Source organism: Streptomyces sp. NPDC016640 (assembly GCF_043076215.1).
Lineage (GTDB): Bacteria > Actinomycetota > Actinomycetes > Streptomycetales > Streptomycetaceae > Streptomyces.
In genome coordinates, this window is the sequence record NZ_JBIBRG010000018.1 from 54,893 (window position 1) to 158,439 (window position 103,547).

Annotated in this window: 93 protein-coding genes, 4 pseudogenes and 1 riboswitch (1 of these 98 cut by a window edge); of the genes and pseudogenes, 46 read left to right on the plus strand and 51 right to left on the minus strand. The window is 72.8% G+C overall.

The window, feature by feature from the left end:
• From ACF07S_RS29655 to ACF07S_RS29665, 3 genes are all read right to left on the minus strand, one after another.
• A protein-coding gene (locus tag ACF07S_RS29655) for a hypothetical protein (protein ID WP_391966505.1) crosses the window boundary here: on the minus strand, nucleotides 1–1,125 show its 5' portion. The gene continues 357 nt to the left of window position 1, outside the view; 1,125 of the gene's 1,482 nt are visible here — the first part of the coding sequence; it begins with the start codon at nucleotides 1,123–1,125; the stop codon falls past the left edge of the window.
• A 168-nt stretch (nucleotides 1,126–1,293) separates the two neighbouring features.
• Nucleotides 1,294–2,421 (minus strand): alpha/beta hydrolase, encoded by a 1,128-nt coding sequence (locus ACF07S_RS29660; protein WP_391966506.1) that lies wholly within the window; start codon nucleotides 2,419–2,421, stop codon nucleotides 1,294–1,296.
• 61 nt (nucleotides 2,422–2,482) lie between these two features.
• Nucleotides 2,483–3,214 carry a class II aldolase/adducin family protein gene (locus ACF07S_RS29665; RefSeq protein WP_391975598.1) on the minus strand — a complete coding sequence of 244 codons (732 nt, stop codon included), beginning with the start codon at nucleotides 3,212–3,214 and terminating at the stop codon, nucleotides 2,483–2,485.
• A gap of 390 nt (nucleotides 3,215–3,604) precedes the next feature.
• Between ACF07S_RS29665 and ACF07S_RS29670 the strand changes: the two genes are divergently transcribed.
• The 15 genes from ACF07S_RS29670 to cobC all read left to right on the plus strand — a co-directional run bounded on the left by ACF07S_RS29670 (nucleotide 3,605) and on the right by cobC (nucleotide 22,999).
• Nucleotides 3,605–4,858 carry an anion permease gene (locus ACF07S_RS29670; protein ID WP_391966508.1) on the plus strand — a complete coding sequence of 418 codons (1,254 nt, stop codon included), beginning with the start codon at nucleotides 3,605–3,607 and terminating at the stop codon, nucleotides 4,856–4,858.
• A gap of 31 nt (nucleotides 4,859–4,889) precedes the next feature.
• The gene (locus ACF07S_RS29675; RefSeq protein WP_391966509.1) at nucleotides 4,890–5,111 is read left to right on the plus strand and encodes a hypothetical protein; all 222 of its coding nucleotides are present in this window, start codon (nucleotides 4,890–4,892) and stop codon (nucleotides 5,109–5,111) included.
• A gap of 159 nt (nucleotides 5,112–5,270) precedes the next feature.
• A riboswitch (cobalamin riboswitch) is annotated at nucleotides 5,271–5,412 on the plus strand.
• 118 nt (nucleotides 5,413–5,530) lie between these two features.
• Complete coding sequence (locus ACF07S_RS29680; RefSeq protein WP_391975599.1) at nucleotides 5,531–6,472, plus strand: cobalamin biosynthesis protein; 942 nt, start codon at nucleotides 5,531–5,533, stop codon at nucleotides 6,470–6,472.
• Nucleotides 6,469–7,980: a cobyric acid synthase gene (locus ACF07S_RS29685; RefSeq protein WP_391966511.1), complete on the plus strand. Its 1,512-nt coding sequence runs from the start codon at nucleotides 6,469–6,471 to the stop codon at nucleotides 7,978–7,980. Before ACF07S_RS29680 ends, ACF07S_RS29685 begins: the two co-directional genes overlap by 4 nt.
• Nucleotides 7,977–11,633: a cobaltochelatase subunit CobN gene (cobN, locus tag ACF07S_RS29690; protein ID WP_391975600.1), complete on the plus strand. Its 3,657-nt coding sequence runs from the start codon at nucleotides 7,977–7,979 to the stop codon at nucleotides 11,631–11,633. Before ACF07S_RS29685 ends, cobN begins: the two co-directional genes overlap by 4 nt.
• Nucleotides 11,630–13,669 (plus strand): putative cobaltochelatase, encoded by a 2,040-nt coding sequence (locus ACF07S_RS29695; RefSeq protein WP_391975601.1) that lies wholly within the window; start codon nucleotides 11,630–11,632, stop codon nucleotides 13,667–13,669. The genes cobN and ACF07S_RS29695 overlap by 4 nt, the downstream gene beginning before the upstream one ends.
• Nucleotides 13,669–14,277: a cob(I)yrinic acid a,c-diamide adenosyltransferase gene (gene cobO, locus ACF07S_RS29700; protein WP_391966514.1), complete on the plus strand. Its 609-nt coding sequence runs from the start codon at nucleotides 13,669–13,671 to the stop codon at nucleotides 14,275–14,277. The genes ACF07S_RS29695 and cobO overlap by 1 nt, the downstream gene beginning before the upstream one ends.
• A complete protein-coding gene (locus ACF07S_RS29705) occupies nucleotides 14,271–15,719 on the plus strand; it encodes a cobyrinate a,c-diamide synthase (protein ID WP_391975602.1) in 1,449 nt (482 codons plus the stop codon). Before cobO ends, ACF07S_RS29705 begins: the two co-directional genes overlap by 7 nt.
• Nucleotides 15,716–16,447 (plus strand): precorrin-2 C(20)-methyltransferase, encoded by a 732-nt coding sequence (gene cobI, locus ACF07S_RS29710; protein ID WP_391966516.1) that lies wholly within the window; start codon nucleotides 15,716–15,718, stop codon nucleotides 16,445–16,447. Before ACF07S_RS29705 ends, cobI begins: the two co-directional genes overlap by 4 nt.
• Nucleotides 16,448–16,711: 264 nt before the next feature.
• Nucleotides 16,712–17,530, plus strand: coding sequence for a precorrin-4 C(11)-methyltransferase (gene cobM / locus ACF07S_RS29715; protein ID WP_391966517.1), 819 nt, complete (start codon nucleotides 16,712–16,714; stop codon nucleotides 17,528–17,530).
• Complete coding sequence (cbiE, locus tag ACF07S_RS29720) at nucleotides 17,527–18,759, plus strand: precorrin-6y C5,15-methyltransferase (decarboxylating) subunit CbiE (RefSeq protein ID WP_391966518.1); 1,233 nt, start codon at nucleotides 17,527–17,529, stop codon at nucleotides 18,757–18,759. Before cobM ends, cbiE begins: the two co-directional genes overlap by 4 nt.
• Nucleotides 18,756–20,444, plus strand: coding sequence for a precorrin-3B C(17)-methyltransferase (cobJ, locus tag ACF07S_RS29725; protein WP_391975603.1), 1,689 nt, complete (start codon nucleotides 18,756–18,758; stop codon nucleotides 20,442–20,444). Before cbiE ends, cobJ begins: the two co-directional genes overlap by 4 nt.
• Complete coding sequence (locus tag ACF07S_RS29730) at nucleotides 20,441–21,028, plus strand: precorrin-8X methylmutase (RefSeq protein ID WP_391966520.1); 588 nt, start codon at nucleotides 20,441–20,443, stop codon at nucleotides 21,026–21,028. Before cobJ ends, ACF07S_RS29730 begins: the two co-directional genes overlap by 4 nt.
• Nucleotides 21,025–21,942 carry a sirohydrochlorin chelatase gene (locus ACF07S_RS29735; protein ID WP_391966521.1) on the plus strand — a complete coding sequence of 306 codons (918 nt, stop codon included), beginning with the start codon at nucleotides 21,025–21,027 and terminating at the stop codon, nucleotides 21,940–21,942. Before ACF07S_RS29730 ends, ACF07S_RS29735 begins: the two co-directional genes overlap by 4 nt.
• A complete protein-coding gene (cobC, locus tag ACF07S_RS29740; protein ID WP_391966522.1) occupies nucleotides 21,932–22,999 on the plus strand; it encodes an Rv2231c family pyridoxal phosphate-dependent protein CobC in 1,068 nt (355 codons plus the stop codon). Before ACF07S_RS29735 ends, cobC begins: the two co-directional genes overlap by 11 nt.
• A 200-nt stretch (nucleotides 23,000–23,199) precedes the next feature.
• Here the strand turns inward: cobC and ACF07S_RS29745 are convergent, their stop codons facing one another.
• From ACF07S_RS29745 to ACF07S_RS29760, 4 genes are read right to left on the minus strand one after another with little or no spacing between them, the layout of a single operon-like run.
• Entirely contained in the window at nucleotides 23,200–24,291 is a 1,092-nt protein-coding gene (locus tag ACF07S_RS29745; RefSeq protein ID WP_391975604.1) for an amidohydrolase family protein, read from the minus strand.
• A gap of 28 nt (nucleotides 24,292–24,319) precedes the next feature.
• Nucleotides 24,320–25,111, minus strand: coding sequence for an amino acid ABC transporter ATP-binding protein (locus ACF07S_RS29750; RefSeq protein WP_391966524.1), 792 nt, complete (start codon nucleotides 25,109–25,111; stop codon nucleotides 24,320–24,322).
• Nucleotides 25,108–25,941 (minus strand): amino acid ABC transporter permease, encoded by an 834-nt coding sequence (locus tag ACF07S_RS29755; protein WP_391966525.1) that lies wholly within the window; start codon nucleotides 25,939–25,941, stop codon nucleotides 25,108–25,110. Before ACF07S_RS29755 ends, ACF07S_RS29750 begins: the two co-directional genes overlap by 4 nt.
• 3 nt (nucleotides 25,942–25,944) lie before the next feature.
• Nucleotides 25,945–26,781 (minus strand): ABC transporter substrate-binding protein, encoded by an 837-nt coding sequence (locus ACF07S_RS29760; protein WP_391966526.1) that lies wholly within the window; start codon nucleotides 26,779–26,781, stop codon nucleotides 25,945–25,947.
• Nucleotides 26,782–26,968: 187 nt separating this feature from the next.
• Between ACF07S_RS29760 and ACF07S_RS29765 the strand changes: the two genes are divergently transcribed.
• From ACF07S_RS29765 to thpD, 5 genes are all read left to right on the plus strand, one after another.
• Nucleotides 26,969–28,069: a pyridoxal-phosphate-dependent aminotransferase family protein gene (locus ACF07S_RS29765; protein ID WP_391966527.1), complete on the plus strand. Its 1,101-nt coding sequence runs from the start codon at nucleotides 26,969–26,971 to the stop codon at nucleotides 28,067–28,069.
• Nucleotides 28,070–28,467: 398 nt separating this feature from the next.
• On the plus strand, nucleotides 28,468–28,974 hold the full coding sequence (gene ectA, locus ACF07S_RS29770; RefSeq protein ID WP_391966528.1) for a diaminobutyrate acetyltransferase: 507 nt from the start codon (nucleotides 28,468–28,470) through the stop codon (nucleotides 28,972–28,974).
• A 67-nt stretch (nucleotides 28,975–29,041) separates the two neighbouring features.
• Nucleotides 29,042–30,313 carry a diaminobutyrate--2-oxoglutarate transaminase gene (gene ectB, locus ACF07S_RS29775; protein ID WP_391975605.1) on the plus strand — a complete coding sequence of 424 codons (1,272 nt, stop codon included), beginning with the start codon at nucleotides 29,042–29,044 and terminating at the stop codon, nucleotides 30,311–30,313.
• A 36-nt stretch (nucleotides 30,314–30,349) separates the two neighbouring features.
• Nucleotides 30,350–30,748, plus strand: coding sequence for an ectoine synthase (locus tag ACF07S_RS29780; protein ID WP_391966530.1), 399 nt, complete (start codon nucleotides 30,350–30,352; stop codon nucleotides 30,746–30,748).
• A gap of 60 nt (nucleotides 30,749–30,808) precedes the next feature.
• The gene (gene thpD, locus ACF07S_RS29785; RefSeq protein WP_391975606.1) at nucleotides 30,809–31,651 is read left to right on the plus strand and encodes an ectoine hydroxylase; all 843 of its coding nucleotides are present in this window, start codon (nucleotides 30,809–30,811) and stop codon (nucleotides 31,649–31,651) included.
• An 85-nt stretch (nucleotides 31,652–31,736) separates the two neighbouring features.
• On the opposite strand, the gene ACF07S_RS29790 is transcribed toward thpD, so the two are convergent.
• From ACF07S_RS29790 to ACF07S_RS29800, 3 genes are all read right to left on the minus strand, one after another.
• Nucleotides 31,737–32,789, minus strand: a complete 1,053-nt coding sequence (locus tag ACF07S_RS29790; RefSeq protein WP_391966532.1) for an aminotransferase class V-fold PLP-dependent enzyme — start codon at nucleotides 32,787–32,789, stop codon at nucleotides 31,737–31,739.
• 96 nt (nucleotides 32,790–32,885) lie between these two features.
• The gene (locus ACF07S_RS29795; protein ID WP_391966533.1) at nucleotides 32,886–33,593 is read right to left on the minus strand and encodes a DsbA family oxidoreductase; all 708 of its coding nucleotides are present in this window, start codon (nucleotides 33,591–33,593) and stop codon (nucleotides 32,886–32,888) included.
• An 83-nt stretch (nucleotides 33,594–33,676) separates the two neighbouring features.
• Nucleotides 33,677–34,285, minus strand: a complete 609-nt coding sequence (locus ACF07S_RS29800; RefSeq protein WP_391975607.1) for a DUF1349 domain-containing protein — start codon at nucleotides 34,283–34,285, stop codon at nucleotides 33,677–33,679.
• 257 nt (nucleotides 34,286–34,542) lie between these two features.
• On the opposite strand from ACF07S_RS29800, the gene ACF07S_RS29805 reads away from it, so the two are divergent.
• Together ACF07S_RS29805 and ACF07S_RS29810 are read left to right on the plus strand one after the other, a co-directional pair.
• On the plus strand, nucleotides 34,543–36,264 hold the full coding sequence (locus ACF07S_RS29805) for a histidine kinase (protein WP_391975608.1): 1,722 nt from the start codon (nucleotides 34,543–34,545) through the stop codon (nucleotides 36,262–36,264).
• Nucleotides 36,265–36,357: 93 nt separating this feature from the next.
• The gene (locus ACF07S_RS29810) at nucleotides 36,358–37,020 is read left to right on the plus strand and encodes a response regulator (protein WP_391966536.1); all 663 of its coding nucleotides are present in this window, start codon (nucleotides 36,358–36,360) and stop codon (nucleotides 37,018–37,020) included.
• A 6-nt stretch (nucleotides 37,021–37,026) separates the two neighbouring features.
• Here ACF07S_RS29810 and ACF07S_RS29815 read toward each other — a convergent pair whose 3' ends face one another.
• Nucleotides 37,027–38,556, minus strand: a complete 1,530-nt coding sequence (locus ACF07S_RS29815; RefSeq protein WP_391975609.1) for an aldehyde dehydrogenase (NADP(+)) — start codon at nucleotides 38,554–38,556, stop codon at nucleotides 37,027–37,029.
• A gap of 141 nt (nucleotides 38,557–38,697) precedes the next feature.
• Here ACF07S_RS29815 and ACF07S_RS29820 point away from each other — a divergent pair, with 141 nt between their 5' ends.
• From ACF07S_RS29820 to ACF07S_RS29830, 3 genes are all read left to right on the plus strand, one after another.
• A complete protein-coding gene (locus ACF07S_RS29820; protein ID WP_386014914.1) occupies nucleotides 38,698–39,471 on the plus strand; it encodes an IclR family transcriptional regulator in 774 nt (257 codons plus the stop codon).
• A 4-nt stretch (nucleotides 39,472–39,475) separates the two neighbouring features.
• Nucleotides 39,476–39,949 carry a GNAT family N-acetyltransferase gene (locus ACF07S_RS29825; RefSeq protein ID WP_391966538.1) on the plus strand — a complete coding sequence of 158 codons (474 nt, stop codon included), beginning with the start codon at nucleotides 39,476–39,478 and terminating at the stop codon, nucleotides 39,947–39,949.
• Between the two features lie 685 nt (nucleotides 39,950–40,634).
• Nucleotides 40,635–41,234: a SigE family RNA polymerase sigma factor gene (locus ACF07S_RS29830; RefSeq protein WP_391966539.1), complete on the plus strand. Its 600-nt coding sequence runs from the start codon at nucleotides 40,635–40,637 to the stop codon at nucleotides 41,232–41,234.
• Between the two features lie 165 nt (nucleotides 41,235–41,399).
• On the opposite strand, the gene ACF07S_RS29835 is transcribed toward ACF07S_RS29830, so the two are convergent.
• The 10 genes from ACF07S_RS29835 to ACF07S_RS29880 form a co-directional block, all read right to left on the minus strand.
• Nucleotides 41,400–42,761: an ABC transporter substrate-binding protein gene (locus ACF07S_RS29835; protein WP_391975610.1), complete on the minus strand. Its 1,362-nt coding sequence runs from the start codon at nucleotides 42,759–42,761 to the stop codon at nucleotides 41,400–41,402.
• Between the two features lie 52 nt (nucleotides 42,762–42,813).
• Nucleotides 42,814–44,397, minus strand: a complete 1,584-nt coding sequence (locus ACF07S_RS29840; RefSeq protein ID WP_391975611.1) for a family 43 glycosylhydrolase — start codon at nucleotides 44,395–44,397, stop codon at nucleotides 42,814–42,816.
• Nucleotides 44,394–45,239: a PmoA family protein gene (locus ACF07S_RS29845; protein WP_391966542.1), complete on the minus strand. Its 846-nt coding sequence runs from the start codon at nucleotides 45,237–45,239 to the stop codon at nucleotides 44,394–44,396. The genes ACF07S_RS29840 and ACF07S_RS29845 overlap by 4 nt, the downstream gene beginning before the upstream one ends.
• The gene (locus ACF07S_RS29850; protein ID WP_391975612.1) at nucleotides 45,236–46,423 is read right to left on the minus strand and encodes a Gfo/Idh/MocA family protein; all 1,188 of its coding nucleotides are present in this window, start codon (nucleotides 46,421–46,423) and stop codon (nucleotides 45,236–45,238) included. The genes ACF07S_RS29845 and ACF07S_RS29850 overlap by 4 nt, the downstream gene beginning before the upstream one ends.
• Nucleotides 46,420–47,316, minus strand: coding sequence for a carbohydrate ABC transporter permease (locus ACF07S_RS29855; protein WP_391966544.1), 897 nt, complete (start codon nucleotides 47,314–47,316; stop codon nucleotides 46,420–46,422). Before ACF07S_RS29855 ends, ACF07S_RS29850 begins: the two co-directional genes overlap by 4 nt.
• Nucleotides 47,313–48,248: a carbohydrate ABC transporter permease gene (locus ACF07S_RS29860; RefSeq protein WP_391966545.1), complete on the minus strand. Its 936-nt coding sequence runs from the start codon at nucleotides 48,246–48,248 to the stop codon at nucleotides 47,313–47,315. Before ACF07S_RS29860 ends, ACF07S_RS29855 begins: the two co-directional genes overlap by 4 nt.
• A 99-nt stretch (nucleotides 48,249–48,347) precedes the next feature.
• Nucleotides 48,348–50,090: an L-arabinonate dehydratase gene (araD, locus tag ACF07S_RS29865; protein ID WP_391966546.1), complete on the minus strand. Its 1,743-nt coding sequence runs from the start codon at nucleotides 50,088–50,090 to the stop codon at nucleotides 48,348–48,350.
• Complete coding sequence (locus ACF07S_RS29870; RefSeq protein ID WP_391966547.1) at nucleotides 50,087–50,995, minus strand: dihydrodipicolinate synthase family protein; 909 nt, start codon at nucleotides 50,993–50,995, stop codon at nucleotides 50,087–50,089. The genes araD and ACF07S_RS29870 overlap by 4 nt, the downstream gene beginning before the upstream one ends.
• Nucleotides 50,992–51,705, minus strand: a complete 714-nt coding sequence (locus tag ACF07S_RS29875; RefSeq protein WP_391975613.1) for a GntR family transcriptional regulator — start codon at nucleotides 51,703–51,705, stop codon at nucleotides 50,992–50,994. The genes ACF07S_RS29870 and ACF07S_RS29875 overlap by 4 nt, the downstream gene beginning before the upstream one ends.
• A gap of 295 nt (nucleotides 51,706–52,000) precedes the next feature.
• Entirely contained in the window at nucleotides 52,001–52,591 is a 591-nt protein-coding gene (locus ACF07S_RS29880; protein ID WP_391966549.1) for a TIGR03086 family metal-binding protein, read from the minus strand.
• Nucleotides 52,592–52,780: 189 nt separating this feature from the next.
• On the opposite strand from ACF07S_RS29880, the pseudogene ACF07S_RS29885 reads away from it, so the two are divergent.
• Nucleotides 52,781–52,927, plus strand: a pseudogene (locus ACF07S_RS29885) (MFS transporter); the annotation flags it as partial.
• 53 nt (nucleotides 52,928–52,980) lie between these two features.
• On the opposite strand, the gene ACF07S_RS29890 reads toward ACF07S_RS29885, so the two are convergent.
• Both ACF07S_RS29890 and ACF07S_RS29895 read right to left on the minus strand, forming a co-directional pair.
• Complete coding sequence (locus ACF07S_RS29890; protein ID WP_391975614.1) at nucleotides 52,981–54,144, minus strand: hypothetical protein; 1,164 nt, start codon at nucleotides 54,142–54,144, stop codon at nucleotides 52,981–52,983.
• The gene (locus tag ACF07S_RS29895) at nucleotides 54,141–54,545 is read right to left on the minus strand and encodes a hypothetical protein (protein WP_391975615.1); all 405 of its coding nucleotides are present in this window, start codon (nucleotides 54,543–54,545) and stop codon (nucleotides 54,141–54,143) included. Before ACF07S_RS29895 ends, ACF07S_RS29890 begins: the two co-directional genes overlap by 4 nt.
• Nucleotides 54,546–54,786: 241 nt before the next feature.
• On the opposite strand from ACF07S_RS29895, the gene ACF07S_RS29900 reads away from it, so the two are divergent.
• The 7 genes from ACF07S_RS29900 to ACF07S_RS29930 all read left to right on the plus strand — a co-directional run bounded on the left by ACF07S_RS29900 (nucleotide 54,787) and on the right by ACF07S_RS29930 (nucleotide 62,346).
• On the plus strand, nucleotides 54,787–55,596 hold the full coding sequence (locus ACF07S_RS29900; protein ID WP_391966552.1) for an NAD-dependent epimerase/dehydratase family protein: 810 nt from the start codon (nucleotides 54,787–54,789) through the stop codon (nucleotides 55,594–55,596).
• Between the two features lie 287 nt (nucleotides 55,597–55,883).
• Nucleotides 55,884–56,654, plus strand: coding sequence for a DeoR/GlpR family DNA-binding transcription regulator (locus ACF07S_RS29905; protein ID WP_391966553.1), 771 nt, complete (start codon nucleotides 55,884–55,886; stop codon nucleotides 56,652–56,654).
• Between the two features lie 100 nt (nucleotides 56,655–56,754).
• Nucleotides 56,755–58,128: a sugar ABC transporter substrate-binding protein gene (locus ACF07S_RS29910; RefSeq protein ID WP_356337495.1), complete on the plus strand. Its 1,374-nt coding sequence runs from the start codon at nucleotides 56,755–56,757 to the stop codon at nucleotides 58,126–58,128.
• Nucleotides 58,125–59,066, plus strand: a complete 942-nt coding sequence (locus tag ACF07S_RS29915; protein WP_391966554.1) for a carbohydrate ABC transporter permease — start codon at nucleotides 58,125–58,127, stop codon at nucleotides 59,064–59,066. Before ACF07S_RS29910 ends, ACF07S_RS29915 begins: the two co-directional genes overlap by 4 nt.
• A complete protein-coding gene (locus ACF07S_RS29920) occupies nucleotides 59,063–59,914 on the plus strand; it encodes a carbohydrate ABC transporter permease (protein WP_391966555.1) in 852 nt (283 codons plus the stop codon). Before ACF07S_RS29915 ends, ACF07S_RS29920 begins: the two co-directional genes overlap by 4 nt.
• The gene (locus ACF07S_RS29925) at nucleotides 59,911–60,900 is read left to right on the plus strand and encodes a zinc-dependent alcohol dehydrogenase family protein (protein WP_391966556.1); all 990 of its coding nucleotides are present in this window, start codon (nucleotides 59,911–59,913) and stop codon (nucleotides 60,898–60,900) included. The genes ACF07S_RS29920 and ACF07S_RS29925 overlap by 4 nt, the downstream gene beginning before the upstream one ends.
• 231 nt (nucleotides 60,901–61,131) lie before the next feature.
• Nucleotides 61,132–62,346, plus strand: a complete 1,215-nt coding sequence (locus ACF07S_RS29930; protein WP_391975632.1) for a TerD family protein — start codon at nucleotides 61,132–61,134, stop codon at nucleotides 62,344–62,346.
• A 49-nt stretch (nucleotides 62,347–62,395) separates the two neighbouring features.
• Here the strand turns inward: ACF07S_RS29930 and ACF07S_RS29935 are convergent, their stop codons facing one another.
• The 3 genes from ACF07S_RS29935 to ACF07S_RS29945 all read right to left on the minus strand — a co-directional run bounded on the left by ACF07S_RS29935 (nucleotide 62,396) and on the right by ACF07S_RS29945 (nucleotide 66,405).
• On the minus strand, nucleotides 62,396–62,965 hold the full coding sequence (locus ACF07S_RS29935) for a TetR/AcrR family transcriptional regulator (RefSeq protein ID WP_391975616.1): 570 nt from the start codon (nucleotides 62,963–62,965) through the stop codon (nucleotides 62,396–62,398).
• Between the two features lie 331 nt (nucleotides 62,966–63,296).
• Nucleotides 63,297–64,802, minus strand: a complete 1,506-nt coding sequence (locus ACF07S_RS29940; protein ID WP_391975617.1) for an alkaline phosphatase PhoX — start codon at nucleotides 64,800–64,802, stop codon at nucleotides 63,297–63,299.
• Nucleotides 64,803–64,962: 160 nt separating this feature from the next.
• On the minus strand, nucleotides 64,963–66,405 hold the full coding sequence (locus ACF07S_RS29945) for a hypothetical protein (RefSeq protein WP_391966559.1): 1,443 nt from the start codon (nucleotides 66,403–66,405) through the stop codon (nucleotides 64,963–64,965).
• Nucleotides 66,406–66,618: 213 nt separating this feature from the next.
• Between ACF07S_RS29945 and ACF07S_RS29950 the strand changes: the two genes are divergently transcribed.
• Nucleotides 66,619–68,445, plus strand: coding sequence for an endonuclease/exonuclease/phosphatase family protein (locus ACF07S_RS29950; protein WP_391966560.1), 1,827 nt, complete (start codon nucleotides 66,619–66,621; stop codon nucleotides 68,443–68,445).
• Between the two features lie 85 nt (nucleotides 68,446–68,530).
• Here the strand turns inward: ACF07S_RS29950 and ACF07S_RS29955 are convergent, their stop codons facing one another.
• The 14 genes from ACF07S_RS29955 to ACF07S_RS30020 form a co-directional block, all read right to left on the minus strand.
• Complete coding sequence (locus tag ACF07S_RS29955; protein WP_391975618.1) at nucleotides 68,531–69,235, minus strand: antibiotic biosynthesis monooxygenase; 705 nt, start codon at nucleotides 69,233–69,235, stop codon at nucleotides 68,531–68,533.
• 138 nt (nucleotides 69,236–69,373) lie between these two features.
• Complete coding sequence (locus ACF07S_RS29960) at nucleotides 69,374–69,745, minus strand: DUF3618 domain-containing protein (protein ID WP_391975619.1); 372 nt, start codon at nucleotides 69,743–69,745, stop codon at nucleotides 69,374–69,376.
• Nucleotides 69,742–70,146, minus strand: coding sequence for a phage holin family protein (locus ACF07S_RS29965; protein ID WP_391966596.1), 405 nt, complete (start codon nucleotides 70,144–70,146; stop codon nucleotides 69,742–69,744). The genes ACF07S_RS29960 and ACF07S_RS29965 overlap by 4 nt, the downstream gene beginning before the upstream one ends.
• A gap of 478 nt (nucleotides 70,147–70,624) precedes the next feature.
• On the minus strand, nucleotides 70,625–70,864 hold the full coding sequence (locus ACF07S_RS29970) for a hypothetical protein (protein WP_391966563.1): 240 nt from the start codon (nucleotides 70,862–70,864) through the stop codon (nucleotides 70,625–70,627).
• A gap of 132 nt (nucleotides 70,865–70,996) precedes the next feature.
• Nucleotides 70,997–71,986, minus strand: coding sequence for a 2,3,4,5-tetrahydropyridine-2,6-dicarboxylate N-succinyltransferase (gene dapD, locus ACF07S_RS29975; protein WP_391966564.1), 990 nt, complete (start codon nucleotides 71,984–71,986; stop codon nucleotides 70,997–70,999).
• Between the two features lie 92 nt (nucleotides 71,987–72,078).
• Nucleotides 72,079–72,399 (minus strand): DMT family transporter, encoded by a 321-nt coding sequence (locus ACF07S_RS29980; protein ID WP_391966565.1) that lies wholly within the window; start codon nucleotides 72,397–72,399, stop codon nucleotides 72,079–72,081.
• An 88-nt stretch (nucleotides 72,400–72,487) separates the two neighbouring features.
• Complete coding sequence (locus ACF07S_RS29985; protein WP_391966566.1) at nucleotides 72,488–72,820, minus strand: metal-sulfur cluster assembly factor; 333 nt, start codon at nucleotides 72,818–72,820, stop codon at nucleotides 72,488–72,490.
• Nucleotides 72,817–73,281, minus strand: coding sequence for a Fe-S cluster assembly sulfur transfer protein SufU (sufU, locus tag ACF07S_RS29990; RefSeq protein WP_391975620.1), 465 nt, complete (start codon nucleotides 73,279–73,281; stop codon nucleotides 72,817–72,819). Before sufU ends, ACF07S_RS29985 begins: the two co-directional genes overlap by 4 nt.
• An 11-nt stretch (nucleotides 73,282–73,292) precedes the next feature.
• Nucleotides 73,293–74,549: a cysteine desulfurase gene (locus ACF07S_RS29995; RefSeq protein WP_391966568.1), complete on the minus strand. Its 1,257-nt coding sequence runs from the start codon at nucleotides 74,547–74,549 to the stop codon at nucleotides 73,293–73,295.
• Entirely contained in the window at nucleotides 74,546–75,337 is a 792-nt protein-coding gene (gene sufC / locus ACF07S_RS30000) for a Fe-S cluster assembly ATPase SufC (RefSeq protein WP_391966569.1), read from the minus strand. Before sufC ends, ACF07S_RS29995 begins: the two co-directional genes overlap by 4 nt.
• Before the next feature lie 7 nt (nucleotides 75,338–75,344).
• Complete coding sequence (locus ACF07S_RS30005; RefSeq protein ID WP_391975621.1) at nucleotides 75,345–75,662, minus strand: non-heme iron oxygenase ferredoxin subunit; 318 nt, start codon at nucleotides 75,660–75,662, stop codon at nucleotides 75,345–75,347.
• Complete coding sequence (gene sufD / locus ACF07S_RS30010; protein WP_391966571.1) at nucleotides 75,659–76,879, minus strand: Fe-S cluster assembly protein SufD; 1,221 nt, start codon at nucleotides 76,877–76,879, stop codon at nucleotides 75,659–75,661. Before sufD ends, ACF07S_RS30005 begins: the two co-directional genes overlap by 4 nt.
• Before the next feature lie 58 nt (nucleotides 76,880–76,937).
• Nucleotides 76,938–78,359 carry a Fe-S cluster assembly protein SufB gene (gene sufB, locus ACF07S_RS30015; protein ID WP_391966572.1) on the minus strand — a complete coding sequence of 474 codons (1,422 nt, stop codon included), beginning with the start codon at nucleotides 78,357–78,359 and terminating at the stop codon, nucleotides 76,938–76,940.
• The gene (locus tag ACF07S_RS30020) at nucleotides 78,356–79,069 is read right to left on the minus strand and encodes a helix-turn-helix transcriptional regulator (protein ID WP_391966573.1); all 714 of its coding nucleotides are present in this window, start codon (nucleotides 79,067–79,069) and stop codon (nucleotides 78,356–78,358) included. Before ACF07S_RS30020 ends, sufB begins: the two co-directional genes overlap by 4 nt.
• 160 nt (nucleotides 79,070–79,229) lie before the next feature.
• Here ACF07S_RS30020 and ACF07S_RS30025 point away from each other — a divergent pair, with 160 nt between their 5' ends.
• The 4 genes from ACF07S_RS30025 to ACF07S_RS30040 are packed head-to-tail and all read left to right on the plus strand — an operon-like array spanning nucleotide 79,230 to nucleotide 82,413.
• On the plus strand, nucleotides 79,230–79,634 hold the full coding sequence (locus tag ACF07S_RS30025; RefSeq protein ID WP_391975622.1) for an AAC(3) family N-acetyltransferase: 405 nt from the start codon (nucleotides 79,230–79,232) through the stop codon (nucleotides 79,632–79,634).
• 3 nt (nucleotides 79,635–79,637) lie between these two features.
• Nucleotides 79,638–80,561 carry an ABC transporter ATP-binding protein gene (locus tag ACF07S_RS30030; RefSeq protein WP_391975623.1) on the plus strand — a complete coding sequence of 308 codons (924 nt, stop codon included), beginning with the start codon at nucleotides 79,638–79,640 and terminating at the stop codon, nucleotides 80,559–80,561.
• Nucleotides 80,558–81,328, plus strand: coding sequence for an ABC transporter permease (locus ACF07S_RS30035; RefSeq protein ID WP_391975624.1), 771 nt, complete (start codon nucleotides 80,558–80,560; stop codon nucleotides 81,326–81,328). The genes ACF07S_RS30030 and ACF07S_RS30035 overlap by 4 nt, the downstream gene beginning before the upstream one ends.
• A 53-nt stretch (nucleotides 81,329–81,381) precedes the next feature.
• Nucleotides 81,382–82,413, plus strand: coding sequence for a heme A synthase (locus ACF07S_RS30040; protein ID WP_391975625.1), 1,032 nt, complete (start codon nucleotides 81,382–81,384; stop codon nucleotides 82,411–82,413).
• On the opposite strand, the pseudogene ACF07S_RS30045 reads toward ACF07S_RS30040, so the two are convergent.
• The 4 genes and pseudogenes from ACF07S_RS30045 to ACF07S_RS30060 form a co-directional block, all read right to left on the minus strand.
• Nucleotides 82,380–83,042: pseudogene (locus tag ACF07S_RS30045) on the minus strand (aminoglycoside adenylyltransferase domain-containing protein); the annotation flags it as partial. The gene ACF07S_RS30040 and the pseudogene ACF07S_RS30045 sit on opposite strands and share 34 nt — an antisense overlap.
• 83 nt (nucleotides 83,043–83,125) lie before the next feature.
• Nucleotides 83,126–83,338 (minus strand): annotated as a pseudogene (locus ACF07S_RS30050) (amidohydrolase); the annotation flags it as partial.
• 121 nt (nucleotides 83,339–83,459) lie between these two features.
• Complete coding sequence (locus tag ACF07S_RS30055; protein ID WP_391966578.1) at nucleotides 83,460–83,792, minus strand: hypothetical protein; 333 nt, start codon at nucleotides 83,790–83,792, stop codon at nucleotides 83,460–83,462.
• Between the two features lie 93 nt (nucleotides 83,793–83,885).
• Nucleotides 83,886–84,872: a heme o synthase gene (locus tag ACF07S_RS30060; RefSeq protein ID WP_391966579.1), complete on the minus strand. Its 987-nt coding sequence runs from the start codon at nucleotides 84,870–84,872 to the stop codon at nucleotides 83,886–83,888.
• A 342-nt stretch (nucleotides 84,873–85,214) separates the two neighbouring features.
• Here ACF07S_RS30060 and tkt point away from each other — a divergent pair, with 342 nt between their 5' ends.
• From tkt to pgl, 5 genes are read left to right on the plus strand one after another with little or no spacing between them, the layout of a single operon-like run.
• Nucleotides 85,215–87,317: a transketolase gene (tkt, locus tag ACF07S_RS30065; RefSeq protein ID WP_391966580.1), complete on the plus strand. Its 2,103-nt coding sequence runs from the start codon at nucleotides 85,215–85,217 to the stop codon at nucleotides 87,315–87,317.
• Nucleotides 87,318–87,351: 34 nt separating this feature from the next.
• The gene (gene tal / locus ACF07S_RS30070) at nucleotides 87,352–88,470 is read left to right on the plus strand and encodes a transaldolase (protein WP_391966581.1); all 1,119 of its coding nucleotides are present in this window, start codon (nucleotides 87,352–87,354) and stop codon (nucleotides 88,468–88,470) included.
• 4 nt (nucleotides 88,471–88,474) lie between these two features.
• Complete coding sequence (gene zwf, locus ACF07S_RS30075) at nucleotides 88,475–89,998, plus strand: glucose-6-phosphate dehydrogenase (protein WP_391966582.1); 1,524 nt, start codon at nucleotides 88,475–88,477, stop codon at nucleotides 89,996–89,998.
• Nucleotides 89,995–91,059 carry a glucose-6-phosphate dehydrogenase assembly protein OpcA gene (gene opcA, locus ACF07S_RS30080; protein ID WP_391975626.1) on the plus strand — a complete coding sequence of 355 codons (1,065 nt, stop codon included), beginning with the start codon at nucleotides 89,995–89,997 and terminating at the stop codon, nucleotides 91,057–91,059. Before zwf ends, opcA begins: the two co-directional genes overlap by 4 nt.
• On the plus strand, nucleotides 91,056–91,841 hold the full coding sequence (gene pgl / locus ACF07S_RS30085) for a 6-phosphogluconolactonase (RefSeq protein WP_391966584.1): 786 nt from the start codon (nucleotides 91,056–91,058) through the stop codon (nucleotides 91,839–91,841). The genes opcA and pgl overlap by 4 nt, the downstream gene beginning before the upstream one ends.
• Nucleotides 91,842–91,943: 102 nt before the next feature.
• Here the strand turns inward: pgl and ACF07S_RS30090 are convergent, their stop codons facing one another.
• From ACF07S_RS30090 to ACF07S_RS30110, 5 genes are all read right to left on the minus strand, one after another.
• Complete coding sequence (locus ACF07S_RS30090) at nucleotides 91,944–92,783, minus strand: carbohydrate ABC transporter permease (protein WP_391966585.1); 840 nt, start codon at nucleotides 92,781–92,783, stop codon at nucleotides 91,944–91,946.
• Complete coding sequence (locus ACF07S_RS30095) at nucleotides 92,780–94,144, minus strand: ABC transporter permease subunit (protein ID WP_391975627.1); 1,365 nt, start codon at nucleotides 94,142–94,144, stop codon at nucleotides 92,780–92,782. The genes ACF07S_RS30090 and ACF07S_RS30095 overlap by 4 nt, the downstream gene beginning before the upstream one ends.
• A 5-nt stretch (nucleotides 94,145–94,149) precedes the next feature.
• Nucleotides 94,150–95,478 carry an ABC transporter substrate-binding protein gene (locus tag ACF07S_RS30100; RefSeq protein WP_391966587.1) on the minus strand — a complete coding sequence of 443 codons (1,329 nt, stop codon included), beginning with the start codon at nucleotides 95,476–95,478 and terminating at the stop codon, nucleotides 94,150–94,152.
• Nucleotides 95,479–95,518: 40 nt separating this feature from the next.
• Nucleotides 95,519–97,141 carry a glycoside hydrolase family 13 protein gene (locus ACF07S_RS30105; protein ID WP_391975628.1) on the minus strand — a complete coding sequence of 541 codons (1,623 nt, stop codon included), beginning with the start codon at nucleotides 97,139–97,141 and terminating at the stop codon, nucleotides 95,519–95,521.
• A gap of 178 nt (nucleotides 97,142–97,319) precedes the next feature.
• Nucleotides 97,320–98,591: an ABC transporter substrate-binding protein gene (locus ACF07S_RS30110; RefSeq protein WP_391975629.1), complete on the minus strand. Its 1,272-nt coding sequence runs from the start codon at nucleotides 98,589–98,591 to the stop codon at nucleotides 97,320–97,322.
• Between the two features lie 126 nt (nucleotides 98,592–98,717).
• On the opposite strand from ACF07S_RS30110, the gene ACF07S_RS30115 reads away from it, so the two are divergent.
• Genes ACF07S_RS30115 through ACF07S_RS30125 form a run of 3 tightly spaced genes read left to right on the plus strand, consistent with a single transcriptional unit; the run spans nucleotide 98,718 to nucleotide 102,307 of the window.
• Nucleotides 98,718–99,233: a PadR family transcriptional regulator gene (locus tag ACF07S_RS30115; protein ID WP_391966590.1), complete on the plus strand. Its 516-nt coding sequence runs from the start codon at nucleotides 98,718–98,720 to the stop codon at nucleotides 99,231–99,233.
• Entirely contained in the window at nucleotides 99,230–99,982 is a 753-nt protein-coding gene (locus ACF07S_RS30120) for an ABC transporter ATP-binding protein (protein ID WP_391966591.1), read from the plus strand. Before ACF07S_RS30115 ends, ACF07S_RS30120 begins: the two co-directional genes overlap by 4 nt.
• A gap of 42 nt (nucleotides 99,983–100,024) precedes the next feature.
• Nucleotides 100,025–102,307 (plus strand): FtsX-like permease family protein, encoded by a 2,283-nt coding sequence (locus ACF07S_RS30125; RefSeq protein ID WP_391975630.1) that lies wholly within the window; start codon nucleotides 100,025–100,027, stop codon nucleotides 102,305–102,307.
• A gap of 19 nt (nucleotides 102,308–102,326) precedes the next feature.
• Here ACF07S_RS30125 and ACF07S_RS30130 read toward each other — a convergent pair whose 3' ends face one another.
• Nucleotides 102,327–103,268 (minus strand): proline-rich domain-containing protein, encoded by a 942-nt coding sequence (locus ACF07S_RS30130; RefSeq protein WP_391975631.1) that lies wholly within the window; start codon nucleotides 103,266–103,268, stop codon nucleotides 102,327–102,329.
• 90 nt (nucleotides 103,269–103,358) lie between these two features.
• Nucleotides 103,359–103,547 (minus strand): annotated as a pseudogene (locus ACF07S_RS30135) (glucose-6-phosphate isomerase); the annotation flags it as partial.

Consider the following 103,547-nt stretch of genomic DNA (forward strand, 5'->3'; position numbering starts at 1 on the left):
CTCGGCGGGGGCACCGACCACGCGCAGCGCCTCGAAGGCGAGGCCGCGCAGCAGGGCGTCCTCGCCGCGGGCGGCGGCGATCAGCTCGGTGACGGCGCTGCCGACCGGGCGGGCGGCCAGCCAGGCGCGGTATTCGGCGCGGGCGGCGTTGGGGCGCAGCTGGGCGCAGCCGCGCAGCATGTCCTCGGCGCCCTGCTCGATGTTCCCGGCGGGGCTCTGGGCGGCGACGCAGATCTGCTCCAGCTTGACCCACACCGCCCAGCTTCCGAGCGGGGTGAGCGTGGCCTGCCCCTCGCCGTAGGTGAGGGCGCCGACGGAGGCGAGGGCGCGCAGGGCCCAGTCGAGCAGCGGTTCGAGCGGGGCGTCGGCGGCGGCCGGCCCCGCGGGGGCGGGGCGCGGGCGCTCGACCGGGCCGTCGGACCGCGGGACGCCGGCCTCCGGCACCCCGGCGCCGGAGGCTTCGGCGTCCGCCGCTTCGGGCTGTGGCGCGTACTCGACCTCGCAGCGCTCCGTGCGGAGTTCGACGACGCGTTGCCGCAGGAGGTCGAGGAGCTGCGGCACCGGGACCGGGCCGGCGGACAGCTGGAGGAAGGAGAGCACCTGCGGCATGGCCGTCACCACCTCGGCGACGGCGGCGGGCTCGTACTCCGCGGGTTCCGGATGGGCCAGCGACCAGGCGTCGCACAGGGCGACCCAGCCGCGCAGCACGGCGCTGTCGTCACGGTTCCAGGCGCGCAGCCGCCAGCCGGGACGGGCGCTGTCGCCGTGCACCTCGATGAGGCCGGCCAGACGGGCGGTGTCCCAGTCGGCGCGGACCTGAGCGGGGGTCAGACCCAGATCGGCGGCCGCCCGTTCGGCGGTCGCGCCGGAGAGGGTGGCCTTGCCGTCGGTGGTGGCGCTGTCCCCGCCGGGGCCGAGGGCGGAGTCGGCCCAGCGGGCGACGCGGGCCGCGGCGGCCAGCCCGGAGCGCGCCATTCTGGCCAGCTCCGCCGGTGCGGGGGTGCCCTCCGGGGGGCGGGGCGCGGGACGGCGCGGCCGCCTCTGGTTGATCGCTGTGGGGGCGGCGGCCAGGGGTCGCGGGCGGACGAGTCGGAGCCTGGAGTCGCGCGGGATACGGGACGTCACGGGTGCAGTCTTCCTGTTGACGGTCCGAAAACCCAAACGGAATGCGGACGAGGGCCCGGGGGCGGTCCGCGCCCCGGGCCCGGATCCGGTCGGAGGGAGGGAATCAGGCCAGTGGTACGGCCGTAAACGGAATCCTCGGCCCCGGCTGGTGATCCGTGCGCGCCACCGTCACATCAGGGGGGTGAGGAAGCGCCGCAGGACCTCCTCGTAGGTGTGCGGGTCGGCGTTCCACATGGCCGCGTGCGGGGCGTCGGTGACGGTGTGCAGGGTGATGGTGTTCGGGTGGGCGGCGGCGAGGCGGCGGGAGTACCGCCAGGGGGCCACCGCGTCGCCGGGGCCGTGGAAGATCTGCGTGGGGACGGCGACGCGGTCCAGCTGGACGGCGCCGGGCGCGCGGTCGCCGTACAGGCCCGTGCGGCCCTGGGCGGCGCGGACCGCGAGCGGCAGCAGCAGGCCCGGGACGCGGCCGGCCGCGGCGAGGGCGCGCAGGGTGGCCTCCCAGTCGAGCACCGGGGAGTCCAGGACGAGCCCGGCGACGTGGGCGCGCACCGCGGAGCGGGCGGCGACGCGCAGCGCCATGGTCGCGCCGGTGGACCAGCCGTACAGGACCGCCTGCCGGGCGCCGGAGCGCACCGCGTGGTGGAGCGCCGCGTCGAGATCGCGCCACTCGGTCTCGCCGAGGTGGTTGAGGCCGTCCGGGGAACGCGGTGCGCCCGGGTCGCCCCGGTGGGCGGGGGCGAGCACCGGGAAGCGGTGGCGGTGCAGGAACTCCATGAGGTTCATGGTGTGTTCCCGGGTGGTGCCGAGGCCGTGCGCGACGATCACCCAGGTGTCCCGGGCGCCCGGGACGAACCAGGCGGGCAGGGGGCCGAGTTCGCCGGGGACGTCGAGGTCGGTGTGGTCCAGGCCGAGGGCGGCGGACGGGTCGCCGGCGTACAGGTCCGGGGTGAGCCAGGCGCGGTCGCCGGGCCCCGGGGTGCCGTAGGTGACGCGTTCCAGGCGGCGTACGACGGTGTCGGCGGGGTCCGGGGGCGCGGTCTGCACGGGACCGACGACCGCGTGGAAGCCGTCGCCGGCGAGTCCGTAGTGGCCGGGCCGCAGCGCGGCGAAATCCCGGGTGAGGCTGATCCGGCCGGCCGCGGTGGCGTGGACGGTGAGCCTGGGTTCGGTGGGCAGGGGCTCGCCCGGGGGCATCCTGAGGGCGGCGTCGCTGGCGAACCGGCCGGCGGCCACCGCGGCGGCGCCGGCTCCCATGACGGCGGTGACGGCGGCGGCCGTCGCTCTGGCAGTGCGCACGCTCCCAGTGTCCGGTCGGAAGGCGCACCCGGCCAGTGGACGCGGCGCCCGGACCCGGCCCTCAGTCCCGCCGGCCGTACCCCCGCAGGCGTTCGCCGGCCTCCGCCACCTGGTCCACGGTCAGGAGACGGGGGGACAGCGCCGGGACCGAGGACGCGGTCAGCCAGACCCGGCACATCCACTCCAGCTGGGCCGTGCGGTCGTAGGCTTGGGCGAGGGTCGTGCCGTGGGTGACGGTGCCGTGGTTCTGCAGGAGGCAGCCGGTGCGGCCGTCCAGGGCGCGGAGCATGTTCTCGGCCAACTCGTCGGTGCCGTACGTCGCATAGCGGGCGACCCGGACGGGGCCGCCCAGCGCCGCGGCCATGTAGTGGATCAGCGGCAGCTCGTCGACGAGCGTGGAGACGGCCGTCGCGTGCACCGCGTGGGTGTGCACCACGGCGCGCGCGCCGGTCGTGCGGTAGACGGCGAGGTGCATGGGCAGCTCGCTGGTCGGGACGAGGCCGCCGAGGACCTGCCGGCCGGCGAGGTCGACGCCGGTCACGTCCCTGGGCCCCAGCCGGTCGTACGGCACTCCCGACGGCGTGACCAGGACGGTGTCGCCGACCCGCACCGAGACGTTGCCGGAGGTACCGACGACGAGCCCGTCGGCGACGGTCCGGCGCGCGGTCCCGACGAGTTCCTCCCAGGCGCGCGCCTCCTCCTCGCGCACAGGCCTCCCCCGCGGCTCCCCCGCGTCCCGGACGCCGTCCCCGGCGCCCCCCGCTTCCCGCCCGTCCCCTCGCTGCCCGGTCATGCCGCGATCCTGCCAGGCGCGCCCCCGGCGCGCGACGGGCCGGGGGCACCGCCGGGCCGGAAGCCGACCCTCCGCGAGGGCGCGGGTCCGCGCACGTCGTCCTCCGGCGGTTCCCTGCGGGGGATCGCCGGCCGTCCGGTACGACGACGGCGGCACGCTCCCCAGTGACCGAAATCTCTTCACCGGCCCACCCGACCGGCCGAAGACGTTCGCCGGGGGCGCCCGGGGCCCTGTCACGGGGCCGCCCGCGCGACACGGCGGCGGCCCCGCCATCCGGCGGAGCAGCCGCCCCCTCTTACGGTCACCGCGATGCCCATTCCAGTTCATCTTCCGTTCATCCTGGTTACCTACGTTCAACCAGCCAATGACCTCGAACGATTGCCTGGGTAAATGGAAAGCTTCTCGCTGATCCTCGCGATTGTGGTGGTAACCGCACTCGCGTTCGATTTCACGAACGGTTTCCACGACACCGCGAACGCGATGGCGACGACCATTTCGACCGGTGCGCTCAAGCCCAAGGTCGCGGTGGCCATGTCCGCCGTGCTGAACCTCGTGGGCGCCTTCCTCTCGGTGGAGGTCGCCAACACGATCTCCAAGGGCCTCGTCGACGAGGCCGGCATCCGTCCCGAGGTCATCTTCGCCGCACTGGTCGGCGCGATCCTCTGGAATCTCCTGACCTGGCTGGTCGGTCTGCCGTCCAGTTCCTCGCACGCCCTGATGGGCGGGCTGATCGGCGCCACCGTCGCCTCCGCCGGGTTCGGCGCGGTGCACGGCGACGTCCTCGTCACCAAGGTCCTGATCCCCGCGATCGCCGCCCCGCTGGTGGCCGGCCTCGCCGCGATGATCGCCACCCGCCTCACCTACCGCCTGGGCAGGAAGGCCGACGGCAAGGCCTCCGAGAAGGGCTACCGCGCCGGGCAGATCGCCTCCGCCGGCCTGGTCTCGCTGGCCCACGGCACCAACGACGCCCAGAAGACGATGGGCATCATCACCCTCGCCCTGGTCGCCGGCGGCACCCTCGCCCCCGACTCCGACCCGCCCCTGTGGGTCATCCTCTCCGCGGGCGTCGCCATCGCGCTCGGCACCTACCTCGGCGGCTGGCGCATCATCCGTACCATGGGCAAGGGCCTGACCGACCTCCGGCCGCAGCAGGGCTTCGCCGCCCAGACCAGCGCCGCGACGGTCATCCTGGCCTCCTCGCACCTCGGCTTCTCGCTGTCCACCACGCACTCCGTCTCCGGCTCCGTGATGGGCGCGGGCCTGGGCCGCAAGGGCGGCGTGGTCCGCTGGTCGACGGCCACCCGGATGTTCGTCGCCTGGGGCCTGACGCTGCCGGCGGCGGCCCTGGTCGCGGCGGTCGCCGAGTGGGTCTGCGGCTTCGGCTCCTGGGGCACCGCCCTCGTGGCCGTCTTCCTGATCGCCTCCAGCGCGGCGATCTGGAAGCTGTCCCGGCGCGAGGTCGTCGACCACACCAACGTCAACGACCACGGCGTCCCCGGCGAGGAGCAGCCCGGCGTGGTGACCCAGGCCATCGCCGCGGTGACCCCGCCCCCGGTCGGCACCGTGCCGGAGGAGCTCGCCGCCACCATCCCGGCCCCCTCGTCCACCGACCCGGCCGCCCCGCCGGCCAGGACCGCCGTCTGACCGCGTCCCGGCACGAAGGAAGAAGAGCACCATGAAGATCGACTGGGCGGCCCTCGGCTCCGTCTTCGGCGTCAGCCTCGTGGCCACCGTGGTCCTGGTGGCCCTGTTCACCCTGGGCATCAACGGCCTGTCCCGCCAGGAGCGGGCCGCCGCCGAGGGCCGGTCCGCCACCCTGGCGGTCACCGGCGCCTACGCCTGCTTCGCGGCGTGCGCGGCGGCGGTGGCCTACGGCATCTACCTGATCGTGGCCTGATCCTCGTCACGGATCGTCACCGTCCGAGCGGGCGGTGCGGGAGCCCCGGCCCCGCACCGCCCGCTCGTGCGCACGAACCCGGCACACGCGGTTCACCCACCGGAACCTCCTGTGGGCCTCGGCACACTTCAGCCTCGCAGGTCAACGCCAGGTTGACGGCTCTTCCGGGGCCGTGGTGGACTGCCTCAGCCATTACGGCGGCAGGAGAGGAAGCCGGTGCGAGTCCGGCGCGGTCCCGCCACTGTCACCGGGGTCACCACCCCGGGAGCCAGGAACTCTCACCGCCGGTCTCGTCGAATCAGGGCGCGGACACCCTGAGTGAGGACCCATCGCCATGCGCGGCAGCCTGTTGAGGTCGACCAGCCGAGCCCCGTCCCGTCCCGGGGCCGTTCCCGGCGGACGCCCGGCCGGCTGAACCCATGGGTGCCGATCGCGTCTTCGCGTACGGCGCCGCCGCCGGCCTCCTCGGCGACCTGCTCCTCGGCGATCCCCGCCGCGGGCATCCGGTCGCCGCGTTCGGGCGGGCCGCGGCCGCCGTGGAGCGGGTGCTGTGGCGGGACGACCGGGGCCGGGGCGCCGTGCACACCGCCGTGTGCGTCGGCGGGGCCGTCGCGCTGGGGGGCCTCGCCGCCCGCTGCGTACGCTCCTCCCCCGCCGCCTCCGTCGCCCTGACCGGTGCCGCCACCTGGGCCGTCGTCGGCGGCACCTCGCTGGCCCGTGAGGCGCGGGCCGTCGGGCGGGCCCTGGAGGCCGGGGACGTCGAGGCCGCCCGGGCGCGGCTGCCGCACCTGTGCGGCCGGGATCCGCAGGCCCTGGACGCCGACGGGATCGCCCGCGCGGTGGTCGAGTCCGTCGCCGAGAACACCTCCGACGCCGTGGTGGGTGCCCTGGTGTGGGGCGCCGTCACCGGGGTGCCGGGGCTGCTCGGGTTCCGCGCCGTCAACACGCTGGACGCGATGGTCGGCCACAAGTCCCCCCGCTACCGCCGCTACGGCTGGGCCTCCGCCCGCCTCGACGACGTCGCCGGCTGGCCCGGGGCACGGCTGACCGCCGTACTCGCCGCGCTCTGCGGGCCCGACCCGCGGGGCGCCGTACGGGCGTGGCGCGCGGACGCGGCGAAGCACCCGAGCCCCAACGCCGGGCCCGTGGAGGCGTCCTTCGCGGGCGCCCTCGGCGTGCGGCTCGGCGGCACGCTCTCCTACGGCGGGCGGGTCGAGCACCGGCCCGTGCTCAACGGCGGCGGCCGTGCCGTGGCCGTGGCCGACATCGACCGGGCGGTACGGCTCTCGCGGCGGGTCGGCTGGCTCGCGCTCGGGGCCGGGGCCGTCGCGCGGCTCGTCGTGAAGGGACGTACCTCATGAGCGGTGGAGGTCTGCTCGTCGCCGGGACCACCTCGGACGCCGGCAAGAGCGTGGTGACCGCCGGGATCTGCCGGTGGCTGGTGCGGCAGGGGGTCAGGGTCGCGCCGTTCAAGGCGCAGAACATGTCGCTGAACTCCTTCGTGACCCGGGAGGGCGCCGAGATCGGGCGGGCCCAGGCCATGCAGGCCCAGGCCTGCCGGGTGGAGCCGGCCGCGCTGATGAACCCGGTGCTGCTCAAACCGGGCGGCGAGCAGTCCAGCCAGGTCGTCCTGATGGGCAGACCGGTCGGCGAGATGAGCGCGCGCGGCTACCACGGAGGACGCCAACAGCATTTGCTGGCAACGGTGTTGGAGTGCCTGGAGCAATTGCGGGGCACGTATGACGCGGTGATCTGTGAGGGGGCCGGCAGCCCGGCCGAGATCAACCTGCGGCGGACGGACATCGTGAACATGGGCATCGCCAGGAACGCCGGGCTCCCCGTGCTCGTCGTCGGTGACATCGACCGGGGCGGCGTCTTCGCGTCGTTCTTCGGTACCGTCGCCCTGCTGTCCCGGCAGGACCAGGAACTGGTCGCCGGGTTCCTGGTGAACAAGTTCCGGGGTGACGTGTCGCTGCTGGAGCCGGGCCTGGAGATGCTGCACGGCCTGACCGGACGGCGGACGTACGGCGTGCTGCCCTTCCGGCACGGCCTCGGCATCGACGAGGAGGACGGACTCCGCGTGTCGCTGCGCGGTGCCGTACGGGAGTCCGTGGTGGCCGCGCCGGTCGGCGAGGACGTGCTGCGGGTCGCCGTGTGCGCGGTGCCGCTGATGTCCAACTTCACGGATGTGGACGCGCTCGCCGCCGAACCGGGTGTCGTGGTGCGGTTCGTGGACCGGCCCGAGGAACTGTCCGACGCCGACCTGGTGGTCGTGCCGGGGACCCGCGGGACCGTGCGCGCCCTGGAGTGGCTGCGGGAGCGCGGACTCGCGGACGCGCTGCTGCGGCGGGCGGCCGAGGGCCGGCCCGTGCTCGGGATCTGCGGCGGCTTCCAGATCCTCGGCGAGCGGATCGAGGACGACGTGGAGAGCCGGCGGGGACGGGTCGACGGGCTCGGACTGCTGCCCGTGCGGGTGCGGTTCGCCCGCGAGAAGACCCTCACCCGGCCGGAGGGCGAAGCCCTCGGGGAACGGGTCGAGGGGTACGAGATCCATCACGGCCTCGCCGAGGTCCTCGGGGGAGAGCCCTTCCTGGACGGCTGCCGGGTCGGCCAGACCTGGGGCACGCACTGGCACGGCTCGCTGGAGTCGGACGGATTCCGGCGGGCCTTCCTGCGCGAGGTGGCCGCCGCCGCGGGGCGCCGCTTCGTGCCGGCCCCCGGCACCTCGTTCGCCGCGCTGCGCGAGGAGCAGCTCGACCGGCTCGGCGACCTGATCGAACAGCACGCGGACACCGACGCGCTGTGGCGGCTCATCGAGTCGGGCGCGCCGCAAGGACTGCCTTTCATTCCACCGGGAGCGCCCGTATGAGCACTGTGTTGTTGTTGTCGACCGCCGACACCGATCTGCTGGCGGCCCGTGCCGCCACCGGTGCCTCCTACCGGATCGGCAACCCCACCCGCGTGGACGTCGCGGACGAACTGCCCGCGCTGCTCGACGGCGCGGACCTCGCCGTCGTACGTCTGCTCGGCGGCAAGCGGGCCTGGGAGGACGGACTCGCCGCGCTGAAGGCGTCCGGGGTCCCGACCGTGCTGCTCGGCGGTGAGGCCGTGCCGGACGCGGAACTGATGGCCGAGTCGACGGTTCCGGCCGGTGTCGTGGCGGAGGCGCTGCGGTACCTCGTCGAGGGCGGCCCGGACAACCTCACCGAGCTGGCCCGCTTTCTGTCGGACACGGTGCTGCTGACCGGCGAGGGGTTCCTCGAGCCGAGGAAGATGCCCGAGTACGGGGTGCACGGGGAGCGGGCGGCGGCCGAGGGCCGGCCCACCGTCGGCGTGCTCTTCTACCGGGCGCACGAGCTGAGCGGCAACACCGCCTTCGTGGACACCCTGTGCGACGCCGTCGAGGCCCACGGGGCCAACGCCCTCCCCGTGTACTGCGGTTCGCTGCGCGACGCGCAGGAGGGCCTGTACGAGATCCTGGGCCGGGCCGACGCCCTGGTCGCCACCGTGCTCGCGGCCGGCGGCACGCACGCCTCGCAGGCGTCGGCCGGCGGCGACGAGGAGGCCTGGGACATCGGGGCGCTCGCCGACCTCGACGTGCCGGTGCTGCAGGGGCTGTGCCTCACCTCCTCGCGCGCCGCCTGGGAGGAGTCCGACGCCGCCCTGTCCCCCATGGACGCCGCGATGCAGGTCGCCATCCCGGAGTTCGACGGGCGGCTGATCACGGTCCCGTTCTCCTTCAAGGAGCAGGGCCCGGACGACGTCCCGGTGTACGTCGCCGACCCGGAGCGGGCCGCGCGGGTGGCCGGGATCGCCGTACGGCACGCCCGGCTCAAGCACAAGCCGAACGCGGAGAAGAGGCTCGCGCTGGTCTTCACCGCGTACCCGACGAAGCACTCGCGCGTCGGCAACGCGGTGGGGCTCGACACCCCGGCCTCGGCGGTGCGGGTGCTGGACGCGCTGCGGGACGCGGGGTACTCGCTCACCGAGTACCCGTCCGGCGGCGACGAGCTGATCCACCGGCTGATCGAGGCCGGCGGGCACGACGTGGAGTGGCTGACCGAGGACCAGCTGGCCGCCGCCCCCGCGCGGGTGCCGCTGGCCGACTACCGGGCCTGGTTCGAGAAGCTGGACCCGCAGCTGCGGGACGCCATGACGCAGGCGTGGGGCGAGCCGCCGGGCTCGCTGTACGTCGACGGCGACGACATCGTGCTCGCGTCCCTGCAGTTCGGGAACGTCGTCGTCATGATCCAGCCGCCGCGCGGCTTCGGCGAGAACCCGATCGCGATCTACCACGACCCCGACATGCCGCCCTCCCACCACTACATGGCGGCCTACCGGTGGCTGGAGAACGGTTTCGGCGCGGACGCGATCGTGCACATGGGCAAGCACGGCACGATGGAGTGGCTGCCGGGCAAGGGGCTGGGCCTGTCGGGCGGCTGCGCGCCGGACGCGGTCCTCGGCGACCTGCCGCTGATCTACCCGTTCATCGTCAACGACCCCGGCGAGGGCACCCAGGCCAAGCGGCGCGGGCACGCGACCGTGGTCGACCACCTGGTGCCGCCGATGGCCCGCGCCGACACCTACGGCGACCTGGCGAAGCTGGAGCAGCTCCTCGACGAGTACGCCCTCGTCTCCGACCTGGACCCGGCGAAGGCGCCGGCGGTGCGCGCGCAGATCTGGACGCTGGTGAAAGCGGCCGAGCTCCATCACGACCTGCATGTCGACGACCAGCCGGACGACGACGCCTTCGACGAGTTCGTCATGCACATCGACGGCTACCTGTGCGAGATCAAGGACGTGCAGATCAGGGACGGCCTGCACATCCTCGGCGGCGGCCCGGTCGGCGAGCCGCGCGTGAACCTCGTCCTGGCGGTGCTGCGCGCCTCGCAGGTGTGGGGCGGGCAGGCGAACGCGCTGCCGGGCCTGCGGGCCGCGCTGGCCGGGCACTTCGGGCTGGTGGAGAAGGAACTGCTGGCCGAGCCGGGCGCGCCGGTGAAGGTGCCGGTGGAGCTGACGGACCTGGTGGACGGGCCGGCACGCACCGGCGCCGACGCCATCGACCTGCTGGAGCAGCTGTGCCGGCGGTTCGCGGAGGGCATGGAGGAGCGCGGCTGGACGGCCGGCTCGGTTCCCTCGCTGGTGCGGGAGGTGCTGGGCACCGAACTCCCGGACGCGGTGGCCGTGCTGCGGTTCGCGTGTGACGAGGTCGTGCCCCGGCTGGCCCGTACCACCGACGAGATCGGGCACATCCTGCGGGCGCTGGACGGCGGTTACGTCCCGGCGGGACCCTCGGGCTCGCCCACGCGCGGCCTGGTCAACGTGCTGCCGACCGGGCGGAACTTCTACTCCGTGGACCCGAAGGCGATCCCGTCCCGGCTGAGCTGGGAGGTCGGGCAGTCGCTCGCCGACTCGCTGGTCCAGCGGTACCTGCAGGACACCGGCGAGTACCCGAAGTCGGTCGGCCTGACGGTGTGGGGCACGTCCGCGATGCGCACCCAGGGCGACGACATCGCCGAGATCCTGGCGCTGCTGGGCTGCCGCCCGGTGTGGGACGACGCCTCGCGCCGGGTGACCGGTTTCGAGGTGGTCGGGCTCGAGGAGCTGGGCCGGCCGCGCATCGACGTGACGGTCCGCATCTCCGGGTTCTTCCGGGACGCGTTCCCGCACGTGGTCGGGCTGATCGACGACGCGGTGCGGGCGGTGGCGGAGCTGGCCGAGCCCGCCGAGTCCAACTACGTACGGGCCCACGTGGACGAGGACGCGGCCTCGCACGGCGACCGGCGGCGGGCCACGGCCCGCATCTTCGGCTCGAAGCCGGGCGCGTACGGCGCCGGTCTGCTGCCGCTGATCGACGCCCGGAACTGGCGCTCCGACGCCGACCTCGCCGAGGTGTACGCGGTGTGGGGCGGCTACGCCTACGGGCGCGGGCTCGACGGGCGGGCGGCGCGCGGGGACATGGAGACGGCGTTCCGGCGGATCGCGGTGGCGGCGAAGAACGTCGACACCCGCGAGCACGACCTCGTCGACGCGGACGACTACTTCCAGTACCACGGCGGCATGGTCGCCATGGTGCGGCACCTGACGGGCGCGAGCCCGGAGGCGTACGTCGGCGACTCGGCGACCCCCGACCAGGTGAAGACGCGGACGCTGGGCGAGGAGACGCACCGGGTCTTCCGGGCCCGGGTGGTCAACCCGCGCTGGATGGCGGCGATGCGGCGGCACGGCTACAAGGGCGCCTTCGAGATGGCCGCGACCGTGGACTACCTCTTCGGGTACGACGCCACCGCCGGGGTCGTGGACGACTGGATGTACGAGAAGCTCAGCGCGGAGTACGTCTTCGACGCCGAGAACAGGGACTTCATGAAGAAGTCCAACCCCTGGGCGCTGCGCGGCATCACCGAACGGCTGCTGGAGGCGGCCGACCGCGGTCTGTGGGCGGAGCCTGACGCGGACACGCTGGAGCGGCTGCGCGCCACCTACCTGGAACTCGAAGGCGATCTGGAGGGCGACGACCAGTGACCACCCCCTTTCCGTTCACGGCCGTCGTCGGTCAGGACGACCTGCGGCTCGCGCTGCTGCTGAACGCCGTCTCGCCGATGGTCGGCGGTGTGCTGGTGCGCGGCGAGAAGGGCACGGCGAAGTCCACCGCGGTGCGCGCCCTGTCGGCGCTGCTGCCGGAGGTGGCCGTGGTGCCCGGCTGCCGGTTCTCCTGCGATCCCTCGTCTCCGGACCCCGGGTGCCCGGACGGTCCGCACGAGCCCGGGGGCGGGACCGCGCGGCCCGCGCGGATGGTCGAGCTGCCCGTCGGCGCCTCCGAGGACCGGCTGGTCGGCGCGCTCGACATCGAGCGGGCGCTCGCCGAGGGTGTGAAGGCGTTCGAGCCGGGGCTGCTCGCCGACGCGCACCGCGGGATCCTGTACGTCGACGAGGTCAATCTCCTCCACGACCACCTGGTCGACCTGCTGCTGGACGCGGCGGCGATGGGCGCCTCGTACGTGGAGCGCGAAGGCGTCTCCGTGCGTCACGCGGCCCGTTTCCTGCTCGTCGGGACCATGAATCCCGAGGAAGGGGAGTTGCGTCCGCAATTGCTGGACCGCTTCGGGCTCACCGTGGAGGTGTCCGCCTCGCGGGAACCGGACCAGCGGGTCGAGGTGGTCCGGCGGCGGCTCGCCCACGACGACGATCCCGACGCCTTCGCCGCGCGGTGGGCCGACGAGGAGGCCGCCGTACGGGCGCGGATCGTGGCGGCGCGGGAGCTGCTGCCGTCGGTGCGCCTCGGGGACGGGGCGCTGCGGCAGATCGCGGCGACCTGTGCCGCCTTCGAGGTCGACGGCATGCGGGCCGACATCGTGATGGCGCGCACGGCGACCGCGCTGGCCGCGTGGGCGGGGCGGACGGAGGTGCTCGCCGAGGACGTGCGGCAGGCGGCGCTGCTGGCGCTGCCGCACCGGCGGCGGCGCAATCCGTTCGACGCGCCCGGGCTGGACCAGGACAAGCTCGACGAGACGCTGGAGCAGTTCGGGGACGACGACGACCCGGACACCGATCCGGACGGGCCGGGGGGTGGCGGCGGGCAGCCGCCCGCCGACGGCCCCGAGGGCGGTGACCCGGGGACGGCGCCCGAGGCCGGGCCGGGCGAGGAGTCCGGGGACTCCCGGGACTCCGGGGAGTCCGGGGAGTCCGGGGAGTCGCGGCCCGCGGGGGCCGGCTCCGGTGAGCGGCCCCCCGTGGGCGCCGTCGAGCCGTTCCGCACCAGGGTGCTGAGCGTGCCCGGGATCGGCGAGGGGGCCGCCGGGCGGCGGTCCCGGGCGCGGACCGAGCACGGGCGGACGACGGGCGCGCGCCGGCCGAGCGGCGCCCTGACCAGGCTGCACCTGGCGGCGACCATCCAGGCCGCGGCACCGCACCAGCGGGCGCGGGGACGGTCCGGACCGGGCCTGGTGGTGCGCCGGGACGATCTGCGGCAGGCCACCCGTGAGGGGCGCGAGTCGAACCTCGTGCTGTTCGTCGTGGACGCCTCCGGATCGATGGCGGCCCGGCAGCGGATGAGTGCCGTGAAGGGTGCCGTGCTGTCGCTGCTGCTGGACGCCTACCAGCGGCGGGACAAGGTGGGGCTGGTGACCTTCCGGGGGTCGGCGGCCGATGTGGCGCTGCCGCCGACGTCGTCGGTGGACGCGGCCGCGGTCCGGCTGGAGTCGCTGCCGACCGGTGGGCGGACCCCACTGGCGGCCGGGCTGCTCAAGGCGCACGACGTGCTGCGGGTGGAGCGGCTGCGGGATTCCGCGCGGCGTCCGCTGGTCGTCGTGGTGACGGACGGGCGGGCCACGGGCGGTCCGGAGCCGGTGGCGCTCGCCGGGCGCGCGGCGCGGCTGTTCGCGGCCGGGGGCGTGGCCTCGGTGGTCGTGGACTGCGAGTCGGGGCCGGTGCGGCTGGGGCTCGCCGGGCGGCTGGCCGGTGAGCTGGGCGGCAGCGCGGTGACCCTGGACGAGCTGCGGGCCGACTCGATCGCCGGGCTGGTCAGGGATGTGCAGGGAACGTCGAGGAGGGCCGCGTAGTGCCGCAGGGACAGCCGAGTGTCGTACCGGACGACGGCCTGACGACGCGTCAGCGGCGCAATCGTCCGCTGGTCGTCGTGCACACGGGCGTGGGGAAGGGCAAGTCGACGGCCGCTTTCGGGCTGGCGCTGCGGGCCTGGAACCAGGGGTGGCCGATCGGGGTGTTCCAGTTCGTCAAGTCGGCCAAGTGGAAGGTCGGCGAGGAGAACGCCCTGCGGGTCCTCGGCGCCTCCGGCGAGGGCGGCAGCGTCGACTGGCACAAGATGGGCGAGGGCTGGTCCTGGGTCCAGCGCGGTCTCCAGGGTGACAACTCGACCAACGAGGAGAAGGCCCGGGAGGGCTGGGAGCAGGTCAAGCGCGACCTGGCCGCCGAGACGTACCGGCTGTACGTGCTCGACGAGTTCGCCTACCCGATGCACTGGGGGTGGGTGGACACCGACGAGGTGGTGTCCGTGCTGAGGGACCGGCCGGGCACCCAGCATGTGGTGATCACCGGGCGGAACGCGCCGGGGAAACTGGTCGAGTACGCCGACCTGGTGACCGACATGTCCAAGGTCAAGCACCCCATGGACACCGGGCAGAAGGGGCAGAGGGGCATCGAGTGGTGACCTCGTCCCCGTCCGTGCCCCGGCTGGTCGTCGCCGCGCCCTCCTCGGGCAGCGGCAAGACCACCGTGGCGACCGGGCTGATGGCCGCGCTCACCGCGCGGGGGCTCACCGTGTCCCCGCACAAGGTGGGCCCGGACTACATCGACCCCGGGTACCACGCGCTCGCCACCGGGCGGGTGGGGCGCAACCTCGACGCGTATCTGTGCGGGCCCGAGCTGGTCGGTCCGCTGTTCGCGCACGGCGCGCGCGGGTGCGACATCGCCGTGGTCGAGGGTGTGATGGGGCTGTACGACGGAGCCGCCGGGGAGGGCGAACTGGCGTCCACCGCGCAGGTGGCGAAGCTGTTGCGGGCGCCGGTGGTGCTGGTCGTCGACGCGTCGTCGCAGTCGCGGTCGGTGGCGGCGCTGGTGCACGGGTTCGTGGGCTGGGACCCGGAGGTGCGGGTCGGGGGCGTGATCCTGAACAAGGTCGCCTCGGACCGGCACGAGGCGCTGCTGCGGGAGGCGCTGGAGTCGGCGGGCGTGCCGGTGCTGGGAGTGCTGCGGCGGGCGGCGCAGGTGGAGACGCCGTCGCGGCACCTGGGGCTGGTGCCGGTCGCCGAGCGGCGGGCCGCGGCCGTGGACGCGGTCGCCGCGATGGCCGCGCAGGTGGCCGCCGGGTGTGACCTGGAGGCGTTGGCCGCCCTGGCGCGGGGTGCGGGTCCGTTGCCGGACGCGGCCTGGGACGCGGGTGGGGCTCTGGCCTCCTCGCCGCCGCCGTCCCTTCCCTCCCCTGGGCCGGGGGCCGCGGCCCCGGGCCCCGCTCCGGTCCTGGACGGGCCGTGTCCGCAAGCGCCGGACGGGCTGGTCGTCGCCGTCGCCGGCGGGCCCGCGTTCACGTTCTCCTATGCCGAGCACGCCGAGTTGCTGACCGCCGCCGGGGCCGAGGTCGTCGTCTTCGATCCGCTGCGGGACGAGGAACTGCCCGAGGGGACACGGGGAGTGGTCGTCGGGGGCGGGTTCCCCGAGGTGTACGCCGCCGAGCTGTCCGCCAACGAGCCGCTGCGGAAGGCCGTCGCCTCACTTGCCGCCGACGGTGCTCCCGTGGCCGCCGAGTGTGCCGGACTGCTCTACCTGTGCCGGGAGCTGGACGGCATGCCGATGTGCGGGGTGCTGGACGCCTGCGCGCGGATGGCCGAGCGGCTCACCCTCGGCTACCGGGACGCCGTGGCCGTGACCGACAGCGCGCTGGCCGCCGCCGGGACGCGGATGCGGGGCCACGAGTTCCACCGGACGGTCGTCGAGCCGGGGGCGGGAGCCGCTCCCGCCTGGGGGGTGCGGACGCCCGAGCGGCGTCTCGAGGGTTTTGTACAACGCGGTGTGCACGCGAGCTATCTGCACACGCACTGGGCGTCGGAGCCCGGTGTCGCCCGTCGGTTCGTGGAGAGGTGCCGGACGTCATGAGCAGCAGGCTGGTCGGAGTCGGGGTGGGTCCCGGGGATCCCGAGCTGGTGACCGTGAAGGGCGTCAACGCGCTGCGCGCCGCGGAGGTCGTCGTCGTCCCCGTGATGGACACCGGGGAGCGGGGGCGGGCCGAGGCGACGGTGCTGCACTACGTGCCCGCGGAGAAGGTCGTGCGGGTGGTGTTCGCGCTGAACGAGCGCACCGACCGGTCCCGGCGCGAGGCCGCCTGGGACGCGGCCGGTGAGCGGGTCGCCGGGCTGCTGCGGGAGCACGGCTCCGTCGCCTTCGCGACGATCGGGGACCCCAACGTGTACTCGACGTTCACCTATCTCGCGCAGACCGTCGCGGCGTCGGTGCCGGGGACGGTCGTGGAGACCGTGCCGGGGATCACCGCCATGCAGGATCTGGCGGCGCGTTCCGGGGCCGTGCTGACCGAGGGGACCGAGCCGCTGACGCTGGTACCGGTGACCGCGGGCGCCGCCGTGCTCAAGGACGCCCTCGCCGGGCCCGGGACCGTCGTCGCGTACAAGTTCGGGCGGCAGGCGGGTGAGGTCGCCGAGGCGCTGCGGGAGACCGGGCGGATCGGTGACGCGGTGTGGGGGTCGGCGCTCGGGCTGCCGGAGGAGTCGGTCCGGCCGGCCGCGGAGCTGGACGGGGCGCCGCTGCCGTACCTGTCGACGCTCATCGCGCCGCCCCGGCGCGACGGCGGGCGGGGCGGGAAGCTGTGATCCGCCGCCGCGCACGGCCGGTGCGCGGCGCCCGCCACCGGGCAGGGCCCACGGCCGCCGGCGCGGACGGGACGGCGGACCGCCGACCGCTTCCCGAACGCCCGGTCCCCTTCGCCCTCCCCGTTGCTCCCCTTCTCCCCGTTGCTCTCGTCGTTCCCGCTGGTCTCACCGTTCACCCCGACCGCCCCCCTCACCCCGCTCACCCCGCTCACCCCGTTCACCCCGTTCCGCTGACCCCTGACTCGCAGGAGAGGACCGTTTCCCATGGCCGATGCCCCCACCGGCAAGGTGACCTTCGTCGGGGCAGGCCCCGGCGCCGCCGATCTGCTGACGTTCCGTGCCGCGCGTGCCATCGCCGAGGCCGATGTCGTGATCTGGGCCGCCAGCCTGGTGCAGGCGGAGGTCCTCGAGCACGCGCGTGAGGGCGCGGAGATCCTCGACTCGGCGACGATGTCGCTGGAGGACGTCGTGGCCGTCTACCGGCGGGCCCGCGAGGAGGGGTTGAGGGTCGCGCGGATCCACTCCGGCGACCCGGCGCTGTGGGGCGGCACGCAGGAGCAGGTCGACCGGTGCGCGGAACTCGGCATCGCCACCGAGATCGTGCCCGGTGTGTCGTCGTTCTCCGCCGTCGCGGCGCTCGCGCAGCGGGAGCTGACCATTCCCGAGGTGGCGCAGTCCGTGGTGCTGACCCGGCTCGGCGGCGGCAAGACGCCGATGCCGCCCGGCGAGGAGGTCCGCGAGTTCGCGCGGCACGGCACCACCATGGCGGTCTTCCTGTCGGCCGCGCGCAGCGGGCAGCTGGTGCGGGAGCTGCTGGAGGGCGGCTATCCGACGACCACGCCGGTCGTCGTCGCGTACCAGGCGACCTGGCCGGAGGAGCTGGTCGTGAAGTGCACGATCGGCACGCTGGAGGAGACGGTCAAGGAGCACAAGCTCTGGAAGCACACGCTGTTCCTGGTCGGTCCGGCCCTCGACGCGCACGGCACCCGCTCGCACCTGTACCACCCCGGGCACTTCCACGGCTTCCGCAAGGCGGACCCGGAGGCCCGCAGGGCGTTGCGCGCGCGGGGCACGAACACGTGATCACGGTCGTCGGTATGGGGGCGGGGGCGCCGGTCGACGATCCGGTCGCGGCCGGGGCCGAGCTGGTGGTCGGCGGGCGGCGGCACCTGGACGCCGTGCGCGTGCCGGAGGGGGCCGAGCGTGTCGTGCTCGGTCCGCTGGCGCCCGCCCTCGACACCGTGGAGAAGTACGTCGCCGGGCAGCGGCGGGTGGTGGTGCTGGCCTCCGGTGACCCGGGGTTCTTCGGGATCGTGCGGGCGCTGGCCGAGCGGTTCGGGCCCGAGCGGCTGGAAGTGCGGCCCGGTGTCCCGTCCGTGGCGGCCGCGTTCGCGCGGATCGGGCTGCCGTGGGACGACGCCGTGGTGGTGAGCGCCCACGGGCGGGATCCGCGGACCGCGGTGAACCTGTGTCGGGCGCACCCGAAGGTCGCCGTGCTGACGGGGCCGGGGGCGGGTCCCGCGGAGCTCGGGGCGGCGCTGCGGGCGCACCGGCGTGTGCTGGTCGTCGCCTCCGCGCTCGGTTCGGCCGAGGAGCGGGTGGAGCGGGTGACGCCCGCCGAGGCCGCCGCGCGTGACTGGGGGCCGGCGGTGAGCGTGGTGCTCTGCCTGGACGAGGAGCGGGCGCTGGGGTCGGTGCGCACGGTCGCGGGCCCGCCGTCCGGGCCCCCCGGGTGGGCGCTGGAGGAGACCGGGTTCGCCCACCGCGACTCGATGATCACCAAGTTCGAGGTGCGGGCGCTGGCGCTGGCCCGCCTCGGGCCGCGGCCGGGCGAGCTGGTCTGGGACATCGGCGCGGGTTCGGGTTCGGTGGCCGTGGAGTGCGCGCGGCTCGGTGCCGCCGTCACGGCCGTGGAGAAGACGCCGGACGGGGTGGAGCGCGTCCGGGTCAACGCCGCCGCGCACGGCGTCGACGTACACGTGGTGCACGGGACGGCGCCGGAGGCGCTGTCCGGACTGGACGCGCCCGACGCCGTGTTCGTCGGCGGGGGCGGCCGGGAACTGCCCGCCGTCGTCGCGGCGTGCGCGCGGCGGGCCCTGCGGACCGTGGTGGTCGCCGTGGCCGCCGTCGACCGGGTGCCGGCCGTGCGCGAGGCGCTGACCGGGGCCGGGTTCACCTGTGACGGGGTGCTGTTGCAGTCGTCGCGCCTGGCGCCGCTGCCCGGGGACGTGACCCGGCTGGCGGCGGCCAATCCCGTTTTCCTGCTGTGGGGCGAGAGGCCCCCGGCACACAGTGAAGGAGTCTGCCAGTGATCGGCCTCATCTCCGCCACCGCGGCGGGAGCGGCCGCGCGGGACCGGCTGGCCGCCGCGTGGCCGGACCGTACGCGCGTGTACGAGGGTCCCGTGCCGGACGCGGTGCGGGCCGCGTTCGCCGAGTGCGAGCGGCTGGTGTGCTTCCTCGCCACGGGGGCCGTGGTGCGGCTGGTGGCACCGCTGCTGGCCGGCAAGACGAGCGACCCGGGCGTGGTCTGCGTGGACGAGGCCGGACGGTTCGCGGTGTCGCTGCTGGGCGGTCACGGCGGCGGGGCGAACGACCTCGCGCGTGCGGTGGCCGAGGTGCTGGGCGCCGAGCCGGTGGTGACCACGGCGACCGATGCCGTGGGGCTGCCCGGTCTGGACACGCTGGGCCTGCCGGTGGAGGGCGAGGTCGCCGCCGTCTCGCGGGCGCTGCTGGACGGCGAGGCGGTGGCACTGCGCGCCGACGTGGCCTGGCCGCTGCCGCCGCTGCCGGTGACGGTGACGGACGAGGGGCGGTACACGATCCGCGTCACGGACCGGCTGACCGGACCGGCCGAGGGGGAGGTGGTCCTGCGTCCGCCGACGCTCGTCGTCGGGGTCGGCGCGTCGAAGGGCGCCCCCGTCGAGGAGGTGCTCGCCCTGGTCGAGGGCGCCCTGCGGGAGGCCGGGCTGTCGGCGGCCTCGCTCGCGGAGCTGGCCACCGTGGACGCCAAGGCCGGGGAGCGGGGCGTCGTGGAGGCGGCCCGGCGGCTCGGTGTGCCCCTGGTGACGTACGCCGCCGAGGAGTTGGCGCGGGTCGAGGTGCCCAACCCGTCCGACGCGCCGCTGGCCGCCGTCGGCACCCCGTCGGTCGCCGAGGCCGCCGCGCTGGTGCGCGGGGGTGAACTCCTGGTGCCCAAGAGCAAGTCGGCGGCGCGGCCCGCGATGGCGACCTGCGCCGTCGTACGGCGGCCGGGGCGGGGGCGGCTCGCGGTGGTCGGGCTGGGGCCCGGTGCCCGGGACCTGCTCACCCCGCGCGCCAGGGACGAACTGCGCCGCGCCTCCGTGCTGGTGGGACTCGACCAGTACGTCGACCAGATCCGCGACCTGCTGCGGCCCGGCACGCGCGTGCTGGAGTCGGGGCTCGGCGCGGAGGAGGAGCGGGCCCGCACGGCCGTCGCCGAGGCCCGCCGGGGGCAGGCGGTGGCGCTGATCGGCAGCGGGGACGCCGGCGTGTACGCCATGGCCTCACCGGCGCTCGCGGAGGCCTCCGACGACATCGACGTGGTGGGGGTGCCGGGCGTGACGGCGGCGCTGGCGGCCGGGGCGATCCTGGGCGCGCCGCTGGGCCACGACCATGTGTCGATCAGCCTGTCCGACCTGCACACGCCGTGGGAGGTCATCGAGCGGCGGGTACGGGCGGCGGCCGAGGCGGACATCGTGGTGACGTTCTACAACCCGCGCAGCCGGGGCCGTGACTGGCAGTTGCCGAAGGCGCTCGCGATCCTCGCGGAGCACCGGCGGCCGGCGACGCCGGTCGGGGTCGTGCGCAACGCGTCCCGCGCCGACGAGTCGAGCCGGCTGACCACGCTGGCCGCGCTGGATCCGGCGACGGTCGACATGATGACGGTCGTGACCGTGGGCAACACGGCGACCCGTGAGATCGCGGGGCGCATGGTCACCCCGCGTGGCTACCGCTGGCAGGAGGAGCCGCAGTGAACCGCGTGGTGCACCCCATCGAGCAGGAGTCCTTCCGGCGGCTGCGCGCCCGCCTGGACACCTCGCACTTCCCGCCGCTGACCCGGGCGGTCGTCGAACGCGTCGTCCACTCCAGCGCCGACCTCGGCTACGCCGACGAACTCGTAATGGACGAGGATGAGTTGACGAAGGCGCACGCCGCGCTGCACGCGGGCGCCCCGGTCGTCGTGGACGTGGAGATGGTCGCGGCGGGGATCACGCGCCGCGCGACCGTGTGCCGGCTGAGGGAGGCGAAGGCCGGTCCCGGTCTGACGCGTTCGGCGCACGCGGTGCGGCTGGCGTACGAGGAGGTGGGCCCCGGCGCCCTGTGGGTGATCGGCTGCGCGCCGACCGCCCTGGAGGAGCTGCTGACCCTGGACGCCTCCCCCGCGCTCGTCGTCGGTCTGCCCGTCGGCTTCGTCGGGGCGGCCGAGTCCAAGGCCGCCCTGCGGGAGAGCGGACTGCCCGCCGTGAGCAACGTGTCCGAGAAGGGCGGGTCGGCGGTGGCCGCCGCCGCGCTCAACGCCCTGCTCTACCACCCGATTTCTTCCGAGGAGAACCTGTGACCACCCCGCCCGCCCTGCTCATCGCCGGCCACGGCACCCGGGACGACGCCGGCGCGGAGGCGTTCCGCGACTTCGTGCGGGAACTGGGCCGCCGCCACCCCGGACTGCCCGTCGCCGGCGGCTTCATCGAGCTGTCCCCGCCGCCGCTGGGCGATGCCGTCGCCGAGCTGGTGGAGCGCGGGGTGCGCCGGTTCGCGGCCGTGCCGCTGATGCTGGTGTCCGCCGGGCACGCCAAGGGCGACATCCCGGCGGCGCTGGCCCGCGAGAAGGAGCGCCACCCCGGCATCTCGTACACCTACGGCCGTCCGCTGGGCCCGCACCCCGGCCTGCTGCGGGTGCTGGAGCGGCGGCTGGCCGAGGCGGTGGACACCTCCTGGGACCCGTCCGAGGTGACCGTGCTGCTGGTGGGCCGCGGCTCGACGGACCCGGACGCCAACGCCGAGGTGTTCAAGGCGGCGCGGCTGCTGTGGGAGGGGCGCGGTTACGCGGGTGTGGAGACGGCGTTCGTGTCGCTGGCGGCGCCGGACGTGCCGAGCGGTCTCGACCGGTGTGCGCGGCTGGGCGCCCGGCGGGTCGTGGTCCTGCCGTACTTCCTGTTCACCGGGATCCTGCCGGACCGGGTGCGGCTGCAGACGCGGGAGTGGGCGGCGGCGCACCCGGAGACCGAGGTGCGGTCGGCGGACGTGATCGGTCCCGAGCCGGAGCTGCTGGACCTGGTGATGGAGCGGTACGGGGAGGCCGTCAAGGGCGATCTGCGGATGAACTGCGACTCGTGCGTGTACCGGATCGCGCTGCCGGGGTTCGAGGACAAGGTGGGGGCGCCGCAGCAGCCGCACTTCCACCCCGACGACGACGGCCACCACCATCACGGGCACCATCACGGGCACGGTCACTCGCACTCCCATGCACACTGAGTCCGGGGACGGCGGGCACGATCTGCGCCACCACGGGGACGCCGAGGTCCGCGACGGGGGCTCCGCGCTGGTCGACCTCGCGGTGAACGTCCGCGCGGACACCCCGCCGCCGTGGCTGCGCGAGCACATCGCCGCGTCGCTGTCCCGGCTCGCCGCCTACCCGGACGGGCGGGCCGCGCGGGCGGCGGTGGCGGCGCGGCACGGGCTGCCGGTGGAGCGGGTGCTGCTGACGGCCGGCGCGGCGGAGGCGTTCGTGCTGCTGGCGCGGGCGCTGAAGGTGAGCCGGCCGGTGGTGGTGCATCCGCAGTTCACGGAGCCGGAGGCGGCGCTGCGGGACGCCGGGCACTCGGTGGACCGGGTGCTGCTGCGGGAGGCGGACGGCTTCCGGCTGGACCCGGCGGCGGTGCCCGAGGAAGCGGACCTGGTGGTGATCGGCAACCCGACGAACCCGACGTCGGTGCTGCACCCGGCCGCGGACGTCGCCGGGCTCGCCCGGCCCGGGCGGACGCTGGTGGTGGACGAGGCGTTCATGGACGCGGTGCCGGGCGAGCGCGAGACGCTGGCCGGGCGGACGGACGTGCCGGGTCTGGTCGTGCTGCGCAGCCTCACCAAGACGTGGGGCCTGGCCGGTCTGCGGATCGGCTACGTCCTGGCGGCCCCGGAGACCGTCGCGGACCTGGAGCGCGCCCAGCCGCTGTGGCCGGTGTCCACTCCGGCGCTGGCCGCGGCGGAGGCGTGCGTCGGCACCGGGGCGCTCGCGGAGGCGGCCCACGCGGCCCACCGCGTCGCGGCGGACCGGGCCCACCTGCTGGCGGGCCTCGCCCGGTTCGCCGCCCACGGCCTGAGCGCCGTGGAACCCGCCGAGGGCCCCTTCGTGCTGCTCCGGCTGCCACGCGCGACGGCCGTACGGGCCCGGCTGCGCGCCCTCGGCTACGCGGTACGCCGCGGGGACACGTTCCCGGGTCTGGACGACCGCTGGCTGCGGCTGGCGGTCCGGGACCGGGAGACCACGGACACCTTCCTGACCGCCCTGGAACGGTCCCTGGCCCCCTTCTGAGCGGCGCCCCGTGCCCCGAGCCGGGCCCGGCGGCGGACCCGCGGGGGCGGCGGCCCGCCTCGCCACGGTGCCCGGGTCCGTCCGCGCGGGGCGGGCCGGGGACTCCGGGCCGGGCCCCCGGGGGCGGGCGTCCCGGCGCCGGGCCGGGATCACCGGCCGCCGTGGGGCCGCCGGGCCCGGCGCGGGTGACGGGCCGCCCCCTATCCGACCACGCGGCCGTTCAGCACCACCCGGCGCGGATCCGTCAGGACGCGTACGTCGGCCCTCGGGTCGGACGCGTAGACCACGAGGTCCGCCGGGGCCCCCTCGTCGAGGCCGGGGCGGCCGAGCCATGCCCGGGCGGCCCAGGTGCTGGCCGCCAGGGCCTCGACGGGCGGGATGCCGGCCTTGGTCAGTTCCGCGACCTCGTCCGCCGCCAGGCCGTGCGGGAGGCTGCCGCCGGCGTCCGTGCCGACGAAGACGGGGATGCCGGCGTCGTGGGCGGAGCGCACGGTGTCGTAGCGGCGTTCGTGGAGCCGGCGCATATGGGCCGACCAGCGCGGGAACTTGGACTCGCCGCCGTCGGCGAGTGCGGGGAAGGTGGCGATGTTGACGAGGGTGGGGACGATGGCGACGCCCCGCTCGGCGAACAGCGGGATCGTCTCGTCGGTCAGGCCGGTGGCGTGCTCGACGCAGTCGATGCCCGCCTCGACCAGGTCCCGCAGGGAGTCCTCGGCGAAGCAGTGCGCGGTGACCCGGGCGCCCAGCCGGTGCGCCTCGGCGATCGCCGCCTCGACGGCGCCGCGCGGCCAGCAGGCCGACAGGTCCCCCAGGTCGCGGTCGATCCAGTCGCCGACCAGCTTCACCCAGCCGTCGCCGCGCCGGGCCTCCCGGGCGACGTGGGCGACGAGGTCGTCGGGCTCGACCTCCCAGGCGTAGCCGCGGATGTAGCGGCGGGTGCGGGCGATGTGCCGCCCCGCACGGATGATCTTCGGGAGGTCGTCGCGGTCGTCGGTCCAGCGGGTGTCGGAGGGCGAGCCCGCGTCGCGCAGCAGCAGCGCGCCGGCGTCCCGGTCGGTGAGGGCCTGCTTCTCGGCGACGTCCTCGGGGACCGCGCCGTGCCGGTCGAGGCCCACGTGGCAGTGGGCGTCGACCAGCCCGGGCAGCACCCAGCCGTCGACGGTGCGGATGTCGCGGGCGGCGGCGGGACGGTCGTAGGAGATCCGGCCGTCCACCACCCACAGTTCGTCGCGGACCTCGTCCGGGCCGACGAGGATCCGCCCCTTCACGTGCAGCACCGCGCGTTCGCTCATGCACCGCACCCTAGTGCCGCGTCGGGCGCTACTCGGACGTGCCCACCTGGTCCGAGGTCTCCTCCTCCACCTCGGCCATCGCCGGGTCGAGGAGGCGGGAGAGGAAGTGGCGGGTGCGCTCGTGCCGGGGGTGGCCGATGACCTGCTCGGGGGCGCCGTCCTCGACGATCACCCCGCCGTCCATGAAGACGACCCGGTCGGCGACCTCGCGGGCGAAGGTCATCTCGTGGGTGACGACCATCATCGTCATGCCCTCGTCGGCGAGCATCCGCATGACGGCGAGCACGTCGCCGACCAGTTCGGGGTCGAGGGCCGAGGTCGGCTCGTCGAACAGCATCACCTCGGGGCCCATGGCCAGCGAGCGGGCGATGGCGACGCGCTGCTGCTGGCCGCCGGAGAGGGAGGCCGGGTAGGCGTCCGCCTTCTCGGCCAGGCCCACGCGGGCCAGGTTCTCGGCGGCCACCTTCGCCGCCCGCGCCTTGTCCCGCTTGAGCACCCGGCGCTGCGGCAGGGTGAGGTTCTCGGTCACGGTGAGGTGCGGGAACAGGTTGAACTGCTGGAAGACCATGCCGATACGGCGGCGTACGGCGTCGATGTCGACGTCCGGGTCGGTGAGTTCCGTGCCGCCGACGAAGACCCGGCCCCCGGTGGGCTCCTCGAGGAGGTTCACGCACCGCAGCAGGGTCGACTTGCCCGACCCGGACGGGCCGATGACGCAGACGACCTCGCCCTGGCCGATCTCCAGGTCGATGCCGCGCAGCACCTCGTTGTCGCCGAAGGACTTGTGCAGACCGCTGACGCGGATCTCGGGCCGGCTCATTTCACGGCCTCCTGGGCCTTGGCCTCCATACGGCGCACGACGAGGCCGAGCGGGATGGTGATCAGCAGGTAGCACAGGCCGGCCACCAGGATGGGCGTGGAGTTGGCGGTCGTGCTGGCCAGGTCCCGGCCGTACTTGGACAGTTCGCGCTCCTCCAGGGTCACGCCGAGGAACAGCACCAGCGAGGAGTCCTTGAAGAGCAGGACGAGTTCGTTGGTCAGTGGCGGCAGGATGATGCGGAAGGCCTGCGGGATGATGACGGAGACCATGGCCCGGGCGGGCGAGAAGCCCAGCGAACGGGCCGCCTCCATCTGCCCCTTGGGCACGGCCTGGATGCCGGCGCGGATGGTCTCCGCCATGTAGGCGGCGGCGACCAGACCCAGCGCCAGGGCGACCTTGCCGTAGGTGCCGCCGATGATCTCGGTGCCGGGGAAGGCGAGCGGTACGGCCACCCCGATGAAGATGAAGATCAGCAGGGCGGGCAGGCCGCGGAAGATCTCGATGTAGACGCCGGCCAGCCAGCGGTACGGACCGACCGACGACAGCCGCATCAGCGCGATCACCATGCCGAGGGCGAGCCCCACGGCGAAGCCGGTCACCGTGTACAGGACGGTGTTCTTCAGCGCCAGCGCGATGACGTCCGGGAACATCTGCCGCGCGATGTCCGCTTGCGCGAACTGGTTCTGCAGCCGGTCCCAGTCGGCCGCGACCGCGAAGGCGATCACGGCCGCGGCGAAGACGGCGTACTGCACGCCGCGCGACAGGCTGCGCTTCTGACGCCGGGTCAGACCCTTCTTCTTCGGCTGGAGCCGTGTCTCGGTGTCGGACATGGATCAGGCGGCGGACTCGTCGTAGGGGCCGATCCACTGCTCGTACAGCTTCTTGTACGTGCCGTCGGCCCTGGCGTCCGCGAGCGCCTTGTCGATGGCCTCGCGCAGGGCGGTGTTGCCCTTCTTCACCGTGAAGCCGTACTGCTCGCCGGTGTCGAGGTTGTCGACGACCTCGAAGGCGTCGGCGTTGGCCTTGTCCTTCAGCCAGCCCTGGACCACGGGGTAGTCGATGACGACGGCCTTGACCTGGCCGGTGCGCAGGCCGTTGAGGACGGCGTCGGAGGACTCGAAGGAGACCGGGTCGAAGCCCTCCTTCTTGACGTAGTCCTCGCCGGTGGTCTGCGCCTGGGCACCGAGCTTCACGTTCTTGGACTTCACGTCGGCGAGGGAGGCGACCCGGCTCTTCCTGTCGACGAGGACGGCCTGGGTGGCGTCGAAGTACGCGGCGGAGAAGTCGACGTTCTTCTTCCGCTCGTCGGTGATGGTCATACCGGCCGCGGCCAGGTCGCACTCGCCGGAGTTGAGGAAGGCGCCGGTCTTGAAGTTCTCGAAGGGGGTGTCGAGGATCTGCTGCTCCACGCCCAGGTCGTCGGCGACCAGGTCGATCAGCGCGACGTCGAAGCCCTGCACCTTGCCGTCGATCTCCGACTGGAAGGGCGGATAGGGCAGGTGGGTGCAGGTGGTGAGCTGCCCCGCCTTGACGAGCTCGACACCGCCGGCGGCGGTCTTGGACCCGCTGCCTCCGTCGTCGCTGGAGGTGCAGGCGGTCAGAAGGACCAGTCCGGCCGTCGCGGTGGTGGCGGCCAGCATGCGGGTCCGGCGGCCGGGGAGCGTCTTCAAGGGGGCCTCCTGTCGGGGAACTGTGAGTTCCGATTATAAGGAGGGGTTTGACCTCCTCAAACCAAACCGATGGCGTCGGGGCCGTCCGGCCCGGGAACCCGGCCGGCGGCCGGGCGGCGCTCATGGCGACGGTCTACCCTCGACTGCGTCGTACCCGCGCCCGACGTGAAGCGAAGAGAGCACCGCCGTGACCCACCTCCTCCTCGACCTGCCCCCGCTGAGCGCCGCGCGCTTCGCCTCGATCGAGGACCGGGTGGCACGACTGCTGGGCACCGGGCAGGACGTCGTGATCATGCAGGGTGAGGCGCTGCTGCCGCTGGAGGGCGCGATCCGCGCGACGGCCGGTCCCGGCACGACCGCGCTGAACGTCGTCACGGGCCCCTACGGGCAGACCTTCGGCGACTGGCTGCGGGACTGCGGCGCCACCGTGATCGATCTGACGGTGCCCTTCCACACGGCCGTGACGGCCGGGCAGATCCGCGCCGCGCTCGCCGAGCACCCGGAGATCGACTTCGTGTCGCTGGTGCACGCGGAGGCGGCCACCGGGAACACCAACCCGGTCGCGGGGATCGGCGAGGTGGTACGGGCGCACGGGGCGCTGTTCTACCTGGACGCGGTGGCCTCGATCGGCGCGGAGCCGGTGCTGCCGGACGCGTGGGGCGTGGACCTGTGCGTGATCGGGGCGCAGAAGGCGATGGGCGGTCCTGCCGGGGTGTCGGCGGTGTCGGTCAGCGGGCGGGCGTGGGCGCGGATGGCGGCGAACCCGCGGGCACCGCGCCGCTCCTACCTGTCCCTGCTGGACTGGAAGGAGCGCTGGATCGACGGCGGGCGCACGACGCTGCTGCACGCACCGGCGCAACTGGAGATGCTGGCGCTCGAGGCGTGCGTGGAGCGGATCGAGGCGGCGGGCCCGGAGACGGTGATGGCCCGGCACGCGTCGGCCGCGGCGGCCACCCGGGCGGGCGCGCTGGCGCTGGGCGGCGGCCTGGAGCCCTATGTCCACGACGCGGCGGAGGCGGCCCCGGTCGCCACGACCCTGCGGGCCCCGTCCGGCACGGTGGCCTCGGACCTGGTGGCCCGCGCCCTGGCCGCCGACCCGGCTCTGCCGCTGGCGGCGGGCGGCGGCGTCCTCGCCAAGGAGATGATCCGCGTCAACCACTACGGCCGCGACGCGGACCCCGGCGCGGTGCGCGCGAGCCTGACGGCGTTGGGCGGGGTGCTCGGCGCGGCGGGGCTGGACGTGGACACGGCAGGGGCGCTGCGGGCCGCGGAAGACGCCTGGCGCTGACCGCGGGACGGGCCGGCCGGCCGCCGGCGGAGTGGCCGGTACGTGAATCCCACGGGAATACCGGAATTCCGCGCACTTATTTCCACGAGACATTCTCCTGCCGAATTCCCCATTACCTTCCGGAGTAGCTCCCCGTCTTCTCATGCCCGCTCCCCCGGGCCCTAAACGCTACGATTCCGATAAGCGGAACCGGAGCGTTCCGGACACTCTCACGAGAGCCGCATGCTTGTGATCGGTTCCACATCGCGCCCGTTTCGCGCCATATATGCCGTGCAAATCCGGGCATAACGCGGAACTCTCGCGCGTCTCCGCCCACCCGCGCGATAACACAGATCAAGCCTTCACGTAACCGCGCCGGGCGATGCAATTTCGAATTCACCTGGGTAAGTTCAATTTGCATGACTGCCGCACAAACAGACCTGCGAATCGACCGCCCCACCGTGGCGGACGGAGCCGTGCTGTGGCGGATAGCCAGGGACTCGAAGGTCCTCGACCTGAACTCGTCGTACAGCTATCTGCTGTGGTGCCGTGACTTCGCCGCCACATCGGCCGTAGCCCGCGACGGGCGCGGTGAGCCGATCGGCTTCGTCAGCGGATACCTGCGGCCGGACAGCCCGCACACCCTCCTCGTCTGGCAGGTCGCGGTCGACGCGGCGCACCGCGGCCGCGGCCTCGCCGCCGCCCTGCTCGACGAACTGGCCGCCCGGACCGCCGCCGAGCACGGGGTGACCACCGTGGAAACCACCATCACTCCCGGCAACACCGCGTCCGAGCGCCTGTTCACCGCGTTCGCCGAGCGCCACGGCGCCCGGCTGGAGCGCGAGGTGCTGTTCGACGCCGGCCGGTTCCCGGACGGGCCGCACGACCCCGAGGTGCTGTACCGCATCGGGCCGCTCGCGCGCTGACCACCCGGCCGGACCCCTGATCCTCCGACTCCCTCCGACCTCCCACGCCACCGAGGAGCCATTCGCCGTGACCATCACCCAGCCCGATCTCAGCGTCTTCGAGACCCTCGAGTCCGAGGTGCGCAGCTACTGCCGCGGCTGGCCCACCGTCTTCGACCGTGCGCACGGCAGCCGCATGTACGACGAGGACGGCCACGAGTACCTCGACTTCTTCGCCGGAGCCGGCTCGCTCAACTACGGGCACAACAACCCCGTGCTGAAACGGGCGCTGATCGACTACCTGGAGCGGGACGGCGTCACCCACGGCCTCGACATGTCGACCACGGCCAAGCGCGCGTTCCTGGAGTCCTTCCAGAACTGGATCCTGCGCCCGCGTGACCTGCCGTACAAGGTCATGTTCCCGGGGCCGACGGGGACCAACGCCGTGGAGTCCGCGCTGAAGCTGGCCCGCAAGGTGAAGGGGCGCGAGGCGATCGTGTCGTTCACCAACGCCTTCCACGGCATGTCGCTGGGCTCGCTCGCCGTGACCGGAAACGCCTTCAAGCGGGCCGGGGCGGGCGTCCCGCTGGTGCACGGCACGCCGATGCCGTTCGACAACTACTTCGACGGCCGGGTCCCCGACTTCCTGTGGTTCGAGCGGCTCCTCGAGGACCAGGGGTCCGGCCTGAACAGGCCCGCCGCCGTGATCGTCGAGACCGTGCAGGGAGAGGGCGGCATCAACGTCGCCCGGCCCGAGTGGCTGCGCGCCCTGGCCGGGCTGTGCGAACGCCAGGACATGCTGCTCATCGTCGACGACATCCAGATGGGCTGCGGCCGCACCGGTGCCTTCTTCTCCTTCGAGGAGGCCGGCATCACGCCCGACATCGTCACCGTGTCCAAGTCGATCAGCGGCTACGGCCTGCCGATGGCACTCACCCTGTTCAAGCCCGGGCTGGACGTCTGGGAGCCGGGCGAGCACAACGGCACCTTCCGCGGCAACAACCCCGCCTTCGTCACGGCCACCGCGGCCCTGGAGGCGTACTGGGCCGACGGGTCCGCGATGGAGAAGCAGACCCGGTCGCGCGGCGAGCAGGTCGAGCAGGCGCTGATCGCCATCACCGAGGAGAACCTCGCCGACGTCAAGGAGTACCGCGGCCGCGGCCTGGTGTGGGGCATGGAGTTCCACGACAGGGAGCGCGCGGGGCGCATCGCCCGGCGCGCCTTCGACCTGGGGCTGCTGGTCGAGACGTCCGGTCCCGAGAGCGAGGTCGTCAAGCTGCTCCCGGCCCTGACCATCACCCCGGACGAACTGGACGAGGGGCTCACCACCCTCGCCCGCGCCGTCCGCGAAACCGCCTGAGAACACGCACCCGAGCCGAGGAGGCATCGCAGCACCGTGATCGTCCGTTCGTTCAAGGAGATCGAAGGCACCGACCGGCACGTGAAATCGGCGTCCGGCACCTGGGAGAGCAAGCGCATCGTCCTCGCCAAGGAGAAGGTCGGCTTCTCCCTCCACGAGACGATCCTGTACGCGGGTACGGAGACGTCGATGTGGTACGCGAACCACATCGAGGCCGTCGTCTGCACCAGGGGCGACGCCGAGCTGACCGACCGCGAGACCGGGAAGACCTACCGCATCACGCCCGGGACCGTGTACCTCCTGGACGGCCACGAGCGGCACACGCTCAAGGTCAGGGAGGACTTCCACTGCATCTGTGTCTTCAACCCGCCCGTGACCGGACGGGAGGACCACGACGAGAACGGCGTCTACCCCCTGCTCACCGAGGAGGTGTGAGTCGCCTTGCCCACGGCCGCGAACGTCACCGACCTCTAGCCCACCCGCGGCGCCACCGAGGTGGCGGTTCCCCGGCAGGACCCGGTGGTCCGGTGCTCCCCGGACACGCCCGGCCCGATCGCGCCCGGTGACCTGGAGTCCCTGGAGCGCGACGGCTTCCTCACCGTCGACCGGCTCATCGGGCCGGACGAGGTCGCCGTCTACCGGCGCGAGCTGGAGCGGCTCGTCACCGACCCGGCCGTCCGCGCGGACGAGCGCTCGGTCGTCGAGCCGCGGTCCGAGGAGATCCGGTCCGTCTTCGAGGTGCACAGGATCAGCGAGGTGTTCGCGCGTCTGGTGCGCGACGAGCGGGTCGTCGGGCGGGCCCGGCAGATCCTCGGCTCGGACGTCTACGTCCACCAGTCGCGGATCAACGTCAAGCCGGGCTTCGGCGCCGGCGGCTTCTACTGGCACTCGGACTTCGAGACCTGGCACGCCGAGGACGGTCCGCCGAACATGCGCACCGTCTCGGTCTCGATCGCGCTCACCGAGAACCACGACACCAACGGCGGTCTCATGATCATGCCCGGGTCGCACAGGACGTTCCTCGGATGCGCGGGGGCCACCCCGAAGGACAACTACAAGCAGACCCTGCAGATGCAGGACGCGGGGACGCCGTCCGACGCTGCGCTGACCGGGATGGCCTCGGAGTACGGCATCAAGCTGTTCACCGGCAGGGCCGGCTCGGCGACCTGGTTCGACTGCAACTGCATGCACGGCTCCGGGGACACCATCACGCCGTTCCCGCGCAGCAACGTGTTCATCGTGTTCAACAGCGTCGATAACGCGGCGGTCGAGCCCTTCGCGGCGCCGGTGCGGCGGCCGGACTTCATCGGGGCGCGCGACTTCACTCCGGTGAGGTGAGCGCCTGACGCTTCCTGCGGGCCGGGCCTCCTCGTGCGGGACGGGGAGGCACCGGCCCGCTGCCGTGTGCCGGGCGGGGAGGCGTTCAGCCGGACAGCGCGTCCAGCAGCCGGTCCACGTCGGCGGCCGTGTTGTAGAGGTGGAAGGACGCCCGCAGGTTGCCGGCCCGGGCGGAGACCTCGATGCCCGCCCTCGCCATCTCCGGCTGCAGGCGGCCGAGTCCGGGCACCGACACGATCGGCGAGCCGGGCGAGGGCACGGGCGTGCGGCCCAGCGTGGCGAGCCCCGCGCGGAAGCGGTCGGCGAGGGCCAGGTCGTGGGCGCGGATGGTGTCCACGCCGATCTCCTCGACGAGTCCGAGGGAGGCGCGCAGTCCCGCGTAGTCGAGCAGGGCGGGGCTGGAGTCGAACCGCCGGGCCGAGCGGGCGAGTCCGGTGACGGGGCCGTAGCAGCTGTCCCACGGGTTCTCGCCCGCGACCCAGCCCGCCTGCACCGGCGTGAGGTCGCCGAAGTCCTCCGGCACGACGAGGAAGGCCACGCCGTGCGGGCCGAGCAGCCACTTGAAGGTGATGGAGACGCTGTAGTCGTGGGCGTCGGCCGTCACCGGCAGCCAGCCCGCCGCCTGCGAGAAGTCGACGTAGGTGCGTGCTCCGTGGTGCCGGGCCGCCTCACGCAGGGCGGCCAGGTCGGCGATCCGGCCGTCGGCGGACTGCACCGCGCTGACCGCGACCAGCGCGGTGCCGGGACGGACGGAGTCGGCGAGCCGCTCCAGCGGCACGGCCCGCACCTTGAGGTCGCCGCGCGCGTGGAAGGGGTTCAGCACGGAGGTGAAGTCGCCCTCGGCGGTGAGCACTTCGGCGCCGGACGGCAGCGAGGCCGCGACCAGCGCGGTGTGCAGGGCGACGGTCGCGCCGGCCGCCACCCGCTCGGCCGGGACGCCGGCCAGCCGGGCGTAGGCCGCGCGGCAGGCCTCGACGTCGGCGAACAGCGGGTCGAGTGACCGGCCCTCCGCGCGGAGCCGTACGGCGTCCTGGAGCGCGGCCGCGGTACGGGCCGGCAGGAGGGCGTTGCTCGCGGTGTTCAGGTAGGTGTTCTTCGGGGTGAACTCGGCACGGACGAGGTTCTCGAAGGTCTCCATGGAACCACTCTGCGGCTCCCGCACCTCCCCGTCCATTGCCGAATTCTGCCCAGTAGCGTCAAGGAAGGCTTATGCATAGGCCTTGACCTGCGCACTCTACTGCTGTGGCACCGCGCATCCGTCCGGGCCGCAGACCTCGCCGCCGTCGACCGGCTTCAGCGGCGGACGCTCGCCCCAGGCCTGGGTCAGCGCCCGGGTGAACACCTCGGCGGGCTGGGCGCCGGAGACGCCGTACGTGCGGTCCAGCACGAAGAACGGCACCCCGGAGACGCCGAGCTGCGCGGCCTCGCGCTCGTCGGCGCGGACCCCGTCGGCGTACGCCTCCGGGTCGGCGAGGACCTGGCGGACGGCGTCCGCGTCGAGACCGGCGGCGGAGGCCAGGGCGACGAGCCGTTCGTCGTCGTCGTAGACGGACCGCTCCTCGGCGAAGTTCGCCCGGTACAGCAGGTCGAGCAGCTCGGCCTGGCGGCCCCGCTCGCGGGCGTGGTGCAGCAGGCGGTGCATGTCGAAGGTGCTGCCGTGGTCGCGGCCCCGGGTGCGGTAGGGCAGGCCCTCGGCCGCGGCCTGGGCGCCGAGGTCGTCCTCGCCGGCCTCGGCCTGCGCCTCGCTCATGCCGTACTTCTTGGTGAGCATCGTGATCACCGGCTGGACGTCGTCCTTGGCCCGGCCCGGGTCCAGCTCGAAGGACCGGTGCACCACCTCGACCTGCTCGCGGTGCGGGAAGGCGGCCAGGGCCCTCTCGAAGCGGGCCTTCCCGACATAGCACCAGGGGCAGGCGATGTCGCTCCAGATCTCGACGCGCATGGGCCGGCTCTCTCCAGGGTCGTACGGGGACGGAGACTCCCTCCGACGACCGCGTGAACGTTCAAGCAGCTGCTTCCATTCCCTCAGCTGCCGTCCCGCAGATCACGCGGCCAGTGGGACCGGTACTGGATGCGGTCGTACGTCACCGCACAGCCCTCCCCCATCGGCGACTGGGTCATGAAGCCGATCAGGGCGGCGCCGGACTCCTTCCCGTCCCCGAGGGTGAAGAGCCGGACGAAGGTCCAGCGCTCGCCGTCGCGGGAGGCGTGGAAGGCGAAGGCGCGGCCGGTGCGGCTCACCCGGAGCCAGACCGAGTTCCCGTCGACGGTGAAGGAGTTGGCGTCGTCGGAGTGCCCCCGGGTGACCACCGTGCAGACGGTGGGCACGTCCGGGGAGTACTCCAGGCAGAGCTTGGCCCAGGCCCGCTCGCCGGCATGGACGTAGAGCACCCCGGCGTCGAACGACGCGGTGAAGCCGACCGTGACCCGCGCTATCAGCTGGAAGTCGCCCTCGGGCGCGCCCAGCAGACGCGGCGCGTCGCAGACGGGGTCCAACGCCTCCCCGGTGGGCGGCACGAACCGGTCCTGCCGGGGTCCGGCCCAGCCGGTGAGGACGCCGTCCTCGTGGGACCAGTGGCCGTCGGGGCCGTAGGCGCGCAGGGGGAAGGGCAGTCCGGGGATGTCCAGGTCCATGGCGGGATTCTTTCAGGCGGGGCCCGGCGCCGGGGCCCGGACGGCGGTCCCGGTCGGCGGTCCCGGTCGGCGGTCACGGGCGGCGGTCACGGTCGGCGGTCCCGGAGCGTGCCCGGCCCGGAGCAGTCCCCGTACGTCGCCACCCGCAACGACCGGAGACGACAGGCCCCTTGACGGCCGGGAGTTCACTTTCGTCGTTCGGGACCGCGCCGAAGGGGGGATGCGGGCGTCCGGGGGCGGCCCCCTATCGTCTGCGCGTGGACGCAGCAGAGACACCCCGCACCGGCCCGCCGCTCCGTTCCCGGCTCGCCGCCGCCTCCCCCTGGCCCCGCAGGCGGATCGTCGGGGAGGCCGCACTCACCCTGGTGCTCTCCGGGACCGCCGGTCTCCTGTACACGACGGAGACCGGATCCGTGGCGCGGGGCGGCGCCCTGGCCCTGGTCGTCGCCGTACTGTCCCTGGCCCGCCGCGCCCTGCCGGCGACGGTGCTGGTGGTCTCGTCGGCCCTGGCCGGGGCGGTCGTCGGCGTGTTCGCGCTGCTGGTCTACGCGAGCTGGTCGGCGGGCAGCCGCGTCAAGCGCCCGGGGCGCGCGCTGGCCGCCTACGCGGCCGGCCTCGTGCTCCACCTCGTCCTCGCCGTCACCACCGCGGCCGACGACCAGCTCGGGGTGTCGCTGCTGATGACGGCCGTGCTGGGCGGGAGCCCGTTCCTGGTGCTGGCGGTCGTACCCGGTCTCGCCTCGCGCTACCGCGCCCAGCGTCACGCCCTGCTCGACGCCCTGCGGCGGCACAACGCCCAGCTGGTGCGCGAGCAGACGATGGTGGCGCGGCAGGCCAGGCTGCTGGAACGGCAGCGCATCGCCCAGGACATGCACGACAGCCTCGGCCACCAGCTCGCCCTGATCGCCGTGCACGCCGGGGCACTGGAGGTGGACCCGGAGCTGAACGGCCGCCAGCGGGAAGGGGTGGGCATCCTCCGGGAGGCCTCCAGGTCGGCGATGCGGGAGCTGCGCGAGGCCGTGGGCATCCTGCGGGACGGCGTGGAGGCGCCCGCGCCGGGCCCCGAGGACGACGCCGAGCCCTCCACGGCCCGTGTGGCGGCCTCCGTCGACAAGCTGGTCGCGTCGTCACGGGCCGCGGGCGCGCCGGTGGAGCTGCGCCGCTCCGGCACCGAACGGTCCCTGGCGCCCGCCGCCGACCACGCGGTGTACCGCATCGCCCAGGAGGGCCTGACCAACGCGCACAAGCACGCGCCGGGCGCCCCGATCACGGTGGCGCTGCGCTACGAACCGGACAGCCTGGTGGTCGAGGTGGCCAACGGGCCGGTGCCGGCCGGGGCACCGGCCGGGCCGCCCGCGATCAGCGGCGGCCAGGGGCTGACGGGCCTGCGGGAGCGGGCCAGGCTGGTCGGCGGCATGGTGCACACCGGCCCCACCCCCGACGGGGGTTTCCGCCTCGCCGGTGTGCTGCCGTACGGCGACGGCGAGGGGCGGTCCCGTCCGGACGGCGCGACTTCCGTCGCCGCGGGCGACGACTTCCGGGGGCAGATCGGCGGGGGCTCCGCGGGCGACGGTGGAGCCGTCATCGAACGCGCTGATCCGCAGAAGGAGTTCGCCGCCATCATGAGCAGCAGGAAGAACGTCGCCCTCGGGTGTGCCCTCACCGCCGTCGTCCTCGTCGTGGGCGTCGGCGCCCTCCTGTTCTGGGGGGTCGGGAAACTGATGGACGAGGTGGAGAAGGGCGTCATCCCGGCGAGCGTGTACGAGTCGGCCCAGGTCGGTGACTCCGAGGCGGACATCCGGAAGAAGTTCCCGCAAGGCGGCTCGCTGCTCACCGAGGGCGTGGAGAAGGACGGCCCGCCGCTGCCCGAGGACGCGACCTGCGAGCACTTCGTGGACGACGAGGCCGACATCGTCTACCGGTTCTGCTTCCGCGACGGGAAGCTGTCCTCCAAGGAGTCCTACGAGCACAAGGTATGACCGACGGTCCGTGGCCGCGCCCGCGACCGGATCGGGCATGATGGGCGGGCTTTCGCCATCCGCTTGTCACACCGACACCGTGCAGGAGGCCGCGTGATCCGGGTCCTCGTCGCCGACGACGAGCCGCTCATCAGGGCCGGCATCAGGATGATCCTCACCTCGGCCGACGACATCGATGTCGTCGCCGAGGCGCGGGACGGCCGGGAGGCGGTGGAGATCGCCCGCGGCACCGCGGTCGACGTGGCCCTGCTGGACATCCAGATGCCCGTGATGGACGGGCTGGCCGCACTGGCCGAGATGGGCCGCGCCGCGCCGCGGGTACGCGTGCTGATCCTGACCACGTTCGGGGAACGCGACAACGTCCTGCGGGCTCTCGGCCACGGCAGCGCGGGCTTCCTGCTGAAGGACTCCGCGCCGCAGGAACTGATCCACGCGGTCCGCGCGGCGGCGGCCGGCAACGCCTATCTGTCCCCGGCCGCCACCCGGCACGTGGTGGACACCCTCGCCTCCCCCGCCGCCACCGTGCGCGGCGAGGAGGCACGCCGCCGCCTGGCCGGGCTGACGGCACGCGAACGCGAGGTCCTGGCCCTGCTGGGCGAGGGTCTGTCCAACGCGGACGCCGGCGCCCGCCTGCACATGAGCGAGGCCACGGTGAAGACCTACGTCAGCCGCATCCTGACCAAGCTCGACTGCGACAACAGGGTGCAGGCGGCGCTCCTGGCCCGCGACGCGGGCCTGGAGCCGAGCACGGGGTGAGCCTCCTCAGCGCTCCAGCCTGCCGTTGAACCTCCGGGGCAGTCCCAGCGGGTTGTCGTCCTTGAGTTCCGCGGGCAGCAGGGCCTCGGGCGTCCCCTGGTACACCACCGGCCGCAGCCACCGCTCGACGGCCGTCCCGCCCACCGACGTGGACGTCGAGGTGGTCGCCGGGTACGGCCCGCCGTGGTGCTGCGCGGGCGCGACCGCCACCCCCGTCGGCCAGCCGTTCACCAGCACGCGCCCGGCCAGCGGCGTCAGCTCCTGCAGGAGCTCCGCGCCGCGGCCCTCCCCGGCCGCCTCCTCGGCGGAGAGCTGCACGGTCGCGGTGAGGTTGCCGGGCAGCCGCGACAGCACGGCCCGCACCTCGGTGTCGTCCTCGTAGCGGGCCACCACGGTGACCGGGCCGAAGCACTCCTCGAGCAGCAGGTCGTGCTCGCCCTCCTGGGCCAGCCGGCTCGCCGGGACGGTGAGGAAGCCCGCGCTGACCGTGTGCTCGCCCCCCGCGCCCGGGGTCACCGGGGACTCCACGTCGGGCAGTTCGGCGCGCTCGGCGACCCCTGCGACGAAGTTGTCGCGCATGCGGTGGTCGAGCAGGACGCCCGCGTCGGTGTCGCTGACTGCCTCCGTCAGGGACCTGAGCAGTCCGTCGCCGGCCGGGCCGGCCGGCGCCAGGACCAGGCCCGGCTTCACGCAGAACTGGCCGACCCCCAGCGTCATCGAACCGGCGAGCCCGGCGCCGATCGCCTCGCCGCGCTCGGCGGCGGCGGCCTCGGTGACGACGACCGGGTTCAGGGAGCCCAGCTCGCCGTGGAAGGGGATCGGGACGGGCCGGGCGGCGGCCGCGTCGAACAGGGCGCGGCCGCCGCGGACGGATCCGGTGAAGCCGGCCGCCGCGACCAGCGGGTGCTTGATCAGCTCGACGCCGGCCTCGAAGCCGTGCACCAGGCCGAGCACGCCCTCGGGGAGGTCGTGCCGGGCGGCGGCCCGGCGCAGCACCTCGGCGACCAGCTCGGACAGACCGGGGTGGTCGGGGTGGGACTTGACGACGACCGGACAGCCGGCCGCGAGCGCGCTCGCGGTGTCGCCGCCGGGCACCGAGAAGGCGAAGGGGAAGTTGGACGCCGAGTAGACGGCGACGACGCCCAGCGGGATCTTGTAACGTCGCAGGTCCGGCACGGGCGGGGTCGCGGTGTCGTCGGGGTGGTTGATGACGACGTCGAGGAAGGCGCCCTCGTCGACGATGTCCGCGAAGGCCCGCAGCTGGTAGCAGGTACGGGTGAGTTCGCCGGTGAGCCGGACCGGCCCGAGCGCGGTCTCCGCGTCGGCGGCCTCGACGAGCCGGTCCTTGGCCGCCTCGAGCTCGTCGGCGGCCGTGCGCAGGAAGGCCGCGCGGACGGCGCGGTCCGCCAGCGCGCCGCGCGCGTCGTGCGCGGCGCGGACGGCTGCGTCCACCTCCTGGGCCGTGGCCTCCACCGCAACCTGTTCACGCTGCTTCCCGGTTCGGGGGTCGACACTCCAGACTGGTGCTGCTGCCACCGCGGGTCCCTCCACTTGATTGCCGCATGCAATGCCGCAGTATGTACGTCATCCTTCAGGGTGTTCGATATACTGAACGCTGTCTCTGTGGATGAATGTGCTTCGGAGACTATTTCCCGGCGAACGAAGGGGTCAAGGGCGATGTCGGCTGGCGAGACGGGCGGCGGGGCACAGGTCAAGTCCGCGGTACGGACCGTTGAACTGCTCGAGTACTTCGCCGGGCGCCCCGGCATGCACTCCCTGGCGGCGGTCCAGGAAGCCGTCGGGTACCCCAAGTCGAGCCTCTACATGCTGCTGCGCACGCTCGTCGACCTCGGCTGGGTGGAGACGGACGCGACGGGCACGCGGTACGGCATCGGCGTCCGGGCCCTGCTGGTGGGCACGTCCTACATCGACGGCGACGAGGTGGTCGCCGCGGCCCGTCCTACCCTGGACCGGCTCTCGGACGACACCACGGAGACCATCCACCTCGCCCGGCTCGACGGCACCAACGTGGTCTACCTGGCCACCCGCCAGTCGCAGCACTACCTGCGCCCCTTCACCCGGGTCGGCCGCCGGCTGCCCGCGCACTCGACGTCGCTGGGCAAGGCGCTGCTGAGCACGTACCCGGACGAGCAGGTGCGCAAGATGCTCCCGGAGACGCTGCCCGCCCTGACCGAGAACACCATCACCGACCGGGAGAAGCTCATCGAGGAGCTGCGCCTGGTGCGCGAGCAGGGCTTCGCCGTGGACCGCGAGGAGAACACGCTGGGGCTGCGCTGCTTCGGCGTGGCGATCCCGTACCGCACCCCCGCGCGGGACGCGATCAGCTGCTCGGTGCCGGTGGCCCGGCTCACGCCCGCGCACGAGCAGCTGGTCAAGGACGCCCTGTTCGACGCGCGCGACCGGCTGACCCTGGCCACCCGTAGGCTCTGACCCCATGGACGTCTCCCTGCGGCCCGTGCACGACAGCGACCTGCCGGTCTTCTACCGGCAGCTCAACGACCCGGAGGCGCTGCGCATGGCGGCCTTCACCCCCGAGGACCCCGCCGACCGGGACCGCTTCGACGCCCACTGGGCGCGCATCCGCACCTCGCCGGACGTCGTGGTGCGCACGGTCCTGGGCGACGGTGACGTGGTGGGCCACGCGTCCGTGTACGGGGAACCGGGCGAGCGCGAGGTGACGTACTGGGTCGACCGCGCGTACTGGGGCAAGGGCATCGCCACCGCCGCGCTGCGCGCTCTGCTGGCGGAGGTGGCCGAACGCCCGCTGTACGCGCGCGCGGCCGCGGACAACGCGGGGTCGCTGCGAGTGCTCCGGCGGTGCGGTTTCGAGGTCTCCGCACGCGCCACGGGCCACGCCCGCGCGCGGGGCGCGGAGATCGAGGAACTCGTCCTCACGCTGCGCGGCTGACCCGGTCCTCCCCCGCGCGGCGGAGGCGGAGCCTCGGGCGGCGCGACCGGGCCGAGCGCGGGCGTCCCCGCGGACCGCGGCAGCGGCTTCCACGTCCTGGAGTCCCTGTACGTCGTCCGCCTGCCGGCCGCGGTCGGCAGGCGGTGTCCTGCCGGCCTTCCGGGGGCTCCGGCGTTGCCGGTGCGGGTGCCGCTCGTCCTCGCCGGAATCGCTCGCCGGACCTGCCCCTCGCCCTGCCCGGGACGAGGGGATTCAGGACAAGGATGCGGGCCAGGGTGAGGAGCGTGGCCAAGACCGCCGCGGATCCCCCGGCCGAGCGTGGATCCCCGTCCGGAGATCCGGAAGAACCGGTCGGGGCTGTTCACCGCGGGCGGCCCGGCCCCGGGTCGGCGGGCCGTCTTCCGCGCCTCGGACATGACGACTGCTCCTTGCCGGCTGGGGATCATGCCGCGGTCGCCGGCTGGATCGCGCCCGGGGTGAACCTTCTCCGGGTGCGGTCCGTGTTACGGATGCGAGTGCCGACCCGTCAGACACCGTTCGATCCACCGTACGGACCTGTAGATGATCACTGCTGCGCTCCGGAACCCGCGACGGCCGATGCCGGACGTTCACATGTCATCTACATGACAGACGCCGTCACCGGTGCCCGTCGGGCGTCCGGCGCCGCTGCGAGGGGAGGTCGCCCGTGGGCACCGTCGTCGACGACGCCGCCTCCGTGGAGTTCCACGCGTTCTTCGAGCGCCACTACGCCGAACTCTCCCGCCTCGCCCACCTGCTGACGGGTGAGGCGGACACCGCCGACGACCTGGTGGCGGACGCGCTGCTGGCGCTGTGGCACCGTTGGGACCGGGTGCGCGCCGCGGACCATCCGGCGGCCTACGCCCGGGGGGTGGTGGCCAATCTGGCCCGCACCCGGATCCGCAGCGCGGTGCGCGAGCGGCGGCGGGTCGCACTGTTCTGGTCGCCGCGCGAGGAACGGACCGAGAACCCCGACGTGCCGGGCGTGGTGGACGTGCAGGAGGCGCTGCGCCGGCTGCCGTTCCGCAAGCGGGCGTGCGTGGTGCTGCGGCACGCCTTCGACCTGTCGGAGAGGGACACCGCGCTGGCCCTCGGCATCTCGGTGGGTACCGTGAAGAGCCAGACCTCGAAGGGGATGACCGAACTGCAGCGGCTGCTGGGCACGCGGGAGGTACCGCGGCGGGTGCACGCGACGGTGGCGGCGACCGCCGGCGGGGACGGGAGCGTGCGCGAACGCGCGGACGAGGCCACGGGAAGGGACCGGTGACGATGCGGCGGGACGTGCACGAGGAGCTGCGCGCCCGGCTGCACGAGGCGGCCGGGGCGCACGCGCCCGACCGGGAGCGGATGGCTCCACCGTGCGGGCGCGACCGGCCCGGGACGGCCCGCGGCCCGGGATTTACGGGCCGCCCCCGGCGGTTGCGCACCGGCCTCAGCCCATCTGCTCCCGCCACTCCGCCTGCGCCTCGTTCAGCTGTCCGGCCAACGTGTCCAGGAACTCCTCGGCGCTCATGTCGCCCAGCAGCACCTTCTGGAAGTTCGGCTCGTTGTCCGCCTTGGAGACCGTGTTCCAGTCCGGCAGGTAGTACGGCAGCTGCACGATGCTCGTGGACCCGTCGCTCAGCGCCTCGGCCGCCAGCTTCGTCGGCTCCGCCTCGGCGATCCAGTCGTCCTCCGCGGCGTCCATGTGCGCCGGCACCTGCCCGGCCGCCTCGTTGAACTTCGAGCTGGACGGGGCCGACGTGGCGAACTCGATGAACTTCCAGGCCGCCTCCTTGTTCTTCGAGCTCTTGAACAGGCCGACGCTGTCGACCGGGTTGGAGACCTGGACCCGCTTCCCGCCGGGCCCGGTGGGCTGCGGGATGCCCCGGAACCTGTCGCTGCCGAGCGCCTTCACATGGTCCTGGTAGGAACCGAGGTTGTGGTTCAGCATGCCGATCCGGCCGGAGTCCCACTGCGCGACCATCTTGGTGAAGTCGTTGTTCAGGTCGGCGGCGGGGGTGGCCTTCTTGAACAGGGCCGCGTACCTCTCCAGGGCCTCGACGTTCTTCGGGTCGTCGACCGTGGTCTTCCTGCCGGTGGAGTCCCAGAACGAGGTGATGCCGGACTGGCCGTACATCGCGTCCAGGGCCTGGGCGATGGAGCCGGCGCCACCGCGGATGGTGTAACCGAACTCGTTGCTGTCCTTCTTCGTGAGCTTCTCCGCGGCCTCGTAGAACCGCTCCCAGGTGTTCGGCTCCTCCAGGCCCGCCTTCTCGAACAGGTCGGTGCGGTAGTAGAGGACGCCGTTGTTCGCCGAGGTCGGGATCGAGTACAGCTTGTCGTCGCCGCCGCCGGCGGCCCGCAGCGACTCGATCATGTCCTTGTTGAGCTTGCCGTTCAGGGGGGACTTGGCCAGGCGGAAGTCCAGCGCGTCCAGCGCGCCCTGGGCGGCGAAGCCCGCGAGCATGGACGCGCTGACGCCGCCGACGTCCGGCAGGCCGCCGCCCTGGATGGCGGTGTCGACCTTGGACTGGTACTCGGTGGAGGCGATACCGACGTACTGGACGTCGATGTCCGGGTTCGCCTTCTCGAAGTCGGCGATGATCTCCTTCCAGATGTCGGTGCGGACACCGCCGTTGTTGTCCCAGAAGACGATCTCGCCCTTGCCGCTGCCCTCGGCGCCGTCGTCGCCGCCCGCACCGCTGCCGTCGTCGCCGCAGGCGGTGGCGGTCAGGGCGAGCACGGCCCCCAGGGCGACGGCGGCCGGCGTCCGGCGCCTGCCTGTGCTGCTTCTGCGCATGCTGATCCTCATTGGTCGGCCCTCTTCTTCCGAATCCAGCGGACTGTGAAGGTGCGGGGGTCTGTCAGGACGGTCCGGCGGCGGCCGGCCGCGCCGGGGCGCCGATCCTGAACCGGGTGAACGTGGCGGCACCGGCGTGCCCCTGACCGGGGGGCGCCAGGGCGACCAGGCCGAGCAGGGCTCCCACCCAGCGCCACGGGGTGGCGGCGAAGACCTGCCCGGAGGGGCGGAGGCCGTCGCCGGTGTCGTACGAGAAGCGGCAGCGCGCCCCGGCTGCGATGTCGATGCGCAGCCGGGCCCGGCCCTCGGGAGCGGGCCGCGGGTGATCGGCGTCCCGTTCCCCGTCGGCGACCGCCTCGGCGAACCGGTGCACCAGACGCACCGCGCCGTCCGCGCCCCGCTGGAGCCCGATCCAGCGGTACGCGTCCCCGAGGACCGCCAGCCCGGCGCGCGCCCCGGGTTCCCCGCCGTCGAGCCGCAGTTCCACCTCGACGGTGCACGGCGTGCCGGGCAGCCGCTGGGTGAGCACGTTGGGCACCCTGCGCAGGTCGTGCGCCTCGGCGGAGCGTACGCAGGTCAGCCGCAGTCCGTCGGCGGAGTGCCGGAGGGCCCAGCCGTCCCTGGGGTTGGCGGCCCACTGCCACTGGCGGCCGTGCCGTCCGCCGGGGAAGTCGTCGTCGGTGGCCGGTGCGGCGGGCGGCTGCGCGGGCAGGTCCGGGCGGCGGTGGACGGCGACGGGGGCGCCGTCGTCCCCGAGCACCGGCCAGCCTCCCCCGCTCCCGGCTTCGCTCGAGCGGGAGGTGTCCCCACCGCTCCAGCGCATCGGCTGGAGGTGGACCACCCTGCCGTACGCCCCGCGCTGCTGGAAGTGCAGGAACCAGTCCTCGCCGGACGGGGTGCGCACCCAGCCGCCCTGGTGGGGGCCGTTGACGTCGGTGTCCTTCTGCTCCAGGACGACCTTCTCCTCGTACGGCCCGAAGAACGCGCGCGAGCGGAAGGCGCCCTGCCAGCCGGTCTCCACTCCCCCGGCGGGGGCGAGGATCCAGAACCAGCCGTCGTGCCGGTAGAGCTTGGGCCCCTCCAGGGTGAACCAGCCGGGGATCCGGTCGGCGTCGACGATCACCTCGCCCTCGTCGAGGAGTTCGGTGCCGTGGGGGTGCATCCGGTGGCCGGTGAGGCGGTTCTTGACGCCGCTGCGCGACTTGGCCCAGGCGTGCACGAGATACGCCTCGCCGGTCTCCTCGTCCCACAGGGGACACGGGTCGATCAGGCCCTTGCCGGCCTTCACCAGGAGCGGGCGGGTCCAGGGGCCGCGGATCCCGGGGGCGTTGACCTGGAAGATGCCCTGGTCGGGGTCGCCCCAGAAGATCCAGAAGCGGTCGTCGTGGTGGCGCAGGGACGGGGCCCACACGCCGCGGTCGTGGCGGGGAAGGGCGAACTCGGCCTCGGGTTCCAGGCGTTCCAGGGCGTGGCCGACGAGGGTCCAGTTGACCAGGTCCCGGGAGTGCAGCAGGGGCAGCCCGGGGACGCGGCCGAAGCTGGAGGCGGTCAGGTAGAAGTCGTCGCCGACACGGATCACGTCCGGGTCGGACCAGTCGGCGTTCAGGACCGGGTTGCGGTAGGTGGACTCCGTCCGTCCGGCGGTCACGGGCCCACCGCCTTGCGGACCAGCGCGGCGGCGGCGTCCCGGCCGAGGCGGCCGTCGGCGACCACGGTCACGACGCGGCGGACGACGGTCCCGCCGGGCGGGACCGGCAGCCGCGCGTCGTGCGCGAGGGAGGAGCCGACGCCCGGGTACTCGGCGGTGCGTACGAACCAGGGGTCGCGCCCGGTCGGTCCGGTGGCGCCGGCGAAGACCAGGGTCCAGGTGGAGCCGGCGAGCGCGAGCCAGTCCGCGGGGCGGCCGTGGACCTCGTCGACGCCCTCGGCTCCGGCGGTGAAGACGTCCGGGGCCGCCTCCTCCTTGCGGGCCCGCCAGAAGAAGCCCCCGTAGGCGGCCCCCGGACGGCCGTTGGTGGCGGGGCTGCCGATGGACAGGGGGCTGCGGGTGACGTTGGTGAGGGAGAAGGTGAAGTCCAGCGCCCAGGCGGTGCCGGTGAGTCCGGTGGCCGCCACCGTGCGGCGCTCGCGCAGCAGTTCGCCCGGCGCGGCCACCCAGCGCAGTTCCTCCACGAACCCGTCGGGGTCGCGCAGCTGGTAGGAGGAGTGCCGTTGGGAGCCGTGGTTGTCCAGCTCGGCCGGGCCCCGGTCACGGACGTAGGTGCGTCCGCCCCAGAAGTTGAACCCCTCGACGTCGGGAACGGCGACACCGACGCCGAGGTGGTGTGCGTGGTCGGCGGGGCTCAGCTCGGTGACCGCCGTACCGGCCAGGGTGGTGACGGGGTGCAGGTACGGCCGCGGGGAGAGCCGGGCCGGCAGTTCGGGCCGGGTGACGTACCGGCCGACGGGCCGGCCCGCGACACGCAGGACCACGGAGTCGTTGCCGGTCATCGGGTGCTCACCTCTTTCGGCGGGTGGTGCGCGGGCGGCGCCCAGGGGGCGCCCAGCTCGGAGTAGAGGGACAGGGTGTCGGCGGCGGCCGCGACCAGGCCGTCGACGCCGGGCACGACACGGCGGTTCTCACCGGGGACGCGGTGCCAGACGCCGGCGGGCAGCGGGGCCGGGTCGGGGGCCTGCCGGATCGCCTCGACGACCTTCATGAAGGCACCCGTCCGGTCGGGGGTGACCAGCAGCGGGGTGCCGTCGGTGAGGTGGGCGAGGAGGTTCTCCAGCAGGTCGGTGCGGCCGAACCGCATCTCCCGGGGGCCGTGGCCGGCGCGCTGGAGCAGCACGCGGTCCTGCTTGTACCAGAGGGTGATCCGGCCGCGGGTGCCGTGCACCAGGACGTACGGCTCGTCGGCCCGCTCCGCGCACAGCGTCGCGGCGACGGTGACCGGCCCGCCGCGCGCGGTGGTGATCCGTACGCAGGAGGTGTCGTCGGACTCGATGTCGTGGGCGCGCAGCAGTTCGGTCTCGATGCCGGTGACGTCCTCGGCGCGGGTGCTGCCGTCGAGCGCGAGGGCGGTGGCGACGGCGTGGGCGAGCGGGTTGGTCAGCGCGCCGTCGATCACGTCGACGCCGTTCAGCCGGCGCCGGCCCGCCCAGGGCGCCCGCCGGAAGTACTCCTCGGGCCGCACCCAGGCGCCGGCGCCGCCGACCCCCACGACCCGGCCGACGGCGCCCTCGGCGACCAGCTCCCGGATCGCGGGCACGGCGTGCGAGCCCAGCGACTGGAAGCCGATCTGGCAGGCGACCCCCGCCGCGGCGACCCCGTCGGCCATCCGGCGGAACTCGGCGAAGGACGGCGCCGGCGGCTTCTCCAGCAGGAGGTGCACGCCCCGCGCGGCGGCCGCGAGGGCGAGGCCGGTGTGAGTGGGGATCGGGGTGCAGACCACCGCGACGCGGGCGCCGGTGGAGTCCAGCAGCGCGCCGAAGTCGGCGGACTGCTCGGGGAGCTCCCCGCCGAACTCCTCCTCGGTGAGCGGGGTGAGCTCACCGATGCCCACGAGCCGCACCAGGCCCTCCGCCTGGAGCCGGCGGATGTTCGCCAGGTGCCAGCGGCCGTGGCCGCGGGCTCCGGCGAGGACGACGGGGACCGGGAGCAGGGCGCCGGGTGCGGTCCGGGGTTCCGTCATCCCTTCACCGCCCCCGCGCTGAAGCCGGTGATCAGCCACTTCTGGATGAAGGCGAACACGAGCACGACGGGGACGGCCGCGATGATGCCGCCCGCGGCGAGCGCGCCGAGGTCGACGCTGTCCGCGCTCATCAGGGTGTTGAGGCCGACCGGGATGGTCTGCTTCTCCTGGTTGTTCAGGAACATCAGGGCGAACAGGAAGTGGTTCCAGGAGTGGACGAAGGCGAAGGAGCCGACGGCGATCAGGCCGGGCCGCAGCAGCGGCAGGACCACCACTCGGAAGGCCCGCATCCGGTTGCAGCCGTCCACCCAGGCGGCCTCCTCCAGGGAGTACGGCACGTTCTTGATGAAGTTGCCGATCAGGATCATCGACAGCGGCAGCTGGAAGACCGTCTCGGCGAGGATGACGCTGCCGAGGGAGTTGATCATCCGCAGCTCGGCGAAGATCTCGAACAGCGGCACCAGCAGCAGCGCGCCGGGCACGAACTGGGAGCACAGCAGGGCCAGCATGAACGCCCGCTTGACCTTGAAGTCGAACCGGGCGAGGGCGTAGCCGCCGGCCAGGGCGACCAGCGTCGTCATGATCAGGGTGGCGACGCCGACCAGCACGCTGTTGTGGAAGAAGGTGCCGAAGCCGCGGTCCGTCCAGACCTTCTCGAAGTGGACGAAGGTCATCGGCCAGGGCACCAGCGAGGTGGAGCCGGCCGGGCGCAGCGCGAAGAGCAGGATCCAGTAGAACGGGACGAGGGTGAAGACGAGGTAGATGCCCAGGGGCAGGTAGATCTGCCAGCGGGGTGCCTCGTCCCAGGCGCGGCGCCGCTTCCCCGGGCGGGACGGTTCGGGGGCGGTGGGCGCGGGGGCGGGGGCGGCCTGCGTGGCCTCTTCGGTGATCACTTGCTTTCGCCTCCGAACTTGCTCAGCCGCAGGTAGACCATCGAGCAGAAGAGCAGGATCACGAACGCGACCGTGGTGAGGGCCGACGCGTAGCCGAAGTCGTGGGCGTCGACCGAGGTGTTGGCGATGTACAGCGGCAGTGTCGTGGTCTCGCCCGCGGGTCCGCCGCCGGTCAGCGTGTAGAGCAGGTCGACGTTGTTGAACTCCCACACCGCGCGCAGCAGCGTGGACAGGATGATGGCGTCCTTCAGGTGCGGCAGCGTGATGTGCCGGAACTGCTGGACACGGCTCGCGCCGTCGACCTCGGCGGCCTCGTAGAGGTCCTTCGGGACGGACTGGAGGTCGGCGAGGATGAGGATGGCGAAGAAGGGGACGCCGCGCCACAGGTCGGCGACGACCACCGCGGAGAAGACCGTCGAGGTGTCCGACAGCCAGCTGGTGCCGTATGCGCCGATGCCCATGTCCGCGAGGTAGCGGGTGACGCCGGTCTGCGAGTTGTAGAGCAGCACCCAGATCGCGGAGGTCAGCACGCCGGAGACGGCCCAGGGCGAGAAGACGAGGGCGCGGCCCAGGGCCCGGCCGGCGAAGGTCTGGTTGACGATGAGGGCGAGCGCCAGGCCGAACAGCAGTTGCAGCCCGACCTCGACGAACACCCACTTGGCGCTGAAGACCAGCGTGTCCCGGAACAGCGGGTCCTCGGTGAAGATGCGGGTGAAGTTGTCCAGGCCCGCGTAGCCGTTCCGCCACGGCTTGGTCGGGTTGTAGTTCCGCAGGCTGTAGTAGAAGACGCTGATGACCGGGTACGCGATGAAGCCCAGCATGAGCAGGGCGGCGGGCGCGATCAGCAGGTAGGGAAGCCTGCGGGGGGCGGCGGAGGCACGGCGCCGCCGGGGTGGCGCGGGTGGTTTCGCCACGGCTGCGGCTTGGGCCATGACTGTTCTCCGTTTCTCGGTACGTCCTGCTGCGTGGTGCGCGAGCGATAGGAAGCGCTTTCTCCGTGCATGTGCGCGAGCCGGGCCGGTGACGGTCGATCAGCCGGCGTAGGGGTCCTGGACCTTGCCCGGGCGGGCGAGGAACTCGAAGTCGCAGCCGGTGTCGGCCTGGGTGATCTGGTCGTTGTAGAGCGCGCCGTAGCCGCGCTCGTGGCGGACGGGCGGCGGCGTCCACTGCGCCCTGCGCCGCTCCAGCTCCTCGTCGTCCACGTCGAGCCGCAGGACGCGGTTCCCGACGTCGAGGGTGATGGAGTCCCCGGTGCGCACCAGGGCCAGCGGCCCGCCGATGTACGACTCCGGGGCCACGTGCAGGACACAGGTGCCGTAACTCGTCCCGCTCATACGGGCGTCGGAGACGCGCACCATGTCCCGCACCCCCTGCTTGAGCAGGTGGTCGGGCAGCGGCAGCATGCCGTACTCGGGCATGCCCGGGCCGCCCTTGGGTCCGGCGTTGCGCAGTACGAGCACGCTGTCGGCGGTGATGCCCAGCGCCGGGTCGTTGATGGTCCGCTGCATCTGCCGGTAGTCGTCGAAGACGACGGCCGGACCGGTGTGCCGCAGCAGGTGCGGTTCGGCGGCGATGTGCTTGATCACGGCGCCGTCCGGGCAGAGGTTGCCGCGCAGTACGGCGACCCCGCCCTCGGCGGCGACCGGGTTGTCCCGGGGCCGGATGACGTCGTCGTCGTACACCTGCGCGCCGGCGATCTGCTCGCGCATCGTGTCGTGGGAGACGGTGGGCCGGTCCAGGTGGAGCAGGTCCGGGATCCGGGAGAGGAACCCGGGCAGACCGCCCGCGAAGTGGAAGTCCTCCATCAGGTACCTCTGTCCACCGGGCCGCACATTGGCCAGCACCGGCACGGTGCGGGCGATGCGGTCGAAGTCGTCCAGGGTGAGCCCGACGCCCGCCCGGCCGGCCATGGCGATCAGGTGGATGACGGCGTTGGTGGAGCCGCCGAGCCCGAGGACGGTCGTCACCGCGTCCTCGAAGGCCTCGGCGGTCAGGATCTCGCTCGGCCTGCGGTCCCGGTGGACCAGTTCGACGACGCGCAGTCCGGCCGCGGCGGCCATCCGGTCGTGCCCGGAGTCGACGGCCGGGATGCTGGACGCGCCCGGGACCGTGACGCCGAGCACCTCGGCGGCGGCGGTCAGCGTGGACGCCGTACCCATCGTCATGCAGTGGCCGGGCGAGCGGGCCAGGCCGCTCTCCAGCTCCTGCATCTCGCAGTCGCCGATGACGCCGGCCCGCTTGTCGTCCCAGTACTTCCACATGTCGGTGCCGGAACCGAGCACCTCGCCCCGCCAGTGCCCGGGCAGCATCGGCCCGGCGGGCACGAACACGGCCGGCAGGTCGGCGGTGGCGGCGCCCATCAGCAGGGCGGGGGTGGACTTGTCGCAGCCGCCCATCAGCACCGCCCCGTCGACCGGGTAGGACCGCAGCAGCTCCTCGGTCTCCATGGCGAGGAGGTTGCGGTACAGCATCGGGGTCGGCTTCTGGAAGGTCTCGCTGAGGGTGGAGACCGGGAATTCGAGAGGGAAGCCGCCCGCCTGCCAGACACCCCGCTTGACGGCTTGGGCGCGGTCGCGCAGGTGGACGTGGCAGGGGTTGATGTCGGACCAGGTGTTGAGGATCGCGATGACGGGCTTGCCCAGGTGTTCCCCGGGCAGGTAGCCGAGCTGGCGGGTGCGGGCGCGGTGGCTGAAGGAGCGCAGTCCGTCGGTGCCGTACCACTGGTGGCTGCGCAGTTCCTCGGGGCGCCTGCGCCGCTCGTCGGGGGCGCTCATGCGGACCACCCCGCGGCGATCGCGGCGACCTCGGCCCGCTCGCCCTCCGGCAGCGGTCTGCTCGGCGGGCGGACCTCGCGGCGGCACAGGCCGAGGGAGGCGAGGGCCTCCTTGACGACGGTGACGTTGTTGGCGGAGCCGTTGGCGGCGCGCAGTTCCTCGAAGCGGCGGATCTGCTCCCACACCTTCATCGCGGTCGGGTAGTCGCCGGAGCGCAGCGCCCCGATCATGTTCAGCGAGACCGCCGGGGCGACGTTGACCAGACCGGAGGTGAAGCCGGTGGCGCCCGCCGAGAAGTAGGAGGGGGCGTACGGCTCGGCGAGTCCCGCCACCCACACGAACCGCTCCAGGCCCGCGTCCCGGGCGAAGGCGGCGAACCTCGACGCGTCCGGCACGGCGTACTTCACGCCGATGACGTTGGGGCAGGCGTCGGCGAGTTCGGCGAGGCGGGCGCCGGTCAGCTGCGCGTTGCGGATGTACGGGACGACGCCCAGTTCGGGCACGGCCCCGGCGATGGCGCGGTGGTAGTCGACCCAGCCGCTCTGCGAGACGTAGGGGTGGACGGGCTGGTGCACCATCACCATCTGCGCGCCGAGTTCGCGGGCGTGCCGTGCGGAGGCGACGGCGGTGGGCACGTCGTGGCCGACGCCGACCAGGACGGCCGAGCGGCCGCCGGCCTCCTCGACGGTCAGCTCGGTGACCAGGCGGCGCTCCTCGGGGGTGAGCGCGTAGAACTCGCCGGTGTTGCCGTTGGGGGTGAGGGTCGTGATGCCGCCGTCGAGGAGGCGGCGCAGCAGGGCCCGGTAGGTGGCGGGGTCGACGGAGCCGTCCTCGGCGAACGGGGTCACCGGGATCGCCACCACGTCGGCCAGGGCCGCCCGTTGGGCCTCGAACGTCGTCGTCATACCTGACCGTCCCCTTTCCGGGCTTGCGGGGCGTCCGGGGTGTCCCGGGCTTGCGGGGCGTCCGGGGCGTCGAACCCGGCTCCGGGGAACGCCCGCCGCACGAACGACGCGATGTGCGCGTGCAGGGCGCGCGCCGCGCCGTCCGCGTCACCGCCGAGGGCGAGCCGCAGGATCTCGCGGTGTTCGCCGGCCTCCCGTTCCCAGGAGGGGTCGGCGGCCCAGGCGACGGCGGAGACGAGGGCGGCCTGGTCGCGGACCTCGTCGAGCATCCGGCCGAGCAGCGGGTTGCCGCACGGCACGTAGAGGGCGCGGTGGAACTCGCGGTTGGCGAGCGACCGTTCGGCGGTGTCGGTGGCCTCGTCGGCCCGGGTCAGCGCGGAGCGGGCGTCGTCCAGGGAGGCGCCGCGTCGCACGGCGCGCCTGAGGGCCTCGGGTTCGAGGAGCAGTCGCACGTCGTAGACCTCGCGCGCCATGTCCGCGTCGACCGTGCGCACCGTGACGCCCTTGTACTGGCTCATCACGACCAGTCCGGTGCCGGCCAGGGTCTTGAGCGCCTCGCGCACCGGGGTCTTGGACACCCCGAACTGTGCGGCGAGGTCGGTCTCGACCAGGGCCTGGCCCGGTGTGAACCGGCCGGTGAGTATGCGGCGTTTGATCTCCTCCAGCACGTACTGCGTGCGGGAGGGGATCGGCGTGGGCACAGAGGTCATGCGCACCTCTCGGATCTCGCGTAGCCGATCGCGTATTGCGTATCGCGTATCGCGTCTCATATATGACGTACGAAGTACGACGCGATGACCGTAGGAGCGGCCCGGGGTTTCGTCAATGCTTCCGGCAGGAGAACGGAGAACTTGGCGTCGCCCCACCCGCCGTGCGCGCGGCCTTCCGGGGCCGCGTCGGCCCGTACGCCCCGGCACCCCGCCCCTGCGGCAGGTCCCCGGGGCGGGGCGGCGCGTCGGCCGGGGCGGGCTCGCGCAGCGCTCCCGCGCCGGTGCCGCGCCGGGCTCAGGCGGGCCGGGTCCAGCCCGGCTCGCGGCCGCTCAGACCGACCACGCGGTCGAGGAGCGGCGCGTCCGGCGGGACGGGGACGACCGGGCCGAAGAGACTGTTCCCGGGTTCCTCGGCCGACGCGGTGAGGAGGTCGTACGCCATGCGGAGCGCGGCGGGGTCGGGCGCGTAGTCCTGGCCGGTCGCGCGGGCCAGGTCCCAGCCGTGGACGACCAGCTCGTCGACGGCGACGGCCCCGGCGACCGCGCCGGGCAGGTCCACGCCCCCGGCCCGGGTCGTGCCGGTCCAGGCGGCCGGGTCGCGCCACGCGCCGGCGAGTTCGCCGAGCACCTCGGGCAGCTCCGCGCGCCAGCCGGGGCCGATGTCCGGCACGGCGGAGTCCGGGCTGGTGTCGGTGGTGGCCCCGAGGTCCTTGCGCCCGGCGTCACGGAAGGCGACGGCCAGTCCGGCGAGATGGCCCAGCAGGTTGCGCACCGCGTAGTCCGGGCAGGGCGTCGCGCCCGTCAGCTGCTCGTCGGTGACGCGCTCGGCGAGGCGCGCCACGATCCTCGTCTGCGGTCCGAGGTCGGGGGTGGTGGCGTCGGTCATCGGTCTGCCTTCCGTAGTCCGGTCCGGGGCGGTGCTCCCGGCAGGCAGACCGGTCCCGGCCGCGGAACTCATCGCCCGTCCGTCCCCCGGCCGGGGCAGGTGCCCGATCCGCGGGGGCGGTCCTCAGAGCCACGACGGCCGGGTACGACGACCGAGAAGACCGACCGGACCGGCCGCGCCGCCCGGCCCGTGGTGCGCGTGGTGCGGGACCGCAACGCCGGACTCCGTCTCACCGGGGTGGTGGTCTCGGGCCTCGGCACCTCCGCGCTGCGGCCGGCCTCCGGCGTGGGGGTCAAGGACCTCAGCGGATCGGGCGGCCTCGCGGCCACGGCGCTTCGCGGCGTACGGCATCGCCGTCCTGGCCGTCGCGGTGCGGCGGCGGCCCTGCTTCACAGCCCGGCGAGCGCCGAGCGCACCGCCTCCAGGTCCCCGTCCGACGCCAACCCGGCGTGATACAGGCGCAGTTCGGTGGCGCCGAGCCGGCGGGCCGCGGCCGCGTCCGCAGCGAGGGTGCCGGGGCTGCCGCCCATGCCGGAGACGACCGTGAGGTTGGCGGCGAGTACGGCGCCCTCCCGGGCCTCCCGCGCGAACGGCGTCAGCGATCCGGCGCCCCCGGTGCAGGGCACGACCACGCCGTCGGCGACGGAGAGGATGTGGGCGGGGTCGACGCCGGCGTTGGCGCCGCAGTGGTAGGACACCGGGTCCGCGTGCAGCAGCACCTGGAAGTCCTCGGGCGCGGCCTCGCGCACGGCGGTGACGGCCGCCTCCTGCAGCGTGCGGGCGGTGAGGTCGCGCCAGGCGCGCGTGGCGTTCGCCGTCGTCTCGCCGAGGAGTCCCCCGACGCCCGCCCAGCCGCCGTCGCAGGGGGCGCCCTTCCACACCGGTTCCAGTGCGGCCCGTACGGCGGCGGCCAGTTCACCGGGGTCCAGCCCCTGGGTGCCGTAGCCGTCGCGGCAGGCCGGGCAGAAGCACAGGGACATCAGGTACTGCCCGGCGTCCCCGAGCCCGACCCCGGCCGTCTTGTCGTGGGCGTGCAGATGGGCCAGCCCGTACCAGCCGAGGGATTCCAGTTCGGTGCCGCGCGCCCCGGGCCGTACGGCGGCCTCGGCGGCCAGATCGGTCAGGTAGGCGCGGGTGGCGGGCTGTGCGACGCACGGCGCCCAGGGGTAGCGGTCGCCGTAGGCGTTGACCACCGAGGTCTCCGGATGGTCGGCGCCCAGGCGGGAGTTGTGCGCGAGGACCACCCAGGTGTGCACCTCGAGACCCGCGTCCGTGAGCGCGGCGGCGGCCTCGCCGAAGGCGTCGCCGGGCGCCCAGTCGCCGGCCGGGTACGGGCGCGGGGTGCGGCCCGCCCAGCGGCCGTCCGGCGGGTAGAGCACGGCCGCGTACTCGGCGGTGACGATGCGGTGGCGCGGGTGGCGGGGGGTCAGCGCGCGCGTGGAGTGGTAGGCGGAGGCGAGCGTCACCTGCGCGGTGCCGAGCGCGGCGATCCGCGCGGGGGCCTCCGGGTCCCCGTTGACGTCCCAGGGGTAGACGAATGCCGACGTCTTCACCGGTCCTCCTCGATCAGTGCGGATCCCCGCTCGACCACCCGGGCGAGCTGCCCGACATGGTCCCCGTACGGCTGCGCGGGCCGCCCTTCCCCCACGGCCGGCCCGCGCAGCCGTACGGCCGCCTCGACGGGGGAGACGGCGCGACCGCCGCCCCTGGTGCGCGGTTCGGCGCACGGCCGGCGGAGGTTGTCGACCAGCCGGTGCGCGGTGGCGTCGCCGCCGGTGCGGAAGGCGGTACGGGCGAGGGCGGTCCCGGGGGCGGTCCCGGGGGCGGAGCGGAGCACCGCCGACGAACGGAGAGGGACGCCGATCGCGCGGCAGCCGGGCCCGTAGGCGGTGACCGGGAGGAACAGCGACCCGCCGGGAACGCCGAGCCGGGCGGTGGGAGGGGCTGACGTCACAGGCCCTCCCTGGTCCACATTCCTGATTGACGCCCCGATCCTTGAACATGTTCACGCTAAGGCGCCCCAGGGGTGGCGGTCAAGGACCGATCCCGTCACACACCAGCGGATTTTCCCGTTCCCCCGGAAGCCGCGGCACACTTGACGGGCCACACTCCCTCTCCTTAGCGTTTCCACGCATATGAATGTCGTGCGCACATATGTACGGGCGACATGGCCGACGATGCAAGGAGACCCGAGGATGCCCGCTCCCCGCACCGTTCTGCTCACCGGCGCCGCCGGCGGCCTCGGCACCCTGATGCGGGGCCTGCTCCCGGACTACGGCTACGCACTGCGCCTGTTCGACCTGCGCCCGATCGACGGCGAACCGGACGCGGTCGTCGCGGACCTCGCCGACGAGGAGGCCGTGCGCGAGGCGGTCCGCGGCGTCGACGCGATCATCCACCTCGCGGGCATCTCCCTGGAAGCCCCCTTCGAGAAGATCCTCAGGGCCAACATCGAGGGCACGTACAACCTGTACGAGGCCGCCCGCGAGGAGGGCGTCGGACGCGTCGTCTTCGCCTCCTCCAACCACGCCGTCGGCTACACCCCGCGCCCGCGGGGCGACGACCCCCTCATCCCCGTCGACACCCCGCGCCGTCCGGACACCTTCTACGGGCTGTCCAAGTGCTTCGGCGAGGACCTCGCCCAGCTCTACTGGGACAAGCACGGCCTGGAGACCGTCTCCGTGCGCATCGGCTCCTGCTTCCCCGAGCCGACCAGCGTGCGCATGCTCTCGGTGTGGATGAGCCCCGCCGACGGCGCCCGCCTCTTCCACGCGGCCCTGACCGCCGAGGACGTGGGCCACACCGTCGTCCACGGTTCCTCCGCCAACACCCGGCTGTGGTGGGACCTGACCTCCGCACGCGCCCTCGGCTACGACCCGCAGGACGACTCCGAGCCGTACGCCGAGAAGCTGATCGCCGAGCAGGGCGAACTCGACCCGGACGACCCGGCGCACGCCTGCCTGGGCGGTCACTTCCTCACCGACCCGCCCATCTGGCCGTACTGACGGCCTCCCCACGCGTCCTGTCGGCGCGAAATAAACGTTTGCGAGGGCGGACGGGCACCGAACGGGCCCGTCCGCCCGGCCATTCGGGCATCCGGGCTGCCCGCTCCCACGCCCGCATCGGTCCCCGCCCAGGTCCGAGCCGGTCACACCCCGGGCCGAACGGACACAACCGGGCAGGAACGGGCGCGCAACAGGCCTGGTCAGCGCCGGTCGCCCGCTGTAGAACTTCCTGCATGGGCCCCATCGGGCCCGAACGGGCAGTGAGATCAGGAAGCAGGTGTTCGGCCATGAGCAACAGGACGGCCGAAGAGCGCCAGCGGGAGATCGTGCTGGCGGCGCGGGCCACCGGCTCGGTCGACGTCACCGCGCTCGCCGCCGAACTGGGCGTGGCCAAGGAGACCGTGCGACGGGATCTGCGCGCCCTGGAGGACCACGGCCTGGTACGCCGCACCCATGGCGGCGCCTACCCCGTGGAGAGCGCCGGCTTCGAGACGACACTCGCCTTCCGCGCCACCAGCCACGTGCCCGAGAAGCGCAGGGTCGCGGCCGCCGCGGCCGAACTGCTCGGGGACGCCGAGACGGTCTTCGTCGACGAGGGCTTCACCCCGCAGCTCATCGCCGAGGCCCTGCCCACCGACCGGCCGCTCACCGTGGTCACCGCCTCCCTGCCGGTCGCGGGCGCGCTCGCGGAGACCGGCACCGTGTCCGTCCTGCTGCTCGGCGGCCGGGTCCGTTCCGGGACCCTCGCCACCGTCGACCACTGGACGACGAAGATGCTCTCCGGCTTCGTGATCGACCTGGCGTTCATCGGCGCCAACGGGATCTCCCGCGAACACGGTCTGACCACGCCCGACCCCGCGGTCAGCGAGGTCAAGGCACAGGCCGTCCGGGCCGCCCGCCGGGTGGTGTTCGCCGGGGTCCACACCAAGTTCGGAGCGGTCAGCTTCTGCCGGTTCGCCGAGATCGGCGCACTGGAGGCGATCGTCACGAGCACGCTGCTCCCGGCGGCCGAGGCCCATCGCTACTCCCTGCTCGGGCCGCAGGTCATCCGGGTCTGAACCACCTCAGCACACCGTTCCACCCTTGACGGGCCCACCACACCAGGTGGCGTCCCGTATCTCCCCTTGTATCCCCCCTCTAAATGTCCAGGAGCGATCCATGCGAACCCAGAGCCGACGGAGGCCGCCGCGAGCCACACTCGCCGCGGTCGCCGCAGGGACGCTACTCGCCCCGCTGCTCTCCGGCTGCTGGGTCGGAGCCGGCGGGGCCGGATCCGGCGGTGACTCCATCAACGTCCTGATGGTCAACAACCCGCAGATGGTCGAGTTGCAGAAGCTGACCGCGGACCACTTCACCAAGGACACCGGCATCAAGGTGAACTTCACCGTGCTGCCGGAGAACGACGTCCGCGACAAGATCAGCCAGGACTTCGCCAACCAGGCCGGCCAGTACGACGTGGCCACCCTCTCCAACTACGAGATCCCCATCTACGCCCGCAACGGCTGGCTGCACGAGATGGACTCCTACGTGGGCAAGGACGCCGCCTACGACGAGCAGGACGTCCTGAAGCCGATGCGCCAGTCCCTCACCGGCGACGACGGCAAGCTCTACGGCCAGCCCTTCTACGGCGAGTCCTCCTTCCTGATGTACCGCAAGGACATCTTCGAGAAGGAGGGCCTGACCATGCCCGAGAAGCCCACCTGGCAGCAGGTGGCCGACCTCGCCGCCGAGCTCGACGGCGCCGAACCGGGCATGAAGGGCATCTGCCTGCGCGGCCTGCCCGGCTGGGGCGAGGTCATGGCCCCGCTGACCACCGTGGTCAACACCTTCGGCGGCACCTGGTTCGACAAGGACTGGAAGGCCCGCCTCGACTCCCCCGAGTGGAAAGAGGCGGTGGAGTTCTACGTCGGCCTGGTCCGCGAGCACGGTGAGGCCGGCGCCCCCCAGGCCGGCTTCGCCGAGTGCCTGAACAACATGACCCAGAGCAAGGTCGCCATGTGGTACGACGCCACCTCCGCGGCCGGCGCCCTGGAGGCGGACAAGTCCCCCGTGAAGGGCAAGCTCGGCTACGCCCCGGCGCCGGTCGAGAAGACGGAGTCCTCCGGCTGGCTCTACACCTGGGCCTGGGGCATCCAGGACGCCTCCCGCAACCCCGACAACGCCTGGAAGTTCGTCTCCTGGGCCTCCAGCAAGGAGTACGAGCAGCTGGTCGGGGACGAGTTCGGCTGGTCCAACGTCCCGGCCGGCAAGCGCGCCTCCACCTACGCCAACCCGGACTACCGTGCCGAGGCCGCCGCGTTCCAGGAGATGACCAAGGAAGCCATCGAGCAGGCCAGGCCCGACGACCCCGGCGTGCAGCCGCGCCCCGCGCCCGGCATCCAGTTCGTCGGCATCCCCGAGTTCACCGACCTCGGCCTGAAGGTCTCCCAGGAGATCAGCGCGGCCATCGCCGGACGCCAGTCCGTCGACGCGGCCCTGAAGAAGTCCCAGCAGCTGGCAGAAGAGATCGCCGAGGAGTACGAGGGACGATGACCGCCACGACAACGGCCCCCGTGGCCGCACCAGAGACACGGCCGGCCCCTCGCCGGCCCTCCCCGCGGCTGCGCGCCTGGGCCACCCGGGCCCCGCTCCTGCCCGCCCTGATCTTCATGATCGCGGTCACCCAGCTCCCCTTCGTGGCGACCCTGGTGATCTCCTTCTTCGACTGGAACGCCCTCTACCCCGACGCCCGGGAGTTCGCCGGCCTCGGCAACTACCAGGAGGTCCTCACCGACGAGGCCCTGCGCAAGTCGGTGTGGACGACGATCCTGCTGACGGTGGCGGTCGTGCTGGCCAGCCTCGTCCTCGGTCTGCTCCTCGCCCTCCTGCTGGACCGCAAGTTCCGCGGCCGGGGTCTTGTGCGCACCCTGCTCATCGCCCCGTTCCTGGTGGTCCCGGTGGCGGCGGCGCTGCTGTGGAAGCACGTCCTCTACAACCCCGAGTACGGTCTGCTCAACGGTCTGCTGCACTACGTGGGCGGCCCCCAGCCCGACTGGATCTCCGACACCCCGCTGCTCGCCGTCGAGGCGGCGCTGGTGTGGCAGTGGACCCCCTTCATGATGCTGATCCTGCTGGCCGGCCTGCAGAGCAGGGACCAGCAGCAGATGGAGGCCGCCCGGGTGGACGGGGCGAGCAACTGGCAGATCTTCCGCTACCTGACCCTGCCCCACCTGCGCCGCTACCTCGAACTGGGCGCCCTGCTCGGCTCGATCTACATCGTGCAGAACTTCGACGCGGTCTTCACGATCACGTCCGGTGGCCTGGGCACCGCGAACCTGCCCTACACCGTCTACCAGACCTTCTACCAGGCTCACGAGAACGGCCTCGCCTCGGCGGCCGGCGTCCTGGTCGTCATCGGCTCGCTCGTCATCGCGACCCTCGCCCTGCGCGTGGTGTCGTCCCTGTTCCGTGAGGAGGCGTCCCGCGCATGAGCAACGTCGCCGTACGCACCAGCGGCCGGTTCCGGAGCGGAGCGGGCCTCGGCCTGGTCGCCTGGCTGGCCGGCATCGTGTTCTTCCTGCCCATCGCCTGGATGACCCTGACGTCCTTCCACTCCGAGGCGGACGCGGCCACCAACCCGCCGTCCTTCGCGGCCGCCCTCACCCTCGACGGCTACCGCGAGTTCTTCGGCGCGGACGGCGGCGCGAGCCCCTGGCCGTCCCTGATCAACTCGCTGGTGGCGTCCGTCGTCTCGACGCTGCTGGTCCTGCTGCTCGCCCTCCCCGCGGCCTACGCCCTGTCCATCCGCCCGGTGAAGAAGTGGACGGACGTCCTGTTCTTCTTCCTCTCCACCAAGATGCTGCCGGTGGTGGCGGGCTTGCTGCCGATCTACCTGTTCGCCAAGAACACCGGCATGCTGGACAACATCTGGCTGCTGGTCATCCTCTACACCTCGATGAACCTGCCGATCGCGGTGTGGATGATGCAGTCCTTCCTCGCCGAGGTCCCGGTCGCGATCATCGAGGCGGCGCGGGTGGACGGCGCGAAGCTGCCGACCATCCTGACCCGGGTCGTCGCGCCCATCGCGCTCCCCGGCATCGCCGCCACCTCCCTCATCTGCTTCATCTTCAGCTGGAACGAACTGCTGTTCGCCCGGGTGCTGACGGGCGTGGTGGCCGAGACCGCTCCCGTCTTCCTGACCGGCTTCATCACCAGCCAGGGCCTGTTCCTGGCCAAGGTGTGCGCCGCGTCGCTCGTCATCTCCCTGCCGGTGCTCGCCGCGGGGTTCGCCGCCCAGGACAAACTGGTCCAGGGCCTGTCGTTGGGAGCCGTGAAATGAAGGCCGCCGTCATCGAGTCCGTGGGCAAGGCCGTCGTCGCCGAGGTCCCGGACCCGACCCCAGGGCCGCGCGACGTCGTCGTCGAGGTCGCGGCCTGTGGGCTGTGCGGCACCGATCTGCACATCCTGCAGGGCGAGTTCGCCCCCAAACTGCCGATCGTCCCGGGGCACGAGTTCGCGGGCGAGGTGGTCGGCGTCGGCAGCCAGGTCACCGAGGTCTCGGTCGGCGACCGGGTCGCGGTGGACCCCTCCCTGTACTGCTACGAGTGCCGCTACTGCCGCAACGGCCACAACAACCTCTGCGAGCGCTGGGCGGCGATCGGTGTCACCGAGCCCGGCGGCGCCGCCCAGTACGCGGTGGCCCCGGTGGCCAACTGCGTCAAGCTGCCCGAGCACGTCCGCACCCAGGACGCGGCCCTGATCGAGCCCCTCTCCTGCGCGGTGCGCGGCTACGACGTGCTGCAGTCCCGCCTCGGCGCCCATGTCCTGATCTACGGCTCCGGCACCATGGGCCTGATGATGCTGGAGCTGGCCAAGCGCACCGGCGCGGCGAGCGTGGACATGGTGGACCTGAACCCGACGCGTCTGGAGACCGCCCGCAAGCTCGGCGTCTCCGGTTCGGCCGCGAGCCCGGACGAGCTGGACCGCCCGCAGGGCTGGGACCTCGTCATCGACGCGACCGGCAACGCGGCGGCGATCCAGGACGGCCTGGACCGCGTGGCCAAGGCCGGCACGTTCCTCCAGTTCGGCGTCGCCGACTACGCGACCCGCGTGAGCATCGACCCGTACCGGATCTACAACCAGGAGATCACGATCACGGGATCGATGGCCGTCCTGCACAGCTACGAGCGTGCGGCGGAACTCTTCGCGAACGGCGTCCTGGACCCGGACGTCTTCATCAGCGACCGCATCCCGCTGGACCAGTACCCGCAGGCCCTGGAGCAGTTCGCGGCGGGCGTGGGCCGGAAGATCGTCGTGGTCCCGTAACACCCACCCCGCATCCCCCCACCCCCGGACGCCGGAGCGGCTGGTTTCAGCCCCTCCGGCGTTCGCGGGGTCCGGGGGCAGCGCCCCGGGACCGGGACGGAGGGGGCGGCGGAGCCACACCGTCCGGCGGACACACCACCCGGCGGCTCCACCACCCGGCCGCCCGGCCCGATCGGAGCACAGGTAAGGGAACGGTAAAACGCCTCCGCTCGTTGACCCGGCATGACCGCTATGACCCCCGGCTCGAACATCCCCCTCCCCACCGCCCGAGTGACGGTGGACGTCTCCGCCCCCGTGCGGCTGGACGTATCGGGCCTGCTGCTCACCGCCGACGGCAAGGTGCGCTCCGACGACGACTTCATCTTCTACAACCAGCCCGGCGGCCCCGGCGTGACCTACCGCTCCGGCGGCGGCACCGCCCCCGACGCCATCACGGTCGACACCGCGGCCGTCCCGCCCGGCATCGAGAAGATCGTCGTCACCGCGAGCCCCGACGCCGCCGGCCAGACCTTCCAGGGCATCGAGCCCACCGCCACCATCCGCGGCGCGGACGACAACGCGGTCCTGGCCACTTTCACACCCCCGCGCCTCGGCGACGAGACCGCCCTGGTGATCGTCGAGATCTACCTGCGGGGCGGCGTCTGGAAGGTCCGCGCCGTCGGCCAGGGTTACGCCGACGGCCTGGCCGGCATCGCCACCGACTTCGGCGTCACCGTCGAGGAGCCGGCCGCCCCCGCCCGGCCGGCCACGCCTCCCCCGGCCGCCGTGCAGCCCGCGGCGGCCCCGCCCGCCCCGCCGGCGGCCACCCCGCAGGCACCCCCCGCGCCCGCCGCGCCCCCGCCGCCGCCCGCCGCCGCCCCCGGCACCGGGAAGATCAACCTCGACAAGGGCCGGGTCAGCCTCCAGAAGAACCAGACCGTCTCCCTGATGAAGGGCGGCCGTCCGCTGCTCTCCCAGGTCAAGATGGGCCTCGGCTGGGAGCCGGCCTACCGCGGCAAGGACATCGACCTGGACGCCTCGGTGATCGCCTACGGCCCGCAGCGCAACCACGTCGACAGCTGCTACTTCGGCAAGCTGCAGATCGTGAACGGTGCGGTCCGCCACTCCGGCGACAACCTCACCGGTGAGGGCGGCGGGGACGACGAGGTGATCACGGTCGACCTCGGCCGCCTCCCCATGGAGGTGACCGGCCTGGTCTTCACCGTCAACTCCTTCTCCGGCCAGAAGTTCACCGAGGTCGCCAAGGCGTACTGCCGTCTGCTGGACGCCGCCTCCGGCGAGGAACTGGTCCGCTTCGACCTCACGAGCGCCGAACCGCAGACGGGCGTGATGATGGCGAAGCTGATCCGCCAGTTCTCCGGCGAGTGGGAGATGACCGCGATGGGCGACTTCGTGAAGTCCCGTACGGTGCGCGGGATGGTGAAGCCGGCCGCGCAGGCGCTGTAACGACGCGTACGAGCCGTCAGGCGCCCCCGCGCCCCCGGGGGCGCCCGGCCTACGCCCGCAGTCCCGCCATCACCAGCTCCAGATACCGGCGGAGGTGCGCGCCCTCCCCGCCCGCCAGTTCCGACGCCGTGGCCACCCCGTGGGCCAGCCGCAGCACATCGACGGGCTCGACGTCTGGCCGCAGCACCCCCGCCTCCCGCGCCGCGTCGACGAGTCCCGTCACGGCCCGCTTCAGCGGATCACAGCAGCCGGTCCCGCCGCCCGCCGGCTCGCGGTCCCCGACGGCCGATCCCAGCAGCGCGCGCAGTCCGCGGATCTGGATCATCCCGGCACCCAGCTCGTCCAGCCACTCCACCAGCGCCTCACCGGGCGGCAGCAGGCCGCCCAGCTCACCGGCGCGCGCCGCGATCGACTCGATCCGGTCGGCGCAGGCGGCCTCCAGCAGCGCGTGCCGTGTCGGAAAGTGCCGGTAGAGCGTGCCGGAGCCGACCCCCGCCCGCTTGGCGATGTCGTCGAGCGAGGCGCCCTCGCCCTGCTCCGCGAAGACCTCCACCGCTGCCCGCAGCAACCGCTCGTGATTGCGGCGAGCATCCGCGCGCATGGACCTGACCTGCGCCACCAGCCACTCCTCGCCCCTGGAACCCTGCCCGTACCCTACCGAGCGCAGGGCCTCCCGGGCGGGCGGGGCGGGCCGGCCCCGAGCAGCGGGGCGGGCCGGAAGGCGGCGTCCGGCAGGCCGCCGGAGGTGTGCCGGTTCGCGGCGCCGACGGGCCGTGGCCCGCCCGGCGCCGCGGACACGCTGGCCGCGGCCCTCGCTTCGATCCGGCACGCTGCCCGACGGTTCCCGCCGGGCAGCACCGATCACCGCGGAAGCGCCCGCACCTCCCCGGCTTCAACGGGCCGCCGCACCGTCCGCACACCTGGGACAGGGGTGAACGGCATGTCCGCCGTCACGACGAATGCGCGGGCCGGGAGTCGCCCGCCCGATCGAACGACCGGCTGTCCCAGCGCCGTTGCCGCTTCCACGGGCCGGTGATCGCGAGCATGATGCCCGGTTCCTGGATGTTGGCGTAGAGGGTCTTTCCGTCGGGCGAGAAGGTGACGCCGGTGAATTCGCTGAACTCCGGCTCCTCCTCGGTGCCGATGTTCAGTTCGTTGCGGGCGATCGGGTAGGTGCGCCCGCTGTCGGTGGCGCCGAACAGGTGCTGCACGCCCTCGCCGTCCTCGGCGATGACCAGACCGCCGTACGGCGAGACGGTGATGTTGTCCGGGCCGTCGAAGGCGCCGTCCTTCGACGGGTCCCGGTTGACGCCGAGCAGGACCTTCAGGGTGAGGGTGCGGCGCTTGGGATCGTAGAACCAGACCTGGCCGTCGTGCTGGACGGGGCTCTCCTCACGGGCGTACGAGGCGACGATGTACGCCCCGCCGTCTGCCCACCACATGCCCTCCAGCTTGCGGGCGCGGGTGACCTCCCCGGGCCCGAACTGCTCGCGCACGTCGACGGTCCTGGCGTCCCGGTCGGGCACGTCCACCCAGTCGACGCCGTACACCGTGCCGGTCCGGGTGGCGCGGGAGAGGTCGTCGACGTACCGGCCGCCGGAGTCGTAGCACTTGGGTGCCTGCAGGACCCCGGCGTCGTCGGCGAGCTTGCGGAGGGTGCCGGGGCCGTAGCGGAAGCCCTCCGGCGGGGTCCAGCGGTAGAACAGGCCGTTGGGCTCGTCGGCGTCCTCGGTGAGATAGGCGTGGCCGCGCTTGGTGTCGATGACGACGGCCTCGTGGTCGTAGCGGCCGAAGAACTTCAGCGGCTTGGGGTCGCGGTTGGCGCGCCGGTCCGCGGGGTCGACCTCGAAGACGTAGCCGTGGTCCTTGGTCATGCCGTTCTCGCCGGCCCGGTCGGAGTTCTCCTCGCAGGTGAGCCAGGTGCCCCAGGGGGTGCTGCCGCCGGCGCAGTTGTTGGCGGTGCCGGCGATGCCGACCCACTCGGCGACGCCGCCGTCGGGGCGTACCTCGACGACGGTGCAGCCGCCGGGTGCGGCCGGGTCGTAGACCAGGCCCTCGGTGAGCGGCACCGGGAACTCGGCCTCGTCGCGCGGTCCGTCCATCTCGTGGTTGTTGACCAGCAGGGTGCTGCCGCGCGGGCCGGGGAAGGCGGCCGTGCCGTCGTGCTCGGCGGGCGTGAACTCACCCGACTCCAGCCGGGTCCTGCCCGTGTGGGTGAGGACGCGGTAGGTGAACCCCGCGGGCAGGGCGAGGATCCCGGCCGGGTCCGCGACGAGCGGCCCGTAACCGGCCCCGTGCCGGTCCGCCGCGTTCCCGGACGGCTCGTCCGCGGTCTCGGTGTCGGCGGACGCGAGGGCGTGGGGAGCGGAGGCGAGGGCGCCGACACTGCCCGCCAGCGCGATGCCGGCACCGGCGACCGCGGAGGTTCTGGCGAAGTCCCTGCGGGTGAGCGACATGGTGTCTCCTGTGACGGTGGACAGGCCGTGGAGGGTGGCGGACCCCGTACGCCCGCCACGCTCCCGCCCGTCCCTGAACGCCGGTTGAACTCCGGGACCACCGGGGTTCCCACTTGTGTGAACCGCGCGGGTCACCGGCCGCCCGCCGCGCAGGGGCGTCTCAGCCGCCGTGCGGGGACTGCGACCGTGCCTTGAACGCCGCCTTCCGTGCTTCCTTCGCGATCCTCTTGTCCGGGTGCAGACGGCCCATCGCCTCCAGCACGTCCGCCGTGGCCGGGTGGTCCACCCGCCAGGCCGCGGCGAAGAAGCCGCTGTGCTGGCTGGCCAGTCCCTCCACCAGGGACCGCAGTTCCTCGGAGTTGCCCTCGGCCGCGAGCTGGGCGGCCACCGTGTCGATGGTCAGCCAGAAGATCATCGCCTCGGACGGCGGCGGCACGTCGCCCGCCCCGTGCTCGGCCAGCCACACCCGCGCCAGTCCGCCGAGTTCGGCGTCGTCGAGCACCTCCCGCAGCGCGGGCTCCGCCGAGGTGCCGACCAGCGACAGCGCCTGCTGGCAGCGCAGCCGCCGCAGCGGCGCGCCCTCGTCCGTCCCGCGCGCCGCCGCCAGCAACTCCCGTGCTGCGTCCAGGGGTTCGCGCCGGGACAGCCAGTGCTCGGTCTCCGCGTGGGCCGCCGCAGGCGGAAAGACGGCCGTGCCGTCGAGCAGCGCGTCGGCGCCCTTGTCCGCGAGGTCGCCGACCGCCGGGGCCTCGAACCCCGCCTCGAGCAGCCGGGCGCGCAGTCCGTACAGCCCGAGCGGGGTCAGCCGCACCATGCCGTAGCGGGAGACGTCGGTGTCGTCCACCGGTGCCGCGGGCTCCTCGTCGGCGTCGGTCATCAGCGCCTCGTCGACCGGCCGGTACTCCACGAGTCCCACCGGCTCCAGCATGCGGAACTGGTCGTCCAGCCGCATCATCGCGTCGGAGACCTGCTCGAGGACGTCGTCGGTGGGCTCGGCCATGTCGCCGGGCACGACCACCGACGCGGCCAGCGCGGGCAGCGGCACCATCGTCCGGCCGGGGCCCTCCTCGCCGACGGTCAGCAGGTACAGGTTGCCCAGCACGGCGTCGAGGAACTCCGCCTCGGCCTCCGGCTGCCAGTCCAGGGCGTCGAGGTCGAGTCCGCCGGAGCCGTCCTCCGCCGCGATGGCGTCGACGAGGCCTCCGAGGTCGGGCACGCTCGCGTCGGCGAGCACCGTCTCCAGGGCGGTGAGCCACACCCCGAGCACGTCCTGCGGCGCGCCTCCGGTGAGCAGCGTCAGATCGGCACCCGCGGCGACCGTCCCCTCCTCCTCGTCGGTCACCTCGACGAGCCCGGTGTCGACGGCGATCCGCCAGGCCTCGGCGGCGTCGGCCGCGGCGTCCTCCCCGGACAGCCCGAGTTCCCCGGCGGCGGCCGGCACCTGTTCCTCGACGAGCCCGCCACCGGCGTCCACCCGGGTCTCCGGCCCCGCCCAGCGGGCGAGCCGGGCGGCCCGGGACAGCACCGGGCTGGACAGGGCGTCGCGCGCCAGCTCCGCTTCGGGGTGCAGCCGCGCCGGCGGCAGGATGGAGCTGTCTGACATAGGGTGATTCTCCTAGGGCGCCTCTTACGACTCAGCCGCTCAGCCTAGACGGATTTCCACCCATGGCGCCCGCTTCATCTCCCCTTCAGCGGCCGTACATGGCCGAAACCTTGACAAGCGGTCCGGCCGGGACGGACATTGACGCGCGTAGACCGGGAGTGACCCACGCTTCGTCCTCCTCCCGGCGCAGACCACGTCCCCGGAGGGATCCCGTTGCCCAGCAAGCCGTCCGCTCGTCTCGCCGCGCTCACCGTCGCCGCCGTGTGTTCCGCGGCGTCCGTCGTCGTCCTCACCTCGCCCGCGCACGCCGGGACCGTGCGCATCCATGACATCCAGGGCGACACCCGCCTGTCGCCGTACGCCGGCGAGCAGGTCGCCGACGTGGCCGGAACAGTCACCGGCATCCGCACCTACGGCTCGTCCCGCGGCTTCTGGATCCAGGACTCCGCTCCGGACGCCGCCCCGGCCACCAGCGAGGGCCTCTTCGTCCACACGGGCTCCACCCCCAAGGGAGTGGCGGTCGGCGACGCCGTGCGGGTGTCCGGCACGGTCTCCGAGTTCGTGCCCGGCGGTACGTCCTCCGGCAACCAGTCCCTGACGCAGATCACGCGCCCGACCGTCACGGTCGTCTCCAGCGGCAACCCGGTCCCGGCCGCGACCACGATCGACGCGGCGTCCGTCCCCGCCGCCTACGCCCCGTCCGGCGCCGGAGCCGGGGGGTCGGTCAACGCCCTCCCGCTGCGGCCCGACGCCTACGCCCTGGACCACTACGAGTCCCTGGAGGGCATGAACGTCCGGGTCGCCGACACCCGTGTGGTGGGCGCCACCGACCCGTACACCGAACTCTGGGTGACGGTGAAGCCCGGTGAGCACCGCAACCAGCGGGGCGGCGCGGTCTACGGCTCCTACGAAGCCCAGAACACCGGCCTCCTGCAGATCCAGTCGCTGGGCGGGGCGGCCGACTTCCCCGACGCGAACGTCGGCGACACCCTCGCCGGCGCCACCACGGGCCCCCTGGACTACAACCAGTACGGCGGCTACACCCTCGTCGCCAACGAGCTCGGCACCCTGGAGTCCGGGGACCTGCAGCGCGAGACGACGCGCGAGCAGCGCACCGCCGAACTGGCGGTCGCGACCTACAACGTCGAGAACCTCGACCCCTCCGACGACACGTTCGCCGCCCACTCCGACGCGATCGTGAACAACCTGCAGTCGCCCGACATCGTGTCCCTGGAGGAGATCCAGGACAACAACGGCGCCACCGACGACGGCACGGTCGCCGCCGACGCGACGATGGCGAAGCTCGTCGACGCCATCGAGGCGGCCGGCGGTCCCCGCTACGACTGGCGTTCCATCGACCCGGCCGACAAGGCCGACGGCGGCCAGCCCGGCGGCAACATCCGCCAGGTCTTCCTCTTCAACCCCGCCCGGGTCCACTTCACCGACCGCGCGGGCGGCGACGCCACCACGGCCGTCGACGTCACCAAGGTCCGCGGCAAGGCGGCCCTGACGCACTCCCCCGGCCGCGTCGCCCCCGCCTCCGCGGCCTTCGAGGACAGCCGCAAGCCGCTGGCCGGCGAGTTCGTCTTCCGCGGCCGCACGGTCATCGTGATCGCCAACCACTTCGCGTCCAAGGGCGGCGACCAGGGCCTGACCTCGCAGTACCAGCCGCCGGCCCGCTCCTCGGAGGTCCAGCGCCACCTCCAGGCCGAGGCCGTCCACGACTTCACCGCGAAGCTCCTCAAGACACAGAAGAACGCGGACGTCGTGGTCCTGGGCGACATCAACGACTTCGAGTTCTCGCGGACCACCGACATCCTCGAGGGCCGCGGCACCCTCTGGTCGGCCGTCAAGTCCCTGCCGGCGCCGGAGCGTTACTCCTACGTCTACCAGGGCAACAGCCAGACCCTGGACCAGATCCTGGTCAGCCCCTCCATCCGCCGCTCCGGCAGGCTGAGCTACGACAGCGTGCACATCAACGCGGAGTTCCACGACCAGATCAGCGACCACGACCCGCAGGTCCTGCGGTTCCGCCCGTAGGTACCGGGGTTCCCGCCCGCCGGTACCGGGGTTCCGCCCGCAGGTACCGGGGTTCCGCTCCAGGTGGGCCCGGGGCCGGCCGGTGTCATCGGCCGGCCCCGTCGGGCACCAGCCCGAGAGCGTGCTCGTAGCGGCGGACGGTGCTGCTCTTCAGCCCGGGCCACTCCTGGACCCGGCGCCACGCGAACGCCGCCGGCCCGATGCCGTCCCCGGCCGCGGCCAGCGCGTCGGCGTGCGCCCCGGCGCTCTCCCATTCCGCGTAGTTGAGCACCCGGGTCCCGTCGGTCCCCAGGTGGAAGTGGGCGGAGATCCCTCCGGGAGGCGGCTCGGGCTCACTCCCCAGTGCCTCGAACACGGCGTCGGCCCATCTCCGCGACCGCTCGGCGTCGGCTCCCTCGAACTCCACGTCGACGATCACGACGCACCCGGGAACGGGACCGTCCGTACGCACCCCGCTGCGATGGTGCCGGTACCGGTGCAGCGCCACCCGCTCGATTCCCGGCACGGCGGTGTCGATCTCGTCCACCCGCTCCTGCCGGTGCGTCTTGACGAACGACTCGTACGCCCCCTCACTCGCCCACTGCAAGTAGTGCAGCAGGGTGTCCCCGTCCTCACCGGTGTAGACGTGGTATCCGAGCAGCTCGCGGGCGGGCCAGCCGCGCCGCTCCCAGGCCCGCCCGATCGCCTCGACGGTCTGCGCCTGCCGTTCGGGGGTCCCCACCCGCCAGGTACTGAAGAGGGACGCGCCGATCCGGGGATCGGCGGGATCGGGCTGCCGGGTGGTACGCATGGCTTCCTCCGCTCTCGGGCGAACACGACCGTTCCACCCTCCGGCCTCAACCGCACTTCAGGTCAAGGGGAAGCCACCGGGCGCCCGCGCACTCCGGCGAACCGGACTCCGGGTCGCGGGCACACCACCGCACGCGGCTCAGTGACGGTGATGCCCTCGCCGCACCATCACGGCACCCATGGCGACGGCCGCTCCCGCCGCCGCGGACGCGACGAGAATCGGCTTCCGGCGCCGCATCCCGACCTCTCCCGCGTGCGCGGCACTGCTGCGCAGCTGCACGGTCATCGCCCCGGCCCGGTCCCGGAAGTCGTCGGCCCGCGCCCGCGCCCGCCCCTTGATGTCCATCTTGCCCGCCAACTCGGCCACGGTGTCGCCGAGTTCGTGCCGCGTCCGCTCGATCTCCCGGCGCAGCTCGTCCGGCCCCTTGCCCCCCCGCCCCGCCGCGGCGCGCTCCGCGTCCGCGTCCACGTGGGCGCCATGGGCCCCCGCTCGCCCCACCTCGTGCGTCATCGGTGCGCCCTTCCCTTGATCTCCTCGACATCGGCCCTGACGCTGCCCAGCGTCCGCTCGGGCTTGGGCGGCGTGGCCCGACGCAACTGCCCACGACCGGCGACGGCCAGCAGACCCGCGACGGCGAACAGCACCACGGTGATGATCAACGCCGCCGCCCACAGGGGCAGCACCAGGTCGAGCGCGGCGACGCCCGTTCCGGCCAGCGCGAGCAGCCCCGCGTAGCCGAACGCCCCCGCCGCACCCAGCATCCCGCCGCCCCGCCCGGCACGACGGCCCTTCTCCGTCAGTTCCTCCTTGGCGAGGGCCACCTCCTGCCGGGCGAGCCGTGAGATCTGCTCGGTGGCCTGCCCGACGAGTTCGCCCACGCTGTGCTCGTCGCGGACCCGCCGATGTTCCATGGTTTCGGTCACGGCCTTCCGCCTCCTTTCGGTCGGGCCCTCCGGGTACCCTCGCCCACCTCCCCTATCCATAAAGCAACGCTTACCGATACCCGCCATCACGCATAAGTGGACCTTCACAACGCCGCGGACCGACACCACCCCCATGACCTCATCCCTCGGCCGCACCCCGTGCGCGATGATCACCCCCTTCACCCCCACCGGCGCCTGGTCCTCGACGGCGCCCGGGAACTGGCCGGTCACCTGGTCACGCACGGCTGCGACGGCCTGGTCCCCTCGAGCCCGGCACCGTCACCGCCCTCTCCCTTCCCGCCTGCCCGGTCCGCCCGCTCCTGGGGTCCCCCGACCGCGAGACGGCCGGCGGGTCCAGGGCGGCCCACGACCGGCTGACGACCGTCCGAGGCAGGAAAGAAGCGGGCCGGAAGCGGCTCGCGCGTCACCGCGCGAGGCGCTTCCGGCCCGCTGGACCAGCGCTGCTTCACTCCCAGACGTATCCGTCCCCGACCAGCAGGAAGTGCTCCAGCACGTCCTCCGCCGGGTCGTCGATCTGCCCCGTGTTGACGTTGAGCAGTCCGAACCGGTGACCGTTGTGGGAGTCGGTGTTGGTCTCGTCCGCGTGGGCGGAACCCGTCAGCGTCCCGCACAGCATCAGTACGGCCACCACCCCCATCACTCCGACCCCGTAGCGCAGCACGCCCCACACCCACTTGTTCGTCATCGCCGTCCCCATTCCTGTACGTCAGTCGTCCCGGCGTCTGATCGGACTCTGTGTCCACCCGTTCATCTGCCAAAACGACCCCCAAGTCACGGGGAATAACCCGTACGTGAGCGAACGGGGGTGACGGCGTGGTCAGTTGTGGCTGTGCAGGACCTCGTTCAGGCCGCCCCAGACCGCGTTGTTCGGACGGGCCTCGACCGTGCCCGTGACGGAGTTGCGGCGGAAAAGGATGTTCGAGGCGCCGGACAGCTCGCGGGCCTTGACGATCTGGCCGTCGGGCATGGTGACCCGGGTGCCGGCGGTGACGTACAGGCCGGCCTCGACCACGCACTCGTCGCCGAGGGCGATGCCGACGCCCGCCTCGGCGCCGATCAGACAGCGCTCGCCGACGCTGATGCGCACGTTGCCGCCGCCGGACAGGGTGCCCATGGTGGAGGCGCCGCCGCCGATGTCCGAGCCGTCGCCGATCACCACACCGGCGGAGATGCGGCCCTCGACCATCGAGGTGCCGAGCGTGCCGGCGTTGAAGTTGACGAAGCCCTCGTGCATGACGGTGGTGCCCTCGGCGAGGTGCGCGCCGAGCCGCACCCGGTCGGCGTCGGCGATGCGCACGCCCTTCGGGGCGACGTAGTCCGTCATGCGCGGGAACTTGTCGACGCTCGTCACGGCCAGGTGCAGGCCCTCGGCGCGGGCGTTGAGCCGCACCTTCTCGAGGTCGTCGACGGCGACCGGGCCGAGCGAGGTCCAGGCGACGTTGGCGAGGAAGGCGAAGATGCCGTCGAGGTTCTGGCCGTGCGGCTGGACGAGGCGGTGCGAGAGCAGGTGGAGACGCAGGTAGACGTCGTGCGCGTCGATCGGCTTCTCGTCCAGCGAGGAGATGACCGTGCGGACCGCGACGACCTCGACCCCCCGGCGGGCGTCCGGACCGACCGCCGCGGTCGCGCCGCCGCCCAGCAGTTCCGCGGCCTGCTCGGCGGACAGCCGCTCGGTGCCGGACGGGCCGGGGTCGGCGGCCAGTACGGGCGCGGGGAACCAGGTGTCGAGAACGGTGCCGTCGGCGGCGAGGGTGGCGAGGCCGGCGGCCACTGCGCCGGTGGTGCTGTGAGCAGTCGTGTCGGTCATGAGGGCAACCTAACCGCCTGGTGGCCACGGACGCGAACCGGTCCGGGCCACGTCTCAGGGGGCGGTCCGGCAGTGCGATCCGCCCACGGCGTTCAGTGCGCCCCGCCCGTGTTCAGCACCACCACACCGGCGATGATCAGCCCGATGCCGGCGGCCTTGGCGGGAGTGAGTCCCTCACCGAGGAACATCGTCCCGATCGCCGCGACGGCGGCCGTCCCCGCCCCGGACCAGATGGCGTACGCCGTCCCGACGGACAGGGACTTCAGGGTCTGCGCGAGCAGCGCGAACGCGACCAGGTACCCGACGACGGTGACGAGCGAGGGCCCCAGGCGGCTGAACCCCTGGCTGTACTTCATGGCGGTCGTCCCGACGACTTCGGCTGCGATGGCTCCGGCGAGCAGTGCGTACCCCATGACGACGATCGTAGCCAGCGGGCGCGAACACGAGTGGCCCCCGGCAGAGTGCCGGGGGCCACCGCACGCGTCCCACGCCGGGGGAGGCTCAGACGTTGAACCCGAGCGCCCGCAGCTGGTCACGGCCGTCGTCGGTGATCTTGTCGGGGCCCCACGGCGGCATCCAGACCCAGTTGATGCGCAACTCGCTGACCAGGCCGTCCGTGGCGGACTTGGCCTGGTCCTCGATGACGTCCGTCAGCGGACAGGCCGCGGAGGTCAGGGTCATGTCGATGGTCGCCACGTTGGAGTCGTCCACGTGGATGCCGTAGATCAGGCCCAGGTTGACGACGTCGATGCCCAGTTCGGGGTCGACGACGTCCATCAGGGCCTCGCGGAGTTCCTCCTCCGAGGCCGGCTTCGTCTCCAGGGTCTCGCTCATGCCGTTGTCCTTTCGGCGTCGGCGCCCAGCGCCTGGGCCGTCGCGTCCTTCCACGCCATCCAGCTCAGGAGGGCGCACTTGACCCGTGCCGGGTACTTGGACACCCCGGCGAACGCGACCGCGTCCTCCAGGATCTCCTCCATGGCGTCGTCGGGCTCGATCTTCCCCTTGGACTGCATCAGTTCCAGGAAGGCCGCCTGGATCCGCTGCGCCTGGGCGAGGTCCTTGCCGACCAGCAGGTCGTTCAGCACGGAGGCGGAGGCCTGGCTGATGGAGCAGCCCTGCCCCTCGTAGCTGACGTCGCTGATCGTCGTGCCGTCGTACTTCACGCGCAGCGTGATCTCGTCACCGCACGTCGGGTTGACGTGGTGCACCTCGGCGTCACCGTCCCGAAGACCCCGCCCGTGCGGGTTCTTGTAGTGGTCCAGGATGACGTCCTGGTACATGGAGTCCAGCTTCACGCCTCAGCCCTTCATCCGAAGAAGTTCCGTACGTGCTCCAGGCCCTCGACCAGTGCGTCGATCTCGGCCGGCGTGGAGTACAGATAGAACGACGCCCGCGTGGTCGCAGGAATTCCGTACCGCAGGCAGACCGGCCGCGCGCAGTGGTGGCCGACCCGGACCGCGATGCCCTGTTCGTCGAGGACCTGGCCCACGTCGTGCGGGTGGATGTCACCCAGCGTGAACGAGATGGCGGCGCCGCGCTCCTCGGCCGTGGCGGGGCCGATGATGCGCAGGTCCGGCACCTCGGCCAGGCGCTTGACCGCGTACTCGGTGATCGCGTGCTCATGGGCGAGGATCCGGTCCATGCCGATGGCCGACAGGTAGTCGATCGCCGCGCCGAGTCCGACCGCCTGGGCGATCGGCGGGGTGCCCGCCTCGAACTTGTGCGGGGCCGGCGCGTACGTCGACGAGCTCATCGACACGGTCTCGATCATCTCGCCGCCGCCGAGGAACGGAGGCAGGTCCTCCAGCAGTTCCTGGCGGCCCCAGAGGACGCCGATGCCGGTCGGGCCGCACATCTTGTGGCCGGTGAAGGCCACGAAGTCGGCCTGGAGGGCCTGGACGTCCATCGGCATGTGCGGCGCGGCCTGGGAGGCGTCGATGCAGACGAGCGCGCCGACCTCCTGGGCGCGGCGCACTATCGCCTCGACCGGGTTGACCGTGCCCAGGATGTTGGACACCAGCACGAAGGAGACGATCTTCGTCTTCTCGGTGATGACCTCGTCGATGTCGGACAGGTCGAGCCGGCCGTCGTCGGTGAGGCCGAACCACTTCAGCTTCGCGCCCGTGCGCTGCGCGAGCAGCTGCCACGGCACGATGTTGGAGTGGTGCTCCATCTCCGTGATGACGATCTCGGTCTCGTGGTCCACCCGGTAGGGCTCGTCGGCCCAGCCGAGCATGTTGGCCACGAGGTTGAGCGACTCGGAGGCGTTCTTGGTGAAGATCACCTCGTCGCGGCTGGGCGCGTTGACGAACTCCGCGACCTTGTCGCGCGCGCCCTCGTACAGCGCCGTGGCCTCCTCGGCGAGCACATGCACACCGCGGTGGACGTTGGCGTTGTAGCGCTCGTAGTACTCACTCAGGGCGTCCAGCACCTGACGCGGCTTCTGGGAGGTCGCCGCGTTGTCCAGGTACACGAGCTTCCGGCCGTCGTGGACCTGGCGGTCCAGGATGGGGAAGTCCTTGCGGATCGCCTCGGTGTCGAGGAGGCCCGGCAGCTGTGTCACGCGACGTCCTCCTCCGGGTTCGCTCCGCTCACGGGGCCACCCTTCGCATAGGCCTCGTAGCCCTCGTTCTCCAGCTTGTCGGCGAGCTCGGGGCCACCGGACTCGACGATGCGGCCGGCCGAGAACACGTGGACGTGGTCGGGCTTGATGTAGCGCAGGATGCGCGTGTAGTGCGTGATCAGCAGGGTGCCGACCTCACCGGTCTCACGGACGCGGTTGACGCCCTCGGAGACGACGCGCAGGGCGTCGACGTCCAGGCCGGAGTCGGTCTCGTCGAGGATCGCCACCTTCGGCCTGAGCAGCTCCAGCTGGAGGATCTCGTGGCGCTTCTTCTCACCGCCGGAGAAGCCCTCGTTGACGTTGCGCTCGGCGAAGGCGGGGTCCATGTTGAGGCGCTCCATGGCCTCCTTGACCTCCTTCACCCAGGTGCGCAGCTTGGGGGCCTCGCCGCGGATGGCGGTGGCGGAGGTGCGCAGGAAGTTGGAGACGGAGACGCCGGGGACCTCGACCGGGTACTGCATGGCGAGGAACAGGCCGGCGCGGGCGCGCTCGTCGACGGACATCTCCAGGACGTCCTCGCCGTCGAGGGTGACGGTGCCGCCGGTGATCGTGTACTTGGGGTGACCCGCGAGCGAGTAGGCGAGGGTCGACTTGCCCGAGCCGTTGGGGCCCATGATGGCGTGCGTCTCGCCCTGCCGCACGGTGAGATCGACGCCCTTGAGGATCTCCTTCGTGGCGGTGTCGGCCTCGACGGTGACGTGCAGGTCTCGGATTTCAAGCGTTGCCATGGATGCCTCAGGACTCCTGGGTGAGGGAGACGAGCACGTCGTCCCCTTCGATCTTTACGGGGTATACGGGGACGGGGCGCGTCGCCGGAAGGGCGTCGGGCTTGCCGGAACGGAGGTCGAAACGCGAGCCGTGCAGCCAGCACTCGATGTGGCAGTCGTCCACCTCGCCCTCCGAGAGGGAGACCTTCGCGTGCGAGCAGATGTCGTACACCGCGAACACCTCGCCCCCGGTCTGCACGAGGGAGACCGGCGTGCCGTCGAGTTCCACCCGCTTCGGGGTGTCCTCCTCCAGCTCGCTGAGCCCGCAGGCGCGTCGGAAGGTCATGCGACCGCCGCCTCCAGCTCCTCCTCGATCTTGGCGATCAGACGCTCCTCGATGTCCGGGACGCCGATCTGCTGGACGAGTTCGGCGAAGAAGCCGCGGACCACCAGCCGGCGGGCCTCGTGCTCCGGGATGCCGCGGGCCATCAGGTAGAAGAGCTGCTCGTCGTCGAAGCGGCCGGTCGCGGAGGCGTGTCCGGCGCCGACGATCTCACCGGTCTCGATCTCCAGATTGGGCACGGAGTCGACACGGGCGCCGTCGGTGAGGACCAGGTTGCGGTTCATCTCGTAGGTGTCGGTGCCCTCGGCCCTGGCCTCGATGAGCACGTCGCCGATCCACACGGCGTGCGCGGCCTCGCCCTGCAGCGCGCCCTTGTAGACGACGTTGGACTTGCAGCGCGGGACGTTGTGGTCGACCAGGAGGCGGTGCTCCTGGTGCTGGCCCCGGTCGGTGAAGTACAGGCCGAACAGCTCGGCCTCGCCGCCGGGGCCGGCGTAGGTGACGCGCGGGTGCAGCCGGACGAGGTCGCCGCCGAACGTGACGACGACCGACTTGAAAGTGGCGTCCCGGCCGACGAGCGCGTTGTGCTGGCCGACGTGCACCGCCTTGGCGTCCCAGTCCTGGACGGAGACGACGGTCAGCCTGGCGCCGTCGCCGAGGACGAACTCGACGTTGGCGGCGAGCACCGCGTCACCGGTGTGGTCGATGACGACGAGGGCCTCCGCGAAGGCGCCGAGCTCGATCACCTGGTGGCCGTAGGCGGTGCCGCCCTCGCCGTGCACCGCGATGCGGATCGGCTCGGTGAGGACGGTCTCCTTCGGCACGGTCACGACCGAGGCCCGCTCGAAGGCGGAGTACGCCTGGGCGGCGACGCGGTCCACCGGGGTGCCGGCGCGGCCGAGCCGCGCGTCGTCCCGGCCGACGGTCTCGACGGTGACGCCCTCGGGCGCCTCGACGGCGACCTTGACGCCCTCGCCGGTGGCGGTGGCGGTGCCGTCGTGCAGACCGCGCAGCCGCTCCAGCGGGGTGAACCGCCACTCCTCCTCACGGCCGTGGGGGACGGGGAAGTCCGCCACGTCGAAGGAGGGGGGCGCGCTCATGCGGGTGGCGACGGTCGACTCGGCCGCGACCGCGATCGAGCCCGCGGTGGTCGAACCCACGGGTAGGGGACCCCCCGCCCGAGCGGCGCCGGGAGTGGGGGAGTTCTGAGCCTCAGCCATGGCTGTCGTAGTGCTCGCTTTCCTTTGCGTAAGGGGGTGGACGGAACGGCGTGGTGCCTTAGCCGACCGCGCCTTCCATCTGGAGCTCGATCAGCCGGTTGAGCTCGAGGGCGTACTCCATCGGCAGTTCCTTGGCGATCGGCTCGACGAAGCCGCGCACGATCATCGCCATCGCCTCGTCCTCGCTCAGACCCCGGCTCATCAGGTAGAAGAGCTGGTCCTCGGAGACCTTGGAGACGGTCGCCTCGTGGCCCATGGAGACGTCGTCCTCGCGGACGTCCACGTAGGGGTAGGTGTCGGAGCGGGAGATGGTGTCGACGAGCAGCGCGTCGCACAGCACGTTGGACTTGGAGCCCGGAGCGCCCTCACCGATCTCGATCAGACCGCGGTAGGAGGTGCGGCCGCCGCCGCGCGCCACCGACTTGGAGACGATGTTGGACGAGGTGTTCGGGGCCATGTGGACCATCTTGGCGCCCGCGTCCTGGTGCTGGCCCTCGCCGGCGAAGGCGATGGACAGCGTCTCGCCCTTGGCGTGCTCGCCCATCAGGTAGACGGCCGGGTACTTCATCGTCACCTTGGAGCCGATGTTGCCGTCGACCCACTCCATGGTCGCGCCCTCGTAGGCCACGGCACGCTTGGTGACCAGGTTGTAGACGTTGTTCGACCAGTTCTGGATGGTCGTGTAACGGCAGCGGGCGTTCTTCTTGACGATGATCTCGACCACCGCGGAGTGCAGGGAGTCGCTCTTGTAGATCGGGGCCGTGCAGCCCTCGACGTAGTGCACGTAGGCACCCTCGTCGACGATGATCAGGGTCCGCTCGAACTGGCCCATGTTCTCGGTGTTGATCCGGAAGTAGGCCTGGAGCGGGATCTCGACGTGCACGCCCTTCGGCACGTAGATGAAGGAGCCGCCGGACCACACGGCGCTGTTCAGCGACGCGAACTTGTTGTCACCGACGGGGATGACGGTCCCGAAGTACTCCTTGAAGAGCTCCGGGTGCTCCTTCAGCGCGGTGTCGGTGTCCAGGAAGATGACGCCCTGCTCCTCCAGGTCCTCGCGGATCTGGTGGTAGACGACCTCCGACTCGTACTGGGCGGCGACACCGGCGACGAGGCGCTGCTTCTCCGCCTCGGGGATGCCCAGCCTGTCGTAGGTGTTCTTGATGTCCTCGGGCAGGTCCTCCCAGGACTCCGCCTGCTTCTCCGTGGAGCGCACGAAGTACTTGATGTTGTCGAAGTCGATGCCGGAGAGGTCCGAGCCCCAGTTCGGCATGGGCTTCTTCTCGAACAGGCGCAGGCCCTTGAGGCGGAGCTTGGTCATCCACTCCGGCTCGTCCTTCTTCGCGGAGATGTCCCGGACGACGTCCTCGTTCAGCCCGCGGCGCGCCGACGCACCGGCGTCGTCACGGTCGGCCCAGCCGTATTCGTACTTGCCCAGACCCTCCAGCTCGGGGTGGGCAGTCTCCGTGGGGAGAGTCATGCGGGGTTCCTCCCGGACGTGCTTGCGGATGCGTGGTGGGAAATCTTGGGGATGAACGTCGTGCAGACGCCGTCGCCGTGCGCGATCGTCGCCAGCCGCTGTACGTGCGTACCGAGGAGCTCGGCGAAGAATTCCGTCTCGGCCTCGCACAACTGCGGGAACTGTTCGGCGGCGTGGGCGACCGGGCAGTGGTGCTGGCAGAGCTGCTCGCCGACCGGTGCGCTGCGCGCCGTTGCAGCGTACCCGTCCGTGCTGAGGGCCTTGGCCAGGGCTTCCGTGCGCTTCTCGGGGGCCGCGGCCTCGACCGCCTCGCGGTACTTCTCCGCGTGTGCGGCGATCCTGGCCCGGGCGAAGGCGGCGATCGCCTCGCCGCCGCCCTCCCGCTCGCCGATCCAGCGCAGCGCGTCCACGGCGAGTGTGTCGTAGGACTGGTCGAAGGCGTCCCGTCCGCAGTCCGTCAGGGCGAAGACCTTGGCCGGGCGTCCGCGCGTGCGCGCGCCGTACACCCGCCGCTCGCGCGCCTCCACGACGTTGTCCGCGGCCAGCGCGTCGAGGTGCCGGCGGACGGCCGCCTGGGTGAGCCCGAGGCGCTCGGCCAGCTCGGCGACGGTCGACGGGCCGTGGTCCAGGACGGAGCGGGCGACGCGGTTGCGGGTGGACCGCTCACCGGTTGCCAGTTCCTCGTGGGGAGCCTCGCCAACGTTTTTCACAACGCCATTGTTGCGTAATTCACCGGAACCGGGCAAGCCGCACTTGAACAGCCCACGGTGCGCTGCGTCACTTAGGCAAACCTAATCCGACCTGCGGGAACGATCTTCGGCCGATCGGACAGGCGAGGGCCGCGGGCGGCTTGCGGGACGCTTCCGGACCATGTCCACACCTCCTCCGAACGGCCCTCTCCTCACCCGCGAGAGCCTCACCGCACAGCACGCCGCGCTCGCTGCCCGGCCCGGTGGGAGCCTCCTCGCGCACCCCTCGCCCAGCGCCCTCGGCCGGGTCGACGGCGGTCCCGGCACGGTCGTCCGGGCGCTGCCCGACACACCGGGCCCGGACGGCACACCGGTGGTTCCCGCCCGGACCGGCGACCTCCGCGACCCGGCGCCGTGGCGGGCACCGCCCGTAACCGGGCAGGGGGGAGACCGTCCGGGGCGCGGCCGTCCCCGGCGGCGGACGCGGTGGCCCACGCCGAGCGGTGGCCGCCGGTGCGACGGCCCCGCGAGGAGGGGTTCCGGCACCCGGCCCTCTGGCGCCCCGGTCGTCTCCCTAGACTCGTGACCCATGCGAAGCGAGCCCGTGGTCCAGGTCCAGGCCCTGGTGAAGCGGTACGGCACGAAGACCGCGGTGGACGGCCTCGACCTGGTGGCCCGGCAGGGTGTGACCGCCGTGCTCGGACCCAACGGCGCGGGCAAGACGACCACCCTCGAGACCTGTGAGGGGTACCGGCGGCCGGACTCCGGCACGGTGCGCGTCCTGGGCCTCGACCCGGTGCGGGAGTCGGCGGCGCTGCGGCCCCGCGTCGGGGTGATGCTCCAGTCCGGCGGCGTCTACTCCGGCGCGCGGGCGGACGAGATGCTCCGGCACGTGGCGAAGCTGCACGCGCACCCGCTGGACGTGGACGCGCTGATCGAACGGCTCGGGCTCGGCTCCTGCGGCCGTACGTCCTACCGGCGGCTCTCCGGCGGCCAGCAGCAGCGGCTCGCGCTGGCGATGGCCGTCGTCGGGCGCCCCGAGCTGGTGTTCCTGGACGAGCCGACCGCCGGGCTCGACCCGCAGGCCCGCCGCGCCACCTGGGACCTGGTGAGGGATCTGCGCGCCGACGGCGTCTGCGTGATCCTCACCACCCACTACATGGACGAGGCCGAGCAGCTCGCCGACGACGTCGCGATCGTCGACGCCGGCCGGGTGATCGCCCAGGGCTCCCCCGAGGAGCTGTGCCGGGGCGGCGCGGAGAACTCGCTGCGCTTCTCGGGGCGGCCCGGCCTGGACGTGGCCTCCCTGCTCAAGGCGCTGCCCGCCGGCTCCGCGGCCGACGAGGTGTCCCCGGGCTCCTACCGGGTCCTGGGCGAGGTCGACCCGCAGCTGCTCGCCACCGTCACCTCCTGGTGCGCGCAGCACGGGGTGATGCCGGACCGGATCTCGGTGGAACGGCACACCCTGGAGGACGTCTTCCTGGAACTCACCGGCAAGGAACTGCGCTCATGACGGCCACCGGCACCTACTCACCGAAGCCGGGGGCCGCTCCCCTGGTACGCATGATCGCCGCGCAGGCCGCGCTCGAGACGAGGATGCTGCTGCGCAACGGCGAGCAGCTGCTGCTGACGGTGATCATCCCCACCCTGCTGCTGGTGCTCTTCAGCACCGTGGACGTCGTGGACACCGGTGACGGCGAGGCCGTCGACTTCCTCGCCCCCGGCGTCCTCGCCCTGGCGGTGATGTCGACGGCGTTCACCGGGCAGGCCATCGCGACCGGCTTCGAGCGGCGCTACGGCGTCCTGAAGCGGCTGGCGTCCTCGCCGCTGCCGCGCTGGGGGCTGATGACCGCCAAGACGCTGTCGGTGCTGGTCACCGAGGTCCTGCAGGTGGTCCTGGTCACGGTGATCGCCCTCGCGCTCGGCTGGTCGCCGCGGGGCAACCCGCTCACGGTGCTCCTGCTGCTGGTGCTGGGTACGGCCGCCTTCTCCGGGCTCGGTCTGCTGATGGCGGGCACCCTGAGGGCCGAGGCGACGCTCGCCGCCGCCAACCTGGTGTTCCTGCTGCTGCTGGTCGGCGGCGGGGTGGTGGTCCCGCTCGACAGGTTCCCGGACGCCGCCCGGGCGGTGCTCGGCCTGCTGCCGCTCTCCGCTCTCTCGGAGGGGCTGCGGGACGTGCTCCGGGACGGGGCCGGGGTGCCGTGGGGCAGCCTCGGGATCCTGGCCGGCTGGGCGGTCGCGGGCCTCGCGGCGGCCGGGAGGTTCTTCCGCTGGGAGTAGGCGCGGCCCGCCGCGGCGACCCTCGTGAAAGCGTGCACAAGCGGCGTCCTACGATGGGACACGTGCCGAACGTGACCCGTGCCGACGCCCAGGCGGCCCTGCGCAACCCGCTCGCCTTCATCGCCGAACGCTGGACCCCCGATCCCCGGATCGTCCGGCGGGCGGCCCTCGCCGCGCTCGTGATGGCGGTGGTCATCGTGGTCACCGGCGGTGCGGTGCGGCTGACCGGCTCCGGCCTGGGCTGCCCCACCTGGCCCAAGTGCACCGACGACTCGCTGACCTCGACCCGCGAGATGGGGCTGCACGGCGCGATCGAGTTCGGCAACCGCATGCTGACCTACGTGCTGTGCGCGGCGGTCGGCTGGGCGATCGTCGCGGCGCGGTCGCAGAAGCCGTACCGGCGGAGTCTGACCCTGCTGGGCTGGGCGCAGTTCTGGATCGTCATGGGCAACGCGATCCTCGGCGGCGTCGTGGTGCTCGTCGGTCTGAACCCGTACACGGTCGCGGCGCACTTCCTGCTGTCCACCGCGCTGATCGCGGTCGCCACGGTGATGTGGCAGCGCACCCGCGAGGGCGACACGGCGCCCCGGCCGCTGGTCGGCGGGGCCGTGCAGCAGCTGGTGTGGTGCATGGTGGCCGCCTCCGTGCTGCTGATCGCGGTCGGCACGGTGGTCACCGGCGCGGGCCCGCACGCGGGCGACTCCAGCGAGGTCGAGCGGATGCCGGTCGACTGGGAGACGGTGACCAAGGGGCACGCGGTACTGGCGTGGATCGTGGTGACGCTGACGTTCGCCCTGTGGTTCGTGCTGAAGGCGGTCGAGGCCCCCCGGGACCCGCTGCGCCGCACCCGCGAACTGTTCCTGATCCTGCTCGCGCAGGGCGCCATCGGCTACGTCCAGTACTTCACGGACCTGCCCGAGGTCCTGGTCGGCGCCCACATGTTCGGCTCCTGCGTGATGTGGATCTGGGTGCTGCGCGTGCTGCTGTCGCTGCGCGAGCGGCCGGAGACGGCGGGGCCCGGTCCGGCCGTGCCGGCGGATCGGGCCACCCCGGCCACGAGCGCGTCGATCGCCGGTCCCAGGTAGGTCCGGGTCAGCTCGGCCCGGCGCACGGTCCACCGCTCGGCGGGCGGCGCGCCACCGCCGTAGCGCCGCCGCGCGATGTCCGCGACGACCTCGGCGGGGGCGCCGAGGCCCGGCAGGACGTCGAGGGCCTCCCGCTTGGAGATCAGCCGCCCCTCGCGCAGGGTGACGGTGGCGCGGGCGAAGGTCAGCAGGCCCAGGTCCACCCACACGTCCTGCCTCCAGTGGGCGGACCGGTCCACCGCGGGCCGCCAGAAGTCGCGCTGGTCGCGCACCACGAACGCGGCGAGCTCACCGTCGGGCACCGGGGGCAGCACGTCCGCGGGCGGCGCCCCGCGCAGCACCCGCCCGAAGCGGTGCAGCTCGGCCCGGGTGACCGGGGTGACCGGACGCCGGAAGAGCTCCTCGTGCGCCCAGGTGAGGTGGCGGCGCCCGGGGTCCGCCGCGGTGTCCGGCGTCAGATAGGTGCAGTGCAGCAGACCGGCGAGCGGCTCCGCCCTCAGCCGGGCGTGCAGCAGGGCGATCCGCCATGCCGTCCGCGCGCCGACCGGGTGGGGAAGGACCGTGATCAGGTCCAGATCGCTGCGGCCCTCCTGGTAGTCGCCGCCGGCCAGTGAGCCGTGCGCCCACACGGCCACGGGGGCGAGCGGTGTCAGGCCGGTGAGGAAGCGGTCGAGCAGGAAGTCCGTCGGCATGCGCCCCATCCTTCCGGTGCTCAGCCGAGTCCGTACACCCTGTTCGTGTTCCCCGAGGCGACCAGGCCGGCCACCCGCCGGGCGTCCTCGGGCGACCACGCCCCCTCGGTCACCCAGGCGCCGAGCACCCGCCCGAGGGCCTCGCGGAACAGACGGGCGCCGCTGGAGAAGAGGATCTTGCCGAAGGGGGCGAGTTCCGGGATCTCCGCGAGGACGGTCGCCGCGCGGGCGCCGGGGCAGTACTGGTCGACGAGGGACGGCGGGTCGATCATCTCCGGGCTCTCCCCGTGTGGACGCTGCTGCCTGCAGGTCCTGACGGGTGAACCGGTGAGGAGGTGCTGCCCTGTGCCGGGTTCAGTCGTTGGAAGGGCCGCCGAGCTGGATGCCCGCCATGCGGCTCCACTCGTACGGGCCGGTCCTCACCTTCGCCGCGAACTCCCCGTCGAAGTCCTCGTGGACGGTGACGCCGGCCTGTTCGACGGCCCTGCGGGCGATGTCGCAGGAGGGCGCGACGAGGTCCCCCCAGCCGCCGTCCTCACCGACGAGCACGATCCGGGCACCTCGCTGCCCGAGGTGGGCGACCTGCGCCTCCGCGCCGCCGTGCGCCTTGGCGAAGCCGCTGATCTGCTTGGCGAGCCGGGCCGCCTTCCGCCCTGCCTTCGGGTCCACCTGCTGCGTGTCTGCCATGCCCAGCATGCTACCGACGGGTAGATCGAACGGCGACGGGCGGGGTCCGTGGCCTTGGCCACGGACCCCGCCCGGTGGGCGCCCGACGAGCGGTCACCGCAGGAACGGGTCCACCGCGATGGCCACGAAGACCAGCGACACATAGGTGATGGACCAGTGGAACAGGCGCATCTCCTTGAGCCTGCCGCCCGTCACCTCGGCCTTCGCCCGGTTCAGCAGCGCGTGCGCCTCCCACAGCCACCAGCCGCCGGCCGCCAGGGCCACGGCGGTGTAGAACCAGCCCGTGTAGCCCAGCGGGGTCAGCAGCAGGGAAACGCCGACCATGACCCAGCTGTAGAGCACGATCTGCTTGGCGACGACCTTGTTCGAGGCGACGACCGGCAGCATCGGCACGCCGACGCGCGCATAGTCGTCCTTCACCTTCATCGACAGCGGCCAGTAGTGCGGCGGCGTCCAGAAGAAGATGACGAGGAAGAGGACGACCGGCGCCCACGACATCGAGTTGGTGACCGCGGACCAGCCGATCAGCACCGGCATGCAGCCGGCGATGCCGCCCCACACGATGTTCTGCGCCGTACGCCGCTTGAGGATCATCGTGTAGACGACGACGTAGAAGAGCAGTGCGCCGAGGGCGAGCCAGGCGGACAGCCAGTTGACGGCGAGGCCGAACAGCAGCGTCGAGACGACCGCCAGCGTGACGCCGAAGACCAGGCACTCGCGCGGGCTGACCATGCCGGTCACCAGCGGACGCTGCGAGGTACGGTCCATGAGCGCGTCGATGTCGCGGTCGATGTACATGTTGAGCGCGTTGGCGCCGCCCGCGGACAGATAGCCGCCGACGCAGGTCAGCAGCACCAGCGTCAGGTCGGGCACGCCCTGCTGCGCCAGGAACATCACCGGGACGGTGGTGATGAGCAGCAACTCGATGATCCGCGGCTTGGTGAGAGCCACGAACGCCATCGCACGGGCCCCGAACGGCCGATGGGCAGGGCTCTGACTGGTCCCCCTTGCCCCCTCCCCCAGGGCCTCGAGGGCCTGGGAGGTAGCCCCAGGACGGGATTCAACGGCCGTCACGCACACCCCTACGAAGACATCCCAGCAAGCCTCCGCTAGGTGAAGCGGCGGTGAAGGCTCGCGCGTACCACGCCACTGTAGACGTTGCCCAGACCCGGACATTCGCGGGGGTCGGCTCGTGTTGGGAGGCGTCCTCCGAGGTGCGCCCCGAAGCTCGTTCGAGCACCCGGATGAGCGGCTCCGTATTCATCTGCCGAACGGGGAAACGAACCGGTCAGGAGGCGGATCCCCGGGAGTGCCCACAGTCTGGAACGACTCGGGGGGAGGCGCGTCCCACGGGGGTAGGCTCGACCACGCCGGTGGGCCGTCACCGGCATCCGAACATGTGGAGAGGAGCCCTGACTCAGGGTGAGCACCAAGCCGACCACCACAGACCTCGAGTGGACCGAGTGGGACCAGCGGGCCGTCGACACCGCCCGCGTCCTGGCCGCCGATGCCGTACAGAAGGTCGGCAACGGCCATCCAGGTACGGCCATGAGCCTGGCGCCCGCCGCCTACACCCTCTTCCAGAAGGTGATGCGGCACGACCCGGCGGACCCCGACTGGGTCGGGCGCGACCGTTTCGTACTGTCCGCCGGCCATTCGTCCCTGACCCTCTACACCCAGCTGTACCTGGCCGGCTTCGGGCTGGAGCTGGACGATCTGAAGGCGTTCCGCACCTGGGGTTCGAAGACCCCGGGCCACCCGGAGTACGGCCACACCACGGGCGTGGAGACCACGACCGGCCCGCTGGGCCAGGGGGTCGCCAACGCGGTGGGCATGGCGATGGCCGCCCGTTTCGAGCGGGGCCTGTTCGACCCGGAGGCCGCCGAGGGCGAGTCCCCGTTCGACCACTACGTGTACTGCATCGCCGGTGACGGCTGCCTGCAGGAGGGCATCTCCGCGGAGGCGTCCTCGCTCGCCGGGCACCAGAAGCTGGGCAACCTGGTGCTGCTGTGGGACGACAACCACATCTCCATCGAGGGCGACACCGAGACGGCCGTCTCGGAGGACACCTGCAAGCGGTACGAGGCGTACGGCTGGCACGTGCAGCGGGTCGCCCCGAAGCCGGACGGCGACCTGGACCCGCGCGCGATCCACGACGCGATCCAGGAGGCGAAGAAGGTCACGGACAGGCCGTCCTTCATCGCCATGCGCTCGGTCATCGCCTGGCCGGCCCCGAACGCGCAGAACACCGAGGCCTCGCACGGCTCGGCGCTGGGCGAGGAGGAGGTCGCGGCCACCAAGCGCGTCCTCGGCTTCGACCCGGAGCAGACCTTCGAGGTCGCCGACGAGGTCATCGGCCACACCCGCAAGGCCCTGGAGCGGGGCCGGGCAGCCCGCGCCGTGTGGGAGAAGTCCTTCCAGCAGTGGCGGGACAACAACCCCGAGCGCGCCGCCGACTTCGAGCGCGTCGCCGCGGGTGAGCTGCCCAAGGGCTGGCAGGACACCATCCCGGTGTTCGAGCCGGGCAAGGGCGTGGCCACGCGTGCCGCGTCCGGCAAGGTGCTCCAGGCGCTCGGCGCGGTGATCCCGGAGCTGTGGGGCGGTTCGGCCGACCTCGCGGGCTCCAACAACACCACGATCGACAAGACCAGCTCCTTCCTGCCGGCGGGCAACCCGCTGCCGGAGGCCGACCCGTACGGCCGCACGATCCACTTCGGCATCCGTGAGCACGCGATGGCCGCGGAGATGAACGGCATCGCGCTGCACGGCAACACCCGGATCTACGGCGGCACCTTCCTGGTGTTCTCCGACTACATGCGCAACGCGGTGCGGCTGTCGGCGCTGATGCACCTGCCGGTGACGTACGTGTGGACGCACGACTCCATCGGCCTGGGCGAGGACGGCCCGACCCACCAGCCGGTCGAGCACCTGGCCTCGCTGCGCGCCATCCCGGGGCTGAACGTCGTCCGCCCGGCGGACGCCAACGAGACCGCGATCGCCTGGCGGGAGATCCTCACCCGCTGGACCAAGGAGTTCGGCAAGGGCGCCCCGCACGGCCTGGCGCTGACCCGCCAGGGCGTGCCGACGTACGAGCCGAACGAGGACGCCGCGCGCGGCGGCTACGTGCTGTTCGACGCCGAAGGGGCCTCCGGGCAGAGCGCGGCGCCGCAGGTGATCCTGATCGCGACCGGTTCCGAGGTGCACGTCGCCGTCGAGGCGCGCGAGCGGCTCCAGGCCGACGGTGTGCCGACGCGCGTGGTGTCGATGCCGTCGGTGGAGTGGTTCGAGGAGCAGGACCAGGGGTACCGGGACAGCGTCCTGCCGCCGTCCGTGAGGGCGCGCGTCGCCGTCGAGGCGGGGATCGGCCTCACCTGGCACAAGTACGTGGGGGACGCCGGACGCATCGTGTCCCTGGAGCACTTCGGTGCGTCGGCCGACGGCAAGGCACTGTTCGAGGAGTACGGCTTCACCGCCGAGAACGTGGCCGCCAAGGCCAGGGAATCGATCGCCGCAACCCAGCGCTGACGCTCACACACGACACGTAGGAGATGGAATTTCCATGACAGACGCATTGAAGCGCCTTTCCGACGAGGGCGTCGCGATCTGGCTGGACGACCTGTCGCGCAAGCGGATCACGTCCGGCAATCTCGCCGAGCTGATCGACCAGCAGCACGTCGTGGGCGTCACCACCAATCCGACGATCTTCCAGAAGGCGATCTCCGAGGGCGACGGCTACGACCAGCAGCTGACCGACCTCGCCGCCCGCAGGGTCACCGTCGAAGAGGCCATCCGCATGATCACCACGGCGGACGTCCGCGACGCCGCCGACATCCTGCGCCCGGTCTTCGACGCCACCGACGGCCAGGACGGCCGGGTCTCCATCGAGGTCGACCCGCGCCTGGCGCACAACACCAGGGCGACGGTCGCCGAGGCCAGGCAGCTGGCCTGGCTGGTGGACCGGCCCAACACCCTCATCAAGATCCCGGCGACCGAGGCCGGCATCCCGGCGATCGCCGAGACCATCGGCCTGGGCATCAGCGTCAACGTCACGCTGATCTTCTCCCTGGAGCGCTACCGCAGGGTCATGGACGCGTTCCTGACCGGCCTGGAGAAGGCCAGGGAGCGCGGCCTGGACCTGTCGGGGATCCACTCCGTGGCGTCCTTCTTCGTGTCCCGCGTGGACAGCGAGATCGACAAGCGGATCGACGCGCTCGGCACCGACGAGGCCAAGGCGCTGCGCGGCAAGGCCGCCATCGCCAACGCCCGTCTGGCCTACCAGGCGTACGAGGAGGTCTTCGGCACCGAGCGCTGGGCCGCGCTGGAACGCGAGGGCGCCAACAAGCAGCGTCCGCTGTGGGCGTCGACCGGTGTGAAGGACAAGGCGTACAAGGCCACGATGTACGTCGACGAGCTGGTGGCGCCGAACACGGTGAACACCATGCCGGAGGCGACGCTGACGGCCACCGAGGAGCAGGGCGAGATCCGCGGCGACGCCGTCTCGGGCACCTACGAGCAGGCCCGCGCCGACCTCGACGCCATCGAGGCGCTCGGCATCTCCTACGACGAGGTCGTCCAGCTCCTGGAGGACGAGGGTATCGACAAGTTCGAGGCGTCCTGGAACGACCTGCTGAAGTCGACGGAGGCGGAGCTCCGGCGCCTCGCCCCCTCGGAGGGCTGAGACCTTGTCGAGCAGCAACCCGCTGCGTGACCCGGCGGACCGACGGCTCCCGCGCATCGCGGGGCCGTCGGGCCTGGTCATCTTCGGAGTGACGGGCGACCTGTCCCGCAAGAAGCTGATGCCGGCCGTGTACGACCTGGCCAACCGGGGGCTGCTGCCGCCGGGCTTCTCGCTGGTGGGCTTCGCCCGCCGCGAGTGGCGGCACGAGGACTTCGCCCAGGAGGTGCACGACGCGGTCAAGGAGCACGCCCGCACGCCGTTCCGCGAGGAGGTCTGGCAGCAGCTCATCCAGGGGATGCGCTTCGTCCAGGGCACCTTCGACGACGACGAGTCCTTCGAGCGGCTGCGCGACACCATCGAGGAGCTGGACAAGGCGCAGGGCACGGGCGGCAACTTCGCGTTCTACCTGTCGGTCCCGCCGCGTTCGTTCCCGGTGGTCATCCAGCAGCTGAAGAAGCACGGGCTGGCCGACCAGACCGGCGGCTCCTGGCGGCGCGCGGTCATCGAGAAGCCGTTCGGGCACGACCTGAGGTCGGCCGAGGAACTGAACGCGATCGTCCACGAGGTGTTCGCCCCGGACCAGGTGTTCCGGATCGACCACTACCTCGGCAAGGAGACCGTCCAGAACATCCTGGCGCTGCGCTTCGCCAACACGATGTTCGAGCCGATCTGGAACCGGTCCTTCGTCGACCACGTGCAGATCACCATGGCCGAGGACATCGGCATCGGCGGCCGGGCCGGCTACTACGACGGCATCGGCGCCGCCCGTGACGTCATCCAGAACCACCTGCTCCAGTTGCTGGCGCTGACCGCGATGGAGGAGCCCGCCTCCTTCGACGCCGACGCGCTGGCGGCGGAGAAGACCAAGGTGCTCGGTGCCGTCCGGCTGCCGAAGGACCTGGGCCGGGACACCGTGCGCGGGCAGTACGCGGCCGGCTGGCAGGGCGGCGCGAAGGCGGTCGGCTATCTGGAGGAAGAGGGCATCGACCCCTCCTCGAAGACCGACACCTACGCCGCGATCAAGCTGGGCATCGACAACCGGCGCTGGGCGGGTGTCCCCTTCTACCTGCGCACCGGCAAGCGGCTCGGCCGCCGGGTCACCGAGATCGCGGTGGTGTTCCAGCGGGCGCCGCACTCCCCCTTCGACAGCACGGCCACCGAGGAACTGGGCTCGAACGCCATCGTGATCCGCGTCCAGCCGGACGAGGGCGTCACGGTGCGGTTCGGCTCCAAGGTGCCGGGCACGTCGATGGAGATCCGGGACGTGTCGATGGACTTCGCCTACGGGGAGTCGTTCACCGAGTCCAGCCCGGAGGCGTACGAGCGGCTCATCCTCGACGTCCTGCTCGGCGACTCCAACCTCTTCCCGCGCACGGAGGAGGTCGAGCTGTCCTGGAAGATCCTCGACCCGATCGAGGAGTACTGGGACGAGAACGGCAGGCCCGCCCAGTACCCCGCCGGTACCTGGGGACCCGTCGAGGCGGACGAAATGCTCGAGCGAGACGGACGGAGCTGGCGCCGGCCATGAAGACAGACCTCACGGACACCACCGCCAGCAAGATCAACAAGGCGCTGGTGCAGGGCCGCAGGGCCATCGGCACTCCGGCCGTCGGCATGGTGCTCACGCTGGTCATCGTCACGGACGAGGAGAACGCCTACGACGCGCTGAAGGCGGCCGGCGACGCCTCGCGCGAGCATCCCTCGCGCACGCTCGTCGTCATCAAGCGCGTCTCCCGTTCGCCCCGTGACCGCACCCAGTCCCGCCTCGACGCCGAGGTGCGGGTGGGCGCGGACGCGGGCACCGGCGAGACGGTGGTGCTCCGGCTGTACGGCGAGGTCGTCGACCACGCCCAGTCGGTGGTGCTGCCGCTGCTGCTGCCGGACGCCCCGGTGGTGGTGTGGTGGCCGGTCAACGCCCCGCTGGACCCGGCCAAGGACCCGCTGGGCGCCCTGGCGCAGCGGCGGGTGACCGACACCTACGCCTGCGAACAGCCGGTGCGCGAACTCGCGGCCCGTGCCAAGGCCTACACCCCGGGCGACACGGACCTGTCGTGGACCCGCATCACGCCGTGGCGTTCGATGCTGGCGGCGGCGCTGGACCAGATCGCCTGCCAGGTGCAGGGCGTCGAGGTGGAGGGCGAGGAGCTCAACCCGAGCTGCGAGCTGCTGGCGATGTGGCTCGCCGACCGGCTGGACGTCCCCGTCAAGCGCTCGCCGTCCGGCGGCCCCGGCCTCATGGCGGTGCGCATGGACACGGACTGCGGCCCGATCGTGCTGGACCGCGCCGACGGCTCGCTGGCGACGCTGTCCATCCAGGGTCAGCCGAAGCGTGCCGTGGCGCTCAAGCGCCGGGACACCGCGGAGCTGATCGCGGAGGAGCTGCGGCGCCTGGACCCGGACGACACCTACGCGTCGGCGCTGCGCTACGGCGTGGAGCGGCTGCGGAGCGGGCAGGGACCGTCCGGTGAGCCTCCGGCCAAAGGAGGTTCCGGACGGGAAGCCGTCCCCGCGCCCGTGGAGTCGGCTGCGAAAGCTCCCGCGGCCGAGGCGACGGCGCAGGCACCGGTGAGGAAGGCGGCGGCGAAGTGAGTACGGCACCGCAGCTGGTGGTGCACCGGGACAAGGACCTGATGGCGCGGGCCGCGGCGGCCCGGCTGATCACCAGGATCGTGGACGCGCAGGCCTCGCGGGGTTCGGCGTCCGTGGTCCTGACCGGTGGCCGCAACGGCAACGGCCTGCTGGCCGCGCTGTCGCAGGCTCCGGCGCGGGACGCGATCGACTGGGGCCGGCTCGACCTGTGGTGGGGGGACGAGCGGTTCCTGCCCGAGGGCGATCCGGAGCGCAATGTCACCCAGGCCCGCGAGGCGCTGCTCGACGCGGTGCCGCTGGACCCGGAGCGGGTGCACGCGATGCCCGCGTCGGACGGTCCCCACGGCGCCGACGTGGACGCGGCGGCGGCCGCCTACGCCGAGGAACTGGCCGCCGCGGCGAGCCCGGAGAACCACGGCCCGGTCCCGGCCTTCGACGTGCTGATGCTGGGCGTCGGCCCGGACACCCATGTGGCCTCCCTCTTCCCGGAGTTGCCGGCGGTCCGGGAGACGGAGCGCACGGTGGTCGGCGTGCACGGCGCCCCCAAGCCGCCGCCGACCCGGGTGACCCTGACCCTGCCGGCGATCCGCGCCGCCCGTGAGGTGTGGCTGCTGGCGGCCGGCGAGGACAAGGCCGAGGCCGCGGCGATCGCCCTGTCGGGGGCGGGCGAGATCCAGGCCCCGGCGGCGGGCGCCCAGGGCCGCGTCCGCACCCTGTGGCTCCTGGACGCGGCAGCGGCATCGCAGCTGCCGCGGTCCCTCTACCCGCCGGCGTCGCCCTGAGGGCCTGCCCGGCGTTCGGGGACGAGGCCCGTCCAGGGCCGAGAGGGGGTCCGGGGGCTCGGCCCCGGGGAAGGGGAGGGGCGAAGCCCCTCCCCTTCCCCCCTACTTCACGGACCCCGCCATGACCCCCTGCACGAAGTGCCGCTGGAAGGCGAAGAACACGACCACCGGCACCACCAGCGACAGGAACGCCCCCGGCGCCAGCACGTCGATGTTGCTGCCGAACTGCCGTATCTGCGACTGCAGCTGCACGGTCAGCGGCTGCGCCGAACTGTCCGCGAACAACAACGCCACCAGCATGTCGTTCCACACCCACAGGAACTGGAAGATGGCGAGGCTGGCAATGGCCGGCCGCCCCACCGGCAGCACCAGCCGGGTGAAGATCCGCCACTCGCTGCCGCCGTCCATCCGCGCGGCCTCCAGCATCTCCTTGGGTATCTCGGCGAAGTAGTTCCGCAGCAGGAAGATCGCGAACGGCAGACCGTAGGCGACGTGGAACAGCACCACGCCCGGGATCGTCCCGAACAGCCCGAGCTGGCCGAAGAGTTTGGCGACCGGCAGCAGCCCGATCTGCACGGGCACCACCAGCAGCGCCACCACCAGGAGGAAGACCGGCTCGCGTCCGGGGAAGTCCAGCCAGGCGAAGGCGTAGCCGGCCAGCGCGGCCACGACCACGACCAGTACGGTCGTCGGCACCGAGATCAGCACGGTGTTCCAGAACGCCTGGGTGATGCCGGAGTTCTCCAGCAGGGCCGAGTAGTTGTCGAAGGACAGCTGCCCGGGGCCGGTGAACACGGTCCACCAGCCGCCCTCGGCCGTGTCCTCGGCGGACCGCAGCGAGGACAGGAACAGACCGGCCAGCGGGGTCATCCACACCAGGCCGATCACGACCAGGAAGGCCTGCACCACCGCGTTGCCCAGGCCGCGCCGGATCGCGTTCATCGCTGACTCCTTCGGAAGCGGCGGACGTTGAACACCATGGCGGGGATGACCAGCAGCAGAAGCAGCACACCGAGCGCACTGCCGAGGCCCTGGTTGTTGCCGCCGCCGAACGACACCAGCCACATCTGCGTCGCGAGCACGGTCGCGTCCTCCTGCACCGGTCCCGGCGCGATGATGTAGACGAGGTCGAAGACCTTCATGACGTTGATGACCAGGGTCACGAAGACGACCGTGAGGACGGGCGCGAGCAGAGGAACGGTGATACGGCGGAAGATCTGCCACTCGTTGGCACCGTCCATGCGTGCCGCTTCCAACGTCTCCCGGGGCAGGGTCGCAAGGCCCGCGCCGATCAGCACCATCGCGAAACCGGTCCAGATCCATAGGTACGCTCCGATGATCGCCGGCGTGACGAGCGCCGGGCCGAGCCAGGAGATGCCGTCGTAGGGGGCCGCGAAGTTGGAGGACGGCAGTTTCACCGCGTACGAGCCGCTGTCCAGTCCGGTGAACCGGAAGGAGCCGTCGGCCCCGGTGGTCGTGGTCGCGACGGTCTCGCCGTCGCGGACCGCCTCGACCCGCATTCCGGGCAGTCCGCTCTCGCGCGGGTCGACCACGCCCGGTTTCCCTCCCCCGCCGGGGGTGAAGTCGAGGTACACCACGCCGCCGATCTCGTCGGCCCCGGCCTTGCGGGACGCCGCCGTGCGGGCGGGTTCGGCCTCGCCCGGCAGGTCCTTGGGGGCGACGCCGACCAGGCCGAGCGCCGCCGTGCCGCCGGGCAGGACGTCGCCGCCGGTGACGTAGGAGCCGTCCGTCTCCTTGGTCAGGCCCTCGCCGTCACGGGCGCGGGCGGTCGGGTAGGAGGAGGTGCCCTGGAAGGCGTCGTGGACGGAGACGACGGCGGCGTTGAGCACGCCCTTGTCGGGGTCCTCGTCGTAGGCGAGCCGGAAGATGATGCCGGCCGCGAGGAAGGACACCGCCATCGGCATGAACAGCAGCAGCTTGAAGGCGGTGGCCCAGCGCACCTTCTCCACCAGCACGGCCAGGATCAGGCCCAGGCCGGTGAGCAGGGTGGGGGCGACGACGACCCAGATCGCGGTGTTGCGGATGGCCTTGACGGTGGCCGGGTCCCGGAACATCTCGGCGTAGTTCTCGCCGCCCACGAACTCGTTGCCGGTGGCGTCGAAGAAGCTGCGGCCGACGGAGAACAGGACCGGGTACACCACCAGCGCGCCCAGCAGGAGCAGCGCGGGGAACACGAACAGCAGGGCGATGATCCGCCCCCGCCGGCGCAGGCGCCGGGCACGGGTGCCGCCGGGCCGCGCGGGCGTGGGAGGGCTCGCCTCCTTGACCAGTGTGGCGGTCATGGCCGTCAGTTCCCGTAGGCCTTGGCCGCGGCGTCCTCGAGCTCGGCCGCGGTCTTCGCCGGGTCGGCCGGGTCGCGCAGGAAGTCCTGCAGGATCTTCCACTCGCCGGTGCCCTTGGTGCCGCCGAAGGCCGCGGGCGCCTGGTCGGACATGTCGAAGCGGACCGAGTCGCCGGCCGTGATCAGGGACTCGGCGGTGGCGCGGGTGACGTCGTCGCCGTAGGAGGAGAGGTCGAGCGCCTTGTTCGGGGAGAGGAAGCCGCCCGCCTCGGCCCACACGGCGGCGGCCTCCGGGGTGGCCAGGTACTCCAGGAGCGCCATGCCGGCCTTGCTGTTCTTGCCGTCCTTCAGGACGACGGCCGCGTCGCCGCCGCTGACCACGGGCGCCTTGCCGTCGCCGACCGGCGGGAAGGGGAAGAAGTCGGCGTCGGTGCCGATGTTCCTGCCGAACTGGTCCTTGGCGACGCCGGCGACGAAGTCGCCCTCGTAGACCATGGCGGCCTCGGCCTTGGGCCCGAAGACCTTCTCCACCGAGCCGGGGAAGTCGGTGTTGAGGGCCCCCTTCTGGCCGCCCTCGATGAGCTGCTCGTCCTTGAAGAGCTCGCCGAGGGTGGTGAGCGCCTCGACCACCGTCGGGTCGGTCCACTTGATCTCGTGCGCGGCGAGGGCGTCGTACTTCTCGGGCCCGGCCTGGGAGAGGTAGACGTTCTCGAACCAGTCGGTCAGGGTCCAGCCGTCCTGTCCGGCGACGGAGAAGGCCGCGAGACCGGAGTCGGAGATGGTCTGCCCGTCCTCCAGCATGGCGTCGTAGGTCTTCGGCGGGGTGACGCCGGCCTGTTCGAGCGCCTCGGGGCTGTACCAGACGGTCGACTTGTGGGCGGCCTTGAAGTACAGGCCGTACAGGGTGCCGTCGACGCTGCCGTAGTTCTGCCACACCTTGGCGAAGTTGGCGTCCACGGTGTCCTGGACCTTCTTGTCCAGCGGCTTGAGCCAGTCCTTCTCGGCGAACTGCTTGAGCACGCCGACCTGCGGGACCATGACGACGTCGGGGGCGTTGCCACCCTCGATCTTGCTGCCGACGACGGTGGAGACGTTGTCGCCGGTGGAGACGAACTGCGTCTGGGCGCCGGTCTTCTCGGTGAAGGCGTCCAGCACCTTCTGGAAGTTCTTCTGCTCGCTGCCGGACCAGACACCGGCGACGGTGACGGTCTGGCCCTGGAGCGACTTGTCGCCGCCGCCGGCCGAGACGGGGTCGCCGTCGCCGCAGGCGGTCGCGCCGAGCGCGATGACCAGGGCGGTGCATCCGGTGAGCAGGGTGGTACGTCGTCGCATCATCGTCGATGTCCCTTCGGGTGTACGGAAGTCGAGCGGACTTTCAGGAGCCGTCGATCCACCAGGCGGCGGTGGAGCCGGGGAGGACTCCGGCCGGGCAGGGGCCGCTGGCGAGCAGCGGGGTGCCGGGGACCGGAGCGGGTACGGGGGCGGTGCCGAAGTTGACGGCACAGAGGAGGTCGTCACCGCGGACGAAGGCGAGGACGCCGGGCTGGGTGTCCAGCCAGCGCAGCGTCCCCTCGCCCAGCTGGGGCAGGGCCGCGCGCAGTTGCAGACCGTCGCGGTACAGGTGCCAGAAGGAGCGGGTGTCGGCGAGGGCGCGGTCGGTGGCGTGCTCGGCGAACCACTCGGGCTGCGGCAGCCAGGGCTTGGCGCCCTCGGCGCCGGAGGTGAAGCCGAACGGGGAGGCCTGGCCCGACCAGGGCAGCGGCACCCGGCAGCCGTCGCGGATCCGGGCGCGGCTGCCGGTGCGGCGGAAGATCGGGTCGGTGAGCACGTCGTCGGGCAGGTCCACGACCTCGGGCAGGCCCAGTTCCTCGCCCTGGTAGATGTACGCGGCCCCGGGCAGCGCCAGCATCAGCAGCGCGGCGGCGCGGGCGCGGGCGGCACCGAGGCCGCTGCCCTGGGGGGTGGGTTCGCCGTAGCGGGTGACGGTGCGGACCTGGTCGTGGTTGTTGAGGACCCAGGTGACGGTCGAGCCCGTGCCGGCGATGTCCAGCATGGCCTCGGAGATGACCTTGCGGAAGGCGCCGGGGTCCCAGGGCGCGCTGAGCAGGTCGAAGAAGAAGGCCTGGTGGAGCTCGTCCGGGCGGACGTAGCGCGCGTGCTCGCGGGCGGTGGGGACGGAGACCTCGCCGACCAGGAGGCGTTCGTGGCCGTCGCGGGCGGTGTACTCCTCGCACACCGCGCGCCAGTGCCGCCACACCTCGTGCACCTCGGGCTGGTTCCAGGCGAGCGGGTTGACCGAGTCGCGGGTGCGGGCGTCGGCCTCGGGGTCCGGCGAGTCGGGCAGGCCGGGGTGCTTGTAGAGGCCCGCGGCCACGTCGATGCGGAAGCCGTCGACGCCCCGGTCCAGCCAGAAGCGGAGTATGCGGTCGAACTCGGCGGCCACCTGGGGCTCGCGCCAGTTCCAGTCCGGCTGCTCGGGCGTGAACATGTGCAGGTACCACTGGCCGGGGCGGCCGTCCGGCTCGGTGACGCGGGTCCAGGCGGGGCCGCCGAACATGGCGTGCCAGTTGTTGGGCGGCTCGGCGCCGTCGGCCCCGCGGCCGTCGGCGAAGTGGAAGCGGGTGCGCTCGGGGCTGCCGGGGGGCGCGGCGAGGGCCTCGCGGAACCAGGGGTGCTCGCTGGAGCAGTGGTTGGGGACGATGTCGAGCAGCACCTTGACGCCGAGCCGGCGGGCGGTGTCCATCAGCCGGTCGAACTCGGCGAGGTCGCCGAAGACCGGGTCGACACCGCAGTAGTCGGCCACGTCGTAGCCGTGGTCGTGCTGCGGCGAGGGGTAGAAGGGGCTCAGCCAGATCCCGTCCACGCCGAGCTTCTTCAGGTACGGCAGCCCCGCCCTGACCCCCGCGAGATCACCGATGCCGTCACCGGTGCTGTCCAGGAAGCTGCGGACGTACACCTGATAGATCACCGCGTCACGCCACCAGTGGTGCCTGTTCACCCCATTGACCTGTCTGTGAGGAGCAGTCGTTATGCATGCATGTTAGGTAGCAGCATCTCGCGGGTGTCAATGAACGTACGCGAGGAACCGCGGAGTTGGTGGGTGCAGACAGGTGTCTAGTCGGGCACAACGGGCACAGTTGAGACGTCCGCGTTACCTAACAGGTAACTAGGAAGGGTCAGCGGGAGGAGACGGCGGCCAGCTCGGTCGCCAGCCGGCGCACCGCGGCCTCGGGCGTCTGCCGCCCGGTCATCGCGTCGTGCACCACCGCCTGCACCACCAGGCTCACCTGGTCGTAGTGCGGGCTCTTGGGGCGCGGAGCGGCGGCGAGGACGCTCTCGCGCAGGGTCGGCAGGTACGGGAAGCGCCGGATCAGCCCGGGATCGTCGTACAGCGCGGCCCGCACCGGCGGCAGCGCGCCGCGCGTGAGGACCTGGCGCTGGACCCGCTCGCTGGTGAGGTACGCGATCAGGCGGGCGGCGGAGTCGGGGTGCCGGGCATGACGGGCGACGGCCAGGTTGGAGCCGCCCAGGACGCTCGTCGCCGCGCCGTCCGGCCCCGGCAGCGGTACCGCGCCGACCTTGCCGGCGACCTCGGAGCCCGGGGCGGAGGCGGCGACGTAGGCGTAGGGCCAGTTGCGCAGGAAGAGCAGCCGGCCGTTCTGGAAGGCCTGTTTGGACTCCTCCTCCTTGTACGTCAGCGCCTGCTGGGGGATCCAGCCCTCGCGGACCCCGCGGGCCAGGAAGCCGAGGCCCTCCCTGGCCGCCCGCGAGTCCACGGTGACCCGCTCCCCCTCGTCGCCGAGGATGGTGCCGCCCGCCGAGTAGACGGCCTCGGCCGCGTTGACCGTCAGGCCCTCGTAGGGCAGGAACTGGCCCGCGTAGCCGTCGAGGCCGTGCCTCGGTGCCAGGGTCTTCGCGGCCCGCTCCAGCTCGGCCCAGGTGCGCGGCGGCGGGACGCCCTCCGCGGCGAGGACGTCCGCGCGGTACAGGAGCAGTCCGGCGTTGGTGACGTAGGGGACGGCGTAGAGGCGGCCGTCGTAGGTGGCCGTGTCCACGACCCGGGGCAGGAAGGTGCCGAGCGGGAAGCGGTCGCGCGGCAGCGGGCGGATCCAGCCGGCGGCCGCGAACTCCGAGGTCCAGCTGACGTCGATGTTGAGCACGTCGAACCGGCCGCGTCCGGCGGCGCGCAGGTCGGTGATCATCTGCGCCCGGGTCTCGTCGGCCGAGTCGGGCAGTTCGACGAGGGTGACCCGCTCGTCGGGATGGGCACGGTTCCAGCCTTCGAGCACGGAGCCGAGATAGCCGGTGAGGTCGCCGGCGGTGGCCAGGGTGAGCGGTCCGCGACCGTCCCCGCCGGCCCCTCCGTCCCGCGCGCCGGAGGCGATATGGCCGGTCAGGACGACGATCAGGACAAGGAGGCCCCTACCCGCGGCATGGATCCACCGCATAGGTTCCTCCCTGTGCACCGGCACCCGGCACCCTTGCCGGGGTCAGAGGCCATGTATACCTGTTAGGTATGGGCGATACTAGGTCCTGCGGCACATTACCCAGGACGCGCGAGGAGGAGAGCACGAGTGCGGCTGCCCCTCCTGGCCCTGCTCGCCCGCGGTCCGGCCCACGGCTACGAGCTCAAGCTGGACCTTGAGCAACTGCTGGGCTCCGCGTACCCTCAGCCGAACGTCGGCCAGATCTACGTCACCCTCGGCCGCCTCGAGAAGACCGGACTGATCGAGGGCGAGGACGTCGAGCAGTCGAGCCGGCCCAACAAGAAGGTCTACCACCTCACCGACGCCGGGCGGGAGGCGCTGCGCGCCTGGTACGAGGAGACGGCGGACGAACCGCGGGTGCGGGACGAGTTCTTCATGAAACTGGCCCTGGCCCCGCGGACCGGTCTCGCCGGCCAGATCGCCCTGATCAACAAGCAGCGGCGTCAATACCTGAACACCATGCGGCAGTTGTCGAAGCTGGCCGCCGCCGAGGACCGGGAGAACCGCATCTCCCATCTGCTGATCGAGGGCGCGATGCTGCATCTGCAGGCCGACCTCGACTGGCTGGAGCGGTGCCAGGAAGAGCTGGAGGAGCTGGAGTGAGCGAGAGTCCCGCTCCCGTACTGCGCGCCGAAGGCCTGGTCAAGACGCACCACGGCGAGGGCGCCCCGGCCCACGCCGTGCGCGGCGTCGATCTGTGCGTCACGCGCGGCGAGTTCGTGGCGATCACCGGCCCGTCCGGTGCGGGCAAGTCGACACTGCTGCATCTGCTCGGCGGCCTCCAGCGGCCGGACGCGGGCAGCATCTGGCTGGACGGCGAGTGCACCGACGGCTACGGCGAGGCGCGTTGGGCGGTGGAACGCCGCAAGCGCATCGGGATCGTCTTCCAGTTCTTCAACCTCGTCTCCGACCTGTCGGTCGCCGACAACGTGGAACTGCCCGCCCTGCTCGCCGGGGCGCCGCCGAAGAAGGCCCGCGCCGGGCGGGAGGAACTGCTGGCCGAGCTGGGGCTCGAGGGCAAGGAGCGGAGCATGCCGGGCGAGCTGTCCGGCGGCGAGCAGCAGCGGGTCGCGCTGGCCCGGGCGCTGGTCAACCACCCGCCGCTGCTGCTGGCCGACGAGCCCGCGGGCAGCCTGGACAGCAAGGGCACCCGCGAGGTGATGCGGCTGCTGTCCCGCTTCCACCGGCGTGGGCAGACGATCCTGCTGGTCACCCATGACGCCCGGCTGGCGAGCGCCGCGGACCGGGTGATCAGTTTCTTCGACGGGCGGATCGCCGACGACGCGGAACTCGACGGCGGTGCCCCGCCGCGCCGGACCGGGATCTCGGGTGTGCTGGAGCTCAGGGACTGACATGCGCGTCCACGACCGCCCCGCGGCGAGGGGCTGAGGCCGGTGCGAGCGACCCTGCGCTGGGCGCACTCCGATCTGCGCACGCACCGCGGCGAGGCACTGTTCCTGGTCCTCGCCACCGCGGGCATCGTCGCGTCCCTGCTGCTGGCCACGGCCCTGTTCGGGTACGCGACCAACCCCTGGCAGCGGGTCTTCACCCAGGCGCGCGGCGCGCACGTGACGCTGCACACCACCGTCTCCGCGGATGCCGGGAGACTGGCCGCCCTGGACGGCGTGGAGTCGGTCGCCGGCCCCTACCCCACGGCGTCGGTCGCCCTCGCCTCGCGGGGCGGGCGCGCCTCCGCCGAACTGCGCGGCACCTTGGGGCAGCCCGAGGTGGGCCGCCCGCTGATCGCCTCCGGGCGCTGGCTGGACCCGGCCGCCCCCGACGGCGTGGTCCTGGAGAGCCGGCTGGCCCGCGCGCTGCTGACCGCGCCCGGCGACACGCTCACCGTGTCCGGCACCGCGCGGCGGCTGACCGTGGTGGGCATCGCCGACACCGCCGAACCGCGCTACCGGCCGGGCGAGCGGACCGGTCTGGTGTGGGCCCTGCCGTCGGCCGTGCCCGCCCCGGGCGGCCAGGTGATCGGCCTGCGGCTGACCGACCCGGGCGACACCGGGTACGCCGTGCAGCGGGCGGTGACGGAGCTGGGGGCGGGGGCGATCGGCGAGGTGTCCACCTGGCAGCAGGCGCGCGCCGAGGCCCAGGGCGACAACCGGCTGCTCGGCCAGGTGCTGGGCCTGTTCGGGCTGGGTGCGCTGATCGCCGCCGGGCTCGCCGTGCACGGCGCGATCGCGACCCGCATCCGGGGGCATCTGCGGGACATCTCCGTGCTCAAGGCGATCGGCTTCACCCCCGGCCAGGTCGTGCGCGTCTTCCTGATCCAGCACCTGCTCTACGCGCTGCTCGGTGCCGTGGCCGCCGCCGTGCTCACCGAGGCGCTGGGCAGCGGGGTGCCGGGACGGCTCGGGGACGCGCTCGCCGTGTGGCAGGGGCTGCCCGGACACACCGTGGCGCTGTTCGTGGTGCCGGTGGGGGCGGTGCTGTTCATCGGCGCGACCACGGGACTGGCCGCCTGGCGGGCCGGGCGGGTGCCTCCGGTGCCGGTGCCCCGGCCGGCGGCGCCGCCGGCCGGGCGGCTGACCGGCGTGGCGCGGCGGGCGCTGGGGGCGCGGGTGCCGCCGGCGCTGGTCCTGGGCTGGCACAAGGCGTTCACGCGCCGGCCGCGGGCACTGGGCGCGGTGGGCAGACTGGCGCTCCCGTTGCTGCTGATCGTGGTGGCGCTGAGCGCGTGGACCACCATCGACCGCTTCCACAGCGACCCCGAGCGGATGGGGCTGCCCACGGCGCTGAGTGTGCGCGCGGACGCCCTGCTGAGCGACCGGGAGGCCCGCGCCCTGCTGGAGGACGATCCAGAGGTCGCCGCCGCCTACCCGGGCGTGGAGGTGGCCGCGCTGGTGCCCGGGCAGACGGCCACCATCGCCCTGCGCGGCCTCGGCACGCGGCGGGAGCCGTATCCGTTCACGCTGGCCGAGGGCCGTGCCGCGCGCGGGACGGACGAGGCGGTGGCCGGGCAGGGGCTGCTCGACCTGCTGCACGTACGGGTCGGCGACTGGGTCAGGGTGACCGTCGGCGACCAGCCGCAGATCCTGCACATCGTCGGCCGCAGCATCGAACCGGAGAACGCCGGCCGGGTCATCTCCACCTCGCTCGACACCCTGCGCGCCAACGATCCGTCCCTCCGGCCGAGCCTCTACCAGCTCCGGCTGGAGCGCGGCGCCGACCCGGGGGCGGTCGCCGACCGGCTGGCCGCGGCGGGCCGCGGCCACCTGGACGTCCACACCGTGGCCAACCCGGCCGACGGGCTGTCCCCGCTGCGCGCGGTCGTCCTCGGGCTGATCGTGGTCCTCGCCCTGATCGGACTGATCGAGCTGCTGACGGCGATCGGCGGCACGGTCCGTGAGGGGGAGCGCGATCTGCTGGCGCTCAAGGCCATCGGCCTCTCCCCTCGGCAGATCACCGCCGTCACGATCACGGCCACCGCCGGCACGGCCCTCGCGGCCGTGCTCCTCGCCACGGCCCTGGGGCTGCCCCTGGCGCACTGGCTGATCGACGCCCAGGGGCGGTCGAGCGGCATCGGCGCCGGGATCGCCCGGGTGCCCTCCCCCGCGCTCCTGCTGATGCTCGGGACGGCCGCCGTGCTGGGCGCCGCCGCTCTCGCCGCCGTTCCGGCCGCGCGCGCGGCCCGCCGCCGCCTCGCGGACACCCTGAGCTCGGTGGCCTGAGTCCCCGTCCCGGGCCGGTTCAGCCCCCGTAGGGGCCGTGCGGGTTCCGCGGGTGGTACGGCGGCGGCTGCGGGTGCGTGGTGTACGGATGGCCGCCGGCACCGGGCCCGTACGGGTTGCCGGCCGTCGTGGGCGGGTGGGGGTGACCGTAGGGGTTCCCCTGCGGAGGGAGGTGCGGCAGGCCCGTACCGGGCGGGACGGGGCCCGGGACCGGCGGGAGGCTCGCGGGGTGGGCGCCCAGCCGGATGCCGTAGCGCCGCTTCAGCCGGCCCATCTCCACCAGGGCGATCAGCGTGACCGTGACCGGGGCGCCCAGGATGAAGACGATGCCCAGGGTGAGGCCGAGCCCGTGCAGATCACCGGTGACGAGATCGGGGATGGCCATCAGCCAGCTGGTCACCGTGGCGAGCAGCGCCGGCAGACAGCGGTGCACGGCGGCCGTGCCGAAGAAGTTGCCGGAGACCCGCACGGCCCCGTAGGCCACGAAGACGAGCATCCACATCATCGTCAGACCGACGCCGATGACCACGGCGAAGTTTCCCCCCGCCGAGTTCACCGTCCGCACCAGCAGCACCAGGGCCAGGACACAGCCGATGAACAGCAGCAGCAGCTTCAGGGCGTTGAAGAGCGGCACTCCCAGCTGCCGTACCGTGCCGGTGCGCCGCCAGACGAAGAGCATCACGCCGACCGTCGTCGGGGTGAGGAAGAGCAGCACCACCGAGGCGGTCAGCGCGTTCTCCAGCAGTTCCGTGGCGGCGAAGCCGCCCTCGATGAAGGTGTAGACGCCCAGCGAGGCCACCGCCCCGGCGATGATCCGGAAGCGCTTGAGCCGCTCGATCGACGGGTCGAGCGAATCGGGGATCCACGCGGGGTGGAACACCGCCCGCGCGAAGTACTGAGGCATCAGCACCGACCGGAGGGTCAGCCCACCACCGGTCCAACTTCCGCGCGTGCGTGCCACCTTGTGCTCCCCCGAGCGCTCGCTGTGATGAACGCGGTGGAGTCTACGGTAAGCGGGCGGCCTCCCGCCGCCCGCTTTCCCGCACCGTCCTCACCGACGTCCGCGCAGCTCACGGTAGGCGGCCACCAGTGCGGCCGTGGACGGGTCGAGGCCGGGGACGTCGGCATCCCGGGTGAGGGCGGGTTCGACGCGTTTGGCGAGTACCTTGCCGAGTTCGACGCCCCACTGGTCGAAGGAGTCGATGTTCCAGACCGCGCCCTGGACGAACACCTTGTGCTC

Bases quoted from the DNA above. Each gene is read 5' to 3' on its own strand.
- ACF07S_RS29665 (WP_391975598.1), bottom strand. From the start codon at position 3,214: ATGACCGGGCAGCGAGGGGACGGGCGGGAAGCGGGGGGCGCCGGGGAC.
- ACF07S_RS29670 (WP_391966508.1), top strand. From the start codon at position 3,605: ATGGAAAGCTTCTCGCTGATCCTCGCGATTGTGGTGGTAACCGCACTC.
- ACF07S_RS29675 (WP_391966509.1), top strand. From the start codon at position 4,890: ATGAAGATCGACTGGGCGGCCCTCGGCTCCGTCTTCGGCGTCAGCCTC.
- ACF07S_RS29680 (WP_391975599.1), top strand. From the start codon at position 5,531: ATGGGTGCCGATCGCGTCTTCGCGTACGGCGCCGCCGCCGGCCTCCTC.
- ACF07S_RS29685 (WP_391966511.1), top strand. From the start codon at position 6,469: ATGAGCGGTGGAGGTCTGCTCGTCGCCGGGACCACCTCGGACGCCGGC.
- cobN (WP_391975600.1), top strand. From the start codon at position 7,977: ATGAGCACTGTGTTGTTGTTGTCGACCGCCGACACCGATCTGCTGGCG.
- cobI (WP_391966516.1), top strand. From the start codon at position 15,716: ATGAGCAGCAGGCTGGTCGGAGTCGGGGTGGGTCCCGGGGATCCCGAG.
- cobM (WP_391966517.1), top strand. From the start codon at position 16,712: ATGGCCGATGCCCCCACCGGCAAGGTGACCTTCGTCGGGGCAGGCCCC.
- cobC (WP_391966522.1), top strand. From the start codon at position 21,932: ATGCACACTGAGTCCGGGGACGGCGGGCACGATCTGCGCCACCACGGG.
- ACF07S_RS29745 (WP_391975604.1), bottom strand. From the start codon at position 24,291: ATGAGCGAACGCGCGGTGCTGCACGTGAAGGGGCGGATCCTCGTCGGC.
- ACF07S_RS29750 (WP_391966524.1), bottom strand. From the start codon at position 25,111: ATGAGCCGGCCCGAGATCCGCGTCAGCGGTCTGCACAAGTCCTTCGGC.
- ACF07S_RS29755 (WP_391966525.1), bottom strand. From the start codon at position 25,941: ATGTCCGACACCGAGACACGGCTCCAGCCGAAGAAGAAGGGTCTGACC.
- ectA (WP_391966528.1), top strand. From the start codon at position 28,468: ATGACTGCCGCACAAACAGACCTGCGAATCGACCGCCCCACCGTGGCG.
- ACF07S_RS29790 (WP_391966532.1), bottom strand. From the start codon at position 32,789: ATGGAGACCTTCGAGAACCTCGTCCGTGCCGAGTTCACCCCGAAGAAC.
- ACF07S_RS29795 (WP_391966533.1), bottom strand. From the start codon at position 33,593: ATGCGCGTCGAGATCTGGAGCGACATCGCCTGCCCCTGGTGCTATGTC.
- ACF07S_RS29800 (WP_391975607.1), bottom strand. From the start codon at position 34,285: ATGGACCTGGACATCCCCGGACTGCCCTTCCCCCTGCGCGCCTACGGC.
- ACF07S_RS29820 (WP_386014914.1), top strand. From the start codon at position 38,698: ATGTCGGCTGGCGAGACGGGCGGCGGGGCACAGGTCAAGTCCGCGGTA.
- ACF07S_RS29825 (WP_391966538.1), top strand. From the start codon at position 39,476: ATGGACGTCTCCCTGCGGCCCGTGCACGACAGCGACCTGCCGGTCTTC.
- ACF07S_RS29835 (WP_391975610.1), bottom strand. From the start codon at position 42,761: ATGAGGATCAGCATGCGCAGAAGCAGCACAGGCAGGCGCCGGACGCCG.
- ACF07S_RS29845 (WP_391966542.1), bottom strand. From the start codon at position 45,239: ATGACCGGCAACGACTCCGTGGTCCTGCGTGTCGCGGGCCGGCCCGTC.
- ACF07S_RS29850 (WP_391975612.1), bottom strand. From the start codon at position 46,423: ATGACGGAACCCCGGACCGCACCCGGCGCCCTGCTCCCGGTCCCCGTC.
- ACF07S_RS29860 (WP_391966545.1), bottom strand. From the start codon at position 48,248: ATGGCCCAAGCCGCAGCCGTGGCGAAACCACCCGCGCCACCCCGGCGG.
- araD (WP_391966546.1), bottom strand. From the start codon at position 50,090: ATGAGCGCCCCCGACGAGCGGCGCAGGCGCCCCGAGGAACTGCGCAGC.
- ACF07S_RS29870 (WP_391966547.1), bottom strand. From the start codon at position 50,995: ATGACGACGACGTTCGAGGCCCAACGGGCGGCCCTGGCCGACGTGGTG.
- ACF07S_RS29875 (WP_391975613.1), bottom strand. From the start codon at position 51,705: ATGACCTCTGTGCCCACGCCGATCCCCTCCCGCACGCAGTACGTGCTG.
- ACF07S_RS29880 (WP_391966549.1), bottom strand. From the start codon at position 52,591: ATGACCGACGCCACCACCCCCGACCTCGGACCGCAGACGAGGATCGTG.
- ACF07S_RS29900 (WP_391966552.1), top strand. From the start codon at position 54,787: ATGCCCGCTCCCCGCACCGTTCTGCTCACCGGCGCCGCCGGCGGCCTC.
- ACF07S_RS29905 (WP_391966553.1), top strand. From the start codon at position 55,884: ATGAGCAACAGGACGGCCGAAGAGCGCCAGCGGGAGATCGTGCTGGCG.
- ACF07S_RS29910 (WP_356337495.1), top strand. From the start codon at position 56,755: ATGCGAACCCAGAGCCGACGGAGGCCGCCGCGAGCCACACTCGCCGCG.
- ACF07S_RS29915 (WP_391966554.1), top strand. From the start codon at position 58,125: ATGACCGCCACGACAACGGCCCCCGTGGCCGCACCAGAGACACGGCCG.
- ACF07S_RS29920 (WP_391966555.1), top strand. From the start codon at position 59,063: ATGAGCAACGTCGCCGTACGCACCAGCGGCCGGTTCCGGAGCGGAGCG.
- ACF07S_RS29925 (WP_391966556.1), top strand. From the start codon at position 59,911: ATGAAGGCCGCCGTCATCGAGTCCGTGGGCAAGGCCGTCGTCGCCGAG.
- ACF07S_RS29930 (WP_391975632.1), top strand. From the start codon at position 61,132: ATGACCCCCGGCTCGAACATCCCCCTCCCCACCGCCCGAGTGACGGTG.
- ACF07S_RS29940 (WP_391975617.1), bottom strand. From the start codon at position 64,802: ATGTCGCTCACCCGCAGGGACTTCGCCAGAACCTCCGCGGTCGCCGGT.
- ACF07S_RS29945 (WP_391966559.1), bottom strand. From the start codon at position 66,405: ATGTCAGACAGCTCCATCCTGCCGCCGGCGCGGCTGCACCCCGAAGCG.
- ACF07S_RS29955 (WP_391975618.1), bottom strand. From the start codon at position 69,235: ATGCGTACCACCCGGCAGCCCGATCCCGCCGATCCCCGGATCGGCGCG.
- ACF07S_RS29960 (WP_391975619.1), bottom strand. From the start codon at position 69,745: ATGACGCACGAGGTGGGGCGAGCGGGGGCCCATGGCGCCCACGTGGAC.
- ACF07S_RS29965 (WP_391966596.1), bottom strand. From the start codon at position 70,146: ATGGAACATCGGCGGGTCCGCGACGAGCACAGCGTGGGCGAACTCGTC.
- ACF07S_RS29970 (WP_391966563.1), bottom strand. From the start codon at position 70,864: ATGACGAACAAGTGGGTGTGGGGCGTGCTGCGCTACGGGGTCGGAGTG.
- dapD (WP_391966564.1), bottom strand. From the start codon at position 71,986: ATGACCGACACGACTGCTCACAGCACCACCGGCGCAGTGGCCGCCGGC.
- ACF07S_RS29980 (WP_391966565.1), bottom strand. From the start codon at position 72,399: ATGGGGTACGCACTGCTCGCCGGAGCCATCGCAGCCGAAGTCGTCGGG.
- ACF07S_RS29985 (WP_391966566.1), bottom strand. From the start codon at position 72,820: ATGAGCGAGACCCTGGAGACGAAGCCGGCCTCGGAGGAGGAACTCCGC.
- sufC (WP_391966569.1), bottom strand. From the start codon at position 75,337: ATGGCAACGCTTGAAATCCGAGACCTGCACGTCACCGTCGAGGCCGAC.
- ACF07S_RS30005 (WP_391975621.1), bottom strand. From the start codon at position 75,662: ATGACCTTCCGACGCGCCTGCGGGCTCAGCGAGCTGGAGGAGGACACC.
- sufD (WP_391966571.1), bottom strand. From the start codon at position 76,879: ATGGCTGAGGCTCAGAACTCCCCCACTCCCGGCGCCGCTCGGGCGGGG.
- sufB (WP_391966572.1), bottom strand. From the start codon at position 78,359: ATGACTCTCCCCACGGAGACTGCCCACCCCGAGCTGGAGGGTCTGGGC.
- ACF07S_RS30025 (WP_391975622.1), top strand. From the start codon at position 79,230: ATGTCCACACCTCCTCCGAACGGCCCTCTCCTCACCCGCGAGAGCCTC.
- ACF07S_RS30030 (WP_391975623.1), top strand. From the start codon at position 79,638: ATGCGAAGCGAGCCCGTGGTCCAGGTCCAGGCCCTGGTGAAGCGGTAC.
- ACF07S_RS30035 (WP_391975624.1), top strand. From the start codon at position 80,558: ATGACGGCCACCGGCACCTACTCACCGAAGCCGGGGGCCGCTCCCCTG.
- ACF07S_RS30040 (WP_391975625.1), top strand. From the start codon at position 81,382: ATGGGACACGTGCCGAACGTGACCCGTGCCGACGCCCAGGCGGCCCTG.
- ACF07S_RS30055 (WP_391966578.1), bottom strand. From the start codon at position 83,792: ATGGCAGACACGCAGCAGGTGGACCCGAAGGCAGGGCGGAAGGCGGCC.
- tal (WP_391966581.1), top strand. From the start codon at position 87,352: ATGACAGACGCATTGAAGCGCCTTTCCGACGAGGGCGTCGCGATCTGG.
- opcA (WP_391975626.1), top strand. From the start codon at position 89,995: ATGAAGACAGACCTCACGGACACCACCGCCAGCAAGATCAACAAGGCG.
- ACF07S_RS30090 (WP_391966585.1), bottom strand. From the start codon at position 92,783: ATGAACGCGATCCGGCGCGGCCTGGGCAACGCGGTGGTGCAGGCCTTC.
- ACF07S_RS30095 (WP_391975627.1), bottom strand. From the start codon at position 94,144: ATGACCGCCACACTGGTCAAGGAGGCGAGCCCTCCCACGCCCGCGCGG.
- ACF07S_RS30100 (WP_391966587.1), bottom strand. From the start codon at position 95,478: ATGATGCGACGACGTACCACCCTGCTCACCGGATGCACCGCCCTGGTC.
- ACF07S_RS30110 (WP_391975629.1), bottom strand. From the start codon at position 98,591: ATGCGGTGGATCCATGCCGCGGGTAGGGGCCTCCTTGTCCTGATCGTC.